121 protein-coding genes, 1 pseudogene and 4 other annotated features (1 of these 126 only partly in view) are annotated in these 115,343 nt (G+C 36.9%); of the genes and pseudogenes, 20 read left to right on the forward strand and 102 right to left on the reverse strand.

What is annotated here, in order from left to right; translation table 11 throughout:
• The 3 genes from C564_RS0114680 to C564_RS0114690 form a co-directional block, all read right to left on the reverse strand.
• On the reverse strand, positions 1 to 369 hold the 5' end (the start) of the coding sequence (locus tag C564_RS0114680; RefSeq protein ID WP_003200340.1) for a metal ABC transporter permease. It extends 465 nt beyond the left edge of the window; 369 of the gene's 834 nt are visible here — the first part of the coding sequence; its start codon is at positions 367 to 369; its stop codon lies off the left edge, out of view.
• Positions 369 to 1,139, reverse strand: coding sequence for a metal ABC transporter ATP-binding protein (locus tag C564_RS0114685; RefSeq protein ID WP_018765839.1), 771 nt, complete (start codon positions 1,137 to 1,139; stop codon positions 369 to 371). The genes C564_RS0114680 and C564_RS0114685 overlap by 1 nt, the downstream gene beginning before the upstream one ends.
• 258 nt (positions 1,140 to 1,397) lie before the next feature.
• Entirely contained in the window at positions 1,398 to 2,276 is an 879-nt protein-coding gene (locus tag C564_RS0114690; RefSeq protein WP_003200334.1) for a YitT family protein, read from the reverse strand.
• 151 nt (positions 2,277 to 2,427) lie between these two features.
• Here C564_RS0114690 and C564_RS0114695 point away from each other — a divergent pair, with 151 nt between their 5' ends.
• Entirely contained in the window at positions 2,428 to 2,682 is a 255-nt protein-coding gene (locus C564_RS0114695) for a DUF2624 domain-containing protein (protein WP_003200331.1), read from the forward strand.
• A 20-nt stretch (positions 2,683 to 2,702) separates the two neighbouring features.
• Here the strand turns inward: C564_RS0114695 and C564_RS0114700 are convergent, their stop codons facing one another.
• Both C564_RS0114700 and C564_RS0114705 read right to left on the reverse strand, forming a co-directional pair.
• Positions 2,703 to 3,599, reverse strand: coding sequence for a deoxyribonuclease IV (locus C564_RS0114700; RefSeq protein ID WP_018765840.1), 897 nt, complete (start codon positions 3,597 to 3,599; stop codon positions 2,703 to 2,705).
• A 279-nt stretch (positions 3,600 to 3,878) separates the two neighbouring features.
• Entirely contained in the window at positions 3,879 to 5,189 is a 1,311-nt protein-coding gene (locus C564_RS0114705; RefSeq protein WP_003208521.1) for a DEAD/DEAH box helicase, read from the reverse strand.
• A gap of 181 nt (positions 5,190 to 5,370) precedes the next feature.
• On the opposite strand from C564_RS0114705, the gene vrrA reads away from it, so the two are divergent.
• A complete protein-coding gene (vrrA, locus tag C564_RS0114710) occupies positions 5,371 to 6,015 on the forward strand; it encodes a VrrA/YqfQ family protein (RefSeq protein WP_018765841.1) in 645 nt (214 codons plus the stop codon).
• A 90-nt stretch (positions 6,016 to 6,105) separates the two neighbouring features.
• Positions 6,106 to 7,056: a 4-hydroxy-3-methylbut-2-enyl diphosphate reductase gene (locus tag C564_RS0114715; RefSeq protein WP_018765842.1), complete on the forward strand. Its 951-nt coding sequence runs from the start codon at positions 6,106 to 6,108 to the stop codon at positions 7,054 to 7,056.
• A 231-nt stretch (positions 7,057 to 7,287) separates the two neighbouring features.
• On the opposite strand, the gene C564_RS0114720 is transcribed toward C564_RS0114715, so the two are convergent.
• From C564_RS0114720 to gpr, 33 genes and pseudogenes are all read right to left on the reverse strand, one after another.
• Positions 7,288 to 8,409 (reverse strand): Nif3-like dinuclear metal center hexameric protein, encoded by a 1,122-nt coding sequence (locus C564_RS0114720; protein ID WP_018765843.1) that lies wholly within the window; start codon positions 8,407 to 8,409, stop codon positions 7,288 to 7,290.
• Positions 8,406 to 9,113: a tRNA (adenine(22)-N(1))-methyltransferase gene (locus C564_RS0114725; RefSeq protein WP_006095998.1), complete on the reverse strand. Its 708-nt coding sequence runs from the start codon at positions 9,111 to 9,113 to the stop codon at positions 8,406 to 8,408. The genes C564_RS0114720 and C564_RS0114725 overlap by 4 nt, the downstream gene beginning before the upstream one ends.
• Before the next feature lie 212 nt (positions 9,114 to 9,325).
• On the reverse strand, positions 9,326 to 9,682 hold the full coding sequence (gene cccA, locus C564_RS0114730) for a cytochrome c550 (RefSeq protein WP_003200671.1): 357 nt from the start codon (positions 9,680 to 9,682) through the stop codon (positions 9,326 to 9,328).
• 382 nt (positions 9,683 to 10,064) lie between these two features.
• Entirely contained in the window at positions 10,065 to 11,186 is a 1,122-nt protein-coding gene (gene rpoD / locus C564_RS0114735; protein WP_003200669.1) for an RNA polymerase sigma factor RpoD, read from the reverse strand.
• Positions 11,187 to 11,245: 59 nt separating this feature from the next.
• Positions 11,246 to 13,042, reverse strand: coding sequence for a DNA primase (gene dnaG / locus C564_RS0114740; RefSeq protein ID WP_018765844.1), 1,797 nt, complete (start codon positions 13,040 to 13,042; stop codon positions 11,246 to 11,248).
• A 38-nt stretch (positions 13,043 to 13,080) separates the two neighbouring features.
• Positions 13,081 to 13,468: pseudogene (locus C564_RS33520) on the reverse strand (YaiI/YqxD family protein).
• Between the two features lie 462 nt (positions 13,469 to 13,930).
• Positions 13,931 to 14,743, reverse strand: coding sequence for a pyruvate, water dikinase regulatory protein (locus C564_RS0114750; RefSeq protein WP_003200663.1), 813 nt, complete (start codon positions 14,741 to 14,743; stop codon positions 13,931 to 13,933).
• A gap of 29 nt (positions 14,744 to 14,772) precedes the next feature.
• Complete coding sequence (locus tag C564_RS0114755) at positions 14,773 to 15,405, reverse strand: helix-turn-helix transcriptional regulator (protein ID WP_026008574.1); 633 nt, start codon at positions 15,403 to 15,405, stop codon at positions 14,773 to 14,775.
• 107 nt (positions 15,406 to 15,512) lie between these two features.
• Positions 15,513 to 16,259 carry a DNA repair protein RecO gene (gene recO / locus C564_RS0114760; protein WP_016116361.1) on the reverse strand — a complete coding sequence of 249 codons (747 nt, stop codon included), beginning with the start codon at positions 16,257 to 16,259 and terminating at the stop codon, positions 15,513 to 15,515.
• A gap of 33 nt (positions 16,260 to 16,292) precedes the next feature.
• Positions 16,293 to 16,436 (reverse strand): YqzL family protein, encoded by a 144-nt coding sequence (locus C564_RS34780; RefSeq protein WP_000883924.1) that lies wholly within the window; start codon positions 16,434 to 16,436, stop codon positions 16,293 to 16,295.
• A 109-nt stretch (positions 16,437 to 16,545) separates the two neighbouring features.
• Positions 16,546 to 17,451, reverse strand: coding sequence for a GTPase Era (gene era / locus C564_RS0114770; RefSeq protein ID WP_018765845.1), 906 nt, complete (start codon positions 17,449 to 17,451; stop codon positions 16,546 to 16,548).
• A complete protein-coding gene (locus tag C564_RS0114775) occupies positions 17,444 to 17,842 on the reverse strand; it encodes a cytidine deaminase (protein WP_003200655.1) in 399 nt (132 codons plus the stop codon). The genes era and C564_RS0114775 overlap by 8 nt, the downstream gene beginning before the upstream one ends.
• 103 nt (positions 17,843 to 17,945) lie before the next feature.
• Complete coding sequence (locus C564_RS0114780) at positions 17,946 to 18,299, reverse strand: diacylglycerol kinase family protein (RefSeq protein ID WP_016132046.1); 354 nt, start codon at positions 18,297 to 18,299, stop codon at positions 17,946 to 17,948.
• Entirely contained in the window at positions 18,296 to 18,766 is a 471-nt protein-coding gene (gene ybeY / locus C564_RS0114785; RefSeq protein WP_018765846.1) for an rRNA maturation RNase YbeY, read from the reverse strand. Before ybeY ends, C564_RS0114780 begins: the two co-directional genes overlap by 4 nt.
• Positions 18,763 to 20,907: an HD family phosphohydrolase gene (locus C564_RS0114790; RefSeq protein ID WP_026008575.1), complete on the reverse strand. Its 2,145-nt coding sequence runs from the start codon at positions 20,905 to 20,907 to the stop codon at positions 18,763 to 18,765. The genes ybeY and C564_RS0114790 overlap by 4 nt, the downstream gene beginning before the upstream one ends.
• 243 nt (positions 20,908 to 21,150) lie before the next feature.
• The gene (locus tag C564_RS0114795; RefSeq protein ID WP_018765847.1) at positions 21,151 to 22,110 is read right to left on the reverse strand and encodes a PhoH family protein; all 960 of its coding nucleotides are present in this window, start codon (positions 22,108 to 22,110) and stop codon (positions 21,151 to 21,153) included.
• Between the two features lie 3 nt (positions 22,111 to 22,113).
• Positions 22,114 to 23,313 carry a sporulation protein YqfD gene (gene yqfD, locus C564_RS0114800; protein ID WP_018765848.1) on the reverse strand — a complete coding sequence of 400 codons (1,200 nt, stop codon included), beginning with the start codon at positions 23,311 to 23,313 and terminating at the stop codon, positions 22,114 to 22,116.
• A gap of 133 nt (positions 23,314 to 23,446) precedes the next feature.
• The gene (gene yqfC, locus C564_RS0114805) at positions 23,447 to 23,743 is read right to left on the reverse strand and encodes a sporulation protein YqfC (RefSeq protein WP_003200641.1); all 297 of its coding nucleotides are present in this window, start codon (positions 23,741 to 23,743) and stop codon (positions 23,447 to 23,449) included.
• A 107-nt stretch (positions 23,744 to 23,850) separates the two neighbouring features.
• Positions 23,851 to 24,294 (reverse strand): GatB/YqeY domain-containing protein, encoded by a 444-nt coding sequence (locus tag C564_RS0114810; protein ID WP_003200639.1) that lies wholly within the window; start codon positions 24,292 to 24,294, stop codon positions 23,851 to 23,853.
• Positions 24,295 to 24,309: 15 nt separating this feature from the next.
• On the reverse strand, positions 24,310 to 24,483 hold the full coding sequence (gene rpsU, locus C564_RS0114815) for a 30S ribosomal protein S21 (RefSeq protein ID WP_000048061.1): 174 nt from the start codon (positions 24,481 to 24,483) through the stop codon (positions 24,310 to 24,312).
• Positions 24,484 to 24,802: 319 nt separating this feature from the next.
• Positions 24,803 to 25,468, reverse strand: coding sequence for a deoxyribose-phosphate aldolase (deoC, locus tag C564_RS0114820; RefSeq protein ID WP_018765849.1), 666 nt, complete (start codon positions 25,466 to 25,468; stop codon positions 24,803 to 24,805).
• 144 nt (positions 25,469 to 25,612) lie between these two features.
• The gene (gene mtaB, locus C564_RS0114825) at positions 25,613 to 26,965 is read right to left on the reverse strand and encodes a tRNA (N(6)-L-threonylcarbamoyladenosine(37)-C(2))-methylthiotransferase MtaB (RefSeq protein WP_018765850.1); all 1,353 of its coding nucleotides are present in this window, start codon (positions 26,963 to 26,965) and stop codon (positions 25,613 to 25,615) included.
• Positions 26,966 to 26,971: 6 nt separating this feature from the next.
• Positions 26,972 to 27,721, reverse strand: coding sequence for a 16S rRNA (uracil(1498)-N(3))-methyltransferase (locus tag C564_RS0114830; RefSeq protein ID WP_018765851.1), 750 nt, complete (start codon positions 27,719 to 27,721; stop codon positions 26,972 to 26,974).
• A 146-nt stretch (positions 27,722 to 27,867) separates the two neighbouring features.
• Positions 27,868 to 28,806, reverse strand: a complete 939-nt coding sequence (gene prmA, locus C564_RS0114835; RefSeq protein WP_006095985.1) for a 50S ribosomal protein L11 methyltransferase — start codon at positions 28,804 to 28,806, stop codon at positions 27,868 to 27,870.
• Positions 28,807 to 28,834: 28 nt separating this feature from the next.
• Positions 28,835 to 29,947, reverse strand: a complete 1,113-nt coding sequence (dnaJ, locus tag C564_RS0114840; RefSeq protein WP_003200629.1) for a chaperone protein DnaJ — start codon at positions 29,945 to 29,947, stop codon at positions 28,835 to 28,837.
• Positions 29,948 to 30,171: 224 nt separating this feature from the next.
• The gene (gene dnaK / locus C564_RS0114845; protein ID WP_003200627.1) at positions 30,172 to 32,007 is read right to left on the reverse strand and encodes a chaperone protein DnaK; all 1,836 of its coding nucleotides are present in this window, start codon (positions 32,005 to 32,007) and stop codon (positions 30,172 to 30,174) included.
• A gap of 26 nt (positions 32,008 to 32,033) precedes the next feature.
• Positions 32,034 to 32,603 (reverse strand): nucleotide exchange factor GrpE, encoded by a 570-nt coding sequence (gene grpE / locus C564_RS0114850; RefSeq protein ID WP_018765852.1) that lies wholly within the window; start codon positions 32,601 to 32,603, stop codon positions 32,034 to 32,036.
• A gap of 110 nt (positions 32,604 to 32,713) precedes the next feature.
• A complete protein-coding gene (gene hrcA, locus C564_RS0114855; protein WP_003200623.1) occupies positions 32,714 to 33,745 on the reverse strand; it encodes a heat-inducible transcriptional repressor HrcA in 1,032 nt (343 codons plus the stop codon).
• Between the two features lie 133 nt (positions 33,746 to 33,878).
• Complete coding sequence (hemW, locus tag C564_RS0114860) at positions 33,879 to 35,015, reverse strand: radical SAM family heme chaperone HemW (RefSeq protein ID WP_018765853.1); 1,137 nt, start codon at positions 35,013 to 35,015, stop codon at positions 33,879 to 33,881.
• 54 nt (positions 35,016 to 35,069) lie between these two features.
• On the reverse strand, positions 35,070 to 35,444 hold the full coding sequence (locus C564_RS0114865) for a winged helix-turn-helix transcriptional regulator (protein ID WP_003200619.1): 375 nt from the start codon (positions 35,442 to 35,444) through the stop codon (positions 35,070 to 35,072).
• 137 nt (positions 35,445 to 35,581) lie between these two features.
• Positions 35,582 to 37,405, reverse strand: a complete 1,824-nt coding sequence (lepA, locus tag C564_RS0114870) for an elongation factor 4 (protein WP_018765854.1) — start codon at positions 37,403 to 37,405, stop codon at positions 35,582 to 35,584.
• Between the two features lie 199 nt (positions 37,406 to 37,604).
• Positions 37,605 to 37,958 (reverse strand): DUF3679 domain-containing protein, encoded by a 354-nt coding sequence (locus C564_RS0114875; RefSeq protein WP_018765855.1) that lies wholly within the window; start codon positions 37,956 to 37,958, stop codon positions 37,605 to 37,607.
• Between the two features lie 19 nt (positions 37,959 to 37,977).
• Entirely contained in the window at positions 37,978 to 39,081 is a 1,104-nt protein-coding gene (gene gpr / locus C564_RS0114880; protein WP_006095982.1) for a GPR endopeptidase, read from the reverse strand.
• A gap of 181 nt (positions 39,082 to 39,262) precedes the next feature.
• On the opposite strand from gpr, the gene rpsT reads away from it, so the two are divergent.
• The gene (gene rpsT / locus C564_RS0114885; protein WP_001274011.1) at positions 39,263 to 39,520 is read left to right on the forward strand and encodes a 30S ribosomal protein S20; all 258 of its coding nucleotides are present in this window, start codon (positions 39,263 to 39,265) and stop codon (positions 39,518 to 39,520) included.
• Positions 39,521 to 39,722: 202 nt separating this feature from the next.
• Here rpsT and holA read toward each other — a convergent pair whose 3' ends face one another.
• The gene (holA, locus tag C564_RS0114890; RefSeq protein WP_006095981.1) at positions 39,723 to 40,736 is read right to left on the reverse strand and encodes a DNA polymerase III subunit delta; all 1,014 of its coding nucleotides are present in this window, start codon (positions 40,734 to 40,736) and stop codon (positions 39,723 to 39,725) included.
• A 509-nt stretch (positions 40,737 to 41,245) separates the two neighbouring features.
• On the opposite strand from holA, the gene C564_RS34785 reads away from it, so the two are divergent.
• Entirely contained in the window at positions 41,246 to 41,380 is a 135-nt protein-coding gene (locus C564_RS34785) for a YqzM family protein (protein ID WP_001001652.1), read from the forward strand.
• 33 nt (positions 41,381 to 41,413) lie between these two features.
• On the opposite strand, the gene C564_RS0114900 is transcribed toward C564_RS34785, so the two are convergent.
• The 3 genes from C564_RS0114900 to C564_RS0114910 form a co-directional block, all read right to left on the reverse strand.
• The gene (locus C564_RS0114900) at positions 41,414 to 43,738 is read right to left on the reverse strand and encodes a DNA internalization-related competence protein ComEC/Rec2 (RefSeq protein WP_018765856.1); all 2,325 of its coding nucleotides are present in this window, start codon (positions 43,736 to 43,738) and stop codon (positions 41,414 to 41,416) included.
• Positions 43,739 to 43,912: 174 nt separating this feature from the next.
• Positions 43,913 to 44,470, reverse strand: coding sequence for a ComE operon protein 2 (locus C564_RS0114905; protein WP_018765857.1), 558 nt, complete (start codon positions 44,468 to 44,470; stop codon positions 43,913 to 43,915).
• A gap of 64 nt (positions 44,471 to 44,534) precedes the next feature.
• Entirely contained in the window at positions 44,535 to 45,137 is a 603-nt protein-coding gene (locus C564_RS0114910; RefSeq protein ID WP_026008576.1) for a helix-hairpin-helix domain-containing protein, read from the reverse strand.
• Positions 45,138 to 45,216: 79 nt separating this feature from the next.
• Between C564_RS0114910 and comER the strand changes: the two genes are divergently transcribed.
• Positions 45,217 to 46,044 (forward strand): late competence protein ComER, encoded by an 828-nt coding sequence (gene comER, locus C564_RS0114915; protein WP_018765858.1) that lies wholly within the window; start codon positions 45,217 to 45,219, stop codon positions 46,042 to 46,044.
• Positions 46,045 to 46,212: 168 nt separating this feature from the next.
• On the opposite strand, the gene C564_RS0114920 is transcribed toward comER, so the two are convergent.
• From C564_RS0114920 to C564_RS0114955, 8 genes are all read right to left on the reverse strand, one after another.
• Positions 46,213 to 46,962: a class I SAM-dependent DNA methyltransferase gene (locus C564_RS0114920; RefSeq protein ID WP_018765859.1), complete on the reverse strand. Its 750-nt coding sequence runs from the start codon at positions 46,960 to 46,962 to the stop codon at positions 46,213 to 46,215.
• Positions 46,962 to 47,315, reverse strand: coding sequence for a ribosome silencing factor (rsfS, locus tag C564_RS0114925; RefSeq protein ID WP_018765860.1), 354 nt, complete (start codon positions 47,313 to 47,315; stop codon positions 46,962 to 46,964). Before rsfS ends, C564_RS0114920 begins: the two co-directional genes overlap by 1 nt.
• A complete protein-coding gene (gene yqeK, locus C564_RS0114930) occupies positions 47,312 to 47,881 on the reverse strand; it encodes a bis(5'-nucleosyl)-tetraphosphatase (symmetrical) YqeK (RefSeq protein WP_018765861.1) in 570 nt (189 codons plus the stop codon). The genes rsfS and yqeK overlap by 4 nt, the downstream gene beginning before the upstream one ends.
• Positions 47,871 to 48,440, reverse strand: coding sequence for a nicotinate-nucleotide adenylyltransferase (locus tag C564_RS0114935; RefSeq protein WP_003200594.1), 570 nt, complete (start codon positions 48,438 to 48,440; stop codon positions 47,871 to 47,873). Before C564_RS0114935 ends, yqeK begins: the two co-directional genes overlap by 11 nt.
• Positions 48,441 to 48,604: 164 nt before the next feature.
• Positions 48,605 to 48,895, reverse strand: a complete 291-nt coding sequence (gene yhbY, locus C564_RS0114940; protein ID WP_003200592.1) for a ribosome assembly RNA-binding protein YhbY — start codon at positions 48,893 to 48,895, stop codon at positions 48,605 to 48,607.
• Between the two features lie 4 nt (positions 48,896 to 48,899).
• Positions 48,900 to 49,733 (reverse strand): shikimate dehydrogenase, encoded by an 834-nt coding sequence (gene aroE / locus C564_RS0114945; protein ID WP_018765862.1) that lies wholly within the window; start codon positions 49,731 to 49,733, stop codon positions 48,900 to 48,902.
• Between the two features lie 15 nt (positions 49,734 to 49,748).
• Positions 49,749 to 50,855: a ribosome biogenesis GTPase YqeH gene (gene yqeH / locus C564_RS0114950; RefSeq protein ID WP_018765863.1), complete on the reverse strand. Its 1,107-nt coding sequence runs from the start codon at positions 50,853 to 50,855 to the stop codon at positions 49,749 to 49,751.
• Positions 50,856 to 50,858: 3 nt separating this feature from the next.
• Complete coding sequence (locus C564_RS0114955) at positions 50,859 to 51,371, reverse strand: YqeG family HAD IIIA-type phosphatase (protein ID WP_003200585.1); 513 nt, start codon at positions 51,369 to 51,371, stop codon at positions 50,859 to 50,861.
• Between the two features lie 243 nt (positions 51,372 to 51,614).
• Between C564_RS0114955 and C564_RS0114960 the strand changes: the two genes are divergently transcribed.
• Positions 51,615 to 51,770 (forward strand): sporulation histidine kinase inhibitor Sda, encoded by a 156-nt coding sequence (locus C564_RS0114960; RefSeq protein WP_000850094.1) that lies wholly within the window; start codon positions 51,615 to 51,617, stop codon positions 51,768 to 51,770.
• A gap of 148 nt (positions 51,771 to 51,918) precedes the next feature.
• Here the strand turns inward: C564_RS0114960 and C564_RS0114965 are convergent, their stop codons facing one another.
• The 3 genes from C564_RS0114965 to rpmG all read right to left on the reverse strand — a co-directional run bounded on the left by C564_RS0114965 (position 51,919) and on the right by rpmG (position 53,995).
• Positions 51,919 to 52,716: a phosphatidylserine decarboxylase gene (locus tag C564_RS0114965; RefSeq protein WP_018765864.1), complete on the reverse strand. Its 798-nt coding sequence runs from the start codon at positions 52,714 to 52,716 to the stop codon at positions 51,919 to 51,921.
• A gap of 294 nt (positions 52,717 to 53,010) precedes the next feature.
• A complete protein-coding gene (sigK, locus tag C564_RS0114970) occupies positions 53,011 to 53,724 on the reverse strand; it encodes an RNA polymerase sporulation sigma factor SigK (RefSeq protein ID WP_018765865.1) in 714 nt (237 codons plus the stop codon).
• 121 nt (positions 53,725 to 53,845) lie between these two features.
• Positions 53,846 to 53,995 (reverse strand): 50S ribosomal protein L33, encoded by a 150-nt coding sequence (gene rpmG / locus C564_RS0114975; protein WP_001265619.1) that lies wholly within the window; start codon positions 53,993 to 53,995, stop codon positions 53,846 to 53,848.
• A gap of 358 nt (positions 53,996 to 54,353) precedes the next feature.
• On the opposite strand from rpmG, the gene C564_RS0114980 reads away from it, so the two are divergent.
• A complete protein-coding gene (locus C564_RS0114980; protein ID WP_003200578.1) occupies positions 54,354 to 55,004 on the forward strand; it encodes a GTP pyrophosphokinase in 651 nt (216 codons plus the stop codon).
• A 26-nt stretch (positions 55,005 to 55,030) separates the two neighbouring features.
• Here the strand turns inward: C564_RS0114980 and C564_RS0114985 are convergent, their stop codons facing one another.
• Positions 55,031 to 55,510, reverse strand: coding sequence for a hypothetical protein (locus C564_RS0114985; RefSeq protein ID WP_006095975.1), 480 nt, complete (start codon positions 55,508 to 55,510; stop codon positions 55,031 to 55,033).
• A 56-nt stretch (positions 55,511 to 55,566) separates the two neighbouring features.
• Positions 55,567 to 56,952, reverse strand: a complete 1,386-nt coding sequence (locus C564_RS0114990) for an alkaline phosphatase (RefSeq protein ID WP_003200574.1) — start codon at positions 56,950 to 56,952, stop codon at positions 55,567 to 55,569.
• 293 nt (positions 56,953 to 57,245) lie between these two features.
• On the opposite strand from C564_RS0114990, the gene C564_RS0114995 reads away from it, so the two are divergent.
• Positions 57,246 to 58,085: a GNAT family N-acetyltransferase gene (locus C564_RS0114995; protein WP_018765866.1), complete on the forward strand. Its 840-nt coding sequence runs from the start codon at positions 57,246 to 57,248 to the stop codon at positions 58,083 to 58,085.
• 24 nt (positions 58,086 to 58,109) lie between these two features.
• Positions 58,110 to 58,982 (forward strand): alpha/beta fold hydrolase, encoded by an 873-nt coding sequence (locus C564_RS0115000; RefSeq protein WP_371388594.1) that lies wholly within the window; start codon positions 58,110 to 58,112, stop codon positions 58,980 to 58,982.
• Between the two features lie 41 nt (positions 58,983 to 59,023).
• Here C564_RS0115000 and C564_RS0115005 read toward each other — a convergent pair whose 3' ends face one another.
• The 3 genes from C564_RS0115005 to C564_RS0115015 form a co-directional block, all read right to left on the reverse strand.
• Positions 59,024 to 59,524, reverse strand: a complete 501-nt coding sequence (locus C564_RS0115005; protein ID WP_003208549.1) for a DoxX family protein — start codon at positions 59,522 to 59,524, stop codon at positions 59,024 to 59,026.
• A 260-nt stretch (positions 59,525 to 59,784) separates the two neighbouring features.
• Complete coding sequence (locus C564_RS0115010) at positions 59,785 to 60,336, reverse strand: delta-aminolevulinic acid dehydratase (RefSeq protein ID WP_033794815.1); 552 nt, start codon at positions 60,334 to 60,336, stop codon at positions 59,785 to 59,787.
• The gene (locus C564_RS0115015; protein ID WP_018765869.1) at positions 60,337 to 60,912 is read right to left on the reverse strand and encodes a histidine phosphatase family protein; all 576 of its coding nucleotides are present in this window, start codon (positions 60,910 to 60,912) and stop codon (positions 60,337 to 60,339) included.
• Positions 60,913 to 61,387: 475 nt separating this feature from the next.
• On the opposite strand from C564_RS0115015, the gene C564_RS0115020 reads away from it, so the two are divergent.
• Positions 61,388 to 61,510 (forward strand): DUF4023 domain-containing protein, encoded by a 123-nt coding sequence (locus tag C564_RS0115020; RefSeq protein WP_003200562.1) that lies wholly within the window; start codon positions 61,388 to 61,390, stop codon positions 61,508 to 61,510.
• A gap of 40 nt (positions 61,511 to 61,550) precedes the next feature.
• Here C564_RS0115020 and C564_RS0115025 read toward each other — a convergent pair whose 3' ends face one another.
• Complete coding sequence (locus tag C564_RS0115025; RefSeq protein WP_018765870.1) at positions 61,551 to 62,789, reverse strand: TolB family protein; 1,239 nt, start codon at positions 62,787 to 62,789, stop codon at positions 61,551 to 61,553.
• A 131-nt stretch (positions 62,790 to 62,920) separates the two neighbouring features.
• Positions 62,921 to 63,148: a binding site (T-box leader), on the forward strand.
• A gap of 52 nt (positions 63,149 to 63,200) precedes the next feature.
• Positions 63,201 to 63,428: a binding site (T-box leader), on the forward strand.
• Between the two features lie 162 nt (positions 63,429 to 63,590).
• On the opposite strand from C564_RS0115025, the gene C564_RS0115030 reads away from it, so the two are divergent.
• Both C564_RS0115030 and C564_RS0115035 read left to right on the forward strand, forming a co-directional pair.
• Positions 63,591 to 65,348 (forward strand): aromatic amino acid hydroxylase, encoded by a 1,758-nt coding sequence (locus tag C564_RS0115030; protein WP_018765871.1) that lies wholly within the window; start codon positions 63,591 to 63,593, stop codon positions 65,346 to 65,348.
• Complete coding sequence (locus C564_RS0115035; RefSeq protein WP_026008577.1) at positions 65,326 to 65,640, forward strand: 4a-hydroxytetrahydrobiopterin dehydratase; 315 nt, start codon at positions 65,326 to 65,328, stop codon at positions 65,638 to 65,640. Before C564_RS0115030 ends, C564_RS0115035 begins: the two co-directional genes overlap by 23 nt.
• A gap of 19 nt (positions 65,641 to 65,659) precedes the next feature.
• Here C564_RS0115035 and C564_RS0115040 read toward each other — a convergent pair whose 3' ends face one another.
• Entirely contained in the window at positions 65,660 to 66,517 is an 858-nt protein-coding gene (locus tag C564_RS0115040) for a VOC family protein (protein ID WP_018765873.1), read from the reverse strand.
• Positions 66,518 to 66,538: 21 nt separating this feature from the next.
• The gene (locus C564_RS0115045) at positions 66,539 to 66,943 is read right to left on the reverse strand and encodes a DoxX family protein (RefSeq protein WP_003200553.1); all 405 of its coding nucleotides are present in this window, start codon (positions 66,941 to 66,943) and stop codon (positions 66,539 to 66,541) included.
• A 158-nt stretch (positions 66,944 to 67,101) separates the two neighbouring features.
• Here C564_RS0115045 and C564_RS0115050 point away from each other — a divergent pair, with 158 nt between their 5' ends.
• Positions 67,102 to 67,647 (forward strand): helix-turn-helix domain-containing protein, encoded by a 546-nt coding sequence (locus C564_RS0115050; RefSeq protein WP_003200551.1) that lies wholly within the window; start codon positions 67,102 to 67,104, stop codon positions 67,645 to 67,647.
• A 50-nt stretch (positions 67,648 to 67,697) separates the two neighbouring features.
• On the opposite strand, the gene C564_RS0115055 is transcribed toward C564_RS0115050, so the two are convergent.
• On the reverse strand, positions 67,698 to 68,075 hold the full coding sequence (locus C564_RS0115055; protein WP_018765874.1) for a MaoC family dehydratase: 378 nt from the start codon (positions 68,073 to 68,075) through the stop codon (positions 67,698 to 67,700).
• 421 nt (positions 68,076 to 68,496) lie between these two features.
• Positions 68,497 to 68,955, reverse strand: coding sequence for a GNAT family N-acetyltransferase (locus C564_RS0115065; protein ID WP_018765876.1), 459 nt, complete (start codon positions 68,953 to 68,955; stop codon positions 68,497 to 68,499).
• 649 nt (positions 68,956 to 69,604) lie between these two features.
• On the opposite strand from C564_RS0115065, the gene C564_RS38425 reads away from it, so the two are divergent.
• Positions 69,605 to 69,793, forward strand: a complete 189-nt coding sequence (locus C564_RS38425; protein WP_157837842.1) for a CPBP family glutamic-type intramembrane protease — start codon at positions 69,605 to 69,607, stop codon at positions 69,791 to 69,793.
• A gap of 11 nt (positions 69,794 to 69,804) precedes the next feature.
• On the opposite strand, the gene C564_RS0115075 is transcribed toward C564_RS38425, so the two are convergent.
• Together C564_RS0115075 and C564_RS0115080 are read right to left on the reverse strand one after the other, a co-directional pair.
• On the reverse strand, positions 69,805 to 70,311 hold the full coding sequence (locus C564_RS0115075; protein ID WP_003208566.1) for a GNAT family N-acetyltransferase: 507 nt from the start codon (positions 70,309 to 70,311) through the stop codon (positions 69,805 to 69,807).
• A gap of 4 nt (positions 70,312 to 70,315) precedes the next feature.
• Positions 70,316 to 71,269, reverse strand: a complete 954-nt coding sequence (locus tag C564_RS0115080; RefSeq protein WP_003208567.1) for a LacI family DNA-binding transcriptional regulator — start codon at positions 71,267 to 71,269, stop codon at positions 70,316 to 70,318.
• A 115-nt stretch (positions 71,270 to 71,384) separates the two neighbouring features.
• Here C564_RS0115080 and C564_RS0115085 point away from each other — a divergent pair, with 115 nt between their 5' ends.
• On the forward strand, positions 71,385 to 72,140 hold the full coding sequence (locus C564_RS0115085; RefSeq protein ID WP_018765878.1) for an HAD family hydrolase: 756 nt from the start codon (positions 71,385 to 71,387) through the stop codon (positions 72,138 to 72,140).
• A 279-nt stretch (positions 72,141 to 72,419) separates the two neighbouring features.
• On the opposite strand, the gene C564_RS0115090 is transcribed toward C564_RS0115085, so the two are convergent.
• The 6 genes from C564_RS0115090 to C564_RS0115115 all read right to left on the reverse strand — a co-directional run bounded on the left by C564_RS0115090 (position 72,420) and on the right by C564_RS0115115 (position 79,125).
• The gene (locus C564_RS0115090; protein WP_003200539.1) at positions 72,420 to 72,647 is read right to left on the reverse strand and encodes a YrhC family protein; all 228 of its coding nucleotides are present in this window, start codon (positions 72,645 to 72,647) and stop codon (positions 72,420 to 72,422) included.
• Positions 72,648 to 72,773: 126 nt separating this feature from the next.
• The gene (gene adhE / locus C564_RS0115095) at positions 72,774 to 75,377 is read right to left on the reverse strand and encodes a bifunctional acetaldehyde-CoA/alcohol dehydrogenase (RefSeq protein WP_018765879.1); all 2,604 of its coding nucleotides are present in this window, start codon (positions 75,375 to 75,377) and stop codon (positions 72,774 to 72,776) included.
• A 256-nt stretch (positions 75,378 to 75,633) separates the two neighbouring features.
• Positions 75,634 to 76,767: a bifunctional cystathionine gamma-lyase/homocysteine desulfhydrase gene (locus C564_RS0115100; RefSeq protein WP_003200535.1), complete on the reverse strand. Its 1,134-nt coding sequence runs from the start codon at positions 76,765 to 76,767 to the stop codon at positions 75,634 to 75,636.
• Positions 76,768 to 76,770: 3 nt separating this feature from the next.
• The gene (locus C564_RS0115105; RefSeq protein ID WP_018765880.1) at positions 76,771 to 77,694 is read right to left on the reverse strand and encodes an O-acetylserine dependent cystathionine beta-synthase; all 924 of its coding nucleotides are present in this window, start codon (positions 77,692 to 77,694) and stop codon (positions 76,771 to 76,773) included.
• A gap of 82 nt (positions 77,695 to 77,776) precedes the next feature.
• Positions 77,777 to 78,472, reverse strand: coding sequence for a 5'-methylthioadenosine/S-adenosylhomocysteine nucleosidase (gene mtnN, locus C564_RS0115110; protein WP_018765881.1), 696 nt, complete (start codon positions 78,470 to 78,472; stop codon positions 77,777 to 77,779).
• Between the two features lie 14 nt (positions 78,473 to 78,486).
• On the reverse strand, positions 78,487 to 79,125 hold the full coding sequence (locus tag C564_RS0115115) for a class I SAM-dependent methyltransferase (RefSeq protein ID WP_018765882.1): 639 nt from the start codon (positions 79,123 to 79,125) through the stop codon (positions 78,487 to 78,489).
• Between the two features lie 136 nt (positions 79,126 to 79,261).
• Between C564_RS0115115 and C564_RS0115120 the strand changes: the two genes are divergently transcribed.
• Positions 79,262 to 79,477, forward strand: coding sequence for a YrzA family protein (locus C564_RS0115120; protein WP_018765883.1), 216 nt, complete (start codon positions 79,262 to 79,264; stop codon positions 79,475 to 79,477).
• A gap of 37 nt (positions 79,478 to 79,514) precedes the next feature.
• Here C564_RS0115120 and C564_RS0115125 read toward each other — a convergent pair whose 3' ends face one another.
• The 14 genes from C564_RS0115125 to C564_RS0115195 form a co-directional block, all read right to left on the reverse strand.
• Complete coding sequence (locus tag C564_RS0115125; RefSeq protein WP_003200523.1) at positions 79,515 to 80,141, reverse strand: YrrS family protein; 627 nt, start codon at positions 80,139 to 80,141, stop codon at positions 79,515 to 79,517.
• 116 nt (positions 80,142 to 80,257) lie between these two features.
• The gene (locus tag C564_RS0115130; protein ID WP_026008579.1) at positions 80,258 to 82,012 is read right to left on the reverse strand and encodes a peptidoglycan D,D-transpeptidase FtsI family protein; all 1,755 of its coding nucleotides are present in this window, start codon (positions 82,010 to 82,012) and stop codon (positions 80,258 to 80,260) included.
• Positions 82,013 to 82,113: 101 nt separating this feature from the next.
• Positions 82,114 to 82,821, reverse strand: a complete 708-nt coding sequence (locus C564_RS0115135) for a hypothetical protein (RefSeq protein ID WP_018765884.1) — start codon at positions 82,819 to 82,821, stop codon at positions 82,114 to 82,116.
• 276 nt (positions 82,822 to 83,097) lie between these two features.
• The gene (greA, locus tag C564_RS0115140) at positions 83,098 to 83,574 is read right to left on the reverse strand and encodes a transcription elongation factor GreA (RefSeq protein ID WP_003208577.1); all 477 of its coding nucleotides are present in this window, start codon (positions 83,572 to 83,574) and stop codon (positions 83,098 to 83,100) included.
• Between the two features lie 280 nt (positions 83,575 to 83,854).
• Entirely contained in the window at positions 83,855 to 84,493 is a 639-nt protein-coding gene (udk, locus tag C564_RS0115150; RefSeq protein WP_003200515.1) for a uridine kinase, read from the reverse strand.
• 17 nt (positions 84,494 to 84,510) lie between these two features.
• Positions 84,511 to 85,791: a peptidase U32 family protein gene (locus C564_RS0115155; RefSeq protein ID WP_003200513.1), complete on the reverse strand. Its 1,281-nt coding sequence runs from the start codon at positions 85,789 to 85,791 to the stop codon at positions 84,511 to 84,513.
• Between the two features lie 18 nt (positions 85,792 to 85,809).
• Positions 85,810 to 86,739 (reverse strand): peptidase U32 family protein, encoded by a 930-nt coding sequence (locus tag C564_RS0115160; RefSeq protein WP_003200512.1) that lies wholly within the window; start codon positions 86,737 to 86,739, stop codon positions 85,810 to 85,812.
• Between the two features lie 7 nt (positions 86,740 to 86,746).
• On the reverse strand, positions 86,747 to 87,388 hold the full coding sequence (locus tag C564_RS0115165) for an O-methyltransferase (protein ID WP_003200510.1): 642 nt from the start codon (positions 87,386 to 87,388) through the stop codon (positions 86,747 to 86,749).
• A gap of 215 nt (positions 87,389 to 87,603) precedes the next feature.
• On the reverse strand, positions 87,604 to 88,674 hold the full coding sequence (gene mltG, locus C564_RS0115170; protein ID WP_018765887.1) for an endolytic transglycosylase MltG: 1,071 nt from the start codon (positions 88,672 to 88,674) through the stop codon (positions 87,604 to 87,606).
• Positions 88,675 to 88,895: 221 nt separating this feature from the next.
• Positions 88,896 to 89,180, reverse strand: coding sequence for a DUF1292 domain-containing protein (locus tag C564_RS0115175; protein WP_003200504.1), 285 nt, complete (start codon positions 89,178 to 89,180; stop codon positions 88,896 to 88,898).
• 12 nt (positions 89,181 to 89,192) lie between these two features.
• The gene (gene ruvX, locus C564_RS0115180; protein ID WP_003200502.1) at positions 89,193 to 89,606 is read right to left on the reverse strand and encodes a Holliday junction resolvase RuvX; all 414 of its coding nucleotides are present in this window, start codon (positions 89,604 to 89,606) and stop codon (positions 89,193 to 89,195) included.
• 3 nt (positions 89,607 to 89,609) lie between these two features.
• On the reverse strand, positions 89,610 to 89,876 hold the full coding sequence (locus tag C564_RS0115185; protein WP_000348589.1) for an IreB family regulatory phosphoprotein: 267 nt from the start codon (positions 89,874 to 89,876) through the stop codon (positions 89,610 to 89,612).
• Between the two features lie 78 nt (positions 89,877 to 89,954).
• Positions 89,955 to 92,597, reverse strand: a complete 2,643-nt coding sequence (alaS, locus tag C564_RS0115190) for an alanine--tRNA ligase (protein WP_003200499.1) — start codon at positions 92,595 to 92,597, stop codon at positions 89,955 to 89,957.
• A gap of 53 nt (positions 92,598 to 92,650) precedes the next feature.
• Positions 92,651 to 92,868 (reverse strand) — a binding site (T-box leader).
• 45 nt (positions 92,869 to 92,913) lie between these two features.
• On the reverse strand, positions 92,914 to 93,990 hold the full coding sequence (locus C564_RS0115195; protein WP_170957066.1) for an AI-2E family transporter: 1,077 nt from the start codon (positions 93,988 to 93,990) through the stop codon (positions 92,914 to 92,916).
• A gap of 166 nt (positions 93,991 to 94,156) precedes the next feature.
• Here C564_RS0115195 and C564_RS0115200 point away from each other — a divergent pair, with 166 nt between their 5' ends.
• Positions 94,157 to 94,369 (forward strand): hypothetical protein, encoded by a 213-nt coding sequence (locus C564_RS0115200; protein ID WP_018765889.1) that lies wholly within the window; start codon positions 94,157 to 94,159, stop codon positions 94,367 to 94,369.
• Between the two features lie 46 nt (positions 94,370 to 94,415).
• On the opposite strand, the gene C564_RS0115205 is transcribed toward C564_RS0115200, so the two are convergent.
• The 7 genes from C564_RS0115205 to cymR form a co-directional block, all read right to left on the reverse strand.
• Complete coding sequence (locus C564_RS0115205; protein WP_001102898.1) at positions 94,416 to 94,544, reverse strand: YrzQ family protein; 129 nt, start codon at positions 94,542 to 94,544, stop codon at positions 94,416 to 94,418.
• Between the two features lie 19 nt (positions 94,545 to 94,563).
• A complete protein-coding gene (locus tag C564_RS0115210) occupies positions 94,564 to 94,752 on the reverse strand; it encodes a hypothetical protein (protein WP_000490499.1) in 189 nt (62 codons plus the stop codon).
• A gap of 141 nt (positions 94,753 to 94,893) precedes the next feature.
• Complete coding sequence (recD2, locus tag C564_RS0115215) at positions 94,894 to 97,230, reverse strand: SF1B family DNA helicase RecD2 (RefSeq protein WP_018765890.1); 2,337 nt, start codon at positions 97,228 to 97,230, stop codon at positions 94,894 to 94,896.
• A 102-nt stretch (positions 97,231 to 97,332) separates the two neighbouring features.
• Positions 97,333 to 97,992 carry a tetratricopeptide repeat protein gene (locus tag C564_RS0115220; protein WP_003200488.1) on the reverse strand — a complete coding sequence of 220 codons (660 nt, stop codon included), beginning with the start codon at positions 97,990 to 97,992 and terminating at the stop codon, positions 97,333 to 97,335.
• 113 nt (positions 97,993 to 98,105) lie between these two features.
• Entirely contained in the window at positions 98,106 to 99,221 is a 1,116-nt protein-coding gene (mnmA, locus tag C564_RS0115225; protein WP_018765891.1) for a tRNA 2-thiouridine(34) synthase MnmA, read from the reverse strand.
• Positions 99,222 to 99,237: 16 nt separating this feature from the next.
• On the reverse strand, positions 99,238 to 100,383 hold the full coding sequence (locus C564_RS0115230; RefSeq protein WP_018765892.1) for a cysteine desulfurase family protein: 1,146 nt from the start codon (positions 100,381 to 100,383) through the stop codon (positions 99,238 to 99,240).
• Positions 100,384 to 100,418: 35 nt separating this feature from the next.
• Entirely contained in the window at positions 100,419 to 100,835 is a 417-nt protein-coding gene (gene cymR, locus C564_RS0115235) for a cysteine metabolism transcriptional regulator CymR (RefSeq protein ID WP_000704116.1), read from the reverse strand.
• A gap of 300 nt (positions 100,836 to 101,135) precedes the next feature.
• Between cymR and C564_RS0115240 the strand changes: the two genes are divergently transcribed.
• Both C564_RS0115240 and C564_RS0115245 read left to right on the forward strand, forming a co-directional pair.
• On the forward strand, positions 101,136 to 102,422 hold the full coding sequence (locus C564_RS0115240; protein WP_018765893.1) for a replication-associated recombination protein A: 1,287 nt from the start codon (positions 101,136 to 101,138) through the stop codon (positions 102,420 to 102,422).
• Between the two features lie 37 nt (positions 102,423 to 102,459).
• Complete coding sequence (locus tag C564_RS0115245; RefSeq protein WP_018765894.1) at positions 102,460 to 103,110, forward strand: RsfA family transcriptional regulator; 651 nt, start codon at positions 102,460 to 102,462, stop codon at positions 103,108 to 103,110.
• Positions 103,111 to 103,427: 317 nt separating this feature from the next.
• On the opposite strand, the gene C564_RS0115250 is transcribed toward C564_RS0115245, so the two are convergent.
• From C564_RS0115250 to recJ, 10 genes are all read right to left on the reverse strand, one after another.
• Complete coding sequence (locus C564_RS0115250; RefSeq protein WP_000903177.1) at positions 103,428 to 104,195, reverse strand: tRNA threonylcarbamoyladenosine dehydratase; 768 nt, start codon at positions 104,193 to 104,195, stop codon at positions 103,428 to 103,430.
• 349 nt (positions 104,196 to 104,544) lie between these two features.
• The gene (aspS, locus tag C564_RS0115255) at positions 104,545 to 106,320 is read right to left on the reverse strand and encodes an aspartate--tRNA ligase (protein ID WP_018765895.1); all 1,776 of its coding nucleotides are present in this window, start codon (positions 106,318 to 106,320) and stop codon (positions 104,545 to 104,547) included.
• A 12-nt stretch (positions 106,321 to 106,332) separates the two neighbouring features.
• The gene (hisS, locus tag C564_RS0115260; protein ID WP_018765896.1) at positions 106,333 to 107,604 is read right to left on the reverse strand and encodes a histidine--tRNA ligase; all 1,272 of its coding nucleotides are present in this window, start codon (positions 107,602 to 107,604) and stop codon (positions 106,333 to 106,335) included.
• A 69-nt stretch (positions 107,605 to 107,673) separates the two neighbouring features.
• Positions 107,674 to 107,906: a binding site (T-box leader), on the reverse strand.
• Between the two features lie 54 nt (positions 107,907 to 107,960).
• Positions 107,961 to 108,137, reverse strand: coding sequence for a hypothetical protein (locus tag C564_RS36780; protein ID WP_003200475.1), 177 nt, complete (start codon positions 108,135 to 108,137; stop codon positions 107,961 to 107,963).
• Positions 108,138 to 108,227: 90 nt separating this feature from the next.
• Complete coding sequence (locus C564_RS0115270; protein ID WP_026008580.1) at positions 108,228 to 108,560, reverse strand: YrdB family protein; 333 nt, start codon at positions 108,558 to 108,560, stop codon at positions 108,228 to 108,230.
• A gap of 75 nt (positions 108,561 to 108,635) precedes the next feature.
• On the reverse strand, positions 108,636 to 109,325 hold the full coding sequence (locus tag C564_RS0115275; RefSeq protein ID WP_006096036.1) for an alpha/beta fold hydrolase: 690 nt from the start codon (positions 109,323 to 109,325) through the stop codon (positions 108,636 to 108,638).
• Positions 109,326 to 109,513: 188 nt separating this feature from the next.
• Positions 109,514 to 109,954 carry a D-aminoacyl-tRNA deacylase gene (gene dtd / locus C564_RS0115280; protein WP_003200469.1) on the reverse strand — a complete coding sequence of 147 codons (441 nt, stop codon included), beginning with the start codon at positions 109,952 to 109,954 and terminating at the stop codon, positions 109,514 to 109,516.
• A 17-nt stretch (positions 109,955 to 109,971) separates the two neighbouring features.
• A complete protein-coding gene (gene relA, locus C564_RS0115285) occupies positions 109,972 to 112,158 on the reverse strand; it encodes a GTP diphosphokinase (RefSeq protein ID WP_003200467.1) in 2,187 nt (728 codons plus the stop codon).
• Positions 112,159 to 112,372: 214 nt separating this feature from the next.
• Entirely contained in the window at positions 112,373 to 112,885 is a 513-nt protein-coding gene (locus C564_RS0115290; protein WP_003200465.1) for an adenine phosphoribosyltransferase, read from the reverse strand.
• A 47-nt stretch (positions 112,886 to 112,932) separates the two neighbouring features.
• Positions 112,933 to 115,272, reverse strand: coding sequence for a single-stranded-DNA-specific exonuclease RecJ (recJ, locus tag C564_RS0115295; protein WP_018765898.1), 2,340 nt, complete (start codon positions 115,270 to 115,272; stop codon positions 112,933 to 112,935).
• Between the last annotated feature and the right edge of the window lie 71 nt (positions 115,273 to 115,343).

Here is a 115,343-nt window from a genome sequence, read left to right on the forward strand (position 1 = left end):
CGTATTAAATCCATTCGCAAGTGAAATAAAAACAACTCCGAGTCCCATCCCTGCTGAAAGAATAATTGGAATCGCTAATTCTTGGTAATGCTTATATACAGTACGTAATTTTTCAATTAATAGTGCTCCGCCTATCGAAAAAATCATTCCCATATATAACGGATTTAAAAAACCACCTGTAAAAATCGTTTTTTCTAGTAACAAACTTGCGGCAATCCCTGATAATGTCACATGACTTAAAGCATCTGCAATCAGTGACATGCGACGAATGACAACAAATACACCGATTAACGGGGCAACAAGCCCTATTAAAATACCAGCGTATAAAGAATTGCGTAAAAAATCATATTGTAAAAAATCCTGTATCATTATATCCTCCCGTGATGCTCATGATCATGTTCTAAACGATGAACATGATGTCCATATAAAATCGACATTTCTGCATCTTCTAACTCTCGGAATTTCTCAACATTTCCATGGAAATGCAAATGCTGATTTAAACATGCAACATGCGTCACCTTCTCTGTTACAGCTCCCATATCGTGTGTAACCAGAATCAATGTGATACCTAGTTTTTTATTTAAATCTTCTAGTATCTCATAAAAGCTCTCTACACTCTTTACATCAATCCCCACTGTAGGCTCGTCCAAAATCAGTAATTCTGGATTACTTACAAGCGCGCGTGCAATAAACACACGTTGCTGTTGTCCACCGGAAAGCTCTCCGATGTTACGATTTTGAAATTCACTCATTCCTACATCTGCGATTGCCTTTGTAACCTTTTCTTTATCTTCTTTCTTCAAGAAACGAAATAGGCCTTTTTTTGAAACAAGCCCCATTGAAACAACTTCAAAGACAGTTGCTGGAAAACCAGAGTTAAAGCTGTTAGCCTTTTGTGAAACATAGCCAATTTTATTCCACTCTTTAAACTTCTTGCTATCAATACCAAATAACCGAATACTCCCTTTCTTCGGCTTCAAAACACCTAATATACACTTTAATAGGGTCGATTTACCAGATCCATTCGGTCCAACCAAACCTAAAAAAGCTCCCTTAGGAACTTGCAAATTAATATCTTCTAACACATTTCGATCTTCATACCGAAATGTCAGTCCTTCTATTTCCAACATAGTCTTCATAGCATCTCACCTATTTTAATTCAGAATGATTCCGATTTACCTCTATTTGAATTATAGTATAACTTATTATAGTTGTAAACCAATCTGCCCAAAAATATATTCTTTATTTCGGACAACCTTATTATTATAACAAAAAAGCAGAGAAAATCTCTCTGCTTTTTAAGGATATTCAAAAATTACGGCAAAGATTGCTTTTACATTTCCTCATACTTTGGAACTGATTGGCCTTCTTTATCTTCTTTTTTTGAACATGTACTTTTAATGAATAGCGGATTTAAATTTACCACCATTTGTCTCTTGCGTACTCATAATTGTAATAAAGGCATTTTCATCAATTTCATGAACAATTGATTTTAATTTTGTTACCTCAAGACGTGTAACAACTGCATAAATTACTTCTTTCTCTTTATCTGTATAACCACCTTTAGCAACGAGTTTCGTTGTTCCACGACCAAGGCGGTGTAAGATGGCATTTGATACTTCTTCATACTGATCTGATACAATCAGTACTGCTTTTGTCTCATCCAATCCTTGAATAACTGTATCAATTGTTTTAAATGCGATATAGTATGTCATAACAGAATACATCGCCTGTTCGACCCCAAACACAAATGCTGCCCAAGCAAAAACAAATAAGTTCACAAACATAACAAATTCACCAACAGAAAACGGTAATTTTTTCGTTAATAAAATTCCCATAATTTCCGTTCCATCTAATGAACCACCATGCCTAATAACAATCCCTACACCAATCCCTAAAATAAGACCACCAAAAACGGTTGCCAAAATCGGTTCCGTCGTAAAAGGCTTGAAAGAATGTAATGTTGACTCAATAAATGCTAAAGCGACGATTGCAAAAGCAGAAGATAACATAAAAGTTTTCCCGATTTGTTTATACCCGGAATACATAAACGGTAAATTGAGGATGACAACTAAAGTAGAGAAACTTAACCACCAAATGTTCGGAGTAAGATAATCTAGTATGAGGGAAATACCGATAATACCACCGTCAATAATTTTATTTGGCATTAAAAACAGTTCAATAGCTACTGCCGCACACGTTGCACCAAAGACAATCATAACTAAACGATACAATAGGTGAATAATACTTTCTTTTCTATGTTGCTTTTTTTCCATAAACCCTCCTTATATACTTTTTATATAGTTTTGTTCTTTTATTATAACATAGTCTTCTTTTACTTATAGAAAAAAGCATCTACTATGCGAATATATACAAGCATCCCGCACATATATTTCGATATAAGAACAACTGAAGGAGGACTACATCATGAACCTCATCAAGCACATTGTAAACAAAAAATTAAATCATATGACAACAAAAGAATTATTGAAATATAGTAAAGAATATGAAGTTCCCATCACAACTGAACAGGCTGAGCAAATTGTCCCTTTAATAAAAGGGAAAAACATCAACATTTATGATACAGGAGAAAGACTAGAACTTTTAAAAAAGATTGCAAAAGTCACTTCCCCATCTACCGCTCAACAAATAAATACGCTATTTCAGAAACTATTAAAATAAGGAGGTGGAAATCCCCCTCCTTATTGTTCTTTAATCTTCTCAAGAAGACCTTCATCAAATGAGCCATTCTTCAACATTTCAATTTCAAACTTATATGGTGGTTTTTTATCTTTCTTATCCTCACCTACATACGGTGTTTCAAGAATTTTTGGTACATGCTGTAATTGCGGATGGTGTACGATGTGGTGTAACGCTTTATAACCAATATGACCGAAACCAATATTTTCATGACGGTCTTTTCCAGCTCCGCGTATATTTTTACTATCGTTAATATGCAATACTTGCAAACGATCAATCCCAACAATTTTATCAAATTCATTTAATACACCGTCAAAGTCATTCACAATGTCATAACCTGCATCATGCGTGTGGCACGTATCGAAACATACAGATAACTTTTCGTTATATTTTACACCATCAATAATTTTTGCAATTTCGTCAAAGCTGCGTCCGCACTCTGTTCCTTTTCCAGCCATCGTCTCTAGTGCAATATTCACTGTCTGTTCTGGCGTCAATACCTCATTTAGGCCTTTAATGATTTGCTGAATACCAGCTTCAGCTCCCGCGCCAACATGAGCTCCTGGATGAAGTACAATTTGCTTCGCTACACCTAACGCTGACGTTCTTTCAATTTCCATGCGCAGGAAATCAACACCTAATTGAAACGTTTCCGGTTTTGTCGTATTACCAACATTAATAATATAAGGTGCATGGACAATAATTTCTTCAATACCATTGAGCTCCATATGTTTACGCCCTGCTTCTATATTTAACTCTTCAATTGGTTTTCTTCTCGTATTTTGCGGTGCACCTGTATAGATCATAAAGGTTGTCGCACCGTATGAAGCAGCCTCTTCACTTGCTGCTAATAACATTTTCTTACCACTCATAGAAACATGAGATCCAATCTTTAACATATAATCACCTCTTCAATATACAATAGCTATAATGATAGCATAATTTGTAGAAATATGTAGTGAATTGTTTGTTCACAAAACAATAAACATACTGCTAAAACAGATTCACAAGTTACGCCCCCCGCTTCTAAAGCATGGAACTCTTCTTAGCATATCAAGATTAGTAGAGTTTTTCTTAATTCCTGCTGGTTATTAGTCCTCACCTAACGCCTTTATTTTTGCTACAGGAAAGATTCACATTCGCAAATAAAAGGATAAAAAAAGATAAGGGATCTCCCCTTATCTTTTTTTATTACTGTATTTATTCTTCACTTTTGCACGTTCTGTTGCCAGTTTTCTCTTATAATTAGGTTTTACTTTTTTCGGCTTCTTAACAACTTTCGTTGCCATAATATCAAGTTCATCATTTGGCTTTTTACGACTTTTACGACGACGGCGGTCACCTAAATCAGCCCATTCATCTCCACGTAAGTCTACATGGTTAAATATGATATTACGTTGTTTTTCTAAGCTATCTAACGCTTCTTCATTTGCTGGATCATAAATCGTCACTGCAATTCCTGAATATCCAGCACGAGCTGTTCTTCCTACGCGGTGAACAAAGAAATCTAAATCAGATGGAAGTTCATAGTTAATAACATGGCTAATCCCTTCAATATCAATACCACGTGCGGCTAAATCTGTAGCGACAATGTATTGAAACTCTAAGTCACGAACTTGTTTCATCATTTTTTTACGATCACGTGGTGATAAATCACCATGAATTCTTCCTACTTTTAATCCACGCTCTGCTAATCCGTCCGCAACTTCATCCGCTTTTTTCTTTGTATTTGTAAAAACGATTGCTAAATACGGCTTAAATTGAAGTAACATATTTTTCACTAATTCAATTTTATTACGATGCCTAGAAGGAACTAAATAATGCTCAATATTCCCTGCTGCAACTTGTTTTGGATTAATATGAATATGCTCTGGATTCTCCATATACTTCTTCATAAACGGTTTTAATTTTTGAGGAATCGTTGCAGAGAAAACAAGCATTTGCAAGTTTTTAGGCATACGCGCTGCAATTTTATCTACATCTTGAATGAATCCCATATCAAGCATCAAGTCTGCTTCATCAACAATAATCGTAGTAGCTTTATGAACGAATAGCGCTTTTTCTTCTACTAGATCTTTAATACGCCCGGGTGTCCCAATAACAACATGAGGTTGTTTTTTCAATTTTTCAATGGATCTTTGCTTATCTGTTCCTCCGATTAAGCAGCGTGCTGTAATCATTTGATCTTCTTCACAAAACTTTGTTAACTTTACAATCTCTTGATAAATTTGTTGTGCTAACTCACGAGTAGGCGCTGTAATGACAAGTTGGACCTCTTCTCGTTTCGCATCAATTCGGTTTAATGTTGGAAGTAAATATGCGTGTGTTTTACCAGAACCCGTTTGGGACTGTCCAATTACACTCACACCTTTTTTCACAACAGGAAAAATTTTCTTTTGAATTTCTGTCGGCTCTGAAAAGCGTAGTTCACGAACTGCATCTATTAAAAACGGTTGAAAATTATATTGTGTAAATGTTTGTAGTGTCATAAGTTACACCTTCTTTCTAAAATTTCTACTGCGCGCACAAATCAGTCAAGTCTACATTATATCGAAATCTAATAGTAAAATCCATCTTTAGTTTAGGTTTTCACTCCAAAAACTAACCTTCTTTCCTTTCATTGCATATTGTATGTGTATATACCTAACTGAAGAAAGGAGGAGTTCTCTTATGTATCCGAACTCTCCTATGGGACAAATGTATACAGGACAGCAACCGTACACCCCGTATCCTATACCTAATTTACCTCCTATGATGCAAAAAAAGAAAGGATTTCTCTCGAAGCTATTCAAAAAACACGATCCGACTCAGCCCTTTATGCAAATGGTTCCTCCCTATCGACAAATGGAGGGGCAACCGATGATGCATCAACATCAGCAGCCCTATATGCAGCAGTCACAACAAATGATGCCACCTCAAATGAACAATCCGAATGAAATCCGTGGCTCAGCACCGATTATACCTAGCGCTAGCGGTGGCGGTGGCATTGGCAGCTTTTTTTCCAACTTAATCTCCAATCCAACAGGTATGTTAAATAACATTGAAAAAGTTGCTCAAGTCGCTCAATCTGTTGGACCTGTCGTCGAGCAGTATGGACCCATTGTGCGTAGCATACCAAGCATCGTAAAAATTCTCACTTCTGGAAAAGGTGCTGCTGAAGAATCAGCAGAAGAGGTGGAAGTAATTACTACACCTCCACCACCTTCAAAAAAGAAAAAAAAGAAGAAAATAATTTTAGAACCAGTTATTGAAAGAGCCTTACCGAAAGAGGAGAATATCCCACGTATGGCACCAAAACCGAAACTATATGTCTAACAATCCTTTGTTTTCTGTCCGCTCCTCCTTTATAATGGAAAAGACTATGTACAAAAAGGATTCCTTGTTTAGAAGGAGAGGATTACTCACATGAAAATTGTTAAAATTTCCCCTCGTGGTTATTGCTACGGTGTTGTTGATGCAATGGTCATTGCACGCAATGCTGCACTAGATAAAACATTACCGAGACCGATTTATATTTTAGGTATGATTGTTCACAATAAACATGTAACCGACGCTTTCGAAGGAGATGGCATTATTACATTAGATGGTCCAAGTCGATTAGAGATTTTAGACAAAATTGATTCCGGTACTGTTATTTTCACAGCACACGGTGTTTCTCCAGAAGTTAAACAACGTGCAAAAGAAAAAGGGTTAACGACAATCGATGCAACATGTCCAGATGTTACGAAAACACACGACCTTATCGAAATAAAAAAATCGGAAGGATACCATGTGATTTACATTGGTAAAAAGGGACATCCAGAACCAGAAGGTGCCGTTGGTATTGCACCTGACATCGTTCATCTTATTGAAAAGGCAAATGATTTGGAGACACTAGAAATCCCAACAGAGAAAATTTTAGTAACAAATCAAACAACAATGAGTCAATGGGACGTTCAGCACCTGATGGAAAACATTCAGAAAAAATTCCCAACAGCTGAATTTCACAAAGAAATTTGTTTAGCAACACAAGTACGTCAAGAAGCAGTTGCTAAGCAAGCAGATGTGGCTGATTTAACGATTGTTGTCGGTGATCCAAAAAGTAATAACTCAAACCGTTTAGCCCAAGTATCACAAGAGATTGCTGGTACAAAAGCATACCGCGTTGCAGATGTAAGCGAAATTCAATTAGAGTGGCTGCAAGGGATCGAAAATGTCGCTGTTACCGCAGGGGCCTCTACACCAACGCCAATTACAAAAGAAGTAATCGCCTTTTTAGAACAGTACGACCCAATGAACCCAGCAACTTGGGAACGTAAACGAAACGTACCACTTCAAAAAATCTTGCCACGTGTAAAAGTAAAAAAACAACAATAAAAAAAATCCGTTGCTAACTCACTAGCAGCGGATTTTTTTATTCAATATAAATCTATTTTGATTTTTTCACATATAAGCCGCTGCTACGAAGAACAAAAAAATTACCTATATTCTTTTTTCTCTTTGTTTTCACTTGGCATGGGGCAAAAAAAGGCTCTGACCACTTCTATGCATAGCCGGATGCTCTCTTCCATCTAAAAAGAAAGATTTTATAATTTTTCTTTTTAGAGCTTATACAAAAGTAAACGGATCTGTATGTAACTGAGAAGCATGAATTTGCACAGCAAATTTTTTCTCATCTACTTTTTGCTGTAATTGCTTTTGCACACCTTGTTTCATTACTTTTTCAACATTATGTCCTGGATCCACAATATTTAATCCGAGCATCATCGCATCATGTGCAACATGATAATACATATCGCCCGTCACATACACATCTGCCCCTTTAAATTTCGCTTGCGTAATATATTTATTCCCATCACCGCCAAGCACTGCTACTTTCCGCACTTTATCGTCTAAATTCCCAACAACTCGCGCACCTTTTACATCTAATGCCGATTTCACATGTTCAGCAAACTCGCCTAATGTCATTTCTTCTTGCAAATATCCAATTTTACCAAGTCCTAACGTTTCTCCCTTATTATCAAGGGGGTATACATCGTAGGCAACTTCTTCATATGGATGTGCTGTTAACATCGCTTTTACTACTTTTCGCTCTAGTGGGGCTGGGATAATCGTTTCAATCTTTACCTCTTCTACACGCTCTAACTGCCCAGTTTCGCCTATATAAGGGTTTGTCCCCTCCCCAGGCATAAATGTACCTATTCCTTCACTATTAAACGTACAATGGCTATAGTTACCGATATAACCAGCGCCAGCATCCCCAAGAGCTTTGCGAACTTCTTCAGCATGCGTTGCAGGCACACATACAACAATCTTTTTCATTTCTTCCGAGTATGTCGGAACAAGCACTTCTGTATTTTGTAATCCCAGCGCCTCAGCAAGCAAGTCGTTCACTCCGCCTTTTGCTACATCGACATTTGTATGCGCTGCATAAACAGCGATATCGTTTTTGATACACGTTTCAATAATTCGACCATACGCCTTATCTGTATGGATTGCTTTTAGCGGATTAAAAATAAGCGGGTGATGAGCAATAATTACATTCGCACCTATTTGAATCGCTTCTTCTACAACCGCTTCTGTAACATCTAGTGCAATCAATACATGCTGGACTGGCTTATTGAGTGCACCAATCTGCAAACCAATTTTATCGCCTTCCATCGCTAAATGCTTCGGATACATACTTTCAAATAAAGAAATCACTTCATGCCCATTTGGAATTTTACTCATGATAAAACCTCCTCTATCATTTTCATTTTCTCGACTACTTCAATTCGTTTTGCCTTTGTATCTTCTGATTCTGTCGCACGCTCTATTTGCTTCAGGATATTTTGAAAGTTTTTCAGTTCATTTTCCCATTTCTCTACAAACGCATCACTTTTTTCCTTCATCAAAAATGGTCCAATAAATAACTCTGCTTGTTTGTTTTCATGATAAGGAGTTAGCGGTTCTCCTTTTTCCCCAACTAAAATCTCATAAATCTTTCCATCTTCTTTTATAATTTTTTCATGAATAAGTTCCCAACCATTTTCAATAAACCATTCACGAATATGATGTGCAGCAATATTAGGCTGTAAAATTAAACGTATTACACCATTTAGCTTTTCTTTTCCATTCTCTAAAATATCACGAATTAGCGCTCCGCCCATACCAGCAATTGTAATAACATCGACTTCTCCTGGTGTAATAACAGCTAAGCCATTTCCTTTACGAACATCTACCTTTTCTTGTAGGCCACTCTCAGCTACTGTAGCCTGTGCAGAACGGAATGGCCCATCTACCACTTCTCCCGCTACTGCCTTTGTAGCAATATTATTTATGATTGTATAGCACGGTAAATACGCATGGTCGGAACCAATATCTGCAACTGTAGATCCTACTGGAATCTCCCGCACTACTTCTTCTAATCTTTTTGAAAGCTTCACTTCATTCATTTATTTCCATTACTCCTTCTCTTGTCAGTCTGTCTCCATGATAATGAATTTACCGTAGTTGTTGCAAGTAAAGAAAAAAAACAATTCATTTATTTCATCGTATTTTAGATTGAAAGAAAAAACAAGCTCCCTGCTATAAGCAAAGAACTTGTTTTATCGGTCGTATTCCACTACATGCGAATCATACAATTCTCACGGATTAAAGGTTCACTTTATTTTTTCTTTGATAACCAATCAGCTACTTTAGAAGCCTGATCTGCTGGGATTATATTCGCTGGCATATTTCCTTTCCCTTTTGTAAGCACTTCCTTAATTTCATCTTTGGAAAGTTTCCCACCAACTTTTTGTAAGTTAGGCCCTACTGCACCTTGCAACTGATCACCATGACAGCTCGTACAACTTTGTTTCACAATATCTTCTGGTTTCGATGCCGTTTGCGCTGGTTTCCCACCATTTTTTGCATCAGCAAGCTCTTTAGATTTATGTAACCCCTGAAATGAAAATACAAACATAATGATAATGCCCAGTGCTGCAATAAGAGCGAATGGAATCAACGGATTACGTTTCATATCTCTTCTCCCCCCTCTACACCCCCGAATAGTTAGATGATTCAGTCACTTCCATTGTACTTGAAAACGTTCTATCAGAAAAGACAAAACTATCAGTTGCTAAAAATATTCCATAAATTCAGTTTATTGATTCTCTTCCTTTTATCCCATATTATTTTGATAAATATCAACGCTTCTCATCATATTTTTTGTTTTTCTACATATATTTTTGTATAGAATAAACGAAATTAATCGAAAAATCGAAAAATGAGCATTTGCAAATCAAAAGACAATTCTGTAAAATAAATTACAAGAATTGTAATCGTTACTGACAGCTAAATTTTAACAAAAATTAACAAAATAAAAAAGTTTACTTCACAAATGTGAAGTAAACTTAAAAACCCTATTCTAAGAAATCTTTTAAACGTTTGCTACGGCTTGGATGTCTTAATTTACGAAGCGCTTTTGCTTCAATTTGACGAATACGCTCTCTCGTTACGCCGAATACTTTCCCAACTTCTTCAAGCGTACGAGTTCGTCCATCATCTAAACCGAAACGAAGACGTAGAACATTTTCTTCACGATCTGTTAGTGTATCTAACACATCTTCTAATTGTTCTTTTAGCAATTCATACGCTGCATGGTCCGCAGGTGATGTTGCTTCTTGGTCTTCAATAAAATCGCCTAAATGTGAGTCATCCTCTTCACCAATTGGTGTTTCAAGAGAAACTGGCTCCTGTGCAATCTTTAAGATTTCGCGTACTTTTTCTGGAGCAAGATCCATTTCTTCTCCAATTTCTTCTGGAGATGGTTCACGTCCTAAATCTTGTAATAATTGACGCTGTACACGAATTAATTTATTAATTGTTTCAACCATATGAACGGGAATACGAATTGTTCTCGCTTGGTCTGCAATGGCACGTGTAATCGCTTGACGAATCCACCAAGTTGCATACGTACTGAATTTAAAACCTTTACGATAATCGAACTTTTCAACAGCTTTAATTAAACCCATGTTTCCTTCTTGGATTAAGTCTAAGAAGAGCATACCACGGCCTACATATCGTTTTGCAATACTTACAACAAGACGTAAATTCGCTTCCGCAAGACGGCGCTTCGCTTCTTCATCACCTTCTTCAATGCGGGTTGCAAGTCGAATTTCTTCTTCAGCAGATAGTAGATCCACACGGCCGATTTCTTTTAAATACATGCGAACAGGGTCATTGATTTTCACACCTGGTGGCACACTTAAATCATTTAAATCGAATTCTTCTTCTGTCTTTGTGATTTGGTGATTATTCGGACCTTCATCGTTGTCGCCAACTAAATCAATCCCTTGTTCACCTAAATATTCATAATATTCATCCATTTGATCAGATTCAATTTCAAATCCATTCATGCGTTCTGCAATCTCTTCATATGTAAGAACGCCACGTTTTTTTCCAAGCTCAGTGAGTTGTTCTTTCACTTGCTCAAGAGTCATATCAGTTTCAATTTGTTTAGAACGAGCTGGTTTATCAGCCATCTGTTCCCCTCCTTACGCGAGATACAAACATTCATTATAATAAAATTTTATACAAAAAGCTATCTTCTTGCTTTCTGATTTTGTAAATATGCTACATAAAATTTTGCAGCTTCTACTGGATCTGTTTTTTCCATTTGCTTTAATGCAAAAATGGTTTCCATCTTTTTAAGCTTTTGCTTGTGGCGGCTTAGCGCCTCTAAGTGACCTTGCAATATTTCATCACTGTATTCTGGATTAATGAATTCATCCGTTGAAATATTGGTGATAATATTTTTCAATTTCTCATCAGAGAGCCAGCTCAAGAAATTCCCGACTGAAGGTTCATTTCCCTTTTCATAATATGCATATAGTTCATATAAAATCCCTTTATGTTCTTCCGTATGAAAATCTTCTATATGAGGTTCAATACGGAAAGCAACTTCGGCACTTTGTAACATATGGTAAATGAGCTCTCTTTCTGCCCTTTCAAAACCTGAAAATTTCGGTTTTGCCTGAACAATTTGAGGCGACTTAGAAATTTGTTTCGTTTGTTTTTGCTGTATCTTTTGTTCTTTGCGATATTGGTGCAATTGACCTAAAAGTGTTTCCATTGAGTAAGAAAATTCTTGCGATAATGATTTTAAATACGACTCCGCTTGCATTGCATCTTGCAATAATGCTAGCTCTTTTAAAACACTTTTCACATATTCTTCTTTACCAGACTCATCTTGCAAATTTTTCCCTAAACGCAAGTAATTTATTTTGAATCCAACAAAACTTATACTAGCCTTTACAAGATTTTCAAACGCCGCTGTTCCATATTGTTGCACATATTCATCAGGATCAAGCTTATCTGGCAATGAAGTAACCTTCACATGACAACCAACTTGCGATAACAATTGTCCTGCTTTCATCGTCGCTTCTCGTCCTGCTTTATCACCATCATAGCAAAGAACAACAGTTTCAACATTACGCCGCAGAAGTTTTGCCTGTTCTTCTGTTAAAGCTGTTCCCATCGTCGCAACTGATTCTTCAATTCCGCTTTTTACAGCAGCTAATACATCAGCATATCCTTCAAATAGAACAACTTGCCCTCGTTTTCTGATAAACGGTCTTGCTTGATGGAAGTTATACAGCAATTTGCTTTTGTAAAAAATAGGTGTTTCTGGGCTGTTTAAGTATTTCGGAGTATCATCCCCCAACGCCCTTCCACTAAACGCTGCGACTTTTCCTTGTAGTGTGTGAATGGGAAACATAACCCTTCCGCGAAAACGGTCATGGTGACTGCCATCCCTTTCACTCCGCACAAGCAAGCCAGCTTGCTCCATGGTCGATAACGAAAAACCTCTTTTTTGTAATATTTTCGCTGCTGCATCCCAACCTGGAGATGCATAACCAATTTCAAACTTTGCAATCATCTCTTTTGTAATACCTCGATTTAGTAAATAAGAAAGAGCTACATTTCCCTCTTCAGTATTTACTAAAAGATGGTGATAGTATTTTTTCAAAAGTTCGTGAGCCTGTAACATAATGACACTGTCATCAGATATGTTCTCTTGTTGATCTTGTCCTGATGTATAATCTACAACCGAAATATTATTTCTTTCTCCTAGCTTTTGCACAGCTTCTATGAAAGAGAGCCCTTCCATCTTCATGAGAAATGAAAAAACATTTCCTCCCTCTCCACATCCGAAGCAATGAAAAATTTGCTTGTCTAATGAAACAGAAAATGAAGGTGAATTCTCACCGTGGAATGGACAAAGCCCAAAATAATTGCGCCCTTGCTTTCTGAGCTGAACATACTCACCAATCACTTCTACAATATCAGATGATGTCCGAATCTGTTCAACAACTTCTTCGGGAATTCTGTTCCCCATAACTCCATCTCCGTGTCGTATTTTGTATTCGATACAAATTAAAGGATTCCTTTATAATTCGACAATATTTTTTCTAAATTTATTAAAAAGCATTGTCGATCATGGGTTGAAAATGCTTTTGGACCTTTTGTGTAGGTCCCTTGTCTGCGTAACTTCGCAGATACATACCTACTATATAAAATTGTATCCATTTGCTCATCAGTCACAAATGTACCTCGTGGAGATAATACATATACTCCCTTTTTTTACAAGAAGACCAGCAAGTCCCATATCCTGTGTAATTACGAGATCTGAAGCTTTGGCGTGTTTATAGATATAAAAATCCACCTCATCTTGCTCAGAATCCACATATATCCAATTCCCTTGCTGTTTTCTCGAACGATGGGCGTAGGATGCGACAAACAAAATTTCGACATGGAATTTCATTCCGGATTACACAATTTCATCCTTCACAGGACATGCATCTGCATCAACTAGAATCTTACTGATGTTTTGCATATTTCTGTATTCTACATCCCTTCTGTGAATCCTTCCATAATGTGCGTTTTCTTGTCTAGATTTTTGTCGATTTTACGTAAATGCATACCTTTTCCGTAAATCCTATCCCTAGTTTATTCTGAAAAATTAAAGTCTAAACGTAAAATGTACCTTTTTATCACAATTTTTTATTATAATATATTTTCTCTAACTTCGCTACATATCCTTTAAAATTTTATCCGACTATTCACGGGCAGTAATACTCCCATTTCAAAATTCAGATTAAAGTAAAAGGTTAAGCGGGGGACAACCTACCCGTAAAAGCCCAAATAGTAAAGGATGAAGAACTCCACTGATTAAAGTTTTTCTTTATCTTGAGCGAAAAAAGCACATTCACCCTTGGTAAATGTGCTAAAACATTTTTTGGTTTTGCACTGCATTCACAATAATATTCGCTGTTTCCTCAATTGCCTTATTTGACACATCAATAACTTGACAGTTTATTTTACTTACTACCTTCTCAAAATGATCAATTTCTTCTTTAATACGATTGATGTTCGCATATGTTGCTCCATCACTTAACCCAAGTGATTTTAATCGTTCTTTTCGAATGTGATTTAACTTATCCGGTGTAATTTTCAAACCGAAACATTTCTCTTTTGCAACTTGATATAATTCTTCAGGCGGATCCACTTCTGGTACAAGTGGTACGTTCGCAACCTTCAATCGTTTATTATGAGCTAAATATTGTGAAAGTGGCGTCTTTGATGTACGTGATATCCCAATTAAAACGATATCAGCTTTTAAAATCCCACGTGCATCTCTACCATCATCATATTTAACAGCAAACTCAATTGCTTCAATCTTTTTAAAATATTCTTCATCTAATCTACGAACAACACCAGGTTCATACCTTGGAACTTGTCCTGTAATCTCTTCGATTTGATCGATAAGAGGCCCGATAATGTCATATGCCTCTACACCCTCTTTTGCCGCTTCTGCTAACAAATACTGACGCATTTCTGGTTTTACTAACGTAAAGCAAATAAGCGCTCGATTACTTTTCGCAATTGAAATTACCTCTTTTAATGTCCCTGTATCTTCCACATACGGTACACGTCTAATATCAGGAGCAAATGGAAACTGTCCCATTGCAGCTCGAACAACTAAATCAGCCGTCTCTCCAACAGAGTCAGATACGACATATACGATTTTATTATCCATTACATTACCTCACTTTAAACAAATTACACTTATTCATTGTTTACTAAATTTACAAACGCACGCGTAATATTTGTTTTTGTAATTCGACCAACAACTTCTAACCCTTGTTTCGTGTCTTTTACCACTGGTACAGCATCAATCTGTCTTTCTATTAATTCCATCGCAACATCATATAGAGAATCCTCTCTACGGCACATTGCGATGTTTGGCATCCTTGTCATGATAATATTAACCGGAAGCGATGTTAAATCCTGCTTTCCTAAGCTTGCACGTAATAAATCTTTACGAGAAACTACCCCAACTAGAAGCGTCGCTTGATCTACAACAAATAAAGTACCAACATCTTCTAAAAACATGGTACAAATCGCATCGTATACGGAAATATTTTTATCAATTACAACCGGTCTAGATTGATAATCTTGTACCTTAACTTTCTTAACAGCTTCTGATAATAACTGTCCCCCAGTTTTCCCTGTATAAAAATAACCGACACGTGGACGTGCTTCTAAATAACCTGCCATCGTTAAAATCGCTAAGTCAGGTCTTAATGTTGCACGTGTTAAATTTAATTGTGCCGCAATTGATTCCCCTGTAATAGGACCGTGATCTTTTACAATCTGAATGATATGTTCTTGCCGTTTATTCAGTTCTATGATAATCACCACCTTCAATGCAAAACGAAAAAAGTTATACTATCTCTTAAATATTATATACTAAATATGCTTTTTGAAAAAGAAAGTATGTAAAAAGGACCTATATATGGTCCTCATTATATTTGAAATTTATCAAGTTGTTCAAGAAAACGCCTTGATTTCAAATAGATTCCGCAATATTCATCATAATATGTATTTAATACTGTACGTATTTGCCGCTTCGTTCCATCCTTAACAGATACATTACCAAGGCGAGCTAAATCAAAATGATAAAAGAGACGTAGCAATTTATGAACAGCCTCTCCCACCGGAATACGGTATGGATCTTGCTGCGCATGACGCGAGCACAGAAAACCGCCTTCTCGGACAGAGAAGGCGACAAAATCTGCTTCTTGGTGACAAATTGCACATGTATCAAAGTATGGATGCATCCCTAGTACTGGGAGCATTTTCGTTTGATAAATTAAAGACAATACTTCAGCATCAACACCCTCACACATATAGTGCAACGTTTGATGTAACATTTCAAATAAATACGGATTATGTTTCTTATCTTCAGTTGCTTTATCGGTCAATTCCACGATAAATGATGCATAAGCAGTTAAAAATATATCTTCACGAATTTCTTTCATAGATGAAATTATTTCACCTTGTTGCAAAGTCCCAAGTCCAGACCCCATTTGAATCAGAAAGTGACCGTGCATCATAAGTTGCGAAATAGATGCTAACCTACTTTTCGGTTTTTTCGCCCCTCTTGCCATTGCACTTACCTTTCCAAGCTCACGGGAGAATATCGTAACAATTTTATTCGTTTCTCCGTAATCTGTTGTCCGGATGACAATTCCCTCAACTTTTTGAAACATGTTTGTCACCATCCAAGGTTTGAACAAAACGGGTCAAGAAATTGGAGAATCTAGATGCGCTAGCTCCTCTTCATGTTGATCCATCTCATCGTTTACGTCTTTTTCCATTTCTTTCAAAAGCAAATACGTTTCAATGCTTCCTGTTTTGGAGAAAAACTTCCAGGTAAAATCTAGCATAAGAATCCACCTTTCTCAGTAAGCGTAGCATATAAACCAATTTCTTTTGTTGTTATTAAAATGACCCATTTTGTCCATTTTCATGTGAGAAAAATTTTCCTAATTTCTATTAATACTCATCTTCACGGAAACCAAGATCGCGAAGTTGCGACATTTTATTACGCCAATCTTTTTGTACTTTCACCCACACTTCTAAGAATACTTTTGAACCAAGAAGTGCTTCAATATCAAAGCGAGCTCGCTTTCCAACTTCTTTCAGCATCTTCCCTTGTTTTCCGATAATAATTCCTTTTTGCGATGGACGCTCTACAATAATTGTCGCATTCACATAGACCGCTCCACCTTCACGCTTTTGAATCGCATCAATCACAACCGCTACCGAATGTGGTACTTCCTCACGTGTTAAATGAAGTACCTTTTCACGAATAAGCTCAGCAATAATAAATCGCTCTGGATGATCCGTTACTTGGTTGTCTGGATAGTATTGTGGTCCTTCAGGTAAATATTTTTTAATCGCACCGATTAACGCCTCAACATTATTACCATCCAATGCAGAAATCGGAACAATTTCTGCAAATTCATGTAACTTACGATATTGATCAATTAATTCCAGCAATTGTTCCGGATGAACTTGGTCAATTTTATTGATTACTAGAAATACCGGTTGCTTTGTTTCTTGTAATTTTTCGATAATAAACTCTTCACCACGACCAAAACCTTCAGCAGCATTGACCATAAATAATACAATGTCAACTTCTTTTAATGTCGTTTGTGCCATTTTCACCATAAAATCGCCTAATTTATGCTTCGGCTTATGTATTCCTGGCGTATCAATAAAGATAACTTGTGAATCATTTTCTGTGTATACACCTTGAATTTTATTACGAGTTGTTTGTGGTTTGTCGCTCATAATTGCAATTTTTTGACCGATAATTCGATTTAAAAATGTAGACTTTCCAACATTTGGTCTTCCAATTATAGAGACAAAACCTGATTTATAACCTTTTCTATTCATGTAAATCCTCCGCTAAAAATGCTCCTGGTAACAATTCTCCAACTGTTGTCTCCTGAACGTCACCATGTAAATTTGATAAGTATACTTTCGTATCCTGTTTACATAATTCTATCATAACTTGACGGCACGCTCCACAAGGAGGTACTGGACGCTTCGTATCCGCTACTACCGCAATGGCTACAAATGCTTTATCTCCTTCAGAAACTGCTTTGAATAAAGCTGTTCTTTCTGCACAATTACATAATCCATATGATGCATTTTCAACATTACATCCTCGGTATACTTTTCCATCTTCCGTTAATAATGCTGCACCTACTTGAAACTTAGAATATGGTACATACGCTTGTTTACGCGCTTCGATTGCTTCTTGAATTAATTCTTTGCTGTTCATGCTCTCGCATCCTTTCCATTCACAATTGTGAAAAGATAAAATGAAACTTTCATTAACGGCGTTCTTAACGCTACCAAAGCATAACAAAAGCTTTGGAATGCAACTATACCATATAAGGTAAAAAGATAATAGCACCAATTATAACAGCTATAACAGTAAATAATAGCACTGCACCAGCAGCAACATCCTTTGCAATTTTCGCAAATGGTTTAAAATCCGCTGTGACTAAATCAACTGTTTTTTCAACTGCCGTATTGACCATTTCCAAACCCATGACAATTCCAATTGTAATGAGTAATATGAGCCATTCCGTTCTCGTTACACGGAAATAAAAGCCGCAGCATATAACAATAACTGCGGCCAAAAAATGAATTTTCATATTTCGTTCGTGACGAAGACAAAAGTATATACCAGCTATAGCATATCCAAAACTATTTATAAGTTTTCCTTTTTTCATCTACCTAATCCGAACGCCTCTAAAATTTCTTTTTGCTTTCCAAACATTTCTTTTTCGTCTTCATCTGTCATATGATCATAACCAAGTAAATGCAAGAATCCATGCAACGCTAAAAATCCTAATTCACGATCAAAGGAATGCCCATATTCTTCAGCCTGTTCTTTCGCTCTTGGAATAGAAATAATAAGATCTCCTAGCATACGCGGCATTTCCGCGCCAACGATCTCCATCTCTCCTTCTCCCATATCCTCCATTGCAAAAGAAATAACGTCTGTCGGTTGATCTTTGTCGCGATAATCACGATTAATTTCTTGAATACGTTCATTATCAACAAATGTAACAGAAAGCTCTGTTCCATCTTCTACGTTCTCCATTCGTGCAGCTTGCTCTAGCAAATCGCAAATCATATTCACATATTCTTCTTTCACTTCTTCTGTTTCATCAAAAAAATCTATTAATAAACTCATTCTGTCCCCTTTTCTTCCGGCGGTTCCGGATATTTAATACGAGAATGAAAAATACCATTTAACGTTTCACATAAAGTTTTCCCAACAATTTGTAATTCTTTAAATGTCAAATTACATTCACTAAATTGTCCATCCTGCAAACGATCTTTTATAATACTTTGTACTAAATTATTAATTTGTTCTGGTGTCGGATGGTTCATAGAACGCACTGCTGCTTCGACGCTATCCGCAATCCCAACAATTGCAGACTCTTTTGACGTCGCTTTTGATCCTGGATAACGGAACATTTTTTCTGTATATCTCTCTTTATCTTCTTTAATCGCTTTATAGTAAAAATATTTAAGTAATGTCGTTCCATGATGCTGTCCTGCAATATCAATAATTTCTTGCGGAATATGGTGTTCTTCTAACATTTTTACTCCATTTGTCACATGAGCAATAATAATATCTCTGCTCATTTCAGGATCTAATTTATCATGCGGGTTTTCAATCCCCATTTGGTTTTCTATAAAGAAATGAGGCTGCACTGTTTTCCCAATATCGTGATAATACGCACCAACACGTGCTAAAACTCCATTTGCTCCAACAGCCTCACAAGCTGCCTCAGAAAGGTTAGCAACCATAACGCTATGATGATATGTTCCCGGTGCTTCTAGTAAAATTTTACGAAGGAGCGGATGATTCGGGCTTGAAAGCTCCATAAGCTTCATACTTGATACAATTCCAAGACCACTTTCTAAATACGGTAAAATCCCCATAGCTAAAATGGATGAGATGATACCAGAAGCAGCAGCCATTAATAATTGTGAACCAATTTCAAGCGGCGAGAAGTTTCCATTACGCAAAAGTAATAGCGCAGCTAATACAACTACATTTAGAACAGAAACAAGGATGCCCGCTTGTAAGATCATCGAACGTCGATTTTTCTCTCTCAAAAAGATACTAACCGATAACGAGCTTAATAAAACATAAATACCTACACTATAATTCAGTGTACTCGTTACACCTTCATTAAACATAATACTCCCACATACAGAGAAGATCATACTTGTTATAAAAACAAAACGATCACCAATCATTAATTTTACTAGTATTGTTCCCATCGCGACCGGAACAACATATGCGATACCGGCATATTCCAACTTTTGAAACAAACTAATGATTTTCATCAAAACGACTGTAATCGCTACAATTGTTGTATAAGCTAAAATATATGGTTTTTCTTCTCTTTTCAATTTTAAAAACGATTCAAATTGCTTATGCATAAAGAATAGGAGTACACCAATAATGATTGCTAATCCTACAAATGGCTGAAATGTATTTCCTTGTTCAAGAAGCCCAACTAATTTCAATTGATCGTATACTTCTCTTGTAATCGTGTCGCCTTCCTTCACAAGAATTTGCCCTTGAAGAATATAAACTGGCGCAACTGCATCTTCCGCTACTTTTTTCCGGTCTTTTGTAGCAGTTGAATCATAGAAATAATTTGCTTCAATTGCATATTTCCCAAGTACGTTAAGTGCGTCTTTTAAATCGCTATTCACATTAACATTGCGTATTTCATTGACAAATCGTTCTCTCGCATCATTTTCTTCATTCATTTTAATGTGAGTACTCATAATATTATTAATCGCTGTTACCATAGCATCTCTTGCTAATGACAATTGATCTGGTCCAGCATTTACAAACTGTAACAACACAGAATCAGATAAACTTTTTGTTAAATCTGTAGGCAATTTCTTCTTTAATTTCTCCAATCGTTCTGCAGCAGAAATCCTTTTCTGTTCATCAGGACCAGCAGCCTTCGTGTCAGCTTCCACTTCTTCTATCGCTAAAAAGACAGAGTTTACAATATCTACTTTATTTTGCTTGTATTCACTTCGATATGTATATTGGTCCTCTACCTTTTGAGCAGCTTCTCTCTTCTTTCTATCCGTCGTTACTTTATCTTCGATTTTGATAGGAGAGTGGATTGTTTGTTTCGAAATAGAGAGCATTTTAACATCTAGTTGCTCTGGTTTCACATTGTTCATGAGTGCAAAAAACAGTACCGCTCCTAATAAAATATAAGAAATCCAGCTTAATTTTTTCGAATGTTGTATGTTACGAAACCACCTAGAAATTTCTTGAGATCTTGACATGATTTCAATACCTTCTCCTCTCCAGACATAAAGTGAATCTTTAATCAACGGGAGTTTTTTATCCCCACCAATGATTAACCCCCACCAATCGGGCTTTTTATAAGCAGGCTTCTACATTGCACTGCACATTCACAAGTAAATGAATCTACTTGTCCACCCTTTAATGATAGTAAAAAATAGGCTATTCGCCAACCCTTTCATCTATCTCTACCATACAAAAAGAAATGATCCTTACAAATAGGATCATTCCATTTTATCATATGCCTCGATAATCCGCTGCACAAGGGGATGTCTTACAACGTCCGATTGCTCTAATTTAACAAATGAAATCCCTGATACACCTGATAGAACATTCGCAGCAATTGAAAGTCCCGACTTTACCCCCTGCGGTAAATCAACCTGCGACGGATCGCCAGTAACAACCATTTTCGAACTAAAACCTAGGCGAGTTAAAAACATTTTAATTTGAGCACCAGTTGTATTTTGAGCTTCATCTAAAATAACGAAAGAATCATCCAGCGTACGTCCCCTCATATATGCAAGAGGTGCAATTTCAATCGTTCCTCTCTCTAGCATACGCTGTGTATATTCTTGCCCAAGAATATCATGAAGCGCATCGTATAAAGGACGTAAATAAGGGTCTACCTTTTCTTTTAAATCACCTGGTAAAAAACCTAAGCTTTCCCCTGCTTCTACAGCTGGTCTTGTTAAAATAATCTTTTTTACATACCCTTGCTTTAATGCTCGTACAGCCATTACCACAGCTAAATATGTCTTCCCTGTACCAGCAGGCCCTATTCCAAATACAATATCATTCTTCTTCATCGCATGAATGTACTGTCTTTGCCCCATTGTTTTCACACGGATGGATTTACCTTTTGCTGTTTTAAAGATCTCCTCTTCATATAGCTCTTCAAAATGAGTTATTTTCCCTTGACGGCCAAGCTGAATTGCATATGCAACATCTCGTTCCGAGATTGATACACCTTTACGAATAACAGCAAGTAATTGCTGTAAAATTTTTTCAACAAGCGCCACGGTTTCATCTGTTCCAGATACACGAACAGATTCACCTCGCGTTACGATAGATACGGCAAGTTCTCGTTCAATTACTTTTAAATGTGCATCATTTACTCCAAATAGAGCAATTGCTTCATTAGGATTTTCCACTTGTTGATTCATTTCTATTAATTGTTCTGCCATTACTCAGTCTCCTTGAATATCGGATTCAGATATCGGTTGTGGCTCTGCAATATTTTCAATCACTGTATAATGTAATGTTACTCTTAGATGATTCGCCTCAACCTCGTTGTGCAAAATCTTATCACTTACAATCATAGCATGTTCATCCAATTTTTTCTTTAGTTCTTTTTCAGCCATTTCTTTCGCTACTCGCATTGCTTGTTTTTCTGTATATTCACGATTCGCTTCTTCCTCTTCACGCACAATTTCCCTTTCATAGGAAATAGGCAATATAAAACCAAACAGTTTCACATCATGTTTGACATTTTCAGTACGAGACCGCTTATACTTATCATGCTGAAATCCCCATATTTTTATTTTAACACTTCCAAGACGAAGATAATGCTCATTATATGAATTTCCTGTATACACTTGAAATGTTGTTTTTAAAGGAACTGTCACTTCAGATTCATACCACGTTTCTCCATATACAATTCCTTTAGCAGAAACAATCGTTGGATTATCCTCTTTTCCAAACATCCCTGACACAAGAAGTTGTCCCTTTTGCACATAATCATTTTTCATTACAACTGGTTTTCCAGTTTCCACAAATGTTTTTGTAATGATTGCCTCTTTTTTGGCAACTAAATTTTGTGGTTTTTGCTCTTTCTCCTTCTCCGGCTCATTTTTTTCAACAATTTTAAAATGATATGTTGTCCCCTTTATCTCTAGGCCAGCCCATGTAATCGCATTAATATTATCTGTCAAATGACGCTGAACATCTTCTACATTCGGCATTTGAAATTGCAGTCTTCCTTTTTTAATGCCCATTTTATCCAATTCTTTTATAAGAATATATTCCGTTTCCGGTTTTGCCCCTGTAATCTCGATTTTCCAGACCATATTTGATAAAGCAATCATACCGAAAAAAAAGATAAGAAAACCGATTAAAAAACCACTATTCTTAAGCAAACGCTTATTCCAAAACGGAAAACCCAAACGTCCAATAAAGTATAGCTTACATTCATTTTTTCGATAGATCGGTCTCAGTCGCTTCACATCACGAAGCAACATACAAAATACTAATGTATCTTCTGCAATCTTCTTTACATCCCATACGACTAAATTTCTGCGCACACATTCATTAATAAAACGCTCCGCTCCTCTACCTTCAATTCGAACCTTCACATACCCAAGCCATCGTGTGAACCATTGATTTTTCATCGTCCGTCCCACTACCTTTCTCAAAAGCACAAATGTTACGCCACTATTTTCGTAGTGCTTTCTTCAGCTTTTAACATTCAAATAGCTCGTATCAAACGAAATAAGAAGAAAAACTTCACTAATGGAAGTTTCATTATAATTTATCTTTCTTCTCATTTTCTAAAAACGTTACTTGTTCAATAATCCCTTCAAGCAAAAGCTCTTCTGGAAGAATTGTTTTAATAACAAACGATTGCCCTTTTATTAATAGTTGACCATGTTTTAATAACAACCGCACTTCTTTATCTGTAAATACTAATAACCCTCGATGATTTTCTATATAAATATGTACTTGCCCGACAAGGGTAATACGAGGTAGATCCATTAGTACATCCACTGGTAGGTCTATTTGCTTGGTTAGCCAATTTTTCATTTGCACTAATTTCTTCATCTCCAAGACCCCCCTCTCATCCCATATGTATGAAAAAAGAGCTTGTAATATCACGTCCAAAAAGAAAAAAGCATAAAAAAACGTCTCATTTCTCATGAGACGCTTTTTTATGCTAATAGCTGTGCAACCAGCTTATTCACTTGTGATCCGTCTGCTTTACCTTTTACTTTCGGCATAACAGCACTCATCACTTTACCCATATCTGCCTTAGAAGCAGCACCAACTTCAGAAATAACTTGCTTAACTACATTCACTAGCTCTTCTTCTGTTAGTTGTTCAGGTAAATACGTATTTAAAATCTGAATTTCATTTTGCAGTTTATCAACAAGGTCATCACGACCCGCTTTTTTAAATTCAAGGAGGGAGTCCTTATGCTGTTTTACTTCACGAGTTAAAACTGTTAATTCCTCTTCTTCAGTAAGAGTATGTTGCAGTTTAATTCCTTCATTTTGCAAAGCAGCCTTAACCATACGAATAACGGTTAATTTTTCTTTTTGTTTATTCTTCATCGCTTGTTTCATATCATCGTTTAAACGACCGAGAAGACTCATAACTTACACCCTCTCTTAGAATTTACGCTTTCTTGCCGCTTCAGACTTCTTCTTACGTTTTACACTTGGTTTTTCATAAAACTCGCGCTTTCTTGCTTCAGCAAGTGTACCAGTTTTAGAAACCGATCTTTTAAAACGGCGAAGTGCATCCTCCAAAGACTCGTTTTTACGAACGACTGTTTTTGACATTCTCTTTCCCTCCCTCCGAAACATCACACTTACATACTAACTTCAGCATGCAAAAAGAAACACTTCTTCAGCATGTCTTTTACGATTATAATACATTTTGTTACTTCAGGTCAACTATTTGACAGAATAAAAGAAGAGTAGATGCCCTTCTTCTATCTAAATTTGTTCAAATCATACATTACAGCTAATGTATATTTTATTTTTTGAACAATTCAATCCATCTAGCTATAATAGCTAGATGGATTCGTTTCTTTTACCTTCCATACAAGAAGATAACAAGCTTATCAGATAGGACTAAACAGTCGGCTCCGCTTTTAAATTAATAATCCGTTGTTGTTGTTTTCCCACTTACTAGTGCAACACCAGCACTTGTACCAATACGTGTTGCTCCCGCTTCTACCATCGCGTCCATATCTTCTCCGTTACGAACACCACCAGAAGCTTTCACACCGATTTCTGGCCCAACTGTTTTTCTCATTAGTGCTACATCTTCTACTGTTGCCCCGCCCGTTGAGAAGCCAGTCGATGTTTTTACAAAATCTACACCTGCTTTTACAGATAATTCACAAGCACGAACTTTTTCTTCTTCTGTTAATAAGCATGTTTCAATAATAATTTTTACAAGCGCTTTTCCTTTTGCAGCTTCTACAACCGCACGAACGTCGCGCTCTACTAATTCATCATTTTTATCTTTTAATGCACCAATATTAATTACCATATCAACTTCTGTTGCACCTTTTGCAATTGCATCTTGCGTTTCAAACGCTTTTGTTTCTGGTGTATTTGCTCCAAGAGGGAAACCGATTACTGTACAAACTTTTACATCTGTACCTTTTAATAATTCTGCTGCAGTTTCAACCCAAGTAGGGTTTACACATACAGACGCGAAGTCATGTTTCTTTGCTTCCTCACATAATGTAACAATCGCTGATTTTTTTGTATCCGGTTTTAATAATGTGTGGTCAATTAACTTTGCATAGTTCATTTTTCATATGCCCCTTTCTTCACTACACGGTTGTCTGACAACCATAACGGTTAGCATTATAGCATGAAATATTACAACTTCATATCTTAACTTCTCCAGCAAAGAAAAAAGCATGCAAACCCTTTTCGTTTGCATGCTTTTCTCTTACGCACTTGCTGATTCTTTTTTCACATCATCTTCAAGAACACGAACAAATTGCGCTTCGTTATATGGGTAACCAGCTTTTGTAATTTTCACTTTTACTAGTTTGCCGATTAATTCTTCAGATCCTTCAAACACAACTTTTAAATAGTTATCTGTATAACCTACATATAATCCTTCACGATCGCCGTCTTTGAAAGGCTCTTCTGGAATAATCTCAAGAACTTCACCTTCAAATTGAGATGCGTATTCTTTCGCTAACTGATTCGATAATTCAATTAAACGATGAACACGATCATTTTTTACTTCTTCAGGAATTTGGTCATCCATACGAGCCGCAGGTGTTCCTGTACGTTTTGAATAAGGGAACACGTGCAATTCAGAGAAACGGTTTTCTTTAATGAAATTGTATGTTTCCATAAATTCTTCTTCCGTTTCACCAGGGAAGCCAACAATTACATCGGATGTAATCGCAAGGCCTGGTAACGCTTCTTTCAAGCGATCTAAACGCTCTTGGAAAAATTCCATCGTATACTTACGGCGCATACGTTTTAATACAGTGTTAGAACCTGATTGTAGTGGAATGTGCAAATGACGGACAACTACTTCAGATTTATCTAATACTTCAATTACTTCATCTGAAATTTGACTCGCTTCAATTGAAGAAATACGAAGACGTTTCAAGCCACTTACCTCTGCTTCCATATCGCGAAGCAATCCAGCTAAATTGTAGTTTTTCATGTCTTCCCCATATCCACCTGTGTGAATACCAGTTAAGACGATTTCTTTATAACCTGCATCCACTAATTGCTGCGCTTGGTGAATAACTTCTTTTCCATCACGAGAACGCATTAAACCACGTGCCCAAGGAATAATACAGAACGTACAGAAATTATTACAACCTTCTTGTATTTTTAAAGATGCACGTGTACGGTCAGTGAAATACGGTACATCAAGCTCTTCATATACACGTGTTTTCATAATGTTACGGACAGCATTGATTGGTTGACGTTCTTTACGGAACTCTTCAATATACCCTAGCATTTTCTCACGATCTTGCGTACCAACAACGATATCTACGCCTGGAATCGCCATAATTTCCGCTGGAGATGTTTGTGCGTAACATCCTGTTACACAAATAACAGCGTCTGGATTTTGACGTACAGCACGTCGAATAACTTGACGGCTTTTTTTGTCTCCAGTATTTGTTACTGTACATGTATTGATTACATACACATCAGCTTTCTTTTCATATTCAGTTCTTTCATAACCACCTTGTTTAAACAATTGCCAAATTGCTTCTGTTTCATAGTGGTTTACTTTACAACCTAACGTGTGAAACGCAACAGTTGCCATTGATCATCACCCCATCAATTCAAAATGATAAGAAGCGGCACTTAACGCATAAAGCGGCGCCGTTTCTGTTCGTAAAATCCTCGGCCCTAAACTACATGGTATAAACTTATGTTCACGAAGCGCAGAAATTTCTTCCTCAGATAAACCACCTTCTGGGCCAAATACAACCAACAGTTTTTGACCACGTTCAAGTGCCGTTAAAGCCTTCGCAAAATTAGCTTTTTCGCCTTGCTTTGCTTCCTCTTCATACGCAACAAGACAAACATCATAATCACTGCTCATCGCAAGCAATTGTTTAAATGATGCCGGAGCATGTACAGCTGGAATTTCACTTCTATGCGATTGCTCTGCAGCTTCTTTCACAATTTTTTTCAAGCGTTCAACTTTTTTATCTGCTTTTTTTGCATCCCATTTTACAATAGAACGAGATGCTTGAAATGGTAAAAATGCGGCCGCCCCAAGCTCAGTTCCTTTTTGAAAAATTAACTCTAGCTTGTCTCCTTTTGGCAGTCCACTTGCAATCGTCACGAACACTGGCAGTTCACTTGACGTCTCTACCCATTCTACAATAGCACTATCCACAAATTCACTGGTAATTTCAGCAATTGTACACATTGCTGTTTTACCGTTTACACAGCAATAAATGTGATCACCAACTGACATGCGCATCACTCTTGCGATATGATGTACATCATCACCTACAATACGAATACTTGCATCATTTACATACTTCTCTTCTACAAAATAACGTTGCATCTCATCACCTTAGTAAAGTTTCGTTCCTTTCGTAAGTCCTCCCTTACGAAAAGAACGAAACGTTATCATTTTAATATAACAAACGGCAAGTCTCTCACTTCATATAGCGAGAGACTCTTTCGTTCATTATTAACATAAATTATATATTACGCATTTCGTGCAATGATTGCTACCCAATCTTCCATTCTTAACACTTCTTCAATTGTAAATCCCGCTTTTTCTAACGCCTCAGAGATTACTTTTTCTTTTGCTCCAATAATACCAGATGTAATAAATAGTCCACCCTGTTTTACAACTCTCGCTGCGTCTTCAGGGAATAGAAGAATAATTTCTGCAAGTAAATTTGCTACAATCAAATCTACTGGTCCTTCAATACCTTCTAATAAACTATTTTGTCCGACAGATACGATACCGTCCGTTTTATTTAAACGAACATTCATCTCCGCACTTTCAACTGCAACTGGATCTAAATCATACGCTTGAACAGATGCTGCACCTAATTTTGCTGCAGCAATACTTAATACACCAGAACCTGTTCCAACATCAATTACGGTATTACCTGGCTGCACTGTTTTCTCTAACGCACGAATACACATCGTTGTTGTTGGATGTGTCCCTGTACCAAATGCCATCCCTGGATCTAATTCAATAATTTTTTCATCTGGAGAAGAAGGTATATATTCTTCCCAAGTTGGCACAATTGTGAATGTATCAGAAATTTGAACTGGATGATAATATTTTTTCCAAGCAGTAGCCCAGTCTTCCTCATCGACTTCATTAATCGTAATATTTCCTGTACCAATTTCGATGTCGAAAGATGGAAGTACATCAATAGATGATTTTACACTCGCAACTGTTTCATGTAAAGAATCCGTTTGTGGGAAATATGCTTTTATTAACACACCATCTTCTGGATATTCAGATGGATTGAGCGCATAAATTTCACCATACTGTTGCTCACGCTCTTTTGTTAACTCTGCCGGGTCTTCAATCGCTACACCGCTAGCACCTGCTTCGTGTAAAATATGAGAAACAGCTTCTACTGCTTCCTCTGTTGTATGAATACTAATTTCTGACCATTTCACAATTTACCAACTCCATTTTTTATTTCCATTATTCCCCTTTAAAAGCTCGTTTAAGCTTTCCAAATAGGCTATCATCTTGATCTTCTTGTCCTGCAAATTCACGTAATAATTCTTTTTGATGTGATGTTAATTTCGTTGGTACAACAACACGAACAACTACATATTGATCACCTTGGCCATATCCACGTACATTTGGAGCGCCTTTTCCTTTTAGGCGGAATTCCGTTCCTGTTTGCGTTCCTGCTGGTATTTTCAATTTCACTTTTCCATGAACAGTTGGAACTTCCACTTCAGCACCAAGCGCTACTTGCGTGAATGTTAATGGCATTTCACAAATAATATGATCGCCATCACGCTCGAAGAACTCATGGTCTCTTACATGAACAACAACATATAAATCACCAGCCGGCCCACCGTTTACACCCGCTTCACCTTTACCAGACACACGGATTTGTTGACCATTATCAATACCCGCTGGAATTTTAACGTTAATTTTTTTACGTTTACGTACTTTTCCAGAGCCATGACATGTTGTACATTTCTCTTTAATCATTTGACCTGTTCCTGAACAATGTTTACACGCTTGACGATTTACAATACGACCAAATGGTGTATTTTGTTCTACGCTCACTTGACCTGTTCCTGAACAATGTTTACATGTTTCTTTTGAAGTTCCTGGTTTCGCCCCAGCGCCTTGACATGTGTCACATGGGTCTTCAACTGGAATTTCAACATTTAATTCCTTACCAAAAATCGCTTCTTCAAAGTTTAAAGTAACTTGATATTGCAAGTCAGCACCTTGACGCGGTGCATTTGGATCACGGCGTCTGCCGCCACCTCCGCCAAAGAATGAGCTGAAAATGTCTTCAAATCCGAATCCACCACCAAAGTCTCCACCGCCGAAGCCGCCAAAACCCTGATTTGGATCAGCATGACCAAATTGATCGTACTGCGCACGTTTCTGATCGTCACTTAAAACTTCATACGCTTCTTGTACTTCTTTAAACTTTTCAATTGCATTTTCTTCTTTGCTTACGTCTGGATGATATTTTTTAGCCAAACGACGGTATGCTTTTTTGATTTCATCTTTTGAAGCGCCCTTGCTAAGGCCGAGCACCTCATAATAATCTCTTTTATTCATAAATTTGTAACCCCCGAATCTTTCACATAAACGTAATTTTAACACCGAAAGAAAGTGCTTTGCAACAAAGTTTCCTCACTTACAGTATGCAAAAAGAAAAACTTAAGACTCTCATATGAAAGAGCTAACCTGCCCGAAGCACTTTCTTCATTCATGAAAAAAGCCAAAGCCAAGGCACGCTTGACTTTGACTTTTTGTCATCTTACTTATGTTTTTTTACTTTATTACTTATCTTCTTTTACTTCTTCAAACTCAGCGTCAACTACGTTGTCATTTTTTGCACTAGCGTTACCTTGTGTACCTTCTGCTTGCTGAGCACCAGCAGCTGCTTGAGCTTGTTCATATAATTTTACAGTAAGTTGTTGTACGATTTCTTGAAGTGCATCTTTTTTCGCACGAATTTCATCAAGATCATTTTTCTCGATTGCTGCTTGTAATGCTTCTTTTGCTTCTGTTGCTTTCGCTACCTCAGCTGCATCTACTTTACCTTCTAAATCTTTTACAACTTTATCTGTTTGGAATACAAGTTGGTCAGCTTCATTACGAAGTTCAACTTCTTCCTTACGCTTTTGGTCAGCATCAGCATTTGCTTCAGCTTCTTTTACCATACGATCTACTTCTTCATCAGAAAGACCTGAAGAAGATTGGATTGTAATTGTTTGTTCTTTACTTGTTCCTAAGTCTTTTGCACGTACATTTACGATACCGTTCGCATCAATATCGAATGTTACTTCGATTTGCGGAATACCACGTGGTGCTGGTGGGATATCTGTTAATTGGAAGCGACCTAGTGTTTTGTTGTCAGCTGACATTGGACGCTCACCTTGCAATACGTGAATGTCTACTGCAGGCTGGTTATCAGCAGCAGTTGAGAACACTTGTGACTTACTTGTTGGAATTGTTGTGTTACGCTCGATTAACTTCGTGAATACGCCACCCATAGTTTCGATACCTAAAGAAAGTGGAGTTACGTCTAATAATAGAACGCCTTTTACATCACCAGTAAGTACACCGCCCTGAACTGCAGCACCTAACGCTACAACTTCATCAGGGTTAACGCCTTTATATGGTTCTTTACCAGTTTCACGTTTAATTGCTTCTTGTACAGCTGGGATACGAGTAGAACCACCAACAAGAATAACTTTATCTAATTCACTTGGAGAAAGACCAGCATCTTTTAATGCACGACGAGTTGGCTCTAATGTTCTTTCAACAAGGTTAGCTGAAAGTTCTTCGAATTTCGCTCTTGTTAAGTTTAATTCTAAGTGTAATGGACCAGCAGCCCCAGCACTAATGAATGGTAATGAAATTTGTGTTTGTGTTACACCTGAAAGATCTTTTTTCGCTTTTTCAGCTGCATCTTTCAAACGTTGAAGTGCCATTTTATCTTGGCTTAAATCAATGTTATTTTCTTTTTTGAATTCAGCTACTAAATGATCGATGATAACTTGGTCAAAGTCGTCACCACCAAGACGGTTGTCACCCGCAGTTGAAATAACTTCAAATGTTCCATCTGCTAACTCAAGAATAGATACGTCGAATGTACCGCCACCTAAGTCATATACTAGAACTTTTTGTTCTTCGTCTTGTTTTTCTAAACCGTAAGCAAGCGCAGCTGCTGTTGGTTCATTAATAATACGTTCTACTTCTAAACCAGCAATACGGCCAGCGTCTTTTGTTGCTTGGCGTTCTGCATCGTTGAAGTATGCTGGCACTGTGATAACAGCTTTCGTTACTGTTTCACCTAAGTACGCTTCAGCAGAAGCTTTTAAGTTTTGTAAAATGATTGCAGAAATTTCTTGAGGTGTGTAGTTTTTACCTTCAACTTCTACTTTGTAGTCTGTACCCATATGACGTTTAACAGACATGATTGTATTTGGGTTTGTAATCGCTTGACGCTTCGCTACTTCCCCAACTTGACGCTCTTCATTTTTGAAAGCTACAACAGAAGGTGTTGTACGGTTCCCTTCTGGATTTGGAATAACCTTTGGTTCTCCACCTTCCATAACAGCTACACAAGAGTTTGTTGTACCTAAGTCAATACCGATAATTTTACTCATGGCGAAACCTCCTACATTTATGTAAATTATTGATTTACTTTTACCATTGATGGGCGAATCACACGGTCTTTCAGTTTATAACCTTTTTGGAATTCTTCCACAACCGCATTTGATTCAAACTCGCTGTCTTCTACTTGCATAACAGCTTGATGTTCATGCGGATCAAACTGTTTACCAACAGCTTCAATCGCTTCAACACCTTCTTTAGTCAGCGCTTCTAGCAATTGACGATATACCATTTCCATCCCTTGTAATAAGGACTTCATCTGCTCGTCGCTCGCTTCCACTTGCATCGCTCTTTCAAAGTTATCAAGAGCTGGCAAAATATCTGACACAAGGCTTTGCGATCTATATTTTTCAGCCGCTTGCTTATCCAGTTGAACACGGCGCTTATAGTTTTCAAAATCAGCTTGTAGACGTAGTGTGCGACCTTCCGTTTCCGTCAATTTCGCTTGCAATCCATCTACTTTTTCTTGTAAAAGAGCCGCTTCACTTTTTTCTTCTACTACAGTTTCTTCACTGTTTTCTGCTGTAATAGATTCCTCAGTTTGCGTTTCTTTCGCTTCTTCAACTACTTGTTCGTTACGCTCTTCCACAACTTTCACCTCCTTAAAAGGCACCAGAGCTCATGCTTAACATGAGCGTCCAAGCATAGTTTTTATGTTACACACCAGCAATGACAATGTTCATCGCTCGAGCGAATTTATTATTTTGATTTATACAATCCATTTAGCCCATCTGTAAATTGTCTTGAAAACAATTGTAACAGACTAATTACGCGAGAATACTGCATTCTCGTTGGACCTAGGATCGCGATTGTTCCAATCTGTTCTTCGCCAATGGAATAGGTTGCAGAAATTAAACTACAATCTTCCATAGCCGTCGAAGAATTTTCTCGACCGATTTTCACTTGAATCCCGACTTGTTTATTACGCAAAATATCGTAAAATTCAGCTTCATTATCAATCATAGTCAGCAAGGAGCGTACCTTTTGAATGTCGTGAAACTCTGGCTGCGAAAGCATATTCGCTTTCCCCCCAAAGTATATCTTTTCCGACAAGGGAACTTGAAATGTACCATCTAACATTTTTATTGCACTATCATAGTTGTGGACATACCCACGTAGAACCGTCACAATCTCTTTTAAAATTTTATTATGCAGCTCCGCCATCGGCACACCAGATAGCTTTTCGTTTAAAATATTAACCATTTTTTCTAAATCTGATAAATCAACAGATTCCGGAACGGTAATCGTTTTGCTTTGTACATGACCTGTATCTGTTACAATAATGGCGACTGCTGTTTGATGATCCAGCGGAACAATTTGTACATTCTTTAATTTATTTGCACTCACTTTCGGTCCAAGAACAATTGCCGTATAATTTGTGAGCTCTGATAAAATTTGAGCGGATTGCTGTGCAATTTTTTCCGCTTCAAAAATTCTTTCAGCAAATAAATCCTTAATCTGTACAACATCCTCATTCGATAAATGTTGTGGTGCTAAAAGATGGTCTACATAAAATCGATATCCTTTTTCTGAAGGAACACGTCCAGAAGAACTGTGTGTCTTTTCGATAAATCCCAGTTCCTCTAAATCAGCCATTTCATTTCGAATCGTAGCTGAACTAAATGTAATTTCATCTTTTTTAGCCAACGTTCTTGACCCAACAGGTTGCGCTGATCCAATAAAGTCATCAATAATTGTTTGTAAAATCAAGAGCTGACGTTCCGTAAGCATCTCATCATCACCTCTGTTAGCACTCTTTATCTTCGAGTGCTAAATCTATTAATAACTTACCAAAATTGACATTCAATTGTCAACGGAAACGTCACAAAATAGAGAAACTTTTTCATACCTACTGAACATTTAATTAATCAATTAAAAACGACTGAAATACTTCATTCCCTAATAACTTACCTTGTCTCGTCAAACAAACATGGTTACCTTTATCCTGAAGCAATCCATATTCCTTGTTGGATAATAACTGCTTTGCAAAAATCTCATCCATTTCGACACCAAATTTCTTTTGGAATGTAAGCTTAGAAACGCCCTTTGTTTTCCGAAGCCCTAAAAATAGTTCTTCTTCCATTCTTTCTTTTCTTGTTACTTCGTGGACGTCTAAATAAGGGAAGCCTGTCTCATCAATTTTAGAGAAATATTGCTTTAACGGGCCAACATTTTGAATTCGTTCTCCGTTTACATAACTGTGAGCACCAGCTCCAAAACCATAATACTGTTCATTATTCCAGTATGTGAGATTATGTCTACTTTCATAGCCTTCTTTTGAAAAATTACTGATTTCATACTGTTTATAGCCATTATTTTCCATCTCATCCATTACCATTTCATACATTCTTGCTTCATGCTCTTCCCCTGGAAGTCTTAATTTTCCTTTGTTCATTAAATTATAAAAAACCGTTTTCGGTTCAACAATTAAGGAATATGCAGAAAAATGCTGAACTCCTAACGTAAAAGCAATGTCCAACGTTTCTTTCACATCTTCTATCGTTTGCCCTGGTAATGCATAAATTAAATCCACATTAATATTCGTAAAGCCTACTTCCTGCGCTTCACGAATCGCTACAAATGCATCTTCCCTCGTATGCTTACGTCCAATTTTCTGAAGTAATTCATCTCGAAATGTTTGCACACCAAAGCTAATTCGATTGACACCACCATCTAATAGCAGGTTCAACTTTTCTTTTGGCAAATCTCCAGGATTTGCTTCAAACGTCAATTCACAGTTTGGAGCGAACGGACGTAAACGGCGATTAATAATATCTAACAGCTTTTTTGTCTGCTCCATATTTAATGCCGTTGGTGTCCCTCCCCCAACAAAAATCGTTTTCATATTTTCAAACGGCACCTTTTGAACCGTATTTATAATTTCTTTCTCTAAATACTCTAAATATTGATCAACAGGCTGACGTTCAATAAATACTTTATTAAAATCACAATAGTGACAAATATGCTGACAAAACGGAATATGAATATATGCAGCTTGCATTAAACTAGACTCCTACCTTTCTAAAAAGAAAACCTCCGCACTTCGGAGGCTCCTTTACTTCTGTAACGTGTTACGAATTTGTTCCATTCGCATTTTTCCCCAATCATACATCATTTCGACGATTGGTAAAAGCGTCATACCTAAATCAGTCATAAAGTACTCTACCCGCGGAGGTACTTCTGGATATACTGTCCGATCAATGATTCCATCTTCCATTAATTCTTTTAATTGATTAGATAAAACCTTATGAGAAATGTTTGGGAATAGTCGTTGTAACTCACTAAAGCGATGCGACCCTTCTACACCTAGATGCCACAAGATTACAACTTTCCACTTTCCGCTAATAATAGAAAGCGTCAATTCTTTTTCACAATTAAAATCACCGTTTTGTATTTTTTCTTGAATATCTTTTCGAATATTTTCAGACATCAATAGTCTCCTAACTCTATATCACTGTTGTTTCTTACAATAAAAAGCATCCTCACCATTGTAAAGGAGAGATGAAAAGATGTCTAAAAAAGTAATCCTACGTACAAAAAGAAGCCGCACAAACGGCTTCTTTTTTATTAGTTATCGTCCATTTTCAATACAGCCATGAATGCTTCTTGTGGCACTTCTACAGAACCAACAGACTTCATACGTTTTTTACCTTCTTTTTGTTTATCAAGAAGTTTACGTTTACGAGAAATGTCACCACCATAACATTTTGCAAGTACGTTTTTACGCATCGCTTTAATTGTAGAACGCGCTACAACTTTGTTCCCAATTGTCGCTTGAATTGGTACTTCAAACTGTTGTCTTGGAATTAATTCTTTTAATTTTTCTACAATTACTTTACCACGATCATAGGCTGAATCGCGATGTACAATGAATGATAAAGCATCGACTTGTTCATTATTTAATAAAATATCCATCTTCACAAGTCTAGACGGTTTGTAACCGATTAACTCGTAATCAAATGATGCATACCCTTTCGTATTAGACTTCAATTGATCAAAGAAGTCGTATACGATTTCAGAAAGTGGGATCTCATATGTTAACGTAACACGTGTTTCATCTAAATATTGCATATCAAGGAATGTACCACGTTTCCCTTGGCAAATTTCCATTACAGCACCAACGTAATCATTTGGAACCATAATCGTCGCTTTTACAAACGGTTCTTCCACACGGTCAATAGATTGCGGATCTGGCATGTTAGATGGGTTATCAACAATAAGATCTTCACCGCTCGTTAAATATACTTTATAAATAACACTTGGCGCCGTTGTAATTAAATCAATCTTAAATTCACGTTCAATACGTTCTTGAATGATTTCCATGTGAAGTAACCCTAAGAAGCCACAACGGAAACCGAATCCTAATGCTTGAGATGTTTCTGGCTCAAATTCAAGAGCAGAATCATTCAATTCAAGTTTTTCTAATGCATCACGTAAATCGTTATAACGCGCCGAATCGATTGGATATAAACCACAGAATACCATTGGGTTTAATTTACGATAACCTGGTAATGGTTCTGCTGCTGGACGTTTCGCATGTGTGATTGTATCACCAACGCGTGTGTCTCCTACATTTTTAATAGATGCTGCTAGGAATCCTACATCACCTACTGTTAACTCTTCACGCTGCGTTGTTTTCGGTGTAAATACACCTACTTCTGTTACCTCAAATTCTTTACCAGTTGCCATCATACGTACTTTATCGCCAACTTTTACTGTACCGTTCACAACACGGATATACGCAATTACACCGCGATATGGGTCATATAAAGAGTCAAAAATCATACATTGAAGTGGCTCTTCCGAGTCACCTTCTGGAGCTGGTACTTTTTCAACGATTTGTTCTAAAATATCTTCAATCCCAATTCCAGCCTTTGCGGAAGCAAGTACAGCTTCTGATGCATCTAAACCAATTACATCTTCTACTTCTTGACGAACACGCTCTGGGTCAGCACTTGGCAAATCGATTTTATTAATAACCGGTAAAATTTCTAAATTATTATCAAGCGCTAAATACACGTTCGCTAACGTTTGCGCTTCAATACCTTGCGCTGCATCAACAACAAGGATAGCACCTTCACAAGCCGCTAAACTACGAGATACTTCGTACGTAAAGTCGACGTGCCCTGGTGTATCGATTAAGTGAAGAGTATATTCTTCACCGTTTTTTGCCGTATACGTTAATTGAACTGCATTTAATTTAATTGTAATACCACGCTCACGCTCTAAATCCATAGAGTCAAGTAATTGAGCTTTCATTTCGCGCTGTGTTAACGCATTTGTTTTCTCCAAAATACGATCTGCCAACGTTGACTTTCCGTGGTCAATATGAGCAATGATGGAGAAGTTACGAATGTTGGACTGTCTTTTTGCTCTTTCTTCTTTATTCATCTATGTTCTCAACTCCTAATAGTCTCGCCAATATACACTAGCACTGATTATATCAATAGAGCAGCAAAGATTCAATGAAAACTCGTGCTGCTTATAAGACAAATCTTCCTCTCTTTATCTTATGCGAGCAGATCAAACAAGACAAACCTTTTTATAACAAAAAAATGGTTGTCTTACAAAATGATAAGACAACCTCTTTTTATTCTCCCAATTGGCTAAAAATATCTTTTATTTTCCCAATTACTATATCTGTACTAAACTTAGCGATACTTCGAACAAATTCTGCGATTCCCATTCCCAGTTCTTCTACAACATTAAAACTTCTGAGACTTTCTAACTGTTTTTGTTTTTCACTTGCTGAAAATGCACCTCCTAAAATTTCTAAATCAACATTTCCACTTCCAGTTCCCGTCATTCGTGCAACTTGTTCATATGTTGGCTGCCGATAGCCTTTCATGCTTTTTAAGCCATGATTAACGATTCCAATTCCGATTAGCATCACAAACAAAAACAGAATAACGCAGCACACACATTGAAGCGTAAATCTACTCAACTACTTTCGCCTCTTCTCATCAATGCGTATATGCACCTGTATTATCTTGGTCAATTTGATGATGAAGTGCAGCATTTAAACCACTCGCTATTACATTTGCCATATCTTCAATAAATGCATCTACTTCTTTCGGCGTCACCATTAAATTATGACCAAGAGGAGCTAATACTTCGTAAATTAATTTTCGTTTTTCTTCATCTTCCAATGTGCCCACTGCCCCTAAAAACATATTACGGCTTTTTTCATCCGGCATATCTTCCTCTGTTAGTTTCTTCTTTTCTCCAAATGTAAAACCTGCTGGCAATAAAGATCGAGACGGCTTATCTCCTTCTCTCATTTCACGTCCAAAATGTTTTAGGATAAAATCAATTGTATCGCTCGTAATGGAAACAGCATCTACAACCGTCGGAACACCGATAGCAATCACAGGAATTCCTAGCGTTTCTTTACTTAGTTCTTTTCGTTTATTTCCTACACCAGATCCAGGATGAATTCCCGTATCTGAAATCTGTATCGTACTGTTTACTCGTTCAATAGACCTTGCAGCAAGCGCATCGATAGCGATAACAAAATCCGGCTTTGTTTTTTCAATGATACCGTAAATGACGTCACTTGTTTCAATCCCTGTAATCCCCATTACACCTGGACGAATTGCACTAACTGGGCGATACCCTTCCTCTACACTTTCAGGTTGTAATTTAAAAAGATGGCGTGTCACAAGCACATTCTCTACAACAATCGGACCAAGTGCATCTGGTGTGACATTCCAATTCCCTAGCCCTACAATTAAGCAGCTTGCTTCTTTGGTTATTCCAATTTCTCCTAATAAGTAAGAGAATTCTTTTGCAAAAATACGTTCCACTTTTTGCTGAAGTTCCGTATCTTGCTGGCGGATCCCTTGCACTTCAAGCGTTAAATAATTCCCGGCTTTTTTACCCATCGATTCAGAAGCACTTTCATCGATTATCACTTTCGTAATCGTAATCCCTTCTTCTTCACGCTCTTTTACAACAACACCTTCGATTCCCGTTTGTTTTTGTTGACGTTCTTGTAACATTTGATGCGCTTCTACTGCAAGGTCTGTCCTAACGCTATATTTACTTAAATCTAATGGTTCTTTCATCGTATCTCCTCCGCATTTAATAGTAAATATCGTTAGATTTCCCAAAATTATATAAGGCCATTCTTTCCCTTACATGAAATTTCATTGATCTCGCTATTGCAATTCTCTTCTCCGTTTGATAGAATATCACTTGTTCTATGTAAGTATCGAGTCACTCGATCGCACCAGGGAGGTGAAAAGTATGGCAAACATTAAATCTGCTATCAAACGCGCTAAACTTAGCGAAGAGCGTCGTGCACATAACGCTTCTATCAAGTCTGACATGCGTTCAGCTGTTAAAACTGTAGAAGCTTTAGTTACTAATAACGATCTTGAAAATGCTAAAGAAGCTTTCAAAACTGCTTCTAAAAAGCTTGACAAAGCAGCTCGTAAAGGTCTTATCCACCAAAACGCTGCAGCTCGTCAAAAATCTCGCTTAGCGAAACAAGTAAACGCGTAAGGCGTTTAAAAAACGATCCATTTGGATCGTTTTTTTATATACAAAAAAGTCCATGCAGCAGATGACATGAACTTTTTTATTTTATCCAGCTATAGCAACTAGAATCTCCGGCCATTTCACCCTCTCGATTGAAGCCAAAAACACTTCTCGGTGGGGGGTTCCAATGACCTGTGATTCTGAGCGAACTGCCTCCGCTTTTATTTTACCCAATATGATTTAAACGCATTAAGAAAAACTCCAAGACAAGCTTTTTATCCATTTTCCCTGTTTTCATACTATAATCAGCTTCAGCTAGCTCTAAAATAACTTTTTTCAATTCTTCAAACGAGAAAAATTTCGTTTGATTCATCGCCAACTTTACTCGGTACGGGTGAACACCAATATGCGAAGCAATTTGATTTTGTCCATATCCACGTTGCTGTAATTCCTTCACTTGGTACAGTAAACGAAATTGACTCACTAATAACGCCAATAATTTAATTGGTTCCTCTTGCTGCGTAAATAGTCCATCTAGAATTAGCATAGCCCCAGCAATATCTTTTTTTACTACCTTTTCTGTTAACGCAAACACATTTTGTTCAACCGATTTTGGTACCAGTTCCGCTACAAGCCCTGTTGTAATTTCTCCACCTATACCAACATAAAGGGTCAACTTGTCCATTTCCTTTGCTAGCATCGTTACATTGCTTCCTACAAGCTCCAATAGTAAACTAACAGCTGCTTCCTCAATATGCACATGCACTTCATCTACACGGGCCACAATCCATTTACGAACGTCCTGTACTTGCATCGTACTTGCTTCTACTACATCTGCCGTTTTCTTTAATAATTTTGTGATTTTTTTCCGCTCATCTAATTTTTCATAAGGAGCTACAAATACAACAATCGAAAATGGAGATGGTTCTGCAACATACTCCTCCAAAATCTTTAGATTTTGTTCTAGTTTTTCTTTTTGTGATGTTAAAAACAATGGGGATTTAACTAGTAGTATTTTACGTTCTCCAAAAAAAGGAAGCGTCCGTGCATCTTCTATTACATCTTCCAAATACGCTTCTTCTAAGTCATATGTTACAACATTAAACTCACGATCTTCTTCAGCTAGCGCTTCCGTTGTTATAAGCTTTATTGTTTCATTTATAAAATAAACTTCCGTTCCATATATTAAATAAAGTGGTGCAAACTGTTTCTTTTTAATCTTCTTATGTATATCACTCATGCTTTTTCCTACTCCCTAATTTGGCAATATATCTCTATACTAATGTGGTATCTTTTGTTTTACAAGTACAAAGGAACAGGTTTAAACTAACCCGTCCCTTTATCTATATAAAACGCCACGCAATAAGTCCCGGGATTCTTATTGGTGTGCGGTAACCACTTTACTGTTATTATTCGCAACTGCCGGATAAGTATAATTGTTAACTGTTAACATGCATGGAAATCAAATTTCCATCTTCTTTTCACATAAGATTTACCGCCTACTTCTACACACATATTCTCTATCTCCCCCGCTACTCACGTGCAGTAAGACCCTCATCTCAAAATTCAGCGAAAGCAAAAAAGTCAGATATGGGATCAATTGCCCGTAAAAATCCGATTGGTGGGGGTTAATCATCAGTGGAAGAGCAAACCCACTGATTAAAGTCTCCCTTTATCTTCATATGGAAATTGTAGATTTTTTTCTGACAATATCTTATACTAAAATGGAATGTTGGGGAGGGATTCTAAATGAATGAATTTGAGCAAAACGTTCAAAGTAAACGCAATGACGCTATTGATTCAGGGGTAGGTTTTATCGTCTCATTTGGTTTTTTCGCAACACTTTTCATTATTGCAACAATTATTAAATTTATTGGTTCTTAAAGGCTGCTGCTTGCGGCCTTCTTTTTTTTCACTTCACCTTTTCTGTGCTTCATCATATGTTAGTTTACTTTGAAACGTTCCTCTTTCGCCTTCAAAAACATAGGAAATAGCTCCTTGCTTGTCTGTTCGCCATATTTCAATATCAAGTTCTAACAAACGCTCTAGCACTTGCTGATGCGGATGACCATATCGATTATGCTCTCCAGCTGAAATAATTGCCTTTTTAGGCTGAATCAGGTGTAAAAAAGAAGATGAGGACGACGTCTTACTACCATGATGCCCAACCTTTAAAATATCCGCTCGCAACTCTGGATACTGCTCTACAATTCGTCGCTCGCCTTTCTCTTCTAGATCTCCAGTAAACAGCCATATAAATCCACCTAGCTTTACCCATAACACAATAGACGAATCGTTATCCTCTTTCTCTCCTCCCTCTGGTGATAGTACAGTAAATATCGCTTCGTCTACTTGCCATCCATCCCCTTCTCCTACAATGTTTATCCTTATATTTTTTTCCTTTGCAATTTTTTTCAATTCTTTTTCGACCACAGCATCTTCTCGCTTCTTCCCAAATACGATTTCCCCTACAGTAATAGCGGATAACAATTCTTTAGCCGCTCCCATATGATCTGTATCTCCATGCGTTACAATCAACTTATCAATTTTCCGAATACCCTCTTTTTGCAAAAATGGAAGGAGAATATCGTGTCCAACAGAAAATTCATGTTTTTTCTTCTGCCATGCTTCTTTTTTTACAGGAATCGTTCCTCCTGTATCAATGAGATAGACCCCCTTTTCATACGGAAGACGAATCAAGATCGCATCCCCTTGTCCAACATCAATAAAAGTCACACTTCCGCTAGTACGGAAATAAGGCGAAATATAATGAAAAATACATATAAAGAGGAAAAACCCAACAGTCAGGAATAAAAACTTTTTTCTAATCACTCTTTCCCACACAATAAATATACTAACGATACTAAAACAATATAAAACTATAAGAAATAAAGGCGTTTGGCCAAAGGTAAAGCGAAGAAACGGGAGATTTTCACAGTACTGAAGAATATCATTAGAAATTGTTAAACATACTGATAACATTTGTGCGAGCCATTTCGCTACAAAAGGTACAAATAGTATACACGCAAAAATTACAATACTACACGGTAACACAACACCAGATAGAAGCGGGACATATAGAAGGTTGAGGAAAATACTATATGGAGAAAAATAACCAAAATGATATAACAAAATAGGAGTACTAGCAAGTTGTGAAATAACAGAAAGATAGATTGTATTTTGAATCAGACCATTATCATGCTGTAATAGCCTACTTGCTGACAGCAATAACGCAAAACTACCAACAAACGAAAATTGAAATCCAATATCAAAAGCCATATAAGGGTTATATAAAAGCATTAATACAGCTGTCATACTAAGCGCATCTAAACTCGAAACACGGATAGAATGCATTAGTGCTAGCAACAACATAACACCCGTTACAGAAGCCCTCATGACAGATGGAGACGCCCCTGCTAAAAACATATACAGCGGAATGCAAATAATAAGGCAGATTGTCGCCATTTCCCTCGTTACACCAATCCGTAGTAGAACAAAGTAGCCAATCGCCATTAATAATACAATATGTGATCCTGAAATGGCTAATAAGTGGATAAGACCAAACTGTTGGTATTGTTCTTCTACTTCAAATGTCATCAGTTGCCGATCTCCAAACAACAACGCATTCATAAACGCTCCGGATTGCCCAGGAAACATTTCTGCGACTATCGACACCGCATTTTGGCGTAATAAAAAGACCCACTGTGTAAACGTCAAAGATTTTTGGATACAATTTGAAATCTCTTTTGCTTCGAATAAAAAGTGAATCTTTTGCTTATGTAAGTAGTCACGATAGTCGAACCCGTGGAAATTCCGTGCTTCTGACGGCACTTTCATTTCTCCTTGAAATGTACAACTCATACCAGCATGTAATTTCTGCAACTGTTCTTTTTGTTCAACTGATTGAATTTTGTACATCAATTGCAACGTATCTCTATCATTGACCTCCATTTGAAAAGAGAGTCGATCACCATTTATAAGGGGTGTAGTTTGAATCACACCTTCTGTTATTTCAAAGTCTAACCCTTTTGAATGCTGATTTTTCCATTCAACATATGAGGTATAGAGGAAGCTACCGGAACATGCCAGTATGCAAAAAAAGAGGATTCGAAGTGAAGTACGATATATACAAAATAGAATATAACAACAAAATAAACCAATATACAACAATTTAAAGGAGGAACAGGCAATCGCAATCCCAATAACAAACGAGATTGCAATATAGCCCCATTGTCCACGCAACTTATACTCACCCCTTATAGCGGATGTTCAAAAAATCCAGGAAAGATACCTTTCACATTTCTTCGTCTGCTTCGCCAATCCGGCACTCATGTAGTTCCATCTACACTCCGCACTCTCCTGACTTCCGCGTCTCGAACTGCCAGGCTCTCTTTATCCTCCTTTTTGAACACGCACTTATAGTATCTCTTTTGCTCTAGCAAATACTTGTTGTAATTCATTCATTGTTAAATCATCTTTTTCTAAAGATGAAAACAGTTCTTTTAATTGCAAATGACGTTCTTGTTGCTCTAACGTTGTAATATCATATTCTAACGGAACATGTTTCACAGTGACATTTGCTTGTTCGAATAGTTCCACAGCATACGGGTGATTTTTATAGTCTTGTGCGTAATAAACAGCTGTAATACCACTTTGAATAATGGCTTTACAACATTGTAAACAAGGAAAGTGTGTAACATAAATTTCCGCACCTTCTGTTTTCGCACCAAATTTTGCACATTGCAACAGTGCATTCATTTCAGCGTGAATTGTACGAACACAATGATTATCAATGATATAACACCCATCATCTATACAATGCACACCACCCGTGATTGAACCGTTATATCCACCCGCAATAATTCGCTTATCGCGGACAATTGTCGCTCCTACTGCAAGCCTTGTACACGTACTACGTAGCGATAATAAGTGACTTTGCGTCATAAAATATTGATCCCAAGAAATTCGTTCCATATCTTTTCACCTACTTTTTCATCTACTTGTAGTGTAGCGAAAGAAGAAAAAGTTCGTCAATCCTTTATGGAATAATTATTTTATCTTTTATTTTTTCAAGCGATTTCTCTCCAATGCCATCTACCTCCAATAAATCTTCCATTTTTTGAAACGGCCCATGTTCTTCTCGATATTTCAAAATATTTTCTGCTTTCCGAGGCCCAATTCCCGTTATTTTTTCGAGCTGCTCTTTTGAAGCAACATTAATTTGAATTTTCTCCTCCTGCCGCCCTGAAGGTAGATTAGCTCCTTGAACTTGCTCTCCTTTTTTCGGGACATAGAGTAACATTTGATCTTGCATAAGCTGCGCTAAGTTCACTTTTTCCATATCCGCTTCAGGTAAAAAACCACCCGCTTTTTCAATCCCGTCTTTTACGCGTGCACCCGCTCCTACCTCATATACACCTTCGCGATGCACAGCACCTTTTATATCAATCATAATTGTTTTTTTCTGTTCATTTGATTCTGCTACTTTCAATTTACCTTTTCTCTCTTCACTCTTCACATTTGTATCAAGTTTCACGGTCGGTTGCACAGCTTGTTGCTTCGTCTGCCACATAAACAGTATAAATACGACGCCAACAGCCCCTAATAAAACGAGCCACTTCTTTTGAAAATTCTGCATAATTTTAATACCTCCAATTCATAAATTCACAACATGGTTCATATTGTTTAGGAGAAAGATGTTACGAAGGAGGGATGAAACATTGAACATAGGAATTATAGGGACAGGAAACATGGGGAATATACTAATCGATGCATTTTTAGAAACCCGTGCTGTCAAACCTTCGTGCCTTACTATTATTAATCGTACGCCTGCCAAAGCATATCATATAAAAGAGAAGTATCCTTCTGTTCATATAGCAAAGACAGTGCAAGAGGTAATTGAACGTTCAGAGCTTATTTTTATTTGCGTTAAACCTTTAGACATCTATCCAATTTTAAAAAAACACACTGCCCACTTTACTGATGAAAAATGTTTAATTTCTATTACAAGCCCCATATCAGCAGCTCAATTAGAACAGATTGTATCTTGTCACGTCGCACGTATTATTCCGAGCATTACAAACCGCGCATTCTCTGGCGCCTCACTATTCACATTCGGGAAAAACTGTTCGAAAGAATGGGAACAAAAGTTACTTCGTTTGTTTAAAAATATTTCTACACCTATTGTGATCGGAGAAGATATTACACGAGTTTCATCTGACATTGCAAGCTGCGGACCCGCATTCTTCAGCTACTTACTACAATGTTTCATTGATGCTGCTGTGGATAAAACAAATATTACTCATGAAGAAGCAACTACTTTAGCAAGTGAAATGATTATCGGGATGGGGAAATTACTAGAAAAAGAAATTTTCACATTACCAACTCTACAAGAGAAAGTATGTGTAAAAGGCGGTGTTACAGGAGAGGGTATTCGTATTTTAGAGGATCACGTCGGAGATATGTTCCATAAATTATTCGAGCGGACACATGAAAAATACGATGAAGATTTAGAAGGCGTTGAACAACAATTTAATAAGCACACGTAAATAATACGCCACAATGATACAGATTCCTCTTAAAAATCCTTCTCTTTTTCTCATCCTATTTTTTATCAAACCCTTATTTTTAGATTTTATAGGTATTACTTTTCTACTTTTCTATAAATAAAATATTGTATTCTAAACAAAAAAAAGCAACCTAATCGGTTGCTTTTTTTATCCATTCTTTTTCGCCATAAAAAAGATACGTTCCGTTTGTTCAGTTACTTCCATTCGTTCAAAATCACCCGTTACACGAAGTACTGTAAATCCAGCTTCTTCAAGCCATTTTGTTAACAATCCAACTGAATAGGCACGTTGCATATGACATTCATCAAAGCGATGATATACACCTTCCTCTGGATCCTGTACAAAGAATGACAAGTCATGTTCTACACTATCTGATTCTTCGCCAGGGAAGCAGTTCCAAATGAGAGCTATCTCTTCCCCATTGACTGTGTACGTTTCATTTTGAAAGACATGATAAATTTTATATAAAGAGTGTACATCAAATAAGAACAGACCATCTTGACGCAAATGGTGAAATACTCGTCTGAATGTTTCTTGTATCCCTTCTTCTTGCAATACATAATTTAATGAATCACAAAAGATTGTCACACAATCAAATTCACCAGGAACATCTAGTTCTCTCATATCCTGTTGATAAAAAGGAATAAAATACCCTTCTCCCCCAAGCTTTTGCTGGGCAACTGTTAGCATTTCTTCTGAAAGATCGACACCAATCATGTCATAACCTTTTCGCACAAGCGGAAGTGTTACATTCCCAGTCCCGCACGCTACATCAAGAATCTTCGCCTCTTTCATGCCTGCCTGCTGTAAGCTTTCCTCTGTGAATTCTACCCATTTATCATATGGGACATCATTCATGAGTTCATCATACAACAATGCAAATTGCTCATATCTCATTAGCTTAACTCTTCTGTAATATCTTCACGTGGCACATCGCCCCATAGACGCTCTAAATTATAATGATCACGCTCATCTTTATGGAATACATGCGCAACTACATCACCAAGGTCCACTAGAACCCAACGCGCTTCATCGAAGCCTTCCATACGTTGTACGTCGATTTGGAATTCATGTGCCTTCGCTTTAATTTCACGTGCAATTGCTTGTACTTGCTTATCAGAATTCCCGTGACAAATAATAAAATAATCTGCAATTGGTGAAATTCCTTGCATGTTTAGTACAACCATATCTTCTGCTCTTTTATCATCAGCTGCTTTTGCTGCTAATACTAATAACTCTTTATCTTTCATTCAGTAATTTCCTCCTTCAGTACCGCATTGTATGTTTGAAATGTTAACGGATAGATCGTTTGATCCTTTTCCATTAAAAATTGAATCGTACGTTTTAATGCAAATAATAAAGCTTTATTTATATCTTCCTGTGCTAATTTCCGTGCTTCTTCCACACCTGGAAATTTGCGTCCAGGTTCAATATAATCTGCCACATAAATAACTTTATCAAGCATTGTCATCTCTTCATGACCGCTTGTATGATATGTAATAGCTTGCAGAATTTCAGAGTCCGTAATGCCGACTTCTTTTTCTACTAAGTATGCCCCAACTGGTGCATGCCATAACTCTTTGTTGTAGTGAAGTAAATCTTGTGGCAACTCTTCCTGCTTAATAATGTCTTCCATCTCTTGAATCGGTCTACATTTTGCATAATCATGAAATATAGCAGCCATTTCTGCTTTTTTCTCATCCACGCCATATAGCTTAGCAAGTTCAATTGCCGTTTCCATTACACCAATTGTATGTATATAACGTTTTTCATGCATTTGTTGTTTTACAATCTCAAGTGCTTTCTCACGATTCATACAACCCATTCCTCTCGATATATACCTGTACTTGTTCTGGAAGCAAATATTTGCACGTTTTCTTCTCTTTATATCTCTCACGTAACAAGGAAGACGAAACAGCAAATTCCGGAATTTCTACTGTGACGATTTCATAAGGTGTATTTAATGTATACCCCGGTCTTGCAACCCCAACAAAAGTTACAAGTTGAAGTAATTTCTCGATGTTATACCATTTTGGTAAATACTCCACCATATCTCCGCCAATAATAAAATGAAACTGCGCGTCCGGATGCTTCTTAGTTAATTGTAACATAGTGTCATATGTATAGGATGGACCTTCTCTTCTTAACTCTTCTAAACAAACCGAGAAATACTCCTCTTGCTCAATTGCTAACTCTAACATGTTCAATCGATTTTCTACACTTGTAATACTACGATCTTGTTTATGAGGTGGAATTTGATTCGGCAAAAACCATATTTCATCAAGCGCGAGTGCATCATATACCTCATTTGCAATCAGCAAATGTCCATAATGAGGCGGATCAAACGTGCCGCCAATGATTCCGATTTTTTTCAAATGAAACGCCCCCTTTAATTCACAAGCAGTAATCTTTCCTAAACAACATGCGGAGAGATTACTGCCTGTAAAAGCTCAATTGGTCTAAACCCTATTATCCCGAACATAGCAAGCATATGCTATGGAAACGACATATACACATCCTGAGCACAGTAAACTTGCTATTATGGAAGTTTGATTTGTTTATTTTCTCTTGATTCTTTATATAAAACAATTGTGCTTCCAATTACTTGGACAATTTCAGCTCTCGCACCTTTAGCCAATTCTTCTGCAACTTCACGACGATCAAATTCACAGTTTTGTAGTACGCTCACTTTGAATAACTCACGAGCTTCTAACGCCTCTGCAATTTGTTTTACCATATTTTCATTTACGCCACCTTTTCCAACTTGAAAAATCGGTGTTAAGTGATGTGCTTTTGCACGTAAAAATCTTTTTTGTTTTCCTGTTAACATATAGTTAGCCTCCAAGCTTTCTCATTACTAATTGTTTCATTTTTTCGATATTCGGCATACGCCCTGTCCACAATTCAAATGCAAGTGCTCCTTGATAAACAAACATATCTATTCCATTCTGTACGATCGCTCCTTTAGCTTTCGCATCTTGCAGAAGCTTTGTCTCAAATGGATTATAAATAATATCCGAGACAATCGTCCCTTGTTTCAAAGATTGAATTTGCAACGGTGTATTTTGGATATGCGGATGCATTCCTATCGTTGTTGTATGAATGATAATATCATAATTCCCTTGTTCTTCAGTTGCTTGCTCTAATGAAAGAGCTTGCGATGTAATCTTTGCTTGGCATCCAGAGAGAAGATGATTTGCCTTTTCCACTGTTCGATTGGCAATATCAATTTCCTTTACACCTGCGTCTGCAAGCGAAAAATAGATAGCACGGCACGCTCCACCTGCACCGAGTAATAAAATACGCTTTTGATAAAGCGGCTCTTTACTAATCGATTGTAATGAACGAACATAACCAATTCCATCTGTATTATAACCAATTAGTTTTCCATCTCTATGAACCACCGTATTCACAGCACCAATTTGCTTTGCTAACGGATCAATTTCATCCAAGTATTTCATAATTGAAACTTTATGTGGAGTCGTGACATTAAATCCTGAAACTCCTAACGCCTTTAACCCTTTCACTGCTTCCCCTAATGTTTCTTCTTCTACAAGAAACGCATGATAATGAGCATCTATATTCAAGTGTTCAAATGCATCGTTATGCATGAGCGGTGACAATGAATGTCCAATTGGATTCCCGATTACACCATATAATTGTTTCATAAATCCCTCTCCATATTAAATTAAAGATTTACGTAATGAAACACTAACTCCTTTTGGTACATGAGCAACGATTTTTGCACCTGGCTCATTTACAGTCACCCATCCTAATCCAGAGAATACAACATCTGTTTTGGGCTCACGAATATTAAATTCATATTTCACAAGCCCAGGCAGATTTTCTAGTTCTTCTGGAGTTGGTGGATTTAATAACTCCCCAGCATGTTTTTCATACAATTCATCTGCTTTTTCAAGTTTTGTACGATGAATTGGTAGACGATTTGATAAATGACAAGTGAACGCACGACGACCACCACTAATATAATCAAAACGTGCTAATCCCCCGAAGAATAATGTTTGTTCTTCGTTTAATTGGAATACCATTGGCTTAATTTCCTTCGTTGGTGTAATAAGTTTTAAGCTTTGCTTTCCAACGTAATGTGCCATTTGGTGGTGATTAATAATACCTGGTGTATCATATAAAGAAGATGTTTCATCTAATGGAATGTCAATTAAATCAAGTGTTGTTCCTGGAAAATGAGACGTTGTAATCACATTCTCAGTTTCTTCACTAAATTCTTTAATCATGCGATTAATAAATGTAGATTTCCCAACATTTGTACACCCTACAACGTATACATCCTTACCACCGCGGTACTGTTCAATCGCCTCAGCAAGCTCGCGAATACCTTGTCCTTTTGCTGCACTAATTAAAAAGACATCTTCTGGTTTTAAGCCCAGTTGCTTTGCACTATAACGCATCCAATGTTTTACTTTATCATGCTTTACTGACTTTGGAATTAAATCCGATTTGTTTCCAACAAGCAATACTTTGTTGTTCCCTACAAAACGATGTAAGCCTGGTAACCAACTACCATTGAAGTCAAAAATATCTACAATTTTGACAACAAGCGCGTCTGATTGTCCAATTCCATTTAAAATGCGCAAGAAATCATCATCTGTTAAAGACACATCTTGAATTTCATTATAGTTCTTTAAACGGAAACAACGTTGACAAATCACCTGTTCTTTTTCTAAAGATGAAGTTGGTGCATATCCAACCCCATTTTTATTTTCTGTTTGAATTTCTACACCGCAACCAATACATTTAATTGTTTCAGTCAAACTTTATTCCTCCCAGTTAATTAAACCTTTTTTCTTCATATTGCTCATAATTCTTCGTTCAATTTTTCGATTAAAGCGCGTTACTAGTCCATCTGTTTGTGCCACTGGCACGACTAAAATTGTATATAAACCAACGCGATTCCCGCCTAATACATCCGTTAACAATTGGTCCCCAATAACAACTACTTCATCCGCTTTTAAATTCATTTCTTGTATCGCACGTTTAAAAGCACGAACAAATGGTTTACGTGCGCTATGGATAAAAGGAATGCCAAGTGGATCTGCAAAATCCTTTACACGTTGCTCATTATTATTTGAAACGACCGTTACTTGAATGCCTTGCTCTTTCATTTTTAAAAACCATTGCTCAAGCTTAGGCGTTGCATTCGGGCGATCCCATTCAATTAAAGTATTATCTAAATCAGTAATAATACCTTTGATCCCGCGTTTTTTTAAATCTTCCGGTTGAACATGATATACGTTTTTTACGTATTCATTAGGTAAAAATAATTTCAATTTCTTTCACCTCTTTGAGGAGTTTTCTTAAAATTTTTCGACAACATTTTTCGATAGCGAGCTTGTGGATAACATTGTACACATTTTCCACATTAATATTTCAGTTAATTCGAAATTTATCAACAACTCACACACACCTTATCCACGGTGATATGTGGATAACCAGTCGTTTGTGACTATCATAATTTTTTGATACAGTAGATGCAACAAAGAACCTATCCTTATTATCGGAGGTGACTCACCTTGAAAACGAAACATATGGAACAGTTATCTACTGAGTTACTCACTGAGTCTTATTATAAAGCAAAAGAACTAAAATTAAATCCTGACTTCATTTTACTTATAAAACAAGAAATCATCCGGCGATCATTAGAGGACAAGCTTGTCAAATCGTCTTGAGTACATATAGATTACTGCTTCGCCTGTAAAAAGAGCCATCCTCAAGATGGCTCTTTTATAAAATGAAACTTCCATCCGTGGGAACTTTTCACTCATCACATAAGTCCATCTAACTTCTTGGTGTCCTCACAAGTTTGTGATAAAACTTTTACTGCCCGTTACCATTAGATAAGCGCGTTGCGATTTTTTCACCAACGCGAAGTTCTTGGCCACTCGTTAATGTTGAAACAACTTCAACCATTCCTTTTTCAAACAGTAACACGACTGTTGAACCAAATGTAAAGTATGCCATCTCTTCACCTTTTTGAACAGTATTTCTTTCATGAAGAAGCTCAATACTATTTACAAACATAGCTCCTACTTTTACAAGCGCCATATGTTGTCCTTCACTATCGACCTCTGTGACAGAACGATAGTTCTTTGACAATGGTTCTTTTCCATATTTCATTCCTGCTGCGTTTACTGGATATGATTTTCTTCCAAGTACAAATCTCTCTGTCACAGCACCTGAGAGCGGGCTATGAATGCGATGATAATGACTTGGACTTAAATAAATAACCATATATGTACCGCCGGCATAGCGTCTTGCTCGCTCTTCATTACCTAGCATATCCACAAGCGAATACCGCTTGCCTTTAATATCAAATGTTTTCGTTTCTTCAATAGGGCCATGATCAGCAGATACCCCATCAACAGGACTAACAATACTTGATGCCGCTGCATCTATTTCTCGTTTTCCTTCTTTCAACTTACGTGTAAATAATTCATGCAGCGTCTGGTATTCCTTTAAGTCCTTCTCCATCTCATCCTGATTCAATTGAAATGCTTTTGCATAAGATGAAATAATAATGGAACTTAAGCGAGACTGTGCAAATTTACGTAATATATGAGAAGTAAAACGCCCGTTTGTAAGTTCGATCATGAATCGATATAATGTACGTCGCAAACCGCGAAACCTCCTAATAAGTCTTAATGTAACAATTAAGTTTAGCTTTCCCTTCTTTTCTTTCTATATCAGAAAGTGGTTTTTATATTCACTTATCATGCATCGAGCCAGTCATATAAAAAGAAAAAACAAGTACTATTTCATTCTTAAATTCGTTAGCACCTTCTAATATTACAGATAGAACCCGTCATTTTCAACAGTGAACGTATATTTCTTCTTAGAGTTTCTTGTTTTATTCCCTTTTCATCAAAAGAAAAAACGGCTGCACTCGAGCTGCAACCGTACCACACACCTTTACGCTTTTCCCTTCTTTTCCTTCTCCGCACGAACAAATTCATGAAACATTTTCATCAGCGCTCGCTTCTCAATCCGGGACACGTAACTTCTTGAAATGCCTAGCGCTTTCGCAATTTCTCGCTGCGTTTTTTCTTTATCAAGACCAAGTCCAAACCTTTTTACAATCACTTCTTTCTCTCGTTCATCTAAAATATCGATATATTCCTTAATTTTTTCTAATTCCATGCTAAGCTGGATCATATCAATTACATCTTCGGATTCGGATTTTAAAATATCGATAAGTGATATTTCATTTCCTTCCTTGTCCTGTCCAATCGGGTCATGAAGTGAAACATCTTTTTTTGTTTTCTTCAGTACACGCAAATGCATTAAAATTTCATTTTCAATACAACGAGCTGCATATGTCGCCAGCTTCGTTCCTTTCCCCGCTGAATAACTCTCAATTGCCTTAATGAGCCCAATCGTTCCGATAGAAATTAAATCTTCCGAATCCTCACCTGTGTTTTCAAATTTCTTAACAATATGAGCCACAAGCCGTAAATTATGTTCAATTAAAAGATTTCTCGCATGAGCATCACCTTGCTCCATCAGCTCTAAGTACTTCTTTTCATCGTCTGATGACAATGGCTGTGGGAACGCATTGTTTTTAACATAAGAAACAAATACAAACACTTCGCGAATCATGTATCCAATTGCGGCGAATAGACTCAAACCCTTCACCTCCGCCAAAATAGTGGTCTTTACTATATGTATGTGGGCGGGGGGTTGTTTGTGTCTGTACCTACTTAAGAATAGAAATGCATAAAAAAACAGCAAGATTTCTCTAGCTGTTTTACTTCGTTTCACGATGCAATGTTACTCGCTTTAATCGTGGACAATATTTTTTCAGTTCAATACGCTCCGGATTATTTCGCTTATTCTTCTTCGTAATATAATTACGATCACCGCATTCTGTACAAGCTAATGTAATGTTTACACGCATATGTAGACCTCCTTTTCTCCAAAGACCGCAACTAAAACGTAACGATTACGATTTATACAATGAATGCTATTATTCTTTTTGTCAATTCACCCTTTTAACAATCATTCTAAAAAGACAAAAAACTGAAACAATTAGTTCATACGAAATTCACATCAATCCATTACTATTAGAATTGTACATAATCAATTTATTAACAATCCAATTTATTGATATATGAAAGCTAATTAGAAAGGAGTTAAAAACAAATGAAAGCAAAATACCGTTTTATGATCTCATCATTTGCAGCATGCGCTTATATGATTTGGTATTTAGTATAATAAGCAACCTTATTTGCAAATATGAAAAGGTGTGTATATAAATGAAATATAATCAATCAACTGTTAACTATTGGAAAGCATTTGTATTACCTTATACATTCGCTTTAGAAGAGTTAAAAACAAAATTCGAAATTATGAACCGGGAAGCTCAATTCTTAGAGGACTACAACCCGTTTGAACATATAAAAACAAGATTGAAACAGCCTGAAAGCATCGTAAAAAAACTCGAACGCAAAAATTTAGCACCAACGATTGCAAATGCGCAAACACATTTGCAAGATATTATCGGCATCCGGATTACATGTTGCTTTGTGGAAGATATTTATCACTTAAAACAAGTCATTGAAAATCGTGAAGACATGGAAATTGTAGAAGTAAAAGATTACATTGCTAATCCAAAGCAAAACGGCTATAAAAGTTTGCATATGATTATTAAGTATCCACTAGCGCTAAATTCTGGTACAAAAGAAGTTTTTGCAGAAATTCAATTACGTACACTCGCTATGGACTTCTGGGCAAGTTTAGAGCATAAACTCTACTATAAATATGAGGGGAATATCCCCGATTATTTAAAAGATGAACTCCACGATGCTGCCATGAAAGCTGAAGAGCTTGATAATAAAATGGCAACCATCCGCCAAGATATTGATGAGATTGAAGCATGTTCAAATCAAATTTTACTACCATTATAAAAGGTTCTCCTAATTAGAGAACCTTTTTATTTCTTTTCTACCGTCCGGACTTCTTCAATTTTCCAATGCTCATCTTCTTTTCCTAGCGCATACCGGATCTTTTTCTGAAGAGAGCTTCCACCATCTATTTCTTTTTCTTCTGTTTCAACAATGACAAAATTGCCTTTTGAACTTTTCACTTGAACACGATTCAACTCAATTCTCTTATTTTCTCGTTGAAACGCCGCTTCTTTTTGTGTTCGTAAGTCTTCGGCGCCAACAATTTTACCCGAAAACAAAGCCATATGTTGATCGAAATTTTTTTCGTTTGTCGTCTGCACAAACGTCTCTATTACATTCCGAATTTCTTTCTCTTCTTCTGGTGTTACATGTACCTTCGTTTCTTGTTTTACCGTTACCTCTTTCTTTTCTATATCTTTCTGCTTCGTTTCTTGCTGAAATTGACAACCCATTAATAATAACCCAGCTAGAGCAGAAGCCCCTATTTTCTTAACAAAATTTTGCATCCTTTATTCCTCCAAAAAAGAAAAAACGAGGCGAAATGCCTCGCTTTCCTTCACAATTAGCGTCTACCTTTATTAGGGTCACCGCCACCAACAATATCGAAGACACGTTTTGCTAAATTTGTATTTTCTTGAACGCCAGAGAATAGATATTTACCTGGTCCAAATGCATATACGTTCACATCTTCACCCGTATGTCCACCTGTTGTCCAGCCTGTAAATGAACGTTTATTGAAGATTTCTTCAATCGCATTATCAATTTTCGTTACATCTTTTGATGGAGCAATGTCATTCACGGATTTAATTTCTTCTGTTGTTAATTGTAAATCAATGTATTTTTTCAACGTTTCTTCTACATTTGCACCTTTTGCAATTTCATTTGCCATAAAGTCTGGTGTACGTTTCGCAGCTTTAATTGCATTTGCATTAAAGTTATATTCACCGTTTACACCAAGAGAGAATCCACCAGTAGAATGGTCAGCTGTTGCAATCACTAATGTATGTTTATCTTTTTTCGCAAATTCAATTGCTGCTTTAAATGCTTTCTCAAAGTCTTCCATTTCACTCATCGCACCAACTACATCATTATCATGGCCAGCCCAGTCAATTTGACTACCTTCTACCATTAAAAAGAAACCTTTATCGTTTTTATTTAAACGATTGATTGCTGCATTTGTCATTTCTTCTAACGAAGGTGTTTTTTCATTACGATCGATCATTTTATCTAAGCCACCTGGTGCAAATAAACCAAGAATTTGATCACTTTTATCATTTAATAATTGCTCACGATCTGTTACATAGCTATAACCAGACTTCTTAAATTCTTCTGTAAGATTTCGATCTTTTCTTACAAAGTTATTCACGCCACCACCAAGAAGAACATCTACTTTATGTTTCCCATTAATTTTCTCATCAAAGTAATCATTTGCAATTGCATCCATATTTTTACGGCTTATATCATGCGCTCCAAAAGCAGCTGGCGTTGCATGTGTAATTTCAGAAGTTGCAACTAAACCTGTTGATTTCCCTTGCTCTTTTGCTTGTTCAAGTACTGTTTTCACTTCTGCCTGATCATTATCAACCGCGATTGCTGCATTGTATGTTTTCACACCTGCTGACATCGCTGTTGCCGCTGATGCAGAATCTGTAATATTTTGATGCTCATCTTCTGGATATGTCTTTTGTGTTCCTACAAGATGATTATCAAATTCTGTCGATTCCATTTCAAACGTCTTTGGATTGTCTTTCATATAACGATGAGCAGTCATATACGAAGGTCCCATGCCATCCCCAATTAAAACAATTACATTCTTAATTTTTGGATCACTTGCTTTTCCATCCGCTTTAATTACATCTGAACGTGTTACGCCCCACGTTACTACGGAAGTAAGTGCTAACGATGTGACAACTGCAAATGGCCATGCTTTCTTCATAAACTTTTTCACTTTTTTTGTCCCCCTAATACGTTATTAAGTTCCCTATACCCAATTTAAAGGAAGACTATTAAGGAAAAGTTAGTTATATGTAAATATTTTGTTAAGTAATGTAAATTTTAGTTATAATTTGTATATCTTTGTCTTATATCATTAAGCTTTATCACCTTTACAAAATGAAAAGAAACTAGTATGGATTTTTCAAAATTAAAAATTACTGCTTTACATTCTCTCTGTTTATGACTATGTATTCATTTTTTTCATGGTAAAATATTTCTACTAGATTAGAAATGTGGTGATTCAATATGCAAATACAAAAACTAAATAATTCTAGTATTTCACAGCTCATTTCTCTTTGCGAGGCTGTTGGATGGTTACAGACTCAATTATTTATGCGAAAGCAATTTGAAATGTACCTGTCAATCGGAAGTCTATTTGGCTATACACAGAACGAAAAACTGATTGCTACTGGTGGGGTATTCCCTTCCGAATCTGGATTTTCTTCTATCGGTATGTTAATGGTTCACCCCAACTTTCAAAAACAAGGACTTGGCCATTCTTTACTCGATTTTTGTGTGCAACAAGCGCCTACTTCTCTCCCAGTTATACTCATCGCAACAGATGCTGGTGTGCCCTTGTACCAAAAATACGGCTTTACGACAATTACAACAATCCATCGCTTTGAAAAATTTGTTACAAATACATCTACGAATCTCTCTCATTTAAAGCAAATTATACAAGATGATCTTAGTTCTCTCAGTAAGCTTGATAAAACCGCAACAGGTACGCATCGTCCAAACCATTATTCAATATTACTAGCTAGAGCAGCACTCACATTTAAAATTGAAAGAAACCACAGGATAGAGTCTTTTGCATTATGTATCCAAAAAGGGGATGTACTGTGCATTACCCCTCTTATCGCAAAAAATGAGGGAGATGCAATCCAATTATTACAATCCATTTGCAAAGGTTGGAATGGAACTGTACGTATAGATGTTCCACATTCACAATGTACATTTCGAGCACACTTGGAATCGAAAGGATTTCAAGAAACACTACTTTCACCCCTTATGATAAAAAATGGAAGTCACCTATCTGGAAATCGTGACCATTTATTTGCTATGATGGATGCAGCGTTATGTTAGAAAGGGGTCAAATGCTTGAAACGAATGAAATCTTATATAGTAAGCTGTCTTACTCTTACATTATTAGTGGGTTGTAATGCGGCAGAAAAACCAGTAGAAACAGTAAAACAGGTGAAAAATACAATTGAAACAAAGTTAACAACAGATGAAAAAATGGTCGAAATAGATGGACAAACTATTTACTTTAAACAAATTGGGAAAAAGAAACCACCATTACTTATGCTTCATGGATTTGGTGGATCATCCAACGGATTTAGCGATATTTATGCAGACTTAGCAAAAGATCATACGATTATCTCCGTTGATGTTTTAGGATTTGGCCATTCTTCCAAGCCGATGGATTTTCCATATTCTTTCCCTAACCATGCCAATCTTTATTATAAGTTAATGAAAAAATTAGGATATGATACATTTGCAGTGCTTGGTCATTCTATGGGTGGAGAAATTTCTCTTAATTTAACATACTTATATCCAAATGCAGTTACCCATCTCATTTTAACGGACGCTACAGGAGCTGTATCATTAACGAACAGAAATGCTTCACCTAAGCCACAGTTATCAACTGATTTAAATACTGTTTCTTCAATTACAAATTATGATGAAAGTAAAGTGAAATTTAAACGTGATGATACAGAACATTATAACCAAATGAAAATGTGGCCTAGACGCCTTAAGATTAATGCTAGTGAAATCAAGCTTCCAACTTTAATTATTTGGGGCAGAAATGATAGTAGTGTATCATGGAAAGAAGGCGAATCTTATCATCAGTTTTTAAAAAACAGCGCCTTTCATATTATTGAAAAAGGTTATCATGCCCCATTCCGCCAAGAACCGAAAGAATTTATGGGCTATGTAAAAGAATTCTTTGAAAAGAATCCAACCGAAACGACAAAGTAATAAAAACGGGTATCTCACCTTTGAGATACCCGTTTCATATATTAAGCAGCTTGCCTCTGTCTTTTTTGCGTTTTTGAACCTAGTAATTTAGGTCCAATCCAACCATCAATTCCAAGTTTTCCAGCATTCATGCCAGCAACTAAAACAAACATAGATAAAATAACCATTTGTGGATTCACACCTAGAGACCCACTAAACATATAGGAAAAGTTCATTACAAGACCAAAAAAGACAGCTGTTTTCGTTAAACAACCTACAATTAAACCTATTCCAACTAGAATTTCTCCCCATGTTACAAGCGTGTTAAATAGATCAACATTCGGAATTGCAAAGTCTTGTAAGAATGCTGCCCACCAAGATTGAACAGCTGGTTGTGCTCCTTTTGACTTTTCAATAGCCCCCTGCAAATAACCTGTCGCATCAAATCCCTTTCCTTGTAACTTTCCGATTCCAGCCATCAACCATGTGTATCCCAGATAAACACGGATAATCGCTAACACAAAAGAAACTGCTTTGTTTTCTCTTAAAAATTGAATAACCATATCTTCCTCCTAAAGGTGTAATTAAGTTAGTTACAGGTAATATCTTAACATTAGTTACTTATTTTTCAAATGTTAATTATGAATAAATTGTGACAATTACATAGAATGTTAAAAACTAACATTTATATAGTTGCTTTTATTTCCTTGCAAAAAACTTGAAAATATCATACCATAATTGATAATGATTTTCATTATTTTCCACAAAAAAAATTATGCGGTAAATGTGAAACGTGCTTATCCTATATTCGGATAAGCACGTTTCATTCTCTATATAATTCAAATGTAAGAGTCCCGTTATCTAATGATTTTGCATCTTGAAATGCATCATCTATTGTTCTTTGATGATTAATAAGCCCGTAAAATAAACGCATTGTAAACATAAGTGCTGCATTTCCATCCACATAGTCTGTTGAGCCTATATAAGCTTTTACACCACTATTTAAAAATGCTGTCGCAAGTTTTGGATCTCCTAAAGTACACCCGCTATTGATAATATACTTGTTATGCAATTTTGCATATTGTTTAATTTCAGTTACACCAAAGTTTCCTCTCAGCTCATCTTTCTCATATACATCTTCCCCTAATTCTTCCATTACAAATTCTCCTTCTTCACCATGAAAGCAAAAGATAATATAATCTATATCTTCATACAAACTTTTCCCTGAAAGAACATCCATCAAATCCCGCGGTCGACCAATCCAATATGTAATAACTCTTGCTCCAAAATACTCAAGCGTCGCTCGAAGCGATTGTGCTTCTAAATCTGAATTATCGCCAACTACTAACGCAATATTCAAATAAAAAACCTCCATTCATAAGTTCATTTTATATATACCTGTTTCTTCTAAAAAATCCTCTCTGGTTAGAACTAAATTTTGTAAATACTGCCTATATGCTGTAATCGTTCCATCGTGTGAAACGATACAAATTCTTTCTGTATGTAATGTATAACACCAATCGATGAATTCATCTGCTATATTCTGAAATTCCTTCTCTGAAATCGTATTTATCCCCTGATTCCATAACATATCGTTTGTATTTTCTCTTAAAGAAAAACTAGGAAATAACTCTTGAATTACCTTTGTATCTAACAACCTGTCACACGGCAATGTTCTCGCTCCTTCACGATAAGGGAAAATGCGTGGAGAAATATAAGGATGTGTTATTTTGCGGCAAACTACTTGTGAGCTCCATATCGCAGCAGTTTGTAATGTTCGAAGCGTAGGACTCGCTATTAATACATCGCTTTCTTGTAGTGGTAAACTACTTTGAAGTAACAATGCTTGTTTTTCGCCTTCTTTTGTCAAAGCTGGATTCTCTAATTGCAAGCTCATAGGTAAATCTTTTGTATGTGTTCCCTCGCCATGCCTTATGAAAATAAGTTTCATAGTTTTAGTCCTTTCTATGAAAATAAATATATCTTTCTATCTTTTCTCCTTTCTCTTCTATATTCCTTTTGCATTATTTTTAATCACAATTATGAATGATGCTGTAAAAAATACCCGACACCCATATTAGCAATTATTACAATAAAATATGTAAACCATTTTTATCCCGCATTAACGGGCAGTAAGACCTCCACCTCAAAATTCAGTGAAAGCAAAGAAGTTAGGTGGGGATCAACTGCCCGTAAAAGCCCGATTGGTGAGGGCTAATAATCATCAGTGAGGGATGAAGAAAACCCCCACTGATTAAAGTTTCACTTTATAATTCTTATATATTTAGGGAGGGATTCACAAATGTTTGAAAGCTGAAAAATCTATACAGAGTTATACATTTTTTAATCCGAATACCAATTCATGATTCTCCTCTCAAATGGTTATAGTAACAGAGATAAAACGAAATTCTGAGGAGGATATATCAATGAGTAACTCAAATGATTTTTTAGACACAATACACGAAAAACAAGCGAAAGACGAGCAAAATAGAAAACGCCAAGGGAATGGAAATCCTGGGAAAAAGAAGCCGAATAAAACGCACAAATAACTATAAAAAAGCTGCCTAAAAAATATTCTAGGCAGCTTTTTTAACCTTCTTTTACAGAAATAACTTCCTCCCAATTCCATTTTTCATAATACCACTGGGGGACATCAATATTTTCAATCCATTTCTTCGCTTTCGATCCATCTCCATTCGCCAACCACATATCTGCCTTTTTACGGTCAGAGCGCATCCATGTCAGCTGATTTTCACTTTTTATATAAAGTGGATTGTAATCTCCATATTTTTTTGAAGGAGTTGTAATTTGACGCTGTCGATTTGATTGAATATTTACTTGGTATAAAGAAGGCAATGATCTTTTTTCTTCTTCGTTCGACCATTCCATTTCCTTCGCTCTTGAAAGAGTAATAAGTTCATTATCCTGCCATGTAAAATCCCAATCAACATATCCTTTTGGAGTGAATTTTTCTTGCTGGAGAGCGGGTAATTCCTTTACTTTTAAATGTTTATTCTCTAACGCAAATCTTCCACTTCCTTCAATATAAGCTAATATATTTTTCGATGGAGCCCATTGTATCCATTGGCTGTTTAATAACATTTGATCTACTTTTTCAAAATAACTTCCGTCCGCTTTCAAAAGACAAAGTGTATTACTATCAGCTGACCACGAAGCAGTTGGTACAGCTAAAAAAGCAATCCACTTTTGATTTGGAGACCACTTGAAATCACTTGCAATATAAGCTAAGAAATCTTCCTGCATACTCGGTAATGTATACAGGTGTTTCATTTTATTCGGGTTCATTCCTGCATCCTTTTGTACCTCATATAACTGCGCTCCTGTCCAACCTGTTGGAAGCAACTGAGCCTCAGACGAAACAAGAAATTTCTTTCCGTCTGGATACCATGCATAGTCTCCTACACCCGATGATACATTTTCAAACGTTGCATTCTTCTTCTCTGCATCAAATGTATTTAACGTGCTTGTAAATTCAAATGCAATTATATTCTCTGCCGGTGACCATTGATAATTCGTTGCTTCTGTCTGAGACGGAACAACTTTTTTTCTATCCGCAACACGGTACAATTCAAGCTGATTTTGTTCCTCTCCCTTTGCGTATGCGATCCATTTTCCATCATGTGACCATTTTGGCTTTGTTATGTACTCTCCTTTTGTTATTTGTTTTTCGTTCCCATCGATTTTTATCCAGAGATTATGGTTACGAATAAAAGCTACTTGTATATTTTTTGTTTCAGCTTGAACAGTAGGCACGGCTTCACATAAGCAGCAAACACAAACAATCAAAATAATTATTTTTCTCCACATCTTTTCCTATCCTCCTATAGATAATTCCCACTTATCGTTCCCCTTATCTACTATATTTAAATAAAATTATTGTTGACAACTATTCAAATGTAGTTTTATAATACAAAACATAGTTTAGTTGAACGAATTATATATCGGCTTTGAAGGAAACCTAGTAGCGACTTATATCCCTGACTCAGAGAACTGATGGTTGGTGCAAATCAGTACATATACAAGCGTGAATTACAATTCTGGAGCTTCTTTCCCGTAGTGCAATTATGCATGAAGAGAAAGACGGATCTTTCCGTTATCTTAAAGTAAGTGGTAAACAATTTTTTGTTTACAAGTAGGGTGGTACCGCGATTTCTATCGTCCCTATCGGATTTTCCGATAGGGGCTTTTTTGCGTCTTCCCCTTTTAAACAATTTCATATATTACGCGTTGAAAGAATCGCAGTAGTAACTTATATCCCTGTTTCAGAGAGCTGATGTTTGGTGCGAATCAGTACATATACAAGTGCGAATTACAATTCTGGAGTTTCTTTTTCGTAGTGCTATTTTTGCATGAAGGAAAAGACGGATTTTTCCGTTATCAGTAACTGAGAAGTAGGTGGATTTTCACTTACAAATAGGGTGGTACCGCGATTTCTTCGCCCCTATCGGATTTTCCGATAGGGGCTTTTTCTATTTCTCACAAAAACAAATGTTAAATAATTCCGAATCTTATGATAAAATTTTATAAGCGCTTACATTAATTGAAAGGGGGTGATATACCCAAAAGTAATCACAGCAGTTTTTACAGATAAAAAAGGAGGATGTATTAATGACAAAGAAAACAGAAATTCCATCACATTTAAAACCATTTGTATCCACACAGCATTACGATCAGTACACACCGGTTAATCACGCTGTGTGGCGTTACATTATGAGACAAAACCATAACTTTTTAAAAGATGTTGCTCATCCAGCCTATGTTAACGGACTACAATCATCTGGTATTAATATAGATGCAATTCCAAAGGTTGAAGAAATGAATGAATGCTTAGCACCAAGTGGTTGGGGTGCAGTAACGATTGACGGCCTTATTCCCGGCGTAGCGTTCTTTGATTTCCAAGGACATGGTTTATTACCAATCGCAACAGATATTCGTAAAGTGGAAAACATTGAATATACTCCAGCTCCTGATATCGTTCACGAAGCAGCTGGACATGCACCGATTTTACTTGATCCTACATATGCAAAATATGTAAAACGATTTGGCCAAATTGGAGCAAAAGCATTTTCAACTAAAGAAGAACACGATGCTTTTGAAGCTGTGCGTACTTTGACAATTGTGAAAGAAAGTCCAACTTCTACACCAGAAGAAGTTGCAGCAGCTGAAAAAGAAGTTGTCGAAAAGCAAAAGCTTGTTTCTGGCTTATCAGAAGCGGAACAAATTTCTCGCCTTTTCTGGTGGACAGTCGAGTACGGCTTAATTGGAGATATAAATAACCCAAAAATTTACGGTGCCGGTCTTCTCTCCTCTGTCGGTGAGAGCAAACATTGTTTAACAGATGCTGTAGAAAAAGTCGCATTCTCAATTGAAGCTTGTACAAAAACGACCTATGATGTTACAAAAATGCAACCACAGCTATTTGTATGCAAGTCATTTGAAGAATTAACAGAGGCACTTGAGAACTTCTCTGAAACAATGGCTTTTAAAACAGGTGACGCAGAAGGATTAGAAAAAGCAATTCGTTCTGAAAACAATGCAACTGCTCAATTAAGTAGTGGGTTACAAATTACAGGTACATTTGCAGAAAAGATTCAAAATGATGCAGGTAGAGTGATTTACATGAAAACAAATACACCGACTGCATTAGCACTAAACAATAAACAACTACCGAATCATTCTACAGCTGTACATCAAGATGGATTTGGTACACCAGTTGGTTTATTAGAAGGCAATGTTTCACTCGAAGATTGCACAGATGAGGAGTTACAAGCATTAGGCATTATCATTGGTAATCGTACGGAACTATACTTTGCAAGCGGTGTTCATGTAAAAGGAACAGTAACCGATATTGTGAAAAACGATGAAAAAATCGCTCTTATTTCATTTACAGATTGCACAGTGGTTTACAAAGATCGTCTATTATTTGATGCTTCATGGGGAGCTTTTGACATGGCAGTTGGTTCAAAAATCACTTCTGTATTCCCAGGCGCAGCCGATGCAGCCGCATTCTTCGAAGTGACTGAAGAAGTAGAAGAAACACCAGAACCACTTACATTAACTGAGCTTGATCGTATGTATCAAACCGTTCGTGATATTCGAAATGAAGGTGTGTTACAAGATTCACATGTGGAACAATTAATAGCAATTCAAGAGGTACTAAATAAGTTCTATACGAAAGAATGGTTACTTCGCCTTGAAATTTTAGAATTACTTTTAGAGCATAACAAAGGACACGACGCATCTACTGCTCTATTACAACAACTTTCTACTTTTACAGAAAATGAATCTGTAAAACGTTTGATTAGCAATGGTCTTGCCCTACTCTCAATAAAGGATGTGAACAATAATGCAACGACTAACAGATGAAGAAGTGCAAGAGGAATTAGCAAAGCTAGATAAATGGACAGTGAAAGATGAAAAATGGATTGAAAGAAAATATATGTTTTCCGACTACTTAAAAGGTGTCGAATTTGTCTCTGAAGCCGCCAAACTATCAGAAGAACACAATCACCATCCATTTATCCTTATCCAGTATAAAGCAGTCATTATTACTTTGTCATCCTGGAATGCAAAAGGTTTAACAAAACTTGATTTCGAGCTAGCAAGACAGTTTAATCAACTCTTTTTACAAAATGAAAAAGCAATTATAAGAAAGTAAAAAAAGGAGAAGCCTTTATTTAGGCTTCTCCTTTTACAATCAATTGAATACAGTGACCAAACGGATCTTCTACTTGCATTATTCCATCTTTATACGTAGCAATCGCGCCAATATATTTTAAGCTTTCACACACTTGCTCTTTTTCTTTTTCATCTACTAGTACAATTGTGAAATATTTCAAGCCAACGGAATTTGGCATTTGCGGCGGCACACCTTCACCTTGCCATGTATTTAAACCAACATGGTGATGATAGCCACCTGCTGAAACAAATAATGCACCATTTCGGACTGGAATCGTCACTTCAAATCCAAGCCCATCTACATAAAAACGTTTTGCTTCTTCTAAATCAGCAACATGTAAATGGATATGTCCCATTACTGTTCCGCTTGGAAATCCATTCCACTCATTTCCTTGTTGTAATAATCCGTCTCCATCTAATGGGTTGCTAACAAACGGAAGCTCTCCCTTTTCATCACGCCATACTTCTCTTTGACGATCATGATAAATTTCGATTCCATTTCCATCTGGGTCAGCTAAATAAATTGCTTCGCTAAAGTAATGATCTGCCCCGCCATGTAACGGATACACTTTCTGCACAAGATGAAGAAGAATATTTGCTAAATCTTGTCTACTTGGTAGTAAGATTGCAAAGTGATATAAACCAGTGCGACTTCTTTGTTTTGGAAGAGCATTTTCTTTCTCTTCTATTATAAGAAGTGGTTCATTACTTTCATTACCAAGTGTAGCGATATGCTCCTCTTCTCTTACCACTTTCAATCGTAACACATCTGTATAAAATGCTAGAGACTGTTGTAAGTTCGATACATATAAATGAACTGCACCGAGTGTTGTACTGGGATGAAGTCGAAAGTCCATATTGTTATGCCCCCATTTCGATTAGTCTTTTTTGAATACAGTTGCTTTTAAGAAGTTATCTACAAAACCTTCAGCTTTAACAACGAATAAGTAAAGACCCATTGCCAACAATGCAAGGTCTAATTCGTATCCTGGATTCTTTCCATCTCCTAATAAACCAGCAGACCATTTTACTTTTACAATTGCTCCAACTAAAATAAGTGCGAATAATAATCCAATATAACGTACACCTAAACCGATAATCAATAACAGACCACCAACTAATTCTACTGTCGCTACGCCGTATGCAAGAGCACCTGGTAAACCAATGCTTGTAAACCATCCTGCAATATTATCAATGCCTGATTGGAACTTTGCCAAACCATGCATAAAAAACGTTACTCCTAATACGATACGAATAATTAAATTACCAATATGTTGATTCATTTTGTTCTCTCCTTTTGAGTTTTATAACACAAAACTTTTGTTTACATTACAAAACATACAATAATTTTTTTTATTCGTCAATTTATTTTTCTTGAGAAAAAAATGTTTTTTTTTGCTATGATACAAATAGTTGTCTACAAAAAAGGAGCTTGATTATTATGAATATCGGTTCTGCAATACGTGAAATTCGTCAGCGCAGAGGCGTCACTATCGCCCAAATTTGTGAAGGAACAGGACTTTCTAAAGGTTTTATGAGCCAGGTCGAGAATAATAAAACTTCTCCATCTATCTCAACTTTAGAAACAATTTCCAAATTTTTAAACGTTCCTCTCCCTTATTTATTACTTGAGCAAAAAGATCACATGAAAATTGTAAAAAAGGAAGAACGAAAATACAGTGTGTATGGAAAAGATGAACAAAGGATTGAACATGTCGCTGAGCAAGGAGGCCTTCGTTTATCTTTAGTAGAAATCCCAGCTGGATTCCCAAAAGAAAATATACCAAATGCTCATGAAGGTGAAGAATGCCATCTTGTTTTGCGCGGTAAATTAGAAGTACAGCACGGAGAAGATATCGCGATTGTGGAAGAAGGAGATTCTTTCTCCTGGAGTGCATGTGTGCCACATATTGTGCGTAATATTGGCGAAGACTCCGCATTATTACTCATCTCGAGCCATGCTGAAAATCGAAAACGTGTATATTAAAATGCAATGCAAAAAGCCTGTTTTCAAAAATGAAAAACAGGCTTTTTGCATTATTCTCGTATAATTCCATAGCTTGATCCTACTAATACTTCTTTCCCTTTTTGATTACGATAAATCGACTCTATCGATACCTTTTTGCACCCTTCCATTTGTTCCACACTTGTAAGAGTTACATCACAAGTAATTGTATCTCCAGTAAAAACAGGCCTGATGAATTCACTTACTAATTCCCGTGCTATGTAATGTACCTCTCCACCAATTTTCGTTCCAATACTTGCAGTTAATAACCCATGCACCATTAAACGTCCCTGCTCATCATGTTCCATATGATGTCTCCCTTTATCACCTGTAAGATGAGCAAATTCTAAAACTTCTTCTTCTGTAAATGTTCTTTCATACTGAAATGTATCGCCTACTTTAATATTCATTTTTATCCTCCTTTTAAAATTTCTGAATTTTCTTTATTATTTTACCACAAAATGAATAGACCTTCATTTTAATCACTAAAAGTATCGTTACAAACTGTTAATAATTAACATTTTCATGTTATTATTTAAGTATCTTTGGTGAAATTGGAGGTCTTAACAATGACATTTGAATTAGTTAGTGGCATATTATTGGCAGTTTCATTACTCTTCTATTCCACATTAGAAGTTTGGCTTGCTCCCAATAATAACTCCTTCTTTAAAGGTTTCAAAAAGAAAATGATATTCCTACTCCCCTTGTTTACTCTCTCATTCGCAATTCACTACTTCTTTTTTGTACAATAAAATAGTTTATCTGTGTAAATACAAAAGGATCGCTATCGTCTAGCAATCCTTTTTACACGCTTTCTATTATCTAATGGGATTATCGATGTCCTGCTTTTTTCGCTTCATTATAACCATAATAAGCACACGTCCCATTTTGAGATAAATCCCGCACCTCAAAACCACAACTACGATAAAAATCAAAATTATTCGCAGAAGTATGAGCAAACCAATCTCCATGAGGGAGTTTCTGCATACAAAGGGAAACGAGCTTCTTTCCTAATCCTTTTCCTCTATATTCATACTTCACAACTAAATCCATAATATTTGCAGCCATTATCTGATCAGAAATAACACGAACCATCGCAATCATTTCTTCCTCATCCCAAATTGTAAAAGCCCACGTAGAATTTTCAAATGCTATCGTAAATTTTTCAATTTGCCAAGATGGAATGCTATTGTTACTCCAGCCCGCATCTTCAAATAAACTTTTAATTGCATAAGCTGGCACACCTGTCGTTCCTTCTCGAATAATGAGTCCATTATGATAAATATACAATCCCATTCCCCCTTTTATTGTTATATACTATTCTTTAAAAGTTGAATATTACCTTTTTAAAAGGAGAAAAAGATGAAGGGATTTTTATTATTCTTTTACACTTCTTATGATTACTATACAAACTACTAATATAGCATTCTTTTGTTTATGGATCCTTACATTACTACTTCTACTACTAAAAAAGAAAAACTATCATCATTTCATATGGATTACTCTATTATTTGGGAGTGGATTCTTTCTCTATTTATTTACTATGGATCAAATTTCCTTTTCTTCAAGAGAACTAACAATTATTGTGAAACGTCTTTGCCTACTTCTTGTTTTTGTGCCATTTCTCATAGATGCTCTTGTACGCAAACAGCGAATATCTCTAAATTAGAATCAACCAAAATGGAACAATACTTTGCACATGCCTTTTATTTGGAGTGGTCCTCATCAAGTTAAAATTTATATATTTCTTATCATCGCGATTTCTATTAACATCGTCACCTTTACACCTTTTCTACTACAAAAAGAAATATCTTATATACAACATATCATGCTATTTGCCGTATTGTTTTCTATTATCAATGGCGTATTAGAAGAATGTATTTGGCAGGGAATCCTACTACATCAGTTTACAAATCAGTTTGATGAAAAATAGGCTATTTTGCTTACAAGCATTGGTTTTGGTTTACAGCATTACTCCTTAGGTTTTTCTTGGAGTGTTTCCACCGCTTTTATTATAGCTGGTATATTTTATGGAGGAATAGTTGTGAAATCAAATAGTATCATTCCAGCTATTATATGGCATGTAATTTTAAACATATTAATGGTATTTAGTAGTCTCATTCTTTAAAAGAGCAGGATTTATCCTGTTCTTTTAATTGCATATACAAGAACATCTATTCCATGAAATGATGCTGTCTTCTCATAACTCATTCCTGTTTTTCGGGCAACAAAGATAGAAGCAGGATGATCTGGATTAATAAGAGAAATGAGCTTATTCAAACTTAACACTTGAAAACCATAATCTCGAAAAGCTGTTGCTGCTTCCTTTGCATATCCCTTTCCCCAATACTCTGGAAGTAACCAGTACCCAATTTCAATTTCTTCTCTTCCATCTACTTGTTGCCTAACGAGTCCTGCGTGACCAATTGGTGTATCTGTTTCCTTTTCAATCATTAAAAATAATCCTAAACCGTTTTTATAACTAGGAAGAACCCAGCTTTCAAGACTTTTTTTACACTGCATATATGTTTTCGGAGTTCCGTTCCCAATGTAACGCATCACTTTCTCATTTCCCCATAAAGAAGCGTAAAAATCTAAATCGGTCATTGTATATTTGCGAAATTGCAAACGATCTGTATGGAACATACTCCTACTCCTTTCTTGTAGATTCTCTTTCTATAACTGAAATAGGCAATTGTATACGTTGTATATGCTCTCCTCGTAATTGTTTATGCAATAATACGATAGTATTCTTTGCCATACTTTTGATGGAGGTATTGATCGTTGTTATATTAGGGTGCATTATCATGGAGATCTCTTGATTATCAAATCCCATAACACCAAAATCTTGTGGGATACGAATTCTTAATCGCTGCGCTTCCATAATGATTCCAGCAGCTATCTCATCACTGCCTGTAAAAATTGCATCAGGAGCATTTTTCATGGATTGAATGACATGTATAACATTCTTTCCATCCTTCAGTCCACAGCAATTCGAAAATACCCATTCTTGCTGCAACTGTAGGCCATGCTCCTTTAAAGCTCGTTTATATCCTTGGTATCTCTGTCTCTGCGCTTTACTTTTTAATGTATCGTAACAAAATCCTATACGTGTATATCCATTTTCAAAAAGGTGCTTCGTTCCTATATAACCTGCTAACTCTTCATCAAATTGAACTGTGGATACGAATTCTGTTTCTACATGTTCATTACAGATAACAATTGCTCCTGAAGAGACCGCACGTTCTATTTCCTCTATTGGCAAAGAAAGTGTAGTAAAAATAAACCCATCTAACTTCTTCGTCCTAATATATTGTAAAAATTCTCTTTCTCTCTCAACTTCATAATTTGATTGTAATATCACGACATCATAACAATCTATTTTTAAAATACCACTTAACTCTTGGATTAACTGACTAAAGAAGGGATGATGTAAATTTGGTACGACTACACCGATTAAATTTGTTTGCAGACGACGTAAATCTTTCGCCGTTGCCACAGGTACATAATTTTTTTCATCAATAATCGCTTGCACTTTCGCCCTTAATTCTGGACGTACATACGGATGATGATTGATTACACGGGAAACCGTTGCTTTAGACACTCCAGCTAATTTCGCGATATCTTCAATTGTAGAAATCTTAACTCCCCCCTTGACCTGTAATGCATTTCAGAATGTACAGTATATGGTAACTATTATAAACGAGGTGACATGAAATATGGGGAAAATTCAAATTTCAGGAAAAATTATTGAAACAAAGGCAGTTGCCTTTGATAAAGATGGTACGTTATTTCAAGCTACTCCATTTTGGCAGGAAATTGATAGACTGCGAAAATCCAAATTTTCACAAGTTGTTGGTAAAAAGTATGAACCACTTTGGGAAAAAGCAGTTGGATTTGTCCCTCCAAACCAAGTTGATTTTAAAGGCCTATTAGCGGTCGCATCTGAAGAAGAAGAAATAATTGTTGTCGCGAGCCTTTTATATCAAATCAAAAAATATCCATGGCATCGTTGCAAAGAACTCGCTACTACCATATTTGAAAAAAGTAATGAACAATTATCCATTGAACAAGCTTTTCATCCTATTCAAGGGGTAACTGAATGCATCATTTCTTTGCAAAAAGAAGGAATATACACAGGTATTCTTACCTCAGATAATAAGGTGAGAACAAAAAAGTGTATTGATTTACTTAACATACCATCTTTTCAATTTCTCTTTACGCCAGAAGATGTAGAAAACGGAAAGCCTTACCCAGAAATGATTACAAAAGCATGTGAACAACTTGCCATTAAGTCAAATGAACTAGTAATGATTGGAGATACTGTTGTGGATGTAAAAATGGCCAAAGATGCCGGAAGTATCGCTGTCGGTATTGCAAATCATGAACATGCTATAAAAGAACTAACACCTTATGCAGATTTTATTATTACCGATTACAATGATATACAAGTTTTAACAAAAAAAAGACAGTAGACAAAGCTTGTCTACTGCACCCATATCATAACTAGTATAAAGAAAACTACAGTTGAGGGGGGGGATTTTCAGTTATACACTAGATATTTATGTTGTTCTAACAACGGACAAGAACTTCCGTTCACAAATGACCTTGAATTAGAACTTAGGTCTATTATATTTTAATTGATAAAGATTATCATTGTCAATATAAAACACATACATTTTCTAGAAATTTTACTTATACGAAAAAACGCTACAAAAAGATACACTCTTTTCGTAGCGTTTCATCTATCAATCTTATTCATACTCGTTCTCCTCTAACCTGTCACGCAATACTTTAACACGCTTGAAAAAGAAAAATGACATCCCTAAAAATAAAACAATAACACCCATCATCGCAAAGGATTGTACAGTTTCTCTTCCTCCATTTGGGATTAATAAACCAATCATTAAAAATGTGGCTAGCGCAAGAAGAACTTGACCGAAGCGAATATAATCTGCTATTTTCTGTTGTAATTCTTTCATACTTCTACCACTCCTCCCTCTCACTCTATCATATTCTAATCGTTTCTGAGGCAAGTAAATACAGCCAATGAGGGAGATGTTTTCCAAAGTAAAAAGAGCCGCTGCTAAACGGCTCTTTCAAATTTTCTATACACCTTTATAAGCTTGCATATACACTTCTTTCAACTCTGAAATAAGCGGTAATTTCGGATTTGCTGTTGTACATTGATCTTCAAATGCTCGTTCAGAAAGTATATCAACAACCGCTTCAAATGCTTCTTTTTCAATACCTTGGCCAGCAACACTCATATTAATATTTAATTCTTTTCCAAGGGCGATAATAGCTTGTACTAATGATTCCACGCCTTCTTCTACTGTACGTGCTTTAAGACCAAGCATTCTTGCGATATGTGCATAACGCTCATCCGCAACAAAGTGCTCATATTTAGGGAATAGTGCATGTTTTCTTGGTTTAATTGCATTATAGCGAATAACATGCGGCATTAAGATTGCATTAGCACGTCCATGCGGAATATGAAACTCCGGCCCAATTTTATGCGCTAAGCTATGGTTAATACCAAGAAACGCATTGGCAAATGCCATCCCAGCAATTGCTGAAGCATTATGCATTTTTTCACGAGCTTCTTCGTCATTTCCATCTTTATATGCACGTGGTAAATATTTAAAGACAAGATCAATTGCTTTTAAAGCTAATCCATCTGTATAATCGTTTGCCATAATAGATACGTACGCTTCAATCGCATGTGTTAATACGTCCATTCCTGTATCAGCAGTTACATGTGGTGGTACTGTCTTAACGAACTGCGGGTCAACGATTGCAACGTCTGGTGTTAATTCATAATCAGCAAGCGGGTATTTGATATTATTCTTTTTATCTGTAATAACCGCAAATGGTGTCACTTCTGATCCTGTTCCAGATGTTGTAGGAATCGCAACAAACTGCGCTTTAGTTCCTAGTTTTGGATATTTGCATGTACGTTTTCTAATATCTAAAAACTTTTGTTTGATACCAAAGAATTCTGTTTCTGGATGCTCATAAAATAGCCACATTCCTTTTGCTGCATCCATCGCTGATCCGCCGCCAAGAGCAATAATCACGTCTGGCTTGAAGCTTCTCATCATTTCTGCACCTTTAAATACAGTTTCATCTGATGGATCTGGTTCTACTTCAGAGAATATTTCTACTTTTACATCATTTCTATGTTGACCTAAATAATGCGTTACTACATCAATATATCCATGTTGAACCATTCCAGGATCTGTTACAATGAATGCTCGTGAAATGTTTGGCATACTTGCTAAATATTGCGTAGCGTGTTTTTCAAAATAAATTTTTGGTGGCAGCTTGAACCACTGCATATTCTTTTTTCTATTTGCAAGTCTCTTTACGTTCATTAAATGAGTTGCCGTTACGTTTTGAGATACAGAGTTCTTTCCGTATGATCCGCATCCAAGTGTAAGCGATGGAATGAAAGCATTATATATATCACCAATTCCGCCTTGTGCTGACGGAGCATTCACAATAAGACGACATGCTTTCATACGTAAACCAAACTGTTTTTGTACTTCTGTATTTGTAGAATGAATAACTGCAGAATGTCCTAAACCGCCAAGCTCTAACATGTTTTCACAATGCTGCAACCCTTCTTCTAATGAATTTGCTTTTATACAAGCTAATACTGGGCTTAATTTTTCGCGGGATAGCGGATAATTTGCGCCGACTCCTTTAATTTCTGCAACCAGCATTTTTGTATCTTCTGGTACTGCAATTCCTACTAGTGATGCAATGTAGTGAGCAGATTTCCCAACAATATCGCTATTTACTGCACATGTATTTTCATTAATGACAAGTTTCTCTAATTTTTTTCGTTCATCTTCTGTTACAAAATAACAATTGTTTGCTATCATTTCTTGTTTCACATCATTATAGATCTCTTTGTCTACAATAATTGCTTGTTCAGAAGCACAAATCATACCGTTATCAAATGTTTTTGATAAGATTACATCATTCACAGCACGTTTCACATTCGCTGATTTTTCCATATAACATGGAACGTTACCTGGTCCTACTCCTAAAGCTGGTTTACCAGTTGAATATGCTGATTTTACCATTCCTGCTCCTCCTGTTGCCAGAACAAGCGCTACACCTTCATGATTCATTAATTGTTTTGTTGCCTCAACAGAAGGCTTTTCAATCCATTGAATACAGTTCTCTGGTGCACCAACTTTCACTGCAGCATCGCGCACTGTTTTTGCAGCTGCGATAGAACATTGCTGCGCTGAAGGGTGGAATGCAAAAATAATTGGGTTTCTCGTTTTTATCGCAATGATCGCTTTAAACATCGTTGTTGACGTTGGATTTGTTACTGGCGTTACCCCAGCAACCACACCGACCGGCTCTGCAATTTCTATTACTTCCTCATGTGGATCCTCACGAATAATCCCCACTGTTTTGTCATTTTTTATGCTATTCCAAATATATTCAGTTGCAAAAATATTTTTAATACATTTATCCTCATACACACCGCGTCCCGTTTCTTCAACAGCCATTTTTGCAAGCGGCATATGTTGATCCACGCCCGCAAGTGCCATTTCATGTACAATTTTATCAATTTGTTCCTGTGTAAAACCTTCTAATGCTTGTAAAGCTTTTTTACCATTCTTTACTAACGTCTCAATCATTTCTGCCACTTCTTGCGTTTCATTTACAACTTTCTCTTTGACTACCATGTAATTTCCTCCTATTCTGCTATATGGACTTAAATAGACCCTAAGGGTCTTAATACGTCCCTATTAGCGTAAAAAAATAGAGTTACTTTTCCTACATGAATCCAATTATTTGTGAAATATTTCACATATTTATGTGTGAAGTATTATTTCATGATTTTACTATACACGAAATATTTTTAATTGTGTGTGTCTAATTTGTGAAAAGTTTCACAAATTGTATTTAAAAAAACACTGCCTTTTTAGCAGTGCTTTTTTATTATGCTAATGCTTGGGCTAAATCTTCAATTAAATCTTCGCCATCTTCAATACCGACAGAAATACGAATTAATGTATCTGTAATTCCTAGCTCTTTACGACGATCTGCTGGAATAGATGCATGTGTCATTTGAGCTGGAATAGAAATTAAGCTTTCTACTGCTCCTAAACTTTCAGCAAGCGTAAAATACTGCAGTTTCTCAAGTACTTTATTTAGCGTTTTTTCACTATCTACATCGAATGAAATAATTGCACCGTATCCATTCGCTTGTTCAGTTGCTAATGCATGATTCGGATGTGATTCAAGGCCTGGATAGTATACTTTATTAACTTTTGGATGATTATTTAAAAACTCAGCAATCGCGCGTGAATTTATTTCATGTTCTTCCATACGAATTCCTAATGTTTTTAAACCACGAAGTAACAAGAAGCTATCTTGTGGTCCAAGAATACCACCTGTTGAGTTTTGAACGAAATGAAGGTCTTCTGCTAATTGCGCGCTATTAACAACAACTAATCCGGCAACAACATCGCTATGTCCACCTAAATATTTCGTTGCACTGTGAAGTACAATATCTGCTCCTAAAGAAATTGGTGACTGCCAGTATGGCGTCATGAATGTATTATCAATAATTGTTAATAGACCTTTTTCCTTTGCAAATGTAGAAATTTGCTTAATATCTGTAATTTTTAATAATGGATTTGTTGGTGTTTCTACATAAATTGCCTTTGTATTTGGACGTACTGCTTCTGCTACTTCATCTAAATTTGTTGTATCTACAAATGTATGTTCAATACCGAAACGATTCAATACTTTTGTAATCACACGATATGTTCCGCCATATACGTCATCTGTTAAAATGACATGATCTCCTTTTGAGAATAACATAATAGTTGCTGTAATAGCAGCCATTCCTGAACCAAATGCAAATCCTGCATGACCGTTTTCTAATACGGCAATCATTTCTTCTAATGCTGAACGTGTTGGATTACCTGTACGTGAATATTCGTATCCTTGATGTTTACCAACTGCTTCTTGTTTGTACGTACTTGTTTGATAAATCGGTACGTTTACAGATCCAGTTGAAGGTTCTCCTATGCGAATACCATGAATTAACTTTGTTTTTGCTCTCATTTTTTATTCCCACCCTTTGTATATATCTTTACTTAAATAACGCTCACTGCTATCTGGAAAAATCGTTACAATATTTGTACCTGGTTTTGCCGTTTCAGCCTCTAATAGGCTCGCATGAAATGCTGCTCCTGAAGAACTACCAACAAGAAGGCCTTCTTTCTGCGCTAATTCTTTCACACGTCTGAATGCATTTCGATCAGAAATGGTATGAATTTCATCGAAATATGATGATTTTAAAAATGGCGGAATAAATTCAAGACCGATTCCTTCTGTTTCATGTGAACCTGCTTCACCACCATTTAAAATAGATCCTTCTGGTTCTACAATCACCGTTTTAATTTCACGATTTTGTTCTTTTAAATAGGAGGCAGTTCCCATAAATGTACCGCCAGTACCTGCACCTGCTACGAATATGTTAATCTCTCCATCCAACGCTTCCCACAGCTCTGGGCCTAATGTTTTGAAATAGGCACGTGGATTTGCATCATTTGCAAATTGACTTGGAGAGTATGAATTTGGAATTTCTTTTACTAATTCTTTCGCCTTCGCAATTGCGCCTGTCATTCCTTGTTCAGTTGGCGTATGCACAACTGTTGCACCAAGTGCCTTCATCAGCTCTTGCTTTTCAATACTGAATTTTGCTGGAACACAAACAATTACATGTAAATCATGCTCTAGTGCTGCGAGTGCCAGTCCAATGCCAGTATTCCCTGCCGTCGGTTCAATAATTGTTCCCCCTGGCTTTACAAGTCCTTTTGCTAGTGCATCTTCAATCAATTCTCTTCCTAAGCGATCTTTCACGCTTCCACCCGGATTATAAAATTCAAGCTTTGCAAATAAACGAACGCCCTCTGGAAGTGAAAAACGAGTAATTTCTACAATCGGTGTATGACCGATTAATTCATGAACTCCACGATACACCTTCATCGTGTTCTCCTCCTTATTTGCCAATAAAGAAAAGGCAACTGTATGTATCTTCTTTATATGAGACAGTTGCCTTTTTGTTACATTACTTTAACTCTTCTAACACTTTTACAATAAAGTTTGTAGAATGAAGAGCTGCTTGATCTAAAAATTGATCAAATGAAACGTTTGATTCTTTACCAGCAATATCAGAAAGTGCACGAATAATTACAAATGGTACTTTGTATTGATGACATACTTGCGCAACCGCTGCTGCTTCCATTTCTACTGCGTAAAGATTTTCAAATTTATCACGGATTGCTGCAACTCGGTTTGGATCACTCATAAATGAATCCCCTGTTGCAATCATTCCTTTCACAACTTGAATGTTCTCTTCGGATTTCATACATTTCTCAGCTAATGCTATTAGTGCTTCATCCGCTTTAAATCCTGGTGGCATCCCTGGCACTTGACCATATTCGTAATCAAATGCAGTTACATCCACGTCATGATGGCGAACTTCTGTTGAGATGACAACATCCCCAACATTTAAAGATTGATGGAATCCACCAGCTGAGCCTGTATTAATTACTTTTTCAGGTTGGTATCTCTCTAATAAAATTGTCGTCGACATAGCCGCATTTACTTTACCAATACCAGACTTTAACAAGATTACTTCATGTCCTGCTAATGTCCCGTTCGTAAATTCACAACCTGCAACGGTTTCTGTTTCTGCTTGTTCTAATTTGTCACGTAAAATACGTACTTCTTCTTCCATTGCTCCAATTACAGCAATTCTCAATCTAATCCCTCTTTCTATTGCTTAGTTGCCTCCATTACCCAAACGAAATGATTTAATCTCGTAAATGTTACATGGAAGCCATTGTTTTCAAAAATAGATTGCATAATCGGAATACGTGTATAGTATTCTGTTTGCAAATCGTTTGCTAACTGATGAAAACCTCTTTGTTTTGCAGTTTCAACAGTTTTATCATACGCTTCTTGATCTGCAAATATCGTATCAGCAAACACTATTTTACCACCTTTATGAAGCAATTGACTATACTTCGCAATTGCTACATCTTTTTCTTCATCTGTTAGATGATGAAACGCATAAGTGCTTACAATTGTATCAATAGAATCGGGAACATCAAAAGAAAGAAAATCTCCCTCTGTAATTGAAAATCCTTCTGGTAGCTTTTGCTTTGCGATTGTACGCATTTCACGTGACGGCTCTATGCCGTAAACAGTATGGCCAACAAGTAATAATTTATTTGTTAAATTACCAGTACCAACACCAAATTCTAATACATTTCCAAATGATTTATTTACTACATCCTCTAAAATCTCCTCATAACGAGCGAAAACTTCTTTATATTGTATATCTTCGCCTTGTACGAATGAATCGTACGTATGAGCCCACTCATCAAATAAACCGTTAAATTCTGTACCCATATAAAATTCCCCTTTTTCTTATCGGTTTTATCAGTATGATATGCTTTCTTTACGAAAATGTCAATTGAAACGGAAATGGTATTTCCTTCTTTTCTTTGTTACACTTAACTTGATTATATGGAGAGGAGCGTTTTTTGTGTCATTTACGTTTGAAATGCTGGAAGATAAAGTAGAATTTTTTGAAGCACCAAACTTAGTTTCCTTAGAAAAGAAAATTAACGAACAAATTGACAATAACAAAGCACTTATGCTGGAAGTTCATCATATTTCTCATCAAATGATTATGGATCCCGAGAGCAAAAGACCTTATTACAGCGCAGTTGTTCATTTTAAATTAAAAAAATTACGCTAACTAAAAAAGAGAGAGGTTCTAAGAACCTCTCTCTTTTTTAGTTTAGAGTTTGAACAAGTGCTGGTTTCCAACCCTCATTTTCTACCCAATCAATATTTACATAATATCTTTTACCAGTTTGTTTATCTTGAACATTACCGTACGCTTTTTGCTTACCGTTATTCCCAATGCGGTGAATAACCAATTGTTCCACTGGAACTTCGATTGCAGCGGAAATTGCTTGTTTCATCTCATTCCAATCTGCTGATCCTTGTTGAAATGTCATTGCCGGTGTTGCACCTTGCGTTGTACCAACTGGCTTCCAAGAAGGTTTCGTATAAGCATCTGTTGCTTTAGGCTGTGTTTTTTCAGCTGGGGCCTTTTCATTTGCTTTTGCTTCTTCCTCAGCTTTTTGTTTCTCTTCGTCCTCTTTTTTCTTCGCTGCTGCTTGCTCTTGTTTCTTAGCTTCTTCTTTCTCTTTCGTTTTCTCAGTTTTATTATCTTTCGTTGTTTGCTGAGATACTTTCTTGTCTGGCGAAGATGCTTGCTCTGTTGTATCAGAAGTAAAGAATACTTGATACGCTACAACAAGTACTGCTAATAACACAATAGCAATTGCAATATTTAAAACACCGTTTTGACGACGTTTTTGTTGTTTCTGTTGGAATCTAGATCCTCCTGCCATTCTTCAAACCTCCATGCAGTTTTTCCTACTTGCTATTGTAACACTAAATCTTAAAAGGTTGAATAACTACTGTAATTTTTTCACGAAATGAAAACATTTGATAATAAATTGCAAGATTACCTTCTACTTTCCAAGTGAGCAATCTCTTCTACAAATTCTTTAAAAATCGGTGTTACAGTATTTTGTTCATTATTCGTTTCTAAGTCAACAACTACTAACGCATATCTTGGGTTTTCATACGGGAAGTAACCCGCAAACCAACGATTTACACGATTTCCTTTTCCTGTTTGTGCCGTCCCAGATTTTCCGGCAACAGATAGCGGTAATGACTGAAAAGTAGTACCTGTTCCTTTCTCCATCGTTACTACTTTTCTTAATAGTGATTGCACTTGTTTCACTGTATGATAAGAGAGTTGTCGCCCCTCCAATTTATGATCTTCAAAATGAAAAAATCTTGTGCCATTTTTGTACCGTATTTCTTTTACAGCTTTTACTTCTTTCTTCTCTCCATTTCTTGCAATCGTCGCCATCATATTTGCAACAGCTAAAGGGGATATTCTTACATCCTTTTGCCCAATCGCCGTTTGGGCGATTGCTTTGTGACTCATCTTAGTTTCTTCTTCATTCCAAACAATTGCTTTTTTCTCTTCTATCAACTGTTTAAACCCAGACGTATGAAACACTTGCCCTTTCCATCCTACCTTCTCACTCGCTCCTAGCGCTTCTAAATACGTTTCCATTACATGTTTATCCTTTTGCATCAATTCATCACCAAGCACAGCAAATGTCCTGTTACAACTCCTAGCAAAGCTCTCTGTGAAGCTTAATTTCCCCATCATAACCTGCGGAGTATTTTCGCCATACGGATCTGTATCACAGTTAAACATACGATGAGATTGAATTATATCATTATCAATTGCCGCGGCCGCTACAACTGTTTTAAAAATAGAACCAGGAAAATGAGGCGTTAGCATTTGGTTTTCCATCGTTTTTTGATACGTACGCTTATCATTCGTCTGTAAAGATGGTTTACTCACCATTGCTAAAATTTCACTCTTCTTCACATCAAGTAGTACCAATCCACCGTTTTTTATTCCATGCATTTGCACAAGCTCTTCTGCTTTTTGTTGCAAAGACTTTTCTATCGTTGTTTGAATCGTAACTGGATAAAAAGGATTTCCAGGAGATGTATATTTTGCACGTTTCCCAAAAATCGGTTCGCCCTGTCTGTCCACTTGATACAACACTTTCGTTTCACCATCAGTCATTAAAAATTCATCAAATGATTGTTGAAGTCCTGAAATACCAATCGGTGTTTGAATAGGGAACTTCTTCATTTCCCCGTATCGCTTTTGAATTTCATTCTCGTTTTCTCCTACTGCACCAATTAAATGTTCTGCTTCTGGTATTTGTTTCACCCTTACTTCAGTTGCAACCATGCCTAACATATCCGCACGATTAATCTTTTCCACCTGTTCTTTCGTTAATTGAAACGGTTTATCACCTCTTTGAAATATAAATGGTTTTCGTTTGTCTTTCATTTGCAGATTTATGTCTTGTCCCGGCACACTAATGATATGCGCAATTTTCTCTAACATGTCATTTTTTATTTGTAGAAATGGAAAAATAATTAACACTGAATACTTTTCTTCACCAAGTTCTACTCCATTTCGATCAATAAAACGCCCCCTACCATCATCCACTGTAACTGCTTGTGTACGCTGGGTAACACTCTTTTCAATTAAATTTATATGTTTATCTGTAAATGATTCAGTAGATATAAGCTGTATTTGTACCAATCTTCCAAGCAATAGCAACATGATGCATGTAAAGCATAATAAGGTGATGATAATTCTCCGTTTGATTTTCATAAAAAACACCTCGTCTTTTCAGTTTAGACGAGGTGTCATTCCTTTTATACAGAACGAAATATTATTAGAGTTTGTATTTTTCTTGTATGATTGAATGATTTTTATAAATCTTTTGGCTGCTTTAGAAATTTCATAAGAATTGACCTAAAACTCTCTTCATCTATTCCTGAATTTTTTGCAACCTCAATTGTAGTAGTTGTTACTTGAGCTGCTGCTTTTAAATAATCCGGTTGTAAAGCTTGCATTTCACTTCTTTTTTCTTTTGCATTCTCAACCGTTACAGAATCAATACATGCGATCATCTTGTCTACGATCTTTAAATATTCATTTTCTGCGTTAATTAACTTTTGAATTTCATCTTTATTACTTACTTTAGATTGATTTAAGTAAGTATACGCTTGATTCACTTCATCTTTAAAAAGTTTATCATTATTCTTTGCCTGTTCTTGTAACATATTCTTCATATCATCTATTGTCTTCTGATCCATTGTATTCTGTAACAAATATTCTGGATTACCAATCGCATAATCATACTTAATCGTCACATCCTGAAACATTCTCATTACAATAGCTAACTGATACTCTAGAGCAAAGTCTTCGAATTTCTGTTCCTTTTTATCCTTATCTAATTCCGTGTTCCCCTTTGTATTCGGTGTGCTGTTTGAAGACGAAGTTGCTGAATCATCCTTTTTTTTTTCTTGTTTCGGTTTCGATTCGTTTGATACACTTGTTTTCTCAATAGATCCACATGCCGCTAATCCTGTCATCATAACGCCACAAGTGAGTGCTGCAAATAATTTCTTTTTCATGAACTGCCCCTCTTCCTTATCCCTTTTAAACTCTCTTCACACTTCAAAACATAAAAGTATAAAATTCCTCACTTATAATATCAGAATTAAAGCTCTTACATCGTCATATTATGTCGAATAAAGTGAAAACTCCCTTAAGGATCCTTTCTCTTTTATCGCTCAAACCAAACTATCATGGACGATTATATAGCACTTTTCACTCAGAATCTTGAGAGCAATGGGATAATAAAAGAGAAAAAATAAAAAAGGTTCACCCATATGAGTGAACCTTTTTTATTATTTTACAGAGATAATCTCTACTTGCATTTCTCCGCCTGGCGTTTGGATTGCTACCTTTTCACCAATTTGCTTACCTAATAAGCTTTTTGCGATTGGAGAATCGTTAGAAATTCTTCCTTCAAATGGATCAGCTTCTGCGCTACCAACGATTGTGTAAGCTTCTTCATCTCCATCTGGTAATTCTTTGAATACTACAGTTTTACCTAATGTTACAACTGTAGACTCTTCGCCATTATCTTCAATGATAACTGCGTTACGAATCATATTTTCTAGTTGTGTAATACGTCCTTCTACGAATGCTTGCTCATCTTTCGCTGCATCGTACTCCGAGTTCTCAGAAAGATCACCGAAGCTACGTGCGATTTTAATACGCTCTACAACTTCTTTACGTCTTACTGTTTTTAATTGCTCAATTTCGTTTTCTAATTTTTGTTTACCCTCTTGCGTCATAGGGTATGTTTTTTCTGTTGCCATGTTTTCCACTCCTTTTATATACCAATCCCCCGAAAAAAAGAGGAGTTCCATATGAAAACTCCTCCGCTTTATCCTATAGCGGAGATTTCTAGTACACATGCACTAGCGGAGTTGTCACATACAACCCCGTATTTTCCAATTCTTCCTCATATAAAGAAGATATGTATGGAAAGTTCATATAAATATGCCCTCACCTATATATAGATGAGGTTGGCATGTTTCATTGTATTCGATAGGAAGGGAAAAAATCCCTTCCTATCGTATATCTTTTACTATGCTATTACAAATTCACTTTTTGTTCAAGAATTGTTGCAATTTTTGTGACCATAATATCGATTGCAACATGATTTTGTCCGCCTTCTGGAATAATTATATCCGCAAATTTCTTAGAAGGCTCAATAAATTGGTTGTGCATTGGACGTACAACATTTACATACTGCTCAACAACAGAGTCCATTGTACGGCCACGCTCTTTAATATCACGTTGCATGCGACGTAAAATACGAAGGTCAGCATCCGTATCAACAAACACCTTAATATCCATTAAATCACAAAGACGCGGGTCTTCTAAGATAAGAATCCCTTCTAAAATAATTACATCTTTCGGTTCTACTGGAATAATTTCTTCTGAGCGTGTATGCAATGTATAATCATATACGGGTTTCTCAACCGGCTTATATGCAAGCAACTGATGTAAGTGCTCAATTAATAAGTCATTATCAAACGCTAATGGATGATCGTAATTTGTTTTTAAACGCTCTTCCATTGGCAGATGACTTTGGTCTTTGTAATAATAATCTTGCTCCAAAATTAAAATGGAATGACCTTGAAATTGATCAAAAATTGCTTTTGTTACACTTGTTTTACCTGATCCTGAACCACCAGCGATTCCAATTACAACCGGCTTATTCGTCCCCATTCAACTACCACTCTTTCTTATTGATGTATGCTTTTTCGCATCATATTATTCACATACACTGGTTGATCCACTTTGAATTTCACGATTTGCAACGGATGTCTCGCTGCATCTAATTCGTTTCCATCCTCATCCCAAATTTTCTCCACCGTTTGTGTAAAGTTTTCTATTTCTGGCCCAAAGAACTCAACCTCATGCCCTGGTTTGAAGTAGTTACGTTGTTCGATTGTGACAATGCCTGTTTCTTCATTATAATCTAACACTAAACCAGCAAAATCATACGTTGTTTTCTTACTATGATTTCCATACATTTGTTCTTGGTATCCTGGAACTCCTTCAAAGAATGCAGGCGCTGTATCACGATTTGCACATTTATCGAGCTCATCTAACCATTCTTGTTTAAACTCAAAGTTATCAGGATCCGCGCAATATGCATCAATTACTTTGCGATACACAGTTGCTACTGTTGCTACGTAGTGAATAGATTTCATGCGTCCTTCAATCTTCAAGCTGTCAATTCCAATTTCAATCATTTTCGGAATTGAAAGGATCAAGTTTAAGTCTTTTGGACTCATTGCAAAGTGCGCATCGCCTTCTTGGAATAAAGGAAGCTCTTCTGCTTCTTTATGTTGTGATACTGCTTGAACTAGGTCATAATCCCAACGACATGACTGACAACAACCACCACGGTTCGAGTCACGTGCTGTCATATGGTTACTTAATGTACATCTTCCAGAGTATGCAATGCACATTGCCCCATGGACGAACGCTTCAATTTCAATATCAACGTTTTCTTTAATTTCCTTCATTTCTTCATAGCCGACTTCACGAGCTAATACAAGACGATGCAAGCCTTCTTCTTTCCAATACTGCGCTGCTTTCCAGTTGGATAGAGACTGTTGTGTACTTAAATGTACTTCAACAGAAGGAGCTACACGTTTACACGTCTCGATAATAAGCGGGTCTGCAACAATAATACCTGTTACACCAGCTTTTTCAATCCCTCTTAAATAATCTTCTAATCCATCCATATTTTCATTATGTGCAAAGATATTTGTTGTTACATATATTTTTGCGCCATATTTCTTTGCAAATTCTACGCCTTCTGCCATTTCTTCTAGCGTAAAGTTCCCTGCATTTGAACGCAGACCAAATTCCTGTCCACCTAAATATACAGCATCTGCACCGTAATGAATAGCTACTTTTAATTTCTCTAAATTACCTGCAGGGATTAACAATTCAGGTTTTTTCACAATAACGCGTTTTCCATCGATTACTCGTGAAATTTCTTGTACAGTCATATCCTACACCCTCCTCGTTTAGTAAACCGTTTCTTTAAAGAAGAATCCTGTATCTAACGGACGATTTACTGGTTGAATTTCTTCTATCTCTTTATATAAATCATCTTTCATGTCATAATACGCATCGCGATCTTCTACACATAAATCAATAGCTTTACGATATTTCTTTGTCACTTGGATAATGTATTCAGAGCTTTTTAACACACCATCAATTTTCAAGCTATCGATTTCAGCATCGATAAGTTCATCTAACTCATCAATGAAACAAATATCATTCGGACTCATAATATGAGTACCATTTTCGTCCTCATAAATCGGATACTTGTTATTACGCTCTGGATCATGTAAAAACATATTTTCTTCATACTTTTTCTTTTCAATCTCCAGATTACGATCTTGATATTCAAAATAGTTTCCAACTAATGAACGCTTTGATTGGAACATGCATGTCATACCGTGAATTTGTACTTCTACTTCAACTTCAGCGTTTTCTTTTAATTCAACAATTTCATCTAAGCTCAATTCACGTGCAAGCACAGCACGTTTTGCACCTTTACGGCCCCAATAGTTACATGTGAACCAGTTCGTTGCTGTCGTTTCTGTATTCCAATGCATTTGCATGTTTGGTGCTACTTCACGCACAGTCATTAATACTGCAGGATCTCCAAAGACGATTGCATCTACCTGTACTTCTTGCAGGAATGCAACGTAGCCTTTTAATTCTTCTACTTTGTCGTTATGGAACATAGCGTTCATCGCTACGTATACTTTCATACCATTTTCATGTGCAATGCTTACAGCTTGTTTCACATCATCACGCGTGAACTCCCCTGCTAAACGTAAGCCAAACTTTTGCTCACCGATCATTACTGCACTTGCTCCTGCTTTTGCAAGAGGTTCAATGTCCGCCACCGCTCTTGGCGTTACTAACAATTCAGGTTTTTTCATACTGTTGTCACCCTCTCTTTTTACTCACGGCTACTCCATCACCAATCGGAAAAATAGTTGTATCATATCCTTCATGGTTCATTAGCCATTCATTGTACGTCTTAATACGACGAATCAAACCACGCGTACGTCTATTTTCAATTTTTTCTTTTGTCGTTACAAGTCCATGGTACATAACATTATCTGAAATAATGACACCCCCCGGATTTAATAACGGTTCATATAAGTCAAAAAAGCGACGATATTGTCCTTTTGCGGCATCAATAAAAATAACATCAAATGTTCCATGTTCATTCACTTGTTCACCTGTTTCTAATGCATCACCATAAATAACGGAAATACGCTCTTTTACAGAAGAACGCTCTATATATTCAAGTGCTTTTTCATATCGATCGCTATTTCGTTCTACTGTCACAATACGAGAATTAGGGATAGCTTGCATCATACGAATACTGGAGTAACCAATTGCTGTTCCGAGCTCTAAGATGCTTTTTGGCCCAATTAAACGTAAAAATTGCAACATAAACTCCATTCCAAGACGATCCATAATTGGCACATGATGTTCACCTGCGTACTGTTCCATTTCAAGAATAAGTTTATCTTTTGGATCAATAAATGATAATAGGTACTCGTTAACTGCATCCTCCATAAATGGTCCTCCTTATTTACATGGAGAAGTGCCTCTATGACGTGTCAGTTTCTATCTTTTCACACATAGAATGCAATAAAAATACAAGCCAGCTTCACCCTTAGCTTGTACGTCCCGTTTTGATATTAAAAACGATTCTTCTGCCAGTTTTTAACCCGATATATTTTATCATAAAAAAGAGGGATATGCGACCCTTTTCGCTCTCCCTCCTATTTTCATTTCTTTTGTGTAATATATTTTTGTTTTAATGCATTATGTTCTTCTAACGTTTTTGCATAATACACTTCACCACTTGGTGCTGCTAAAAAATAGTAATAATCTGTTTGTGCAGGTTCTAACGCTGCTTGTACTGAATGCTTGCCAGAATTCGCAATTGGTCCAACAGGTAATCCTTTTATAACATACGTATTATACGGTGAATTTACTTTTAAATCCTCATATAATACACGTTCTTTATGCTTTCCAAGCGCATATAATACTGTCGGATCTGTTTGTAACGGCATCCCTTTTGCTAAACGATTATAAAAGACGCTAGAGATCTTTTGACGATCTGTAAACCCTGTCGCCTCTTCCTCAATTAAAGAAGATAATGTTAAAAGCTGGTGAACGTCCAGCTGCTTTTCTTTCATTTTCGCCTCATTTTGAACAATTAATGCATTCGTTTTTTCAAGCATTGACGTCACAATTTCTTCCAATGTTGTATCTTTTTTATAGAAAGAATATGTCGCTGGGTATAAGTAGCCTTCTAACGGATATTTAATATTGGCATCAAAAATTTTATTTGTTAATAATATCGGATATTTTTGCTGCATTTTTTGAATAAAAGCCTTATCGTTTAATTGGCGCACAACATCATCTTTATTCCATTTCAGTTCCTTCGCAATTATATCTGCGATTTCAACAACTTGTGCACCTTCCTTAATCGTCAATTTATAAGCAACTGGACGATGGACATTACCCGATGACATTTGTTCCATTACATCATCTACATTCATTGACGAATTTAACAAATATGTACCTGCCTGCAAATTTTTAGATTTAGCTTTTGCATAGAAGCTAAATACTGTACCGTTTTTAATAGCGCCTTTTTCTTCTAAAATCTCTCCGATTTTACTTGTAGATGAACCTTTTGGAATCTCTACTTCAATTTCTTTTTTATTCCCGCTATCAACTGGTTTTAACGCAGATGAAATATACGCATAGACTGACACGCAGACCACAAGTAGTGCAATAACCACTATTAAAAGTGTGTGTCTACGCTTCTTCTTCACTTGATTCTCTATCAAAGTTCTTCCTCCTTATTCCATTGTAGACCATATGTACATCCTCTATACAATGCCCTACAAACCCAAAGCAAAGCTCATTCATTTGCAGATAGTTTTTTATTTTATACAATCCGTCTCATTATACTACAAACAATTATGTAGTTTCGACAAAAAATCTGTCATTTTGCACGAGAATACAAAAAAAGATGGACTGCATGTACAGCCCATCTTCTTCACCTGAATTACGCTTCGCCCTCTTCTTCTTCAGCAAGTGTGTTAAACATTTCTTGTACCATTTCCCACTCTTCTTCAGATTCGATTGGAAGTAATGTTCCACCTGACTCTTCTTCGTTTTGTTCGAAAGCCATTGCATCATAAATTTGTTCGCCATCTTCGTCAACTTCACCAATCGGAGAAAAGACTACATAAGATTTTTTGCCAAATTTTTCAGCATCGAAAGTGAAAATAATTTCACATAAATGCTCGTTACCTTTTTCGTCTACAATTGTAATTTGATTTTCTTCCATTCTGGTCACCTCTTATTTACTATCTAAATATCCTTGCAAAATCACGACTGCAGCCATCTTATCGATCACTTGCTTTCGCTTCTTTCGACTTACATCAGCCGAAATAAGAAGACGTTCCGCTGCCATCGTTGACAGACGCTCGTCCCACATCATGACGTCTAATTGTAACAGTTCACGTAAGGATTGTGCAAATTGCTGGCAAGCCTCACCACGTGGTCCGATTGTACCATTCATGTTCTTTGGCAATCCTACTATTATCTTGTCCACATTGTACTGTTTTACTAACTCAGAAATACGATCAAAACCAAATTGACCTCGTTCTTCGTTAATTTTAATCGTTTCTAAACCTTGTGCTGTCCAGCCCATTTCGTCACTAATCGCAACGCCGACTGTTTTTGTACCAACATCTAAACCTAATATCCGCATAAACTACTCCTCACGATGTTGTTTCAAATAAGACTTCACAAGCTCTTCAATCAATTCATCACGTTCTAACTTGCGAATAATGCTTCGTGCATCTTTATGACGAGGTATGTATGCTGGGTCTCCACTTAATAAATAACCGACGATTTGGTTAATCGGATTATAGCCTTTTTCTTGAAGTGCATCATACACAGTTAAAAGTACATCGTTTACATGGACACTCTGTTTTTCATCTTGAAAGTTAAACTTCATTGTTTTATCAAAACCGTCCATTTTAAGCACCTCACTTATAAGTAGTAAGTATAGGGAGAAGAATCTCTCCTCTCCCTACTATTGTACACTACTATCTCTTTATTTTGAAACAGATTTAACGTACTCTTCTACAAATGCAAGTGCATCATCCACTTGCGCTGGGTTTTTACCACCTGCTTGAGCCATGTCAGGACGGCCGCCACCGCCACCGCCGCAGCGAGAAGCAACTTCTTTCACAAGTTTACCTGCATGGTAACCTTGATTGATTAAATCTTTCGTTACACCTGCTAGAATATTCACTTTATCCTCATTTACAGCTGCTAATACAACGACTGCAGACTCTAATTTATTTTTCAGGTCATCCATCATTGTACGTAAGTTATTCATATCTGCAACATTTACTTTTGTTGCTAATACATTTACTCCATCCACTGTAACAACTGAATCTGTTAAGTTTCCAGCTTCAATGTTACTTAATTTTGCAGCAAGAGATTCATTCTCTTTTTGAAGTTGTTTCACTTCAGTAAATAGACCGTCTACTCTTGTTAAAATATCTTTCGGATTTGTTTTCATTTTGCCTGCAGCTTCTTTTAATAAACTTACTTGATCGTTCATTAATTCGTATGCAGATTTACCAGTCACTGCCTCAATACGACGAGTTCCAGCACCGATACCAGACTCAGCAACAATTTTGAAAATACCGATAGATGCTGTGTTATCAACGTGACAACCACCGCAAAGTTCTAAGCTATAATCGCCTACTTGGACAACGCGTACAACATCTCCGTATTTTTCACCGAATAATGCCATTGCACCCATTTCTTTTGCTTCTTCAATTGCTTTTTGAGAAATCTCAACATCAATACTTTCCCAAATTTTTTCGTTTACAATACGCTCAATTTTTTCTAATTCGTCAGCTTGTACTTGACCGAAATGAGAGAAGTCAAAGCGTAGACGTTCTGATGTTACAAGAGAACCAGCTTGGTTAACATGTGTTCCAAGTACATCTTTTAATGCTTGGTGTAAAATATGCGTTGCTGTATGGTTTTTCACAACACTGCTACGGTTCTTCGTATCAATAATAGCTTTTACAGCTGATTCTTTTGTTAACGTTCCTTCTTCCACAACTATTTTGTGTAAGCTTTGACCATTTGGTGCTTTTTGTACGTCTTTTACAAGAACTTTCACACCGTCAGCAAGAAGGTAACCGCGGTCTGCGATTTGTCCGCCACTCTCAGCATAGAATGGTGTTACATCAAGCATTAATTGTCCTTCTTCGCCTGCTTGTAAGCTATCTGTGTACTCGCCATTTTTCACAAGTGCAACAACATTACTTTCTGTCGCAACTGTACCATAACCAACGAATTCACTCGCTACTTTAATTTCTCCAAGTACGCCGCCTTGAACTTGCATAGAATCAACGTCTTGACGAGCTGCACGTGCACGTTCACGTTGTTTTTCCATCTCTGCTTCAAAACCTGTATGATCAACCGTCATACCAGCTTCTTCTGCATATTCTTCTGTTAATTCAATTGGGAAACCATATGTGTCATATAGACGGAACGCATCTACTCCAGAAATAGCAGTCGTTTTTTCTTCTTTTGCTTTTGCAATAACCTCTGCTAAAATTGCTTCTCCATCATGAAGTGTTTCATGGAAACGCTCTTCTTCATTTTTCACAACTTTTGCAATAAAGTCTTTCTTTTCAAGAACTTCTGGATAGAAGTCTTTCATTACTTCGCCAACAACCGGTACTAATTCAAACATGAATGGACGGTTAATGTTTAATTTCTTCGCATAACGTACAGCACGGCGTAATAAACGACGTAATACATAGCCACGGCCTTCGTTAGAAGGAAGAGCTCCATCACCAACAGCAAATGTTACTGTACGGATATGGTCTGCAATTACTTTAAACGCCATATCTTTTTCTACATCGCCACCGCGATATTTCTCACCAGAAATTGATTCTGTTGCACCAATCATTGGCATAAATAGGTCTGTATCAAAGTTTGTAGGTACATCTTGAACGATAGATGTCATACGCTCTAGACCCATCCCTGTATCGATGTTTTTCTTTGGAAGTGGCGTATATGAGCCATCCGGATTATGGTTAAATTGAGAGAATACAAGGTTCCATACTTCTAAGTAACGTTCGTTTTCTCCACCCGGATACAACTCAGGATCGCTAAAATCGTTACCGTAAGCTTCACCGCGGTCATAGAAAATTTCTGTGTTCGGTCCACTTGGTCCTTCACCAATATCCCAGAAGTTTTCTTCTAAACGAATGATGCGCTCTTTCGGAACACCCATTTTCTCATTCCAAATTGTAAATGCTTCTTCATCTTCTGGATGGATTGTTACAGATAGTAACTCTTTATCGAATCCAATCCATTTGTCGCTCGTTAAAAATTCCCAAGCCCATGTAATTGCTTCTTCTTTAAAGTAGTCACCAATTGAGAAGTTTCCTAACATTTCAAAGAATGTATGGTGACGAGCTGTTTTCCCAACGTTTTCAATATCGTTTGTACGAATTGATTTTTGCGCATTTGTAATACGTGGGTTTTGCGGGATTACACGACCATCAAAGTATTTCTTTAATGTCGCTACACCACTGTTGATCCATAAAAGAGATGGATCCTCATGCGGAACTAATGATGCACTTGGTTCAATTGCATGCCCTTTTTCCTCGAAAAAGTCTAAAAACATTTGACGAATTTGTGCTCCTGTTAACTGTTTCATCTATATTTCCTCCTTTAAGAAATTTCATAAAAACAAAAAACTCCCGTCCCTATAAAAGGGACGAGAGTTAACTCGCGATACCACCCTAATTATGAACCGATTTATACATTCTCGATTCATCACCTCATGGTGCCGTAACGTGGCAAGACGGCAGGGATTAGCTGCTCTCAGGATTAGCGTTCTGTCACCCTTCATTTAAAACTTCTTTCAGCCGATGGAAGTTTCTCTCTAAAAATGGACTGTGACATACTCGTTCCGTCATCAATTTAAAATCATATGCTATATGCCAAAATTGTAGCGAATCCGTTTCCATTTGTCAATGTTTCCAGAGTGGCTTTATATGAACAATGACGGTTCGAATCACCGCCAAAATAGGAACTGCTATTAAAAGACCGACGATTCCACCTATTTCTCCCCCAATCAAAAGAGCAAGCATAATAATAACAGGATGCATACGTAACGACTTCCCAACAATATATGGGGAGAGAATGTTACTTTCAACAAATTGTAAAATGGCAAGTGCAATGCCCGCTTTAATAAAAAGGTTCGTGGATACGGTTGCCGCAATCATCAACGTCGGAATCGCTCCTAAAATTGGTCCAAAGTAAGGAATAATATCGGTAACTCCAACAATAATGCCTAATAACAGTGGGTACTTCATCCCAATAAACCAAAATGAAAGAGCGGACACTCCTCCTAAAACTAAACAAACAAATAATTGCCCTCGAATATAACTTCCAAGTGACTTATCGATCTCCTTCGCCAATACTTGTCCTGTACTACGCCATTTACTCGGAACAAGCTTCCAAAAAACGTGATAAAACTCTCCATAGTCTTTTAATATGTAAAATACAATGAAAGGAATCAAGAAAATGATGAGTAATGAATCCAGTACACCACGCGCTGTACTCATCACCTTATTTAAAAGTGCTTGTATCTTCATCTCAATGCCGACAAATATTTGCTTTACTTTCTCATGAATAAACGATGGGAAATTGTCTGTCTGTTCTGTCACACCGTCCATCCAAGAATCATACATTTTCATAAACTGCGGGAATTGCTTATTGATTTCTTGTAGCTGCGCAATCACAACCGGTGTCCCTTTATAAATTCCATAACCGAGACCACCAAAAAAGAGAATATAAATAAGCAAAATCGCAAGTGTACGTGGCATTCCCTCTTTATATAATTTTTCAATTAAAGGATGCAGTAAATACGCGATGAAACAAGCAATTAAAAATGGTGTAATTGCTACTTTAAACACGAATATGATTGGCGCCCATAGTGGTTTAATTTTTAAAAAGACGAGCAAACATAAAAACACTAATAACAATAACCCTAATCGATAGATCCAAATAATTTTAAGATTCTTCAAGCGAAAAACCTCCTCCATCCTTATTTTGAAAAGAAATAGAGAAGGTTATGTGTAAAACTTTTAAAAAATTACTGGACTAAAATATTTCCATACAGACCATACTGTTTTTTAAAAAACTTACATATATTTAACATCATACGGACAAGCACTTAGGTCAGCTCGCAAATATGTGAGGAGGAATAAAATGGTTTGGCTTATGTTAATTCTTTCAACACTTTTCATGATACTAGAATGGATCTGTATTGGCTTTGGTATTTGGAAGGGACTCTTCACGCGTTCAACACGAAAAGAACGTGCGAAACAGCTGTGGTATTACGGAGTTCTTGGTATTGGATGTTACGGACTTTCTTATCTTTTTTCTGAAATTGGACTTTTTTATTTATATACGAGCACATGAAAAAACTCCCTGAGAATGAAGGGAGTTTTTCACTTTATAGAAATGATTATAAATAAGACTTAATCATTTTGCGTGCTCTTTTCATATTACGTTTGGAAAACACATCTTGTTTACGTGCATATTGATATGCCGCAGCTCCAATACCTAATGCGATTAATGAATTGCGTACGTTCAAAGTAAATCCCCCTTTTTGACTATCCGATGGTTCGTTCATTCTCATCAAATAAATCATCAAGAGAACTAAGCGATCCATCTTCTTCTACTTGATGCGTATGGATTTTCCCCTTTGAAACCGATAATTCAATATAACAATTCCAGCAATAAAATTGGTTGACACCTATTTTTCCAATGTCTTTCCCTTTGCAATTTGGACAACTGAACATATGGCTTTCATCTCCTTACAGTCTCCCAGATTCTATTCGCCATTATGTCCAAACTGCACTCATTTATACATACTAGAACTGCCTTACACTTTCAAAATAACGCTCTCTATATTGAAAGTTTCACTATATAATTTCACCTTGCTACATAAAATCATACGGTGAAATGTTTTCCACATCCATCTCCTGGCCATCAATCGTAACCATTTGCACTTCCCCTTTTGATTCCTGCAAGCGATCAGCTAACGTTGTTTGCCGCATGGAATCATCAAGACGATTCACACCAGATTGAAAGGCTGATTCTTCTCCGCAAATAATTAGAAACTTTTTACTTCTCGTAATACCTGTATAAATTAAATTACGGCGTAACATGCGGTAATAACTCTTTACAATCGGCATAATTACAATTGGAAATTCACTTCCTTGTGACTTATGAATTGAACAACAATACGCATGTGTAATTTGATTTAAATCTGGCTTTATATACGTTACTTCAATCCCATCGAACGAAACAACAACCATATCTTGTTTCTCCACATTTTCCTTTGCATAAAATACAGAAACAATTTCTCCAATGTCACCATTAAACACTTGGCTTTCTGGTTGATTTACGAGCTGCAATACTTTATCACCCGTTCGATACACAACATCACCGTAGGCAATTTCTCTACTCTTTTCTTTCTTCGGATTAAATACTTCTTGGAGTGCCTCATTTAGCACATTAATACCTGCCGGACCGCGATACATAGGCGCTAACACTTGGACATCTCTTGCATTAAACCCTTTCGTCTTCGCGTTTTCACATACTTGTTTTACAACCTCAACAATTTGAGCACCTGAGCAACCAATAAACGAACGATCTTTTTTATTTTGTGCTAAGTCTGGTGGCAGCGTACCATTTTTTATCGCATGGGCAAGCCGAATAACGGATGACCCTTCTGCTTGACGGTAAATCTCTGTTAACTTCACTGTCGGAATTGCACCAGCATCTAATAAATCTTTCAACACTTGTCCAGGCCCTACAGAAGGTAATTGATCTTCATCACCTACAACAATTACTTGAATGTTTGTTGGTAATGATTTAAACAATTGATTTGCGAGCCAAATATCAACCATTGAAAACTCATCAATGATAAGTAACTTTCCTTGTACAGGGTCCGTTTCATTACGCTGGAAAGATCCTTCTGGCGTCCAACCAAGTAAGCGGTGAATCGTACAAGCAGGAAGCCCTGTTGACTCACTCATCCGCTTCGCAGCGCGGCCTGTCGGAGCTGTTAACAGAATCGGAAACGGATTATCATCACTGTAATCTTGCGGGCTTAATGATAAACCATGCAAGGAAGCATACATTTCGACAATTCCTTTAATAACGGTCGTCTTCCCTGTACCAGGTCCGCCGGTTAATAACATCATCGGCTTATGAAGCGCAGTTTGAATTGCCTCTTGTTGAAGCGGCGCATACTGTACTTTTAGCTGCTCTTCAATTTTCCCTAACGTTAATAATACTTCCGCTTCAGGAAACGAAGGCGTCTCTTCTTGGTTCATGAGACGGCGGATTGATTTGACAACGCCCTTTTCGGAATAGAATAACGAAGCTAAATAAATGCGGTCTTCTTCTATAATGATTTTCCCTTCACCTTGCATCATTTCAACGCATTGCAAAATATCTTCTTCCGTCACATTACCCTCTTGATTATTTAAAAGCGATACGGTTTCTCGAACTAGTTGACCCTTTTCCATAAACACATGACCTTCTTGGAGCGAAACATTTTCTAACGTATAGAAACATCCTGCTCTCACACGATCATTATGGTTACCAGATATCCCTAGCGCTCGTCCTATATCGTCAGCTCTTCCAAAACCGATGCCATCGACTTCTTCAATCAACTGATATGGATTATTTCGAATCACTTCAAGCGTCATTTCTTTATACTGCTGATAAATCTTAATCGAGAGCTTCGTTCCAAAACCATAACCATTTAAAAAGCTCATGACCTTTTCAAGCCCTTGGTGTTCAATAATTGTGTCATAAATTTCTTGCGCTTTCTGCTTGTTTACAACACCTTCTAATGCAGCAGGGTCGTCCATAATTTTAGAAATCGCATGTTCTCCGAGATGATCAACAATCTTTTCTGCTGTTCGCTTCCCAATTCCTTTAAATAAATCACTCGCTAAATATTGCACCATACCTGTTTTTGTTTGAGGTAATTCTTTTTTAAATGTTTCAACTAAGTATTGCTTTCCGTACTTTGGGTGGTCTTTAAAGTGACCTGTCAATGTAAATACTTCATCTTCATGCATACGGGGAAAGTGACCGTTGATCATCACTTTTTTTTCGTCGTATGTTTCATTTGTTTCAATGATTTTCATACTGACAACGGAATAGAGGTTTTCTTCGTTGTGGAAAATGGTATGAAGAACTTGTGCTTTTATAAATTTTTGCTCTTCCTCAAACAAATCCATTGCATGTTGATTTCCCATGTTTCCTCTCCTTTCCGATTTCTCTCACTCTAACGAGCAGTAAAGCCCCCACCTCTCTACTTATCATTAGATGAGGGGTAACTGCGCGTTAAGGTACGATTTCTATTCGGCTTCTTGCTCTAATAAACGAATGCCATTCCCTGCTAAAAAGTGATCTGGTTGAATTTCAGTCGCCTTCTTAAATAAAGCAAGTGCTTTCTCATTATTTTCCTCAAACACATACGCAACACCTAAATTATAGTACGCATCTGCATGTTCTTCATCCATTTGTAAAACCTTTTCAAAATAAGGTTTCGCTTCCTGAATATGTTCTAGTCGTGCAAAGCATAATCCGCATTGGAATACCGCTTCTACATCTGCCCTATCTAATTCAGTTGCTCTTTGTAAAAATGGCAGTGCAAGACGATCATTTCCAAGCTGTACATACGTAATCCCTAGCATAAATGTCACATCAGCTGATTGTAATCCAGCTTGCATTGCTTGCTCAAATGCAGCTTTTGCTTCTGTAAATTGCTCTTGTCCATAATATATGCTTCCAAGTCCATAATAGGCAGTAGCTGATTTCCCATCTAGTTCTAATGCGCGTTTATAAAATAAAATCGCACGTTCGCTATCTCCTAACACATCTAATAAATTCGCAAAGTTAATGTATCCAAGTGCATCTTTCGGATTTTCTTCAATTGCCTCTGTAAAATTTTTAGCTGCTTCTTCCCAGTTTCCTTCTTGCATATATTGAATGCCTGCTTCAAGCTTATTTGACATGTTCTTCACCTCTACAACAAATTATAACAAATAATCTATTTTCCAAGCGAACAAAAATTCGCTGTTATGAAAAAGAAACCTCTAACCGCTAATCGGCAGAGGCTTCTCGTTTTTCATCCTAAATAGTCTAGTTTCTTACCACTACGGTATACTTCATCAATTGTAGCACCGCCTAAGCATTCATCTCCATCATAGAAAACAACTGCTTGTCCTGGCGTAATCGCACGAATTGGTTCATCGCAAAGAATACGAACTGTATTATCATCAACGATTTGAACCGTTACCTTGTTATCCTCTTGACGATAACGGAATTTCGCTGTGCACTTAAATTCCTTTTCTTTCGCTCTGTTGCTTACCCAACCTATATTCGTAGCAATGACTTCATCACCATATAAAAGCTCATTGTGGAATCCTTGATCAACATATAAAATATTTCCTTTCAAGTTTTTCCCAACAGCGAACCAAGGATCACCATTACCACCAATACCAAGACCATGACGTTGTCCAATTGTATAGTACATTAAACCGTCATGTTTCCCTTTCACTTCGCCAGATAGTGTTTGCATCACACCTGGCTGAGCTGGTAAGTAGTTACTTAAGAAATCTTTAAAGTTACGCTCACCAATAAAGCAGATACCTGTGCTATCTTTTTTCGTCGCTGTTGCTAAACCAGCTTCTTTTGCCATTTCACGAATTTGTGGTTTCTTTAATTCGCCTAACGGGAACATTGTTTTTGATAGTTGCTCTTGGCTTAATTGATTCAAGAAATATGTTTGATCCTTATTATCATCAACACCGCGTAGCATTTTATATTCGCCATCGATATAAGCAACACGTGCATAATGACCTGTCGCTACATAATCGGCACCAAGCGCAATCGCATGTTCTAAAAAGGCTTTAAATTTAATTTCTTTGTTACACATTACATCTGGGTTTGGCGTACGACCAGCTCGGTACTCATCTAAAAAGTACGTAAATACTTTATCCCAATATTGTTTTTCAAAGTTTACTGCATAATAGGGGATACCAATTTGATTGCACACTTCGATTACATCATTGTAATCTTCCGTTGCTGTACAGAAACCATTCTCGTCTGTATCATCCCAGTTTTTCATAAAAATCCCGATTACATCATAACCTTGCTCTTTTAATAAAAGAGCTGCTACAGATGAATCAACGCCACCGGACATCCCAATGACAACGCGCGTTTCGTGAGGTAGTTTGTTCATCATGTCACCTCCCATGCTATTTTTGTGTTAATCGCTTCACGATTTTCACTGTTTCGTACGCTGCTTTTTCCACTTGTTCTTTCGTATTACCAAGACCAAAGCTAAAACGTACGGATGAACGTATTTGATCGGAATCTTTTCCAAACATCGCCACTAACACATGCGATGGGTCAATAGAACCAGCTGTACATGCAGAACCACTTGATACTGCAATACCTGCTAAGTCTAAGTTTACAAGAAACGGCTCAATATCCATTCCTGTGAAACTTACATTAAACACATGTGGTAAGCGATATTCTAAGTTTCCGTTTACCTCGAAAGTAATGTCTTCTTTTTGAAAGACAGATACCATTATATCTTTAAATCCTTCATATTGGGCAATTTTTTGCTCACGCGTTGATTCTGCCAACTTAACAGCTTGCTCTAGCCCAACGATGCTAGGTACATTCTCAGTACCTGCACGACGTTTTCGCTCTTGCTCCCCGCCCGTTAATAACGGTTCAAACTTCACTTGCGCGCTAGCATATAAAAAACCTACACCTTTTGGACCATTAATTTTATGAGCTGAGATTGATAATAAATCAATGCCTAACTCTTTCACATCAATTGCTGTTAAACCGTAGGCTTGTACAGCATCCGTGTGAAAATAAGCGTGATGTTCTTTTAACAGTTCTCCAATTTCTGCAATCGGTTGAACCGTTCCAACTTCATTATTTCCAAACATAACAGATACGAGAATCGTTTCATCTGTTAACGCCTCTTTTACATCAGAAACTTGAACACGACCTGTTTCATCAACCGGTAAATACGTCACCTCAAAGCCTTCTCGCTCTAACGCTTCACATGTATGCAAAATAGCGTGATGTTCAATCTGCGTCGTAATAATATGATTTCCTTTATTGCGGTTTGCACGTGCCACACCTAAAAGTGCTAAATTATCAGCCTCCGTACCACCGCTTGTAAAAATAATTTCATTTGGATTTGCATGAATGCTACGTGCACAAACACGTCTTGCTTCATCTACAGCATGGCGCGTTTGGCGCCCATAAAAATGAATACTAGACGGATTACCAAATATTCCCGTCATATATGGAATCATCTTTTCGACTACTTCTGGGTGAGCCGGAGATGTCGCAGCATGATCTAAGTAAATGCGTTCCATCAGATCTCCTTCTTTCCAAATCGTTTCACAAGGAATTAAATGTAAAACATATAACCCCCATGATTCTCTTCCTCATAACGTACTAAATCTTCTAGAGTTGTACTATCTAATACCTCTTGTACTGCATCACGAACACGCATCCACAACTGGCGTTGTGCTGGTTCTTCCTCTTCTATCATTTCAACAACGCTAATTGGGCCTTCTAAAACACGAATTACATCGCCAGCCGTAATATTAGCTGGTTGGTCAGATAATACATAACCACCATATGCACCACGCGTACTTTTTACAAGACGAGCGTTACGAAGTGGAGAGATTAATTGCTCTAAGTAATGTTCAGATAGGTCATGCGCTTGTGCAATTGATTTTAAAGAAATTGGACCCTCACCAAACTTCTTCGCAAGATCAATCATAATTGTTAAGCCGTAACGGCCTTTCGTTGAAATTTTCATCTATTTCGCACCTCTTTTCAAAATTTCACTTCTATTAGTTAAATCTTTATTCGTAAGAAGAACACAATTTTAAAATCAAAATCCTATGAAATTATAGCATAATATAGTATTATAAGAAATTTCAACTTATGTATCAAAATGATAACATAAAATCACATTGAAAAACTCGGTAATTATTACAATAAAGAGAAGAATGAAAAAATTAAGTAGAATTACTTATAAATACAGTAGTATATTTCAATTTTCCATAAAAAAGATGATACCATAGAATATGATTACATATTAAGGGAGACGGTCATAATGAAACAACCACTCGCACACCGAATGCGTCCGACAAATATTAAAGAAATAATTGGTCAAGAGCATTTAGTTGGTGAAGGGAAAATTTTATGGCGAATGGTTCAGGCAAACCATTTCCAATCGATGATTTTATACGGTCCACCCGGAACTGGAAAAACATCGATTGCTAGTGCAATTGCCGGCAGTACAGGGACGCCCTTTCGCCTATTAAATGCTGTTACTCATAATAAAAAAGACATGGAAGTTGTCGTGCAGGAAGCAAAGATGCACCGCCACCTTGTTTTAATTTTAGATGAAGTTCACCGCTTAGATAAAGCAAAACAAGACTTCTTATTACCTCACTTAGAAAGCGGGCTTCTGACCTTAATTGGCGCAACAACAAGTAATCCATTCCATGCGATTAACTCTGCCATTCGTAGCCGATGTCAAATCTTTGAACTACACGCACTAACAGAAAATGATATTTTAATCGGCTTAAAACGAGCGCTTGAAGATAAAGAAAAAGGTTTAGGTGAATATCATGTAACTGTTACAGATGAAGCAATGCGTCACTTTGCAAATGCCTCTGGCGGAGATATGCGATCGGCTTATAACGCACTTGAACTTGCTGTTTTATCTAGCTTTACAACAGATGATCAATCAACCGAAATCACATTAGAAATTGCTGAAGAATGTTTACAGAAAAAGAGTTTTGTTCACGACAAAGGCGGAGATGCTCATTATGATGTCCTATCTGCCTTTCAAAAATCAGTTCGCGGAAGCGATGTGAACGCTGCACTTCATTATTTAGCGCGCCTTATTGAAGCTGGTGACTTACAAAGTATCGGGAGACGTCTTCTTATTATGGCATATGAAGATATTGGACTGGCTAGCCCGCAAGCAGGTCCCCGTACACTTGCTGCGATTGAGTCGGCAGAACGTGTTGGTTTTCCAGAAGCTCGCATTCCGCTTGCCAATGCAGTTATCGAACTTTGTCTTTCTCCAAAATCAAATTCAGCATACAAGGCACTTGATGCAGCACTTCACGACTTGCGAAACGGACAAACTGGCGATATCCCAAGTCATTTAAAAGATAGTCACTATAAAGGTGCTGAATCATTAGGTAGAGGTATTGGATACTTATATCCACATGATTATCCAAATGGATGGGTACAGCAGCAATACTTACCAGATAAAATAAAAAACAAGCAATATTATAAGCCGAAAACAACGGGGAAATTCGAACAAGCACTTTCAGGCGTATATGAAAGATTGCAAAGTTCGCATAAAAGCAAACCAAAAGGGTAATCTAAGCGAAAACGACATGATAATGGAGGTTTCGCTTATGAAAACGCGCCAAGATGCATGGACAAGAGAAGACGATCTCCTTTTAGCAGAAACCGTTTTACGACATATTCGCAGTGGAAGTACTCAGCTGAAAGCGTTCGATGAAGTTGGAGACAAATTAAACCGGACTTCAGCTGCTTGTGGTTTTCGCTGGAATGCTGAAGTCAGACAAAATTATGAGGATGCTGTACAGCTCGCTAAGAAGCAAAGAAAAGAGTTAAAGCGTTCGGAAGCAAATGTAGAAAAAGAGCAACTATTAAAGCTAAAACCAAAACAAAAAGTCGTAATTGATGCTGATTTTTCCGAAGCAATCGTTTCTAATAAACATTCTCTTACAATGCAAGATGTAATCTCATTCTTGCAAAACCTAGGGCATAATAATCCTCACTTAGAAAAGATACAAATTGAAAATGAAGACTTGCATACAAAGCTTGCCTCCTTACAAAAAACAAACGATGAACTAGAAGTCAAACTAGCATCTTTAACGAAAAAACAACAAGCAATCGAAGAAGATTATGCGATGCTTGTTAGAATTATGGACCGTGCCCGGAAGCTTGTATTAGTAGATGAACAGCAAGATCAAATTGCACCTATTTTTAAAACGGATCAAAACGGGAATTTAGATATTATATATTCGGCAGAAAATTAAAATACTCTAAAGCAACAGGAAATATATTACTTTTATGCTATTATAAACATAACAAGACTTGTTACTGAAAGGAGAGGTTATCTATTTCAGTAACAATTTTCAAAATTACACTTGGGATTCTTGTGTTACTTTTAGGATTCTTCACAATTAGAGGTTTAAAAAAGACTTCTGCATACAAATCGGACAAATACGAGAATTATTTATTATTTTTAATCGCTTTTGAATCTATCGTCTTACCGATATGGATATTTCTTTAACATCTTTTCATACAAATAAAAAAGCGTATACTCCTCATGGAATATACGCTTTTTTATTTTTTATTCTTGCCCTACACGCTTCACTTCTACGTTTTTAATACGTTCACGTACAACGTGACTCGCCATAATTAAACCAGCCACAGATGGTACGAAGGCATTTGAGGAAGGTGGTAATTTCGCTTTACGAATTTTCGCATTTTCGTCTGGTACGATTTCTTTACGTACTTCTTCACGAATTACGATTGGGTTTTCGTCAGAGAAGACAACTTTTACACCTTTTTTAATACCCTCTTTACGAAGCTTCGTACGAATTACTTTCGCAATTGGATCTGTATGTGTTTTAGAAATGTCCGCAATACGGAAACGAGTTGGGTCCATTTTATTTGCTGCGCCCATACTTGAGATAATTTTAATTTTACGACGTAAACATTGTTTAATTAAATGAATTTTGAACGTAATTGTATCAGATGCATCCACTACGAAATCTAAGCCGTGTTTAAAGAACTCTTCATATGTTTCATCTGTATAAAACATTTCTAGTCCAATTACTTCACATTCCGGATTAATGTCTGCAATGCGCTCTTTCATTAATTCTACTTTTGAACGTCCTACAGTAGATACTAAAGCATGAATTTGACGGTTTACATTTGTAATATCTACAACGTCTTTATCAACTAATACAAGACGTCCTACGCCAGAACGCGCTAACGCTTCTGCTGCGAATGAACCTACACCGCCAATTCCTAGAATACCAACTGTACTATTTTTTAATATTTCAAGACCTTCTTTTCCGAAGGCTAATTCATTACGTGAAAATTGATGTAACATTCAGCTCTACACTCCTATTACAAAAATGGTCTACCATGTATTCTAGCGTTTTTCCGACTATTTGTATAGAAAAAGTTATAGAATTCCTAAAAATACATATTCAAAAAAAGGATTACTAGCTAAACCGGACTTTTTAAATTTCCCTTCCAATCCACGTTTAAAAAGGAGGATTCAGAGAGCCGAGCTGTTCGAGGCGCTGACGCCAGGAGGTGCGGAGTGTAGGATTACTTACTCGAGCACTGGACTGGCGAAGCAACGAAGAAATGCGACTGCTATCTGAACCAGATTTTTTAAACTTCCACTAAAAAAAATCCTAGATGGGTTTAGTATAACCATCTAGGACTCCTTCTTACTTCTCTTCTTTTACGTTTAATTGTAAGTATAGCTCTTCAAGCTGCGCTTCTGCAACAGGGCTTGGAGCATCTGTTAATAAGCAGCTTGCGCTTGCTGTTTTCGGGAATGCAATTGTATCACGAAGGTTTGTACGGCCTGCAAGTAACATTACGAGACGGTCTAAACCTAATGCGATTCCGCCATGTGGTGGTGTACCATATTCGAACGCTTCTAATAAGAATCCGAATTGTTCTTGTGCTTCTTCTTGAGAGAATCCAAGAGCTTTGAACATTTTTTCTTGTACATCACGCTCATAAATACGAAGTGACCCACCACCAAGCTCATAACCGTTTAATACAAGGTCATATGCTTGTGCACGCGCTTTTTCTGGTGCTGTTTCTAATAACTCAACATCTTCACGGAATGGCATTGTGAATGGATGATGCGCTGCGAAGTAGCGATCAGCATCTTCATCATACTCAAGAAGCGGCCAATCTGTTACCCATAGGAAGTTAAATTTGCTTTCGTCAATTAACTCAAGTTCTTTACCTAAGCGTAAACGAAGTGCACCTAAGCTATCTGCAACAACGCTCTTCTTATCAGCAACGAATAATAATAAGTCACCCGCAGCCCCATCTAATGTGCTCATTAGTACGTTTGCATCTTCTTCACCGAAGAATTTCGCAATTGGTCCTTTTAAGCCATCTTCTTCAACTTTTAACCAAGCTAAACCTTTTGCTCCGTATACTTTTATGAATTCAGTTAATGCATCAATGTCTTTACGAGAATATTTACCTGCTGCACCTTTTGCATTAATTGCTTTTACTTGCCCGCCGCTTTCTACAGCACTTGTGAACACTTTGAAGCCGCAATCTGCTGCAAACTCAGATAAGTCAGTAAGCTCCATTGCAAAGCGTGTATCTGGTTTATCAGAACCGTAGCGAGCCATTGCATCAGCATACTTCATACGAGGGAATGGTGCACGAACCTCTACGCCTTTTGCATCTTTCATCACTTTTGTCATCATACGTTCCATCATTTCTAGAATTTCATCTTGTGTTAAGAATGATGCCTCGATGTCAATTTGTGTGAATTCTGGTTGACGATCAGCACGTAAATCTTCATCGCGGAAACAACGCGCTACTTGATAATAACGCTCAAATCCGCCGACCATTAGAAGCTGTTTAAATAGCTGTGGAGATTGAGGTAACGCGTAAAATTCACCTTCATGCACACGGCTTGGTACTAAATAGTCACGTGCTCCTTCTGGTGTACTCTTTGTTAAAATTGGTGTTTCAACTTCTAAAAACTCTTCTGAATCTAAGAAGTTACGAATTGTTTTTGTCACGTCGTGACGCATTTTGAATGTGTTATACATAACAGGGCGACGTAAATCTAAATAACGATATTTTAAACGAACATCTTCTGATGCATCTGTATCGTCTGCAATAATAATCGGCGTTGTTTTTGCTGCATTTAATACATTTACTTTCGTTGCTTGTACTTCAATGCGCCCTGTTGCCATATTTTCATTAATTGCACCTTGACCACGTTCAACAACTGTTCCTTCTACGTGTAATACGTATTCGCTACGAATTGTTTCTGCTACTTCTAGTGCTTCTTTTGATGTTTCTGGGTTAAATACAACTTGCACGATACCTGTACGGTCACGTAAGTCGATGAAAATGAGTCCACCTAAGTCACGGCGTTTTTGTACCCAACCTTTTAATTGAACGGTTTGTCCAACTGCTTCTACTGTTACTTTTCCACATGCATGTGTTCTTTCAGCCATTGTTCGTTCCCCCTATATTAATTTCTCTGCTACATATGAAGCAAATACATCTAAAGCCACTTCTTCTTGTCCACCTGTTGCCATATCTTTTAAGTTGATGATGCCTTTATCTAGCTCATCTTCTCCTAATACAGCTACATATTTCGCATTTAGACGATCTGCTGATTTAAATTGTGCTTTCATTTTGCGATCTAAATAATCTTTTTCAACTGATAATCCAGCTTTACGAAGATCAAATGCAATTTTTGCTGCGTGATCTTTCGCTTTATCTCCAAGTGCTACAACGTAGCAATCAATGTTATGTTCAATTGGTAATTCAATATTTTCAGCTTTCAGCGCCATAATTAAACGTTCAATACTCATCGCAAAACCAATACCAGGCATTTCTGGACCACCGATTTCTTGTACAAGACCGTTATAGCGACCACCGCCACTTAATGTCGTGATTGCACCGAAACCGTCTGCTTCACTCATAATCTCAAATACAGTGTGCTGATAGTAATCTAAACCGCGCACTAGGTTTGGATCTTTTTCAAATGGGACACCCATCATTGTTAATAACTCTTGTACTTTTTCATAGTACGTTGTTGATTCTTCGTTTAAGTATTCTGTAATAGACGGTGCTGTGCTCATTAATTCATGATCACGGTCCTTTTTACAGTCTAAAATACGAAGTGGATTTTTCTCTAAACGAGATTGGCAATCTGAACAGAATTCGCCGATGCGAGGCTCAAAGTGAGCGATTAACGCCTCACGGTGCGCTTGACGGCTCGCTGCATCACCTAAGCTATTTAGGACAACTTTAATGTTTTTTAATCCCATGCCGCGGTAGAATTCTACAGCAAGTGCAATCACTTCCGCATCAATTGCTGGATCATTACTACCGATTGCCTCGATACCAAATTGTACGAATTGACGATAGCGACCCGCTTGTGGTCTTTCATAACGGAACATTTGACCGATGTAATATAATTTCGTTGGCTGTGTTGCATCACCATACATTTTATTTTCAACATAAGAACGTACAACAGGTGCAGTTCCTTCTGGACGTAATGTTAAGCTACGTTCGCCACGATCTTGGAATGAGTACATTTCTTTTTGTACGATATCTGTTGTATCACCAACACCGCGTAAAAATAATTCTGTGTGCTCAAAAATTGGTGTACGAATCTCTTTATAGTTGTAACGACGGCAAATTTCGCGTGCTTGCCCTTCGATATACTGCCATAACTCAATGGTTCCTGGAAGAATATCTTGCGTTCCGCGTGGGATTTGAATAGACATATTCAGTTCCTCCTCAAATTGTTTTAATCTTATTAAAAATAAAAAAACTCCCGCCTCTACTGATTATCCAGTAGGGACGAGAGTATTATTACCCGTGGTGCCACCCTAATTGAAGCACGTATGCTTCCACTTTTTTAATAACGCTTAAACTTGCGTTCAACCCCTACTAAGCATTTGTGCCGTTCAAGTTGAAACCTACAGAGTGTCATTCGATTAGTCATCATGTAGAAATGTTTTCAGCCTAGGACATTTCCTCTCTTTTCATGTGTATCTCATCTACTCTTCTCTATCATCGGTTCTCTTCATATGTAAATATAAAATTACTATACGTTTGTTCAGGGCGATTGTCAAGTGCACTAGGAGCGTTCAATCTGCTTCTTTAACCGTTTTACATCCTGCAATGAAATACCAAATTCAGATGCAAGCTCCATAGAGGTATTATTTTGTTCTCTTGCAATAAACTCATGAAAATTCACGTTAAATAATTGGTTTGCACCGTTTGTAACAGAGTGTCCTTTTTCATTCATGCGCATACGCGTATCCCTCACAATCAATATGGATGTTTTTACTTTTATTGTTCCATATCAATGAGTTAGTTATACACGAATAAGAAAGGGAATCTACTACTGCTTCCATATGTACATAAGGACGCTATTGGTAAAAATGACAATCATAAATATAGTCGCTAACGCAACATATCTTAAATGATAGAGTGCTACAATACCTAACCCTAAAATTATTATTTCTAACATCAGATGTAACGCGCCCTGTAATTTCCATGTTGCTTCTGGTGCTCCAAATAATCCCCATATAACAGCTATGATAAGAGGAAGTACAACGGAAAATGTTCCTTTTATAACAGGTCCTTTCCCCACCTGAAACCCCCAATACCCTATAACTCCAAGGGTACATAACTCTAATACAAAACGTAAAGCTATATTCATTTCTTGAAGCATCGTATACCAGCTCCCCACTTCAGATTCCCCTTCTTCCGCGGTGAGTTGAGCACCTTATATCTCATCGTTTCAAAATTAGTTCGTATATTGACTTAATATACGAACTAACACTTCTGGATTTGTTTGCATCACCCAGTGCCCACCTGTTTGTACTGAAAAAACATCCCAATCTCTTTCTCTCGCTATTTCAGCAGATTTTTGGAAAATAGGCGTCATTGGCCAATGTTCTGGATGATCTAATATTTCTACATATGTATGTGGTATCTCGTCAACTTTCGGATTTTTCATTTCAATCGCTTGTGTAAAAGCTAATAAAGGCATAGCCGATTTTCTTTTATCTGATGCATTTCTAGGGAGAATACGCCATCCCTCCCCAGATAATTTTACTTCTTCTATAAAATGAGTAGCCATTTTAGGTCCAGAAATATCCATAACAGAATCGTCATCATTTGGAAGCATAGCATCTATATACACAAGGTTTTTAATAGATTCAGGAATAACTTCAGCTACCCCCGTTATCACCATGCCTGAATAACTATGTCCCACTAAAATTACATCGTGTAACTGTTCATATTGAATAACATTAGCAATATCTTGAATATATGTTTTCAATCCTACACTTGGTTGTGCGAGATGCGTTCTCTCCCCAAGTCCTGTTAATGTAGGTGTATATACCTCATGCCCCTCTTTTCTTAAACATGTAGCGACTTCTTTCCAAACATATCCTCCATCCCATGCTCCATGAACAAATACAAACGTTGCCATAACATGTACCTCCCTGTAATTTCCCTTGTTACTATTTTTGTTATTTTCCAAATAATCATATTACAAATTAACAAAATATTCCTTTCGTAAGACTTATAAGATGAAACTTTAAACAGTGTAGGTATTATCGCCCGTGAATAGCGGGATAAAAAAAGAGAGGATGACATGCATCCTCTCTTCCAGCATCATTATTTACTTTCTAAAATTAAGGTCACCGGACCATCATTAATTAAAGAAACATCCATCATTGCTCCGAACCTGCCCGTTTCTACGCGCAGTCCTTGTTTGCGCAGTTCTTCATTGAAGAAATCATACAAGTTCTCTGCGTAGTCTGGTTTCGCAGCATCCATAAAGTTTGGGCGTCTTCCTTTACGGCAATCTCCGTACAATGTAAATTGTGAAATGGATAGCACTTGTCCCTCCATATCAAGGACAGAATGGTTCATCTTCCCGTTCCCATCCTCAAAAATACGTAAATTCGCAACCTTCTCGGCAATATATGTTGCATCTTTTTCTGTATCTTCATGTGTAATGCCAACTAGCAATGTTAAACCGAACGGAATTTGCCCTACAATCTCACCATCTACTGTAACAGACGCTTCTTTTGATCGTTGCAAGACAACTCTCATATTTTATACACTCCCTATTAATGCATCATGCGGCGTACTGCATAAATTTCTGGAACTCTTTTAATACGCTCTACTACCTTTTTCAAATGATGTAAATTACGAATAGAAATGGACATATTGATTGTTGCCATTTTATTGCGGTCGCTTCTACCTGAAACAGCTGAAATATATGTTTTCGTCTCTGTTACAGCTTGCAGAACTTCATTTAGTAAGCCGCGGCGATCATAACCAGAAATTTCAATATCAACGTTATACTCAATCTCTTTTTCTGGACTACCTTCCCACTCTACTTCTAGTAAACGCTCCTTAGCTTCTTCTGTATGCACATTGACGCAATCACGACGGTGAATAGAGACACCGCGTCCTTTCGTAATGTATCCGACAATATCGTCACCTGGAACTGGGTTACAGCATTTCGATAAGCGAATTAATAAATTGTCAGCTCCACTTACTTTTACACCTGAATCCCATTTTCTGATTTTCATCGGTTTACGAACTTCTTTTACTTCCACAATATCTTGTTCTTCGTCACGCTGTTTGCGGAACTTGTCCGTTAGACGCGTTGCAATTTGTGCAGCCGTAATGCCGTTATACCCAACTGCCGCAAACATATCTTCTTCATTTGCAAAGTTGTATTTCTCAGCCACTCGCTTTAAATTGTCAGGTGCTAATATTTCTTTCATTTCATACTCTAAGCTACGCACTTCTTTTTCAACAAGCTCGCGACCTTTTTCGATATTCTCATCTCGGCGCTGCTTTTTGAAGAATTGGCGGATTTTATTTTTCGCATGAGATGTTTGCGCAAGTTTTACCCAGTCCTGACTTGGTCCATATGAATGTTTAGATGTTAAAATTTCAATGATATCACCTGTTTTTAATTTATAATCAAGTGTTACCATTTTCCCGTTTACTTTTGCACCAATTGTTTTATTCCCTATTTCTGAATGGACACGGTAAGCAAAATCAATTGGAACAGAACCTAGTGGTAATTCCATGACGTCTCCTTTTGGTGTAAAGACGAATACCATATCAGAAAATAAATCAATTTTTAATGACTCCATAAATTCTTCCGCATTAGAAGCTTCATTTTGCCATTCTAATATTTGACGGAACCACGTTAATTTTTTCTCAAGTGTACCTGTTGCTTCTGCCGCTTTTCCTTCTTTATATGCCCAGTGTGCCGCAATTCCGTATTCTGCAATTTCATGCATTTCTTTCGTACGAATTTGCACTTCAAGCGGGTCACCTTTTGGACCAATCACAGTTGTATGGAGGGATTGATATAGGTTCGCTTTCGGCATTGCAATATAATCTTTAAAACGACCTGGCATTGGTTTCCAGCACGTATGAATAATTCCTAATACTGCATAGCAGTCTTTAATACTATTTACAACAACGCGCACAGCTAGCAAATCATAAATTTCATTAAATTGTTTATTTTGAAGTGCCATTTTACGATAAATACTATAAATATGCTTTGGGCGACCTGAAATATCAGGTTGAATCGCTACTTCTTTCAGCTTGTCACGAATACCCGTCATGACTTCATCTAAATATTCTTCACGTTCTGCACGTTTCCGCTTCATTAAGTTTACAATGCGATAGTATTGCTGCGGATTCAAATAGCGAAGCGATGTATCCTCTAGCTCCCATTTAATAGTATTAATTCCGAGTCTATGAGCTAAAGGTGCAAAAATTTCTAACGTTTCATTTGCGATACGACGCTGCTTTTCTTGAGGCAAATGCTTAAGTGTACGCATGTTATGAAGACGGTCAGCTAATTTGATTAAAATAACACGAATATCTTGGGCCATTGCAATAAACATTTTGCGATGGTTCTCTGCTTGCTGTTGTTCATGAGATTTGTATTTAATTTTCCCAAGCTTTGTAACACCATCAACAAGCATGGCAATTTCTTTATTAAATTCCCGTTCAATATCTTCTAGTGTAACCTCGGTATCTTCTACTACATCATGCAAAAAACCTGCCGACACTGTAGATGGATCCATGTGTAAATCGACTAAAATACCTGCTACTTGAATCGGGTGAATAATATATGGTTCGCCCGATTTTCTATACTGTTCGCTATGTGCATCACGTGCATATTCATAGGCACGTGCCACCAGCTCAATATCATCGTCCGCTAAATATTGACTTGCCTTCTCGAGTACCTGTTCAGCTGTTAGTACTTGCTCATTTGCCATCGAATCACCTTTTATTGAAAATTGACTTTTCCCTTACTCATTAGAATAAATTTTATTCTATCATTATAACCTAATGATTGTGAATTGTGAAAAGGAAAAGATTTTACTGATATTTCATCATACTTTTTTGTACAATTATACAAAAGTACCCGCTCCTCTCCAAGAGATTCACGGGTACTTTTTTTCTATCGCCGTAGTTTTATCTATATAATAATTAGTATTTTTCTAACACTAATACATCATAACCGTCTAACATTTTGCGGCCATCTAAGTAAGTAAGTTCTACTAAGAATGCAATCCCTGCTACAATTCCACCAAGCTCTTCAACTAGCTTAATTGTCGCTTCGATTGTTCCACCTGTAGCTAATAGGTCATCTGTAATTAATACGCGTTGACCTGGTTTAATTGCATCTTTATGGATTGTTAAAACATCTTTTCCATACTCTTTACCGTAGTCAACTGTAATTACTTCACGAGGTAATTTCCCTAATTTACGAACTGGTGCAAATCCTACTTCTAATGCGTAAGAAACTGGGCAACCGATAATAAAACCACGCGCTTCTGGTCCTACTACAAGGTCGATGTCTCTTTGTTTTGCGTAAGCAACGATTTCATCTGTTGCTGCTTTGTATGCTTGCCCATCGTTCATTAAAGGTGTGATGTCTTTAAAAACGATACCTTCTTTCGGATAATCCGGTACAATTGCGATATGTTGCTTGAAGTCCATATTTCTGAATCCTCCTCAGATATAAAAGGTCTGTAAATACAAGGCCTTTACCCTAACTGTTCTACTTCTTTATGATTACGAATCGTTTCAAACCATGTATATAATTGTTGATATGTGCTATAAATCAACTCTTTTTCTAGTTGTAAATGGTTCATTTTCTCACGATATGTGTTCGATTCAATTAAATCACGCTTTTTCATTTCTTCTGCCATAAAAATGACACCGTCTTTTATTGTAACAAATTCTAACTCAAAAAACACCTGTGTCATGAAATTTACTGTATCTTTTGACCAACCTTTATGACGACATAGCTGTTCTCCATGTTGTCTTAAAGAAAATGGTGCTTTTTGGTGTAAAAAGGAATAGTACCATTTAAAGTGTTCCCTTGTTGGAACTGTACTAAATAAATGATTATTCTCTTGGTAAAACAGCGTATAAATTCGCGCTGGGAATCCTGCCTCAAATAAACCTCGTAATTCATCCGTTGACTTTGGTAAATCTAGCAACACAATATAACGACCATCTAGGTCAGTCACTTCTGAAGCATGTATAAGTTGTTCTTTATATTCTTCTAAAGAAAATTTATTTAATACCTCTTCAGAAAAATACACCATTGTTATTTTTTCTCGTGAAAGTTCTGCTAAGTTCGATTCCACATTACGCATACTACGCCAATCAAATAATTGCCATGCATCTACCGCAATATCTTGAATCATAAGTTGCGGTTTTTTGAAATTATTCCATTCATTAATTGATGCCTCACCAACGACAGAAACGTGAGCAACTGGAGAAATTTCTTTCGCATAGGCTCCAAAACCAAATCCAATCGTATCTAACGTCGCCTGTCCGTCACGAAGTGCCATTTTCAAATGAGAACCATCAGATCCAATGGCACGAATACTTTCTAACTCCGCATCTCTAATTGCGATTCGCGGCTTCGGATTTCCAACACCAAACGGTGCGAGCTTCTGCATTTCCTCAATCGCTGAGAGCGTCACATCCTCCACTTTGCAAATCGCATCAACTGTTGTAATCGGAGTAAAATCTTCAGACGTTAAAATCGCATCTGCTTGTTCATTTAAGCGGCGGCGCAATTCATCCACATCATTCATATGAAGCGTCATTCCCGCCGCCATCGGATGTCCCCCAAAGTGCGGTAACAATTCCCTACAATCTGATAAGTTTGCAAATAAGTCAAATCCTGCAATACTACGAGCAGACCCTTTTGCTGTTTGCTTCTCGGGATCAATACACAATACAATTGTTGGACGATAAAAGCGTTCTACTAATTTAGAAGCAACAATCCCTATTACTCCTGGATTCCATCCTTCTTTCGCGAGCACTAACACTTTATTGTCCTCTGGCGGATAATTGTTTTCTACCTCTGCAATCGCCTCTTCTGTAATTTGCTTTACAATATCTTTTCGAAGCTTGTTCAGTTCATCAATTTCTTCAGCAAGCTCTTTCGCTTCTTCTGGATCTTCTGATAAAAGGAGGTGAACTGCCGGAGCCGCATCTTCTAAACGACCAATTGCATTAATACGCGGTGCAATTGAGAAACCAATGCTCTCTTCCGTAATCTCACTTTGTGAAACATTTGCTACTTTAAATAATGCTTTTAAACCAATATTTTTTGTCATTCGCATTTGTTTCAATCCACGCTGCACAAGCAATCTATTTTCACCATGAAGTGATACTAAATCGGCTACCGTACCAATCACTGCAATTTCTAATAAATGCTCCGGTACACGCCCAAGTAGTGCATGCGCTACTTTAAACGCAACACCAACGCCCGCTAAATAATGAAACGGGTAAACACCACCCTTTAGCTTCGGGTGAATAATCGCAAGTGCTTCTGGCAGTTCTGGCGGCGGCTCATGATGATCTGTAATAATAAGATCTATACCAAGCTCTTTTGCTACTTGCGCCTCATGGACTGCTGCGATACCTGTATCAACAGTAATGATAAGAGAAAATCCCGCACGGTGTGCCCAGCGGAACGCCTCTTCACTCGGTCCATACCCTTCAGTAAATCGGTTTGGAATATAGAACTCAACATCCGCACCTAATTCTTGAAGAGCAAGAAATAAAACGGTTGTACTACTTACACCGTCCGCATCATAGTCTCCGAATATTAAAATTTGTTCTCCATTTTGAATGGCTTGCCCTATACGTTCTACCGTAAGGTCCATTCCTTCAAGCAAAAATGGATCGTGAAATTCTTGCTGTCCTGTATTTAAAAAATCCACAATCTTATCTTCTGTATCTAAACCTCTACTGAGGAATAACGAAGTAACAAGCGGTGATAATTGCAATTTACTTGCTAATTCACTCACCAGTTCCTCATTAAATGACTTTTCTTTCCAACGCGTCTTCGGTTGTAACACGAAATCACCCCTTAACCTGTCCATTATACAAGACAGATTAAGGGGTGACAATATGATACAAACTCTATTAG

It is taken from the genome of Bacillus sp. 105MF (genome assembly GCF_000374885.1).
Taxonomy (GTDB): Bacteria; Bacillota; Bacilli; order Bacillales; family Bacillaceae_G; genus Bacillus_A; species Bacillus_A pseudomycoides.

Excerpts from the sequence above, each read along its gene's own strand:
- C564_RS0114865 (WP_003200619.1), bottom strand. The coding sequence starts at position 35,444 with ATGTCTGAAAATATTCGAAAAGATATTCAAGAAAAAATACAAAACGGT.
- C564_RS0115160 (WP_003200512.1), bottom strand. The coding sequence starts at position 86,739 with ATGAAAAAACCTGAATTGTTAGTAACGCCAAGAGCGGTGGCGGACATT.
- C564_RS0114750 (WP_003200663.1), bottom strand. The coding sequence starts at position 14,743 with ATGGATAATAAAATCGTATATGTCGTATCTGACTCTGTTGGAGAGACG.
- C564_RS0115000 (WP_371388594.1), top strand. The coding sequence starts at position 58,110 with ATGAAATCTTATATAGTAAGCTGTCTTACTCTTACATTATTAGTGGGT.
- C564_RS0115275 (WP_006096036.1), bottom strand. The coding sequence starts at position 109,325 with ATGGCAACGTTTGTATTTGTTCATGGAGCATGGGATGGAGGATATGTT.
- rpsT (WP_001274011.1), top strand. The coding sequence starts at position 39,263 with ATGGCAAACATTAAATCTGCTATCAAACGCGCTAAACTTAGCGAAGAG.
- C564_RS0114775 (WP_003200655.1), bottom strand. The coding sequence starts at position 17,842 with ATGAACAGCAAAGAATTAATTCAAGAAGCAATCGAAGCGCGTAAACAA.
- yqfD (WP_018765848.1), bottom strand. The coding sequence starts at position 23,313 with ATGAAAAATCAATGGTTCACACGATGGCTTGGGTATGTGAAGGTTCGA.
- C564_RS0114795 (WP_018765847.1), bottom strand. The coding sequence starts at position 22,110 with ATGGCAGAACAATTAATAGAAATGAATCAACAAGTGGAAAATCCTAAT.
- C564_RS0115085 (WP_018765878.1), top strand. The coding sequence starts at position 71,385 with ATGGGGAAAATTCAAATTTCAGGAAAAATTATTGAAACAAAGGCAGTT.
- hemW (WP_018765853.1), bottom strand. The coding sequence starts at position 35,015 with ATGCAAGCTGCATATATTCATATTCCGTTTTGTCAGCATATTTGTCAC.
- holA (WP_006095981.1), bottom strand. The coding sequence starts at position 40,736 with ATGAGTGATATACATAAGAAGATTAAAAAGAAACAGTTTGCACCACTT.
- deoC (WP_018765849.1), bottom strand. The coding sequence starts at position 25,468 with ATGAACTATGCAAAGTTAATTGACCACACATTATTAAAACCGGATACA.
- yqfC (WP_003200641.1), bottom strand. The coding sequence starts at position 23,743 with ATGAAGAAATTAGTGCAAATGAAAAATTGGCTAACCAAGCAAATAGAC.
- rpoD (WP_003200669.1), bottom strand. The coding sequence starts at position 11,186 with ATGGCTGATAAACCAGCTCGTTCTAAACAAATTGAAACTGATATGACT.
- relA (WP_003200467.1), bottom strand. The coding sequence starts at position 112,158 with ATGGCAAATGAGCAAGTACTAACAGCTGAACAGGTACTCGAGAAGGCA.
- C564_RS0114715 (WP_018765842.1), top strand. The coding sequence starts at position 6,106 with ATGAAAATTGTTAAAATTTCCCCTCGTGGTTATTGCTACGGTGTTGTT.
- C564_RS0115005 (WP_003208549.1), bottom strand. The coding sequence starts at position 59,524 with ATGGTTATTCAATTTTTAAGAGAAAACAAAGCAGTTTCTTTTGTGTTA.
- C564_RS0115090 (WP_003200539.1), bottom strand. The coding sequence starts at position 72,647 with ATGAAAGAATTACAACAGAAAATAGCAGATTATATTCGCTTCGGTCAA.
- C564_RS0115220 (WP_003200488.1), bottom strand. The coding sequence starts at position 97,992 with ATGTCAAATAAGCTTGAAGCAGGCATTCAATATATGCAAGAAGGAAAC.
- C564_RS0114705 (WP_003208521.1), bottom strand. The coding sequence starts at position 5,189 with ATGACACTACAAACATTTACACAATATAATTTTCAACCGTTTTTAATA.
- rpmG (WP_001265619.1), bottom strand. The coding sequence starts at position 53,995 with ATGCGTGTAAACATTACATTAGCTTGTACAGAATGCGGTGATCGTAAT.
- C564_RS0115175 (WP_003200504.1), bottom strand. The coding sequence starts at position 89,180 with ATGGAAGAAAATCAAATTACAATTGTAGACGAAAAAGGTAACGAGCAT.
- hrcA (WP_003200623.1), bottom strand. The coding sequence starts at position 33,745 with ATGCTTACGGAACGTCAGCTCTTGATTTTACAAACAATTATTGATGAC.
- C564_RS0115195 (WP_170957066.1), bottom strand. The coding sequence starts at position 93,990 with ATGGAGGAGGTTTTTCGCTTGAAGAATCTTAAAATTATTTGGATCTAT.
- C564_RS0115030 (WP_018765871.1), top strand. The coding sequence starts at position 63,591 with ATGACAAAGAAAACAGAAATTCCATCACATTTAAAACCATTTGTATCC.
- rpsU (WP_000048061.1), bottom strand. The coding sequence starts at position 24,483 with ATGTCAAAAACAGTCGTTCGTAAAAACGAGTCTTTGGAGGATGCACTT.
- C564_RS34785 (WP_001001652.1), top strand. The coding sequence starts at position 41,246 with ATGAATGAATTTGAGCAAAACGTTCAAAGTAAACGCAATGACGCTATT.
- C564_RS0115025 (WP_018765870.1), bottom strand. The coding sequence starts at position 62,789 with ATGTGGAGAAAAATAATTATTTTGATTGTTTGTGTTTGCTGCTTATGT.
- greA (WP_003208577.1), bottom strand. The coding sequence starts at position 83,574 with ATGGCAACAGAAAAAACATACCCTATGACGCAAGAGGGTAAACAAAAA.
- C564_RS0114905 (WP_018765857.1), bottom strand. The coding sequence starts at position 44,470 with ATGGAACGAATTTCTTGGGATCAATATTTTATGACGCAAAGTCACTTA.
- C564_RS0115105 (WP_018765880.1), bottom strand. The coding sequence starts at position 77,694 with ATGAAGGTGTATCGTGGAGTTCATGAATTAATCGGTCATACACCGATT.
- aroE (WP_018765862.1), bottom strand. The coding sequence starts at position 49,733 with ATGAAACAATTATATGGTGTAATCGGGAATCCAATTGGACATTCATTG.
- C564_RS0115100 (WP_003200535.1), bottom strand. The coding sequence starts at position 76,767 with ATGAGAGCAAAAACAAAGTTAATTCATGGTATTCGCATAGGAGAACCT.
- C564_RS0115130 (WP_026008579.1), bottom strand. The coding sequence starts at position 82,012 with ATGAAAATCAAACGGAGAATTATCATCACCTTATTATGCTTTACATGC.
- C564_RS0115290 (WP_003200465.1), bottom strand. The coding sequence starts at position 112,885 with ATGGACTTCAAGCAACATATCGCAATTGTACCGGATTATCCGAAAGAA.
- recO (WP_016116361.1), bottom strand. The coding sequence starts at position 16,259 with ATGTTTCAAAAAGTTGAGGGAATTGTCATCCGGACAACAGATTACGGA.
- mtaB (WP_018765850.1), bottom strand. The coding sequence starts at position 26,965 with ATGGCAACTGTTGCGTTTCACACGTTAGGTTGTAAAGTAAACCACTAT.
- C564_RS0115015 (WP_018765869.1), bottom strand. The coding sequence starts at position 60,912 with ATGAAACTTATTTTCATAAGGCATGGCGAGGGAACACATACAAAAGAT.
- C564_RS0115230 (WP_018765892.1), bottom strand. The coding sequence starts at position 100,383 with ATGGAACGCATTTACTTAGATCATGCTGCGACATCTCCGGCTCACCCA.
- C564_RS34780 (WP_000883924.1), bottom strand. The coding sequence starts at position 16,436 with ATGCTAGATTTTACCTGGAAGTTTTTCTCCAAAACAGGAAGCATTGAA.
- gpr (WP_006095982.1), bottom strand. The coding sequence starts at position 39,081 with ATGAAAGAACCATTAGATTTAAGTAAATATAGCGTTAGGACAGACCTT.
- C564_RS0114685 (WP_018765839.1), bottom strand. The coding sequence starts at position 1,139 with ATGAAGACTATGTTGGAAATAGAAGGACTGACATTTCGGTATGAAGAT.
- C564_RS0114725 (WP_006095998.1), bottom strand. The coding sequence starts at position 9,113 with ATGAATGAAGTGAAGCTTTCAAAAAGATTAGAAGAAGTAGTGCGGGAG.
- C564_RS0115040 (WP_018765873.1), bottom strand. The coding sequence starts at position 66,517 with ATGGACTTTCGACTTCATCCCAGTACAACACTCGGTGCAGTTCATTTA.
- vrrA (WP_018765841.1), top strand. The coding sequence starts at position 5,371 with ATGTATCCGAACTCTCCTATGGGACAAATGTATACAGGACAGCAACCG.
- dnaK (WP_003200627.1), bottom strand. The coding sequence starts at position 32,007 with ATGAGTAAAATTATCGGTATTGACTTAGGTACAACAAACTCTTGTGTA.
- ybeY (WP_018765846.1), bottom strand. The coding sequence starts at position 18,766 with ATGAGTTTATTAATAGATTTTTTTGATGAAACAGAAGAAGTGAAAGAA.
- C564_RS0115155 (WP_003200513.1), bottom strand. The coding sequence starts at position 85,791 with ATGACTGTACAAGAAATTTCACGAGTAATCGATGGAAAACGCGTTATT.
- cymR (WP_000704116.1), bottom strand. The coding sequence starts at position 100,835 with ATGAAAATTTCAACGAAAGGCCGTTACGGCTTAACAATTATGATTGAT.
- C564_RS0115240 (WP_018765893.1), top strand. The coding sequence starts at position 101,136 with ATGAAACAACCACTCGCACACCGAATGCGTCCGACAAATATTAAAGAA.
- mnmA (WP_018765891.1), bottom strand. The coding sequence starts at position 99,221 with ATGAACAAACTACCTCACGAAACGCGCGTTGTCATTGGGATGTCCGGT.
- hisS (WP_018765896.1), bottom strand. The coding sequence starts at position 107,604 with ATGTCTATTCAAATCCCACGCGGAACGCAAGATATTCTTCCAGGAACC.
- C564_RS0115050 (WP_003200551.1), top strand. The coding sequence starts at position 67,102 with ATGAATATCGGTTCTGCAATACGTGAAATTCGTCAGCGCAGAGGCGTC.
- C564_RS0114985 (WP_006095975.1), bottom strand. The coding sequence starts at position 55,510 with ATGCAAAATTTTGTTAAGAAAATAGGGGCTTCTGCTCTAGCTGGGTTA.
- C564_RS0115270 (WP_026008580.1), bottom strand. The coding sequence starts at position 108,560 with ATGCTTCAAGAAATGAATATAGCTTTACGTTTTGTATTAGAGTTATGT.
- C564_RS0114695 (WP_003200331.1), top strand. The coding sequence starts at position 2,428 with ATGAACCTCATCAAGCACATTGTAAACAAAAAATTAAATCATATGACA.
- C564_RS0114830 (WP_018765851.1), bottom strand. The coding sequence starts at position 27,721 with ATGCAACGTTATTTTGTAGAAGAGAAGTATGTAAATGATGCAAGTATT.
- yqeK (WP_018765861.1), bottom strand. The coding sequence starts at position 47,881 with ATGAATCGTGAGAAAGCACTTGAGATTGTAAAACAACAAATGCATGAA.
- C564_RS0115045 (WP_003200553.1), bottom strand. The coding sequence starts at position 66,943 with ATGAATCAACATATTGGTAATTTAATTATTCGTATCGTATTAGGAGTA.
- aspS (WP_018765895.1), bottom strand. The coding sequence starts at position 106,320 with ATGGCTGAAAGAACACATGCATGTGGAAAAGTAACAGTAGAAGCAGTT.
- C564_RS36780 (WP_003200475.1), bottom strand. The coding sequence starts at position 108,137 with ATGCGCATGAATGAAAAAGGACACTCTGTTACAAACGGTGCAAACCAA.
- C564_RS0115055 (WP_018765874.1), bottom strand. The coding sequence starts at position 68,075 with ATGAATATTAAAGTAGGCGATACATTTCAGTATGAAAGAACATTTACA.
- dtd (WP_003200469.1), bottom strand. The coding sequence starts at position 109,954 with ATGAGAGTTGTCTTGCAACGATCAAAAGAAGCGTCTGTTACAGTAGAT.
- C564_RS0114920 (WP_018765859.1), bottom strand. The coding sequence starts at position 46,962 with ATGAGATATGAGCAATTTGCATTGTTGTATGATGAACTCATGAATGAT.
- lepA (WP_018765854.1), bottom strand. The coding sequence starts at position 37,405 with ATGAATAAAGAAGAAAGAGCAAAAAGACAGTCCAACATTCGTAACTTC.
- C564_RS0115250 (WP_000903177.1), bottom strand. The coding sequence starts at position 104,195 with ATGTTACATCAATTTTCACGTAATGAATTAGCCTTCGGAAAAGAAGGT.
- C564_RS0115185 (WP_000348589.1), bottom strand. The coding sequence starts at position 89,876 with ATGGACGGTTTTGATAAAACAATGAAGTTTAACTTTCAAGATGAAAAA.
- C564_RS0115200 (WP_018765889.1), top strand. The coding sequence starts at position 94,157 with ATGGTTTGGCTTATGTTAATTCTTTCAACACTTTTCATGATACTAGAA.
- C564_RS0114700 (WP_018765840.1), bottom strand. The coding sequence starts at position 3,599 with ATGTTAAAGATTGGATCTCATGTTTCTATGAGTGGTAAGAAAATGTTA.
- C564_RS0115115 (WP_018765882.1), bottom strand. The coding sequence starts at position 79,125 with ATGGGTACAGAATTTAACGGTTTATTTGATGAGTGGGCTCATACGTAC.
- C564_RS0115020 (WP_003200562.1), top strand. The coding sequence starts at position 61,388 with ATGAGTAACTCAAATGATTTTTTAGACACAATACACGAAAAACAAGCG.
- rsfS (WP_018765860.1), bottom strand. The coding sequence starts at position 47,315 with ATGAAAGATAAAGAGTTATTAGTATTAGCAGCAAAAGCAGCTGATGAT.
- alaS (WP_003200499.1), bottom strand. The coding sequence starts at position 92,597 with ATGAAACAGTTAACAGGAGCACAAATTCGTCAAATGTTTTTAGACTTT.
- C564_RS0115245 (WP_018765894.1), top strand. The coding sequence starts at position 102,460 with ATGAAAACGCGCCAAGATGCATGGACAAGAGAAGACGATCTCCTTTTA.
- C564_RS0114690 (WP_003200334.1), bottom strand. The coding sequence starts at position 2,276 with ATGGAAAAAAAGCAACATAGAAAAGAAAGTATTATTCACCTATTGTAT.
- cccA (WP_003200671.1), bottom strand. The coding sequence starts at position 9,682 with ATGAAACGTAATCCGTTGATTCCATTCGCTCTTATTGCAGCACTGGGC.
- C564_RS0114780 (WP_016132046.1), bottom strand. The coding sequence starts at position 18,299 with ATGAAAAAAGGAAAACTTATAAATAGTTTTGGATATGCTATAGCTGGT.
- C564_RS0114980 (WP_003200578.1), top strand. The coding sequence starts at position 54,354 with ATGAAATATAATCAATCAACTGTTAACTATTGGAAAGCATTTGTATTA.
- ruvX (WP_003200502.1), bottom strand. The coding sequence starts at position 89,606 with ATGCGGATATTAGGTTTAGATGTTGGTACAAAAACAGTCGGCGTTGCG.
- udk (WP_003200515.1), bottom strand. The coding sequence starts at position 84,493 with ATGGGGACGAATAAGCCGGTTGTAATTGGAATCGCTGGTGGTTCAGGA.
- dnaJ (WP_003200629.1), bottom strand. The coding sequence starts at position 29,947 with ATGAATAAAAGAGATTATTATGAGGTGCTCGGCCTTAGCAAGGGCGCT.
- adhE (WP_018765879.1), bottom strand. The coding sequence starts at position 75,377 with ATGGTAGTCAAAGAGAAAGTTGTAAATGAAACGCAAGAAGTGGCAGAA.
- C564_RS0115210 (WP_000490499.1), bottom strand. The coding sequence starts at position 94,752 with ATGTTCAGTTGTCCAAATTGCAAAGGGAAAGACATTGGAAAAATAGGT.
- C564_RS0115125 (WP_003200523.1), bottom strand. The coding sequence starts at position 80,141 with ATGGCAGGAGGATCTAGATTCCAACAGAAACAACAAAAACGTCGTCAA.
- C564_RS0114790 (WP_026008575.1), bottom strand. The coding sequence starts at position 20,907 with ATGTCAAGATCTCAAGAAATTTCTAGGTGGTTTCGTAACATACAACAT.
- C564_RS0114720 (WP_018765843.1), bottom strand. The coding sequence starts at position 8,409 with ATGAGTAAAATTCCAAATGGGCATGAAGTGATTTCTTTATTTGAAAGT.
- C564_RS0115010 (WP_033794815.1), bottom strand. The coding sequence starts at position 60,336 with ATGGAGGTTTTTTATTTGAATATTGCGTTAGTAGTTGGCGATAATTCA.
- era (WP_018765845.1), bottom strand. The coding sequence starts at position 17,451 with ATGAATAGAAAAGGTTATAAATCAGGTTTTGTCTCTATAATTGGAAGA.
- C564_RS0114810 (WP_003200639.1), bottom strand. The coding sequence starts at position 24,294 with ATGAGTCTTCTCGGTCGTTTAAACGATGATATGAAACAAGCGATGAAG.
- dnaG (WP_018765844.1), bottom strand. The coding sequence starts at position 13,042 with ATGGGGAACAGAATTCCCGAAGAAGTTGTTGAACAGATTCGGACATCA.
- C564_RS0114995 (WP_018765866.1), top strand. The coding sequence starts at position 57,246 with ATGCAAATACAAAAACTAAATAATTCTAGTATTTCACAGCTCATTTCT.
- C564_RS0115135 (WP_018765884.1), bottom strand. The coding sequence starts at position 82,821 with ATGAAAAAGAAATTATTTGCAGCACTCACTTGTGGCGTTATGATGACA.
- recD2 (WP_018765890.1), bottom strand. The coding sequence starts at position 97,230 with ATGGGAAATCAACATGCAATGGATTTGTTTGAGGAAGAGCAAAAATTT.
- C564_RS0115075 (WP_003208566.1), bottom strand. The coding sequence starts at position 70,311 with ATGTTCCATACAGATCGTTTGCAATTTCGCAAATATACAATGACCGAT.
- yhbY (WP_003200592.1), bottom strand. The coding sequence starts at position 48,895 with ATGTTAACAGGAAAACAAAAAAGATTTTTACGTGCAAAAGCACATCAC.
- C564_RS0115165 (WP_003200510.1), bottom strand. The coding sequence starts at position 87,388 with ATGGAGGATGCAGTTAACGAGTACCTATTATCATTTATTGATCCAAAA.